95 protein-coding genes, 2 tRNA genes, 4 pseudogenes and 1 riboswitch (2 of these 102 running past the window's edge) are annotated in these 115,343 nt (G+C 67.9%); of the genes and pseudogenes, 46 read left to right on the top strand and 55 right to left on the bottom strand.

Annotation, left to right across the window (positions count from 1 at the left end):
* Positions 1-125: pseudogene (locus JJ691_RS53450) on the top strand (IS481 family transposase) (its annotated part extends 781 nt beyond the left edge of the window); the annotation flags it as partial.
* A 931-nt stretch (positions 126-1,056) separates the two neighbouring features.
* Here JJ691_RS53450 and JJ691_RS30175 read toward each other — a convergent pair.
* Complete coding sequence (locus JJ691_RS30175; protein ID WP_211762984.1) at positions 1,057-1,794, bottom strand: hypothetical protein; 738 nt, start codon at positions 1,792-1,794, stop codon at positions 1,057-1,059.
* Positions 1,795-2,053: 259 nt separating this feature from the next.
* Between JJ691_RS30175 and JJ691_RS30170 the strand changes: the two genes are divergently transcribed.
* The gene (locus JJ691_RS30170) at positions 2,054-3,262 is read left to right on the top strand and encodes a hypothetical protein (protein ID WP_211762983.1); all 1,209 of its coding nucleotides are present in this window, start codon (positions 2,054-2,056) and stop codon (positions 3,260-3,262) included.
* Between the two features lie 464 nt (positions 3,263-3,726).
* On the opposite strand, the gene JJ691_RS30165 is transcribed toward JJ691_RS30170, so the two are convergent.
* From JJ691_RS30165 to JJ691_RS30140, 6 genes are all read right to left on the bottom strand, one after another.
* Entirely contained in the window at positions 3,727-5,835 is a 2,109-nt protein-coding gene (locus JJ691_RS30165) for a tetratricopeptide repeat protein (protein ID WP_211762982.1), read from the bottom strand.
* 414 nt (positions 5,836-6,249) lie between these two features.
* The gene (locus JJ691_RS30160) at positions 6,250-9,645 is read right to left on the bottom strand and encodes a tetratricopeptide repeat protein (protein ID WP_211762981.1); all 3,396 of its coding nucleotides are present in this window, start codon (positions 9,643-9,645) and stop codon (positions 6,250-6,252) included.
* Between the two features lie 13 nt (positions 9,646-9,658).
* Positions 9,659-11,338 carry an ABC transporter family substrate-binding protein gene (locus tag JJ691_RS30155; RefSeq protein WP_211762980.1) on the bottom strand — a complete coding sequence of 560 codons (1,680 nt, stop codon included), beginning with the start codon at positions 11,336-11,338 and terminating at the stop codon, positions 9,659-9,661.
* Positions 11,339-11,367: 29 nt separating this feature from the next.
* On the bottom strand, positions 11,368-13,440 hold the full coding sequence (locus JJ691_RS30150) for a dipeptide ABC transporter ATP-binding protein (RefSeq protein WP_211762979.1): 2,073 nt from the start codon (positions 13,438-13,440) through the stop codon (positions 11,368-11,370).
* Positions 13,437-14,384: an ABC transporter permease gene (locus JJ691_RS30145; RefSeq protein WP_211762978.1), complete on the bottom strand. Its 948-nt coding sequence runs from the start codon at positions 14,382-14,384 to the stop codon at positions 13,437-13,439. The genes JJ691_RS30150 and JJ691_RS30145 overlap by 4 nt, the downstream gene beginning before the upstream one ends.
* A complete protein-coding gene (locus tag JJ691_RS30140; protein WP_211762977.1) occupies positions 14,381-15,328 on the bottom strand; it encodes an ABC transporter permease in 948 nt (315 codons plus the stop codon). Before JJ691_RS30140 ends, JJ691_RS30145 begins: the two co-directional genes overlap by 4 nt.
* Positions 15,329-16,130: 802 nt before the next feature.
* On the opposite strand from JJ691_RS30140, the gene JJ691_RS30135 reads away from it, so the two are divergent.
* Positions 16,131-17,135 carry an IS110 family transposase gene (locus JJ691_RS30135; RefSeq protein ID WP_256449442.1) on the top strand — a complete coding sequence of 335 codons (1,005 nt, stop codon included), beginning with the start codon at positions 16,131-16,133 and terminating at the stop codon, positions 17,133-17,135.
* A 1,248-nt stretch (positions 17,136-18,383) separates the two neighbouring features.
* Here the strand turns inward: JJ691_RS30135 and JJ691_RS30130 are convergent.
* Together JJ691_RS30130 and JJ691_RS30125 are read right to left on the bottom strand one after the other, a co-directional pair.
* The gene (locus tag JJ691_RS30130) at positions 18,384-22,268 is read right to left on the bottom strand and encodes an NACHT and WD repeat domain-containing protein (RefSeq protein WP_211762975.1); all 3,885 of its coding nucleotides are present in this window, start codon (positions 22,266-22,268) and stop codon (positions 18,384-18,386) included.
* 15 nt (positions 22,269-22,283) lie between these two features.
* The gene (locus JJ691_RS30125; RefSeq protein WP_211762974.1) at positions 22,284-23,327 is read right to left on the bottom strand and encodes a hypothetical protein; all 1,044 of its coding nucleotides are present in this window, start codon (positions 23,325-23,327) and stop codon (positions 22,284-22,286) included.
* 814 nt (positions 23,328-24,141) lie between these two features.
* On the opposite strand from JJ691_RS30125, the gene pglW reads away from it, so the two are divergent.
* Genes pglW through JJ691_RS30095 form a run of 6 tightly spaced genes read left to right on the top strand, consistent with a single transcriptional unit; the run spans position 24,142 to position 42,010 of the window.
* The gene (gene pglW, locus JJ691_RS30120; protein WP_211762973.1) at positions 24,142-28,521 is read left to right on the top strand and encodes a BREX system serine/threonine kinase PglW; all 4,380 of its coding nucleotides are present in this window, start codon (positions 24,142-24,144) and stop codon (positions 28,519-28,521) included.
* 10 nt (positions 28,522-28,531) lie between these two features.
* Positions 28,532-32,140, top strand: coding sequence for a BREX-2 system adenine-specific DNA-methyltransferase PglX (gene pglX, locus JJ691_RS30115; RefSeq protein ID WP_211762972.1), 3,609 nt, complete (start codon positions 28,532-28,534; stop codon positions 32,138-32,140).
* A 3-nt stretch (positions 32,141-32,143) separates the two neighbouring features.
* The gene (locus JJ691_RS30110; RefSeq protein ID WP_211762971.1) at positions 32,144-35,914 is read left to right on the top strand and encodes a PglY protein; all 3,771 of its coding nucleotides are present in this window, start codon (positions 32,144-32,146) and stop codon (positions 35,912-35,914) included.
* A complete protein-coding gene (pglZ, locus tag JJ691_RS30105) occupies positions 35,914-38,583 on the top strand; it encodes a BREX-2 system phosphatase PglZ (protein ID WP_211762970.1) in 2,670 nt (889 codons plus the stop codon). Before JJ691_RS30110 ends, pglZ begins: the two co-directional genes overlap by 1 nt.
* Positions 38,580-39,899 (top strand): BREX system ATP-binding protein BrxD, encoded by a 1,320-nt coding sequence (gene brxD / locus JJ691_RS30100; RefSeq protein WP_211762969.1) that lies wholly within the window; start codon positions 38,580-38,582, stop codon positions 39,897-39,899. The genes pglZ and brxD overlap by 4 nt, the downstream gene beginning before the upstream one ends.
* On the top strand, positions 39,896-42,010 hold the full coding sequence (locus tag JJ691_RS30095; protein ID WP_211762968.1) for a DEAD/DEAH box helicase: 2,115 nt from the start codon (positions 39,896-39,898) through the stop codon (positions 42,008-42,010). Before brxD ends, JJ691_RS30095 begins: the two co-directional genes overlap by 4 nt.
* A gap of 407 nt (positions 42,011-42,417) precedes the next feature.
* Here the strand turns inward: JJ691_RS30095 and JJ691_RS30090 are convergent, their stop codons facing one another.
* From JJ691_RS30090 to JJ691_RS30030, 12 genes and pseudogenes are all read right to left on the bottom strand, one after another.
* On the bottom strand, positions 42,418-42,834 hold the full coding sequence (locus JJ691_RS30090; RefSeq protein ID WP_211762967.1) for an Imm10 family immunity protein: 417 nt from the start codon (positions 42,832-42,834) through the stop codon (positions 42,418-42,420).
* Between the two features lie 5 nt (positions 42,835-42,839).
* Positions 42,840-43,292: a hypothetical protein gene (locus tag JJ691_RS30085; protein ID WP_442912785.1), complete on the bottom strand. Its 453-nt coding sequence runs from the start codon at positions 43,290-43,292 to the stop codon at positions 42,840-42,842.
* A 40-nt stretch (positions 43,293-43,332) separates the two neighbouring features.
* Positions 43,333-46,701, bottom strand: a complete 3,369-nt coding sequence (locus JJ691_RS30075) for a DUF6531 domain-containing protein (RefSeq protein WP_211762965.1) — start codon at positions 46,699-46,701, stop codon at positions 43,333-43,335.
* Positions 46,698-47,138, bottom strand: a complete 441-nt coding sequence (locus tag JJ691_RS30070; protein WP_211762964.1) for a hypothetical protein — start codon at positions 47,136-47,138, stop codon at positions 46,698-46,700. Before JJ691_RS30070 ends, JJ691_RS30075 begins: the two co-directional genes overlap by 4 nt.
* Positions 47,139-47,206: 68 nt before the next feature.
* On the bottom strand, positions 47,207-48,430 hold the full coding sequence (locus tag JJ691_RS30065; RefSeq protein ID WP_211762963.1) for a PPE domain-containing protein: 1,224 nt from the start codon (positions 48,428-48,430) through the stop codon (positions 47,207-47,209).
* A 12-nt stretch (positions 48,431-48,442) separates the two neighbouring features.
* Positions 48,443-49,030, bottom strand: a complete 588-nt coding sequence (locus tag JJ691_RS30060; RefSeq protein WP_211762962.1) for a DUF3558 domain-containing protein — start codon at positions 49,028-49,030, stop codon at positions 48,443-48,445.
* A 20-nt stretch (positions 49,031-49,050) separates the two neighbouring features.
* Positions 49,051-49,458, bottom strand: coding sequence for a hypothetical protein (locus tag JJ691_RS30055; RefSeq protein ID WP_211762961.1), 408 nt, complete (start codon positions 49,456-49,458; stop codon positions 49,051-49,053).
* A gap of 99 nt (positions 49,459-49,557) precedes the next feature.
* Complete coding sequence (locus tag JJ691_RS30050) at positions 49,558-50,340, bottom strand: ESX secretion-associated protein EspG (RefSeq protein WP_211762960.1); 783 nt, start codon at positions 50,338-50,340, stop codon at positions 49,558-49,560.
* Between the two features lie 82 nt (positions 50,341-50,422).
* Complete coding sequence (locus JJ691_RS30045) at positions 50,423-50,854, bottom strand: hypothetical protein (protein ID WP_211762959.1); 432 nt, start codon at positions 50,852-50,854, stop codon at positions 50,423-50,425.
* Positions 50,855-50,953: 99 nt separating this feature from the next.
* Entirely contained in the window at positions 50,954-52,024 is a 1,071-nt protein-coding gene (locus JJ691_RS30040) for a hypothetical protein (protein WP_211762958.1), read from the bottom strand.
* A 23-nt stretch (positions 52,025-52,047) separates the two neighbouring features.
* Positions 52,048-52,793: pseudogene (locus JJ691_RS30035) on the bottom strand (SAM-dependent methyltransferase).
* A gap of 128 nt (positions 52,794-52,921) precedes the next feature.
* Positions 52,922-53,182, bottom strand: coding sequence for a hypothetical protein (locus tag JJ691_RS30030; protein WP_211762957.1), 261 nt, complete (start codon positions 53,180-53,182; stop codon positions 52,922-52,924).
* A 17-nt stretch (positions 53,183-53,199) separates the two neighbouring features.
* Between JJ691_RS30030 and JJ691_RS30025 the strand changes: the two genes are divergently transcribed.
* The 5 genes from JJ691_RS30025 (at position 53,200) to JJ691_RS30005 (ending at position 55,575) form a co-directional block, all read left to right on the top strand.
* Positions 53,200-53,400: a hypothetical protein gene (locus JJ691_RS30025; protein ID WP_211762956.1), complete on the top strand. Its 201-nt coding sequence runs from the start codon at positions 53,200-53,202 to the stop codon at positions 53,398-53,400.
* A gap of 298 nt (positions 53,401-53,698) precedes the next feature.
* Positions 53,699-53,968 (top strand): hypothetical protein, encoded by a 270-nt coding sequence (locus JJ691_RS30020; protein WP_249227105.1) that lies wholly within the window; start codon positions 53,699-53,701, stop codon positions 53,966-53,968.
* Positions 53,968-54,498 (top strand): DUF6879 family protein, encoded by a 531-nt coding sequence (locus tag JJ691_RS30015; RefSeq protein WP_211762955.1) that lies wholly within the window; start codon positions 53,968-53,970, stop codon positions 54,496-54,498. Before JJ691_RS30020 ends, JJ691_RS30015 begins: the two co-directional genes overlap by 1 nt.
* The gene (locus tag JJ691_RS30010; protein ID WP_211762954.1) at positions 54,413-55,333 is read left to right on the top strand and encodes a helix-turn-helix domain-containing protein; all 921 of its coding nucleotides are present in this window, start codon (positions 54,413-54,415) and stop codon (positions 55,331-55,333) included. The genes JJ691_RS30015 and JJ691_RS30010 overlap by 86 nt, the downstream gene beginning before the upstream one ends.
* Positions 55,334-55,377: 44 nt before the next feature.
* The gene (locus tag JJ691_RS30005) at positions 55,378-55,575 is read left to right on the top strand and encodes a DUF397 domain-containing protein (protein ID WP_211762953.1); all 198 of its coding nucleotides are present in this window, start codon (positions 55,378-55,380) and stop codon (positions 55,573-55,575) included.
* Between the two features lie 159 nt (positions 55,576-55,734).
* Here JJ691_RS30005 and JJ691_RS30000 read toward each other — a convergent pair whose 3' ends face one another.
* Both JJ691_RS30000 and JJ691_RS29995 read right to left on the bottom strand, forming a co-directional pair.
* Complete coding sequence (locus JJ691_RS30000) at positions 55,735-56,424, bottom strand: hypothetical protein (protein WP_211762952.1); 690 nt, start codon at positions 56,422-56,424, stop codon at positions 55,735-55,737.
* A gap of 126 nt (positions 56,425-56,550) precedes the next feature.
* Positions 56,551-56,811: a RipA family octameric membrane protein gene (locus tag JJ691_RS29995; RefSeq protein ID WP_211762951.1), complete on the bottom strand. Its 261-nt coding sequence runs from the start codon at positions 56,809-56,811 to the stop codon at positions 56,551-56,553.
* Here JJ691_RS29995 and JJ691_RS53445 point away from each other — a divergent pair.
* Positions 56,747-57,469 (top strand): annotated as a pseudogene (locus tag JJ691_RS53445) (tyrosine-type recombinase/integrase); the annotation flags it as partial. The gene JJ691_RS29995 and the pseudogene JJ691_RS53445 overlap by 65 nt on opposite strands.
* Positions 57,470-57,678: 209 nt before the next feature.
* Here JJ691_RS53445 and JJ691_RS29985 read toward each other — a convergent pair.
* Positions 57,679-57,751 (bottom strand) — tRNA-Lys (locus JJ691_RS29985).
* Positions 57,752-57,940: 189 nt separating this feature from the next.
* Between JJ691_RS29985 and JJ691_RS29980 the strand changes: the two genes are divergently transcribed.
* The 3 genes from JJ691_RS29980 to JJ691_RS29970 all read left to right on the top strand — a co-directional run bounded on the left by JJ691_RS29980 (position 57,941) and on the right by JJ691_RS29970 (position 61,865).
* A complete protein-coding gene (locus JJ691_RS29980) occupies positions 57,941-58,816 on the top strand; it encodes a spermidine synthase (RefSeq protein ID WP_442912484.1) in 876 nt (291 codons plus the stop codon).
* A gap of 121 nt (positions 58,817-58,937) precedes the next feature.
* Positions 58,938-61,049 carry a putative bifunctional diguanylate cyclase/phosphodiesterase gene (locus JJ691_RS29975; protein WP_211762950.1) on the top strand — a complete coding sequence of 704 codons (2,112 nt, stop codon included), beginning with the start codon at positions 58,938-58,940 and terminating at the stop codon, positions 61,047-61,049.
* 9 nt (positions 61,050-61,058) lie between these two features.
* Positions 61,059-61,865 (top strand): SAM-dependent methyltransferase, encoded by an 807-nt coding sequence (locus JJ691_RS29970; RefSeq protein ID WP_211762949.1) that lies wholly within the window; start codon positions 61,059-61,061, stop codon positions 61,863-61,865.
* A 162-nt stretch (positions 61,866-62,027) separates the two neighbouring features.
* Here JJ691_RS29970 and JJ691_RS29965 read toward each other — a convergent pair whose 3' ends face one another.
* From JJ691_RS29965 to JJ691_RS29950, 4 genes are read right to left on the bottom strand one after another with little or no spacing between them, the layout of a single operon-like run.
* On the bottom strand, positions 62,028-62,669 hold the full coding sequence (locus JJ691_RS29965) for a hypothetical protein (RefSeq protein WP_211762948.1): 642 nt from the start codon (positions 62,667-62,669) through the stop codon (positions 62,028-62,030).
* A complete protein-coding gene (locus JJ691_RS29960) occupies positions 62,662-63,597 on the bottom strand; it encodes an ABC transporter substrate-binding protein (RefSeq protein ID WP_249228290.1) in 936 nt (311 codons plus the stop codon). The genes JJ691_RS29965 and JJ691_RS29960 overlap by 8 nt, the downstream gene beginning before the upstream one ends.
* Complete coding sequence (locus JJ691_RS29955; RefSeq protein ID WP_249227104.1) at positions 63,594-64,373, bottom strand: ABC transporter ATP-binding protein; 780 nt, start codon at positions 64,371-64,373, stop codon at positions 63,594-63,596. The genes JJ691_RS29960 and JJ691_RS29955 overlap by 4 nt, the downstream gene beginning before the upstream one ends.
* A complete protein-coding gene (locus tag JJ691_RS29950; RefSeq protein ID WP_211762946.1) occupies positions 64,370-65,431 on the bottom strand; it encodes a FecCD family ABC transporter permease in 1,062 nt (353 codons plus the stop codon). The genes JJ691_RS29955 and JJ691_RS29950 overlap by 4 nt, the downstream gene beginning before the upstream one ends.
* Positions 65,432-65,461: 30 nt before the next feature.
* Positions 65,462-65,638, bottom strand: a riboswitch (cobalamin riboswitch).
* Between the two features lie 105 nt (positions 65,639-65,743).
* Between JJ691_RS29950 and JJ691_RS29945 the strand changes: the two genes are divergently transcribed.
* On the top strand, positions 65,744-66,703 hold the full coding sequence (locus JJ691_RS29945; protein ID WP_211762945.1) for a hypothetical protein: 960 nt from the start codon (positions 65,744-65,746) through the stop codon (positions 66,701-66,703).
* A gap of 64 nt (positions 66,704-66,767) precedes the next feature.
* Here the strand turns inward: JJ691_RS29945 and JJ691_RS29940 are convergent, their stop codons facing one another.
* Positions 66,768-67,520, bottom strand: coding sequence for a LamB/YcsF family protein (locus tag JJ691_RS29940; RefSeq protein WP_211762944.1), 753 nt, complete (start codon positions 67,518-67,520; stop codon positions 66,768-66,770).
* Positions 67,521-67,529: 9 nt separating this feature from the next.
* The gene (locus JJ691_RS29935; protein WP_211762943.1) at positions 67,530-68,333 is read right to left on the bottom strand and encodes a helix-turn-helix transcriptional regulator; all 804 of its coding nucleotides are present in this window, start codon (positions 68,331-68,333) and stop codon (positions 67,530-67,532) included.
* A gap of 55 nt (positions 68,334-68,388) precedes the next feature.
* Here JJ691_RS29935 and JJ691_RS29930 point away from each other — a divergent pair, with 55 nt between their 5' ends.
* From JJ691_RS29930 to JJ691_RS29910, 5 genes are all read left to right on the top strand, one after another.
* Entirely contained in the window at positions 68,389-70,077 is a 1,689-nt protein-coding gene (locus JJ691_RS29930; protein ID WP_211762942.1) for an AMP-binding protein, read from the top strand.
* A gap of 58 nt (positions 70,078-70,135) precedes the next feature.
* On the top strand, positions 70,136-71,005 hold the full coding sequence (locus JJ691_RS29925) for an amino acid ABC transporter permease (protein ID WP_249227103.1): 870 nt from the start codon (positions 70,136-70,138) through the stop codon (positions 71,003-71,005).
* Positions 71,005-71,754, top strand: coding sequence for an amino acid ABC transporter ATP-binding protein (locus tag JJ691_RS29920; protein ID WP_305875453.1), 750 nt, complete (start codon positions 71,005-71,007; stop codon positions 71,752-71,754). The genes JJ691_RS29925 and JJ691_RS29920 overlap by 1 nt, the downstream gene beginning before the upstream one ends.
* 11 nt (positions 71,755-71,765) lie before the next feature.
* A complete protein-coding gene (locus JJ691_RS29915) occupies positions 71,766-72,674 on the top strand; it encodes an ABC transporter substrate-binding protein (protein WP_249227102.1) in 909 nt (302 codons plus the stop codon).
* A 107-nt stretch (positions 72,675-72,781) separates the two neighbouring features.
* Positions 72,782-74,284 (top strand): tetratricopeptide repeat protein, encoded by a 1,503-nt coding sequence (locus JJ691_RS29910; protein WP_211762939.1) that lies wholly within the window; start codon positions 72,782-72,784, stop codon positions 74,282-74,284.
* A 27-nt stretch (positions 74,285-74,311) separates the two neighbouring features.
* Here the strand turns inward: JJ691_RS29910 and JJ691_RS29905 are convergent, their stop codons facing one another.
* From JJ691_RS29905 to JJ691_RS29895, 3 genes are read right to left on the bottom strand one after another with little or no spacing between them, the layout of a single operon-like run.
* The gene (locus JJ691_RS29905; protein WP_211762938.1) at positions 74,312-75,952 is read right to left on the bottom strand and encodes an ABC-F family ATP-binding cassette domain-containing protein; all 1,641 of its coding nucleotides are present in this window, start codon (positions 75,950-75,952) and stop codon (positions 74,312-74,314) included.
* 13 nt (positions 75,953-75,965) lie between these two features.
* Positions 75,966-76,904 (bottom strand): adenosine deaminase family protein, encoded by a 939-nt coding sequence (locus JJ691_RS29900; RefSeq protein ID WP_211762937.1) that lies wholly within the window; start codon positions 76,902-76,904, stop codon positions 75,966-75,968.
* Positions 76,897-77,859, bottom strand: a complete 963-nt coding sequence (locus JJ691_RS29895) for a bile acid:sodium symporter family protein (protein WP_211762936.1) — start codon at positions 77,857-77,859, stop codon at positions 76,897-76,899. The genes JJ691_RS29900 and JJ691_RS29895 overlap by 8 nt, the downstream gene beginning before the upstream one ends.
* A gap of 88 nt (positions 77,860-77,947) precedes the next feature.
* On the opposite strand from JJ691_RS29895, the gene JJ691_RS29890 reads away from it, so the two are divergent.
* Genes JJ691_RS29890 through JJ691_RS29880 form a run of 3 tightly spaced genes read left to right on the top strand, consistent with a single transcriptional unit; the run spans position 77,948 to position 81,084 of the window.
* The gene (locus tag JJ691_RS29890; RefSeq protein WP_211762935.1) at positions 77,948-78,814 is read left to right on the top strand and encodes an LLM class F420-dependent oxidoreductase; all 867 of its coding nucleotides are present in this window, start codon (positions 77,948-77,950) and stop codon (positions 78,812-78,814) included.
* 51 nt (positions 78,815-78,865) lie between these two features.
* Positions 78,866-79,471: a histidine phosphatase family protein gene (locus JJ691_RS29885; RefSeq protein WP_211762934.1), complete on the top strand. Its 606-nt coding sequence runs from the start codon at positions 78,866-78,868 to the stop codon at positions 79,469-79,471.
* Between the two features lie 53 nt (positions 79,472-79,524).
* The gene (locus JJ691_RS29880; RefSeq protein WP_249227101.1) at positions 79,525-81,084 is read left to right on the top strand and encodes a long-chain-fatty-acid--CoA ligase; all 1,560 of its coding nucleotides are present in this window, start codon (positions 79,525-79,527) and stop codon (positions 81,082-81,084) included.
* On the opposite strand, the gene JJ691_RS29875 is transcribed toward JJ691_RS29880, so the two are convergent.
* The 8 genes from JJ691_RS29875 to JJ691_RS29840 all read right to left on the bottom strand — a co-directional run bounded on the left by JJ691_RS29875 (position 81,081) and on the right by JJ691_RS29840 (position 88,650).
* Positions 81,081-82,181, bottom strand: coding sequence for an alkaline phosphatase family protein (locus JJ691_RS29875; RefSeq protein WP_211771800.1), 1,101 nt, complete (start codon positions 82,179-82,181; stop codon positions 81,081-81,083). The two genes, JJ691_RS29880 and JJ691_RS29875, sit on opposite strands and share 4 nt — an antisense overlap.
* A 134-nt stretch (positions 82,182-82,315) precedes the next feature.
* The gene (locus tag JJ691_RS29870; RefSeq protein WP_211762933.1) at positions 82,316-83,341 is read right to left on the bottom strand and encodes a LacI family DNA-binding transcriptional regulator; all 1,026 of its coding nucleotides are present in this window, start codon (positions 83,339-83,341) and stop codon (positions 82,316-82,318) included.
* 15 nt (positions 83,342-83,356) lie between these two features.
* Positions 83,357-84,313 carry a hypothetical protein gene (locus JJ691_RS29865; protein ID WP_211762932.1) on the bottom strand — a complete coding sequence of 319 codons (957 nt, stop codon included), beginning with the start codon at positions 84,311-84,313 and terminating at the stop codon, positions 83,357-83,359.
* A gap of 75 nt (positions 84,314-84,388) precedes the next feature.
* The gene (locus JJ691_RS29860; RefSeq protein WP_249227100.1) at positions 84,389-85,417 is read right to left on the bottom strand and encodes a lysylphosphatidylglycerol synthase transmembrane domain-containing protein; all 1,029 of its coding nucleotides are present in this window, start codon (positions 85,415-85,417) and stop codon (positions 84,389-84,391) included.
* On the bottom strand, positions 85,414-86,259 hold the full coding sequence (locus JJ691_RS29855) for an SAM-dependent methyltransferase (protein WP_211762931.1): 846 nt from the start codon (positions 86,257-86,259) through the stop codon (positions 85,414-85,416). Before JJ691_RS29855 ends, JJ691_RS29860 begins: the two co-directional genes overlap by 4 nt.
* Positions 86,187-87,257 carry a glycosyltransferase family 4 protein gene (locus tag JJ691_RS29850; protein ID WP_211771798.1) on the bottom strand — a complete coding sequence of 357 codons (1,071 nt, stop codon included), beginning with the start codon at positions 87,255-87,257 and terminating at the stop codon, positions 86,187-86,189. Before JJ691_RS29850 ends, JJ691_RS29855 begins: the two co-directional genes overlap by 73 nt.
* Positions 87,258-87,265: 8 nt before the next feature.
* The gene (locus JJ691_RS29845) at positions 87,266-87,664 is read right to left on the bottom strand and encodes a 6-pyruvoyl trahydropterin synthase family protein (protein WP_211771797.1); all 399 of its coding nucleotides are present in this window, start codon (positions 87,662-87,664) and stop codon (positions 87,266-87,268) included.
* Between the two features lie 2 nt (positions 87,665-87,666).
* A complete protein-coding gene (locus tag JJ691_RS29840; protein ID WP_211762930.1) occupies positions 87,667-88,650 on the bottom strand; it encodes a zinc-dependent alcohol dehydrogenase in 984 nt (327 codons plus the stop codon).
* A gap of 61 nt (positions 88,651-88,711) precedes the next feature.
* Here JJ691_RS29840 and JJ691_RS29835 point away from each other — a divergent pair, with 61 nt between their 5' ends.
* Both JJ691_RS29835 and JJ691_RS29830 read left to right on the top strand, forming a co-directional pair.
* Positions 88,712-89,458, top strand: coding sequence for a CDP-alcohol phosphatidyltransferase family protein (locus tag JJ691_RS29835; protein ID WP_249227099.1), 747 nt, complete (start codon positions 88,712-88,714; stop codon positions 89,456-89,458).
* A gap of 58 nt (positions 89,459-89,516) precedes the next feature.
* Positions 89,517-89,795: a hypothetical protein gene (locus tag JJ691_RS29830; RefSeq protein ID WP_211762928.1), complete on the top strand. Its 279-nt coding sequence runs from the start codon at positions 89,517-89,519 to the stop codon at positions 89,793-89,795.
* On the opposite strand, the gene JJ691_RS29825 is transcribed toward JJ691_RS29830, so the two are convergent.
* Both JJ691_RS29825 and JJ691_RS29820 read right to left on the bottom strand, forming a co-directional pair.
* Positions 89,781-90,125 carry an MmcQ/YjbR family DNA-binding protein gene (locus tag JJ691_RS29825; protein ID WP_211762927.1) on the bottom strand — a complete coding sequence of 115 codons (345 nt, stop codon included), beginning with the start codon at positions 90,123-90,125 and terminating at the stop codon, positions 89,781-89,783. The two genes, JJ691_RS29830 and JJ691_RS29825, sit on opposite strands and share 15 nt — an antisense overlap.
* On the bottom strand, positions 90,122-91,270 hold the full coding sequence (locus JJ691_RS29820; protein WP_211762926.1) for a cytochrome P450: 1,149 nt from the start codon (positions 91,268-91,270) through the stop codon (positions 90,122-90,124). Before JJ691_RS29820 ends, JJ691_RS29825 begins: the two co-directional genes overlap by 4 nt.
* Positions 91,271-91,302: 32 nt before the next feature.
* On the opposite strand from JJ691_RS29820, the gene JJ691_RS29815 reads away from it, so the two are divergent.
* Positions 91,303-91,662, top strand: a complete 360-nt coding sequence (locus tag JJ691_RS29815; protein ID WP_211762925.1) for an arsenate reductase family protein — start codon at positions 91,303-91,305, stop codon at positions 91,660-91,662.
* 55 nt (positions 91,663-91,717) lie between these two features.
* On the opposite strand, the gene JJ691_RS29810 is transcribed toward JJ691_RS29815, so the two are convergent.
* Both JJ691_RS29810 and JJ691_RS29805 read right to left on the bottom strand, forming a co-directional pair.
* On the bottom strand, positions 91,718-92,782 hold the full coding sequence (locus JJ691_RS29810; RefSeq protein ID WP_211762924.1) for an NAD(P)H-dependent amine dehydrogenase family protein: 1,065 nt from the start codon (positions 92,780-92,782) through the stop codon (positions 91,718-91,720).
* A gap of 11 nt (positions 92,783-92,793) precedes the next feature.
* On the bottom strand, positions 92,794-93,561 hold the full coding sequence (locus JJ691_RS29805; protein WP_211762923.1) for an SDR family oxidoreductase: 768 nt from the start codon (positions 93,559-93,561) through the stop codon (positions 92,794-92,796).
* Positions 93,562-93,604: 43 nt separating this feature from the next.
* Between JJ691_RS29805 and JJ691_RS29800 the strand changes: the two genes are divergently transcribed.
* Positions 93,605-94,171: a TetR/AcrR family transcriptional regulator gene (locus tag JJ691_RS29800; RefSeq protein WP_211762922.1), complete on the top strand. Its 567-nt coding sequence runs from the start codon at positions 93,605-93,607 to the stop codon at positions 94,169-94,171.
* 142 nt (positions 94,172-94,313) lie between these two features.
* Here JJ691_RS29800 and JJ691_RS29795 read toward each other — a convergent pair.
* Positions 94,314-94,386 (bottom strand) — tRNA-His (locus tag JJ691_RS29795).
* Positions 94,387-94,460: 74 nt separating this feature from the next.
* Positions 94,461-95,072 (bottom strand): oligoribonuclease, encoded by a 612-nt coding sequence (gene orn, locus JJ691_RS29790; protein ID WP_211762921.1) that lies wholly within the window; start codon positions 95,070-95,072, stop codon positions 94,461-94,463.
* A 109-nt stretch (positions 95,073-95,181) separates the two neighbouring features.
* On the opposite strand from orn, the gene JJ691_RS29785 reads away from it, so the two are divergent.
* Together JJ691_RS29785 and JJ691_RS29780 are read left to right on the top strand one after the other, a co-directional pair.
* Entirely contained in the window at positions 95,182-96,705 is a 1,524-nt protein-coding gene (locus tag JJ691_RS29785; RefSeq protein WP_211762920.1) for a helicase HerA-like domain-containing protein, read from the top strand.
* Positions 96,706-96,860: 155 nt separating this feature from the next.
* Positions 96,861-97,040 carry a hypothetical protein gene (locus JJ691_RS29780; RefSeq protein ID WP_211762919.1) on the top strand — a complete coding sequence of 60 codons (180 nt, stop codon included), beginning with the start codon at positions 96,861-96,863 and terminating at the stop codon, positions 97,038-97,040.
* Between the two features lie 4 nt (positions 97,041-97,044).
* Here JJ691_RS29780 and JJ691_RS29775 read toward each other — a convergent pair whose 3' ends face one another.
* Positions 97,045-97,833, bottom strand: coding sequence for an SDR family NAD(P)-dependent oxidoreductase (locus tag JJ691_RS29775; protein ID WP_211762918.1), 789 nt, complete (start codon positions 97,831-97,833; stop codon positions 97,045-97,047).
* 60 nt (positions 97,834-97,893) lie between these two features.
* On the opposite strand from JJ691_RS29775, the gene JJ691_RS29770 reads away from it, so the two are divergent.
* Positions 97,894-98,100 (top strand): hypothetical protein, encoded by a 207-nt coding sequence (locus JJ691_RS29770; protein WP_211762917.1) that lies wholly within the window; start codon positions 97,894-97,896, stop codon positions 98,098-98,100.
* On the opposite strand, the gene JJ691_RS29765 is transcribed toward JJ691_RS29770, so the two are convergent.
* The 5 genes from JJ691_RS29765 to JJ691_RS29745 all read right to left on the bottom strand — a co-directional run bounded on the left by JJ691_RS29765 (position 98,073) and on the right by JJ691_RS29745 (position 101,909).
* Positions 98,073-98,570, bottom strand: coding sequence for a GNAT family N-acetyltransferase (locus JJ691_RS29765; protein WP_211762916.1), 498 nt, complete (start codon positions 98,568-98,570; stop codon positions 98,073-98,075). The genes JJ691_RS29770 and JJ691_RS29765 overlap by 28 nt on opposite strands.
* Positions 98,567-98,800, bottom strand: a complete 234-nt coding sequence (locus tag JJ691_RS29760; protein WP_249227098.1) for a hypothetical protein — start codon at positions 98,798-98,800, stop codon at positions 98,567-98,569. The genes JJ691_RS29765 and JJ691_RS29760 overlap by 4 nt, the downstream gene beginning before the upstream one ends.
* Positions 98,801-99,199: 399 nt before the next feature.
* A complete protein-coding gene (locus JJ691_RS29755; RefSeq protein ID WP_211762915.1) occupies positions 99,200-100,627 on the bottom strand; it encodes a DHA2 family efflux MFS transporter permease subunit in 1,428 nt (475 codons plus the stop codon).
* A 127-nt stretch (positions 100,628-100,754) separates the two neighbouring features.
* Complete coding sequence (locus JJ691_RS29750) at positions 100,755-101,180, bottom strand: SsgA family sporulation/cell division regulator (protein ID WP_211762914.1); 426 nt, start codon at positions 101,178-101,180, stop codon at positions 100,755-100,757.
* 237 nt (positions 101,181-101,417) lie between these two features.
* The gene (locus JJ691_RS29745; protein WP_249227097.1) at positions 101,418-101,909 is read right to left on the bottom strand and encodes a MarR family winged helix-turn-helix transcriptional regulator; all 492 of its coding nucleotides are present in this window, start codon (positions 101,907-101,909) and stop codon (positions 101,418-101,420) included.
* 101 nt (positions 101,910-102,010) lie between these two features.
* Between JJ691_RS29745 and JJ691_RS29740 the strand changes: the two genes are divergently transcribed.
* The 6 genes and pseudogenes from JJ691_RS29740 (at position 102,011) to JJ691_RS29725 (ending at position 107,417) form a co-directional block, all read left to right on the top strand.
* Positions 102,011-102,652 (top strand): FMN-dependent NADH-azoreductase, encoded by a 642-nt coding sequence (locus JJ691_RS29740; RefSeq protein WP_211762913.1) that lies wholly within the window; start codon positions 102,011-102,013, stop codon positions 102,650-102,652.
* Between the two features lie 118 nt (positions 102,653-102,770).
* Positions 102,771-103,262, top strand: a pseudogene (locus tag JJ691_RS53440) (tetratricopeptide repeat protein); the annotation flags it as partial.
* Positions 103,263-103,899: 637 nt separating this feature from the next.
* Complete coding sequence (locus JJ691_RS52530) at positions 103,900-104,172, top strand: hypothetical protein (RefSeq protein ID WP_249227095.1); 273 nt, start codon at positions 103,900-103,902, stop codon at positions 104,170-104,172.
* Positions 104,157-104,537 carry a hypothetical protein gene (locus JJ691_RS52525; protein ID WP_249227094.1) on the top strand — a complete coding sequence of 127 codons (381 nt, stop codon included), beginning with the start codon at positions 104,157-104,159 and terminating at the stop codon, positions 104,535-104,537. Before JJ691_RS52530 ends, JJ691_RS52525 begins: the two co-directional genes overlap by 16 nt.
* Before the next feature lie 97 nt (positions 104,538-104,634).
* The gene (locus JJ691_RS29730) at positions 104,635-105,681 is read left to right on the top strand and encodes a helix-turn-helix transcriptional regulator (RefSeq protein WP_211762911.1); all 1,047 of its coding nucleotides are present in this window, start codon (positions 104,635-104,637) and stop codon (positions 105,679-105,681) included.
* 398 nt (positions 105,682-106,079) lie between these two features.
* Positions 106,080-107,417 carry a tetratricopeptide repeat protein gene (locus tag JJ691_RS29725; RefSeq protein ID WP_211762910.1) on the top strand — a complete coding sequence of 446 codons (1,338 nt, stop codon included), beginning with the start codon at positions 106,080-106,082 and terminating at the stop codon, positions 107,415-107,417.
* Here JJ691_RS29725 and JJ691_RS29720 read toward each other — a convergent pair.
* Both JJ691_RS29720 and JJ691_RS29715 read right to left on the bottom strand, forming a co-directional pair.
* Positions 107,389-107,733 (bottom strand): cupin domain-containing protein, encoded by a 345-nt coding sequence (locus tag JJ691_RS29720; protein WP_211762909.1) that lies wholly within the window; start codon positions 107,731-107,733, stop codon positions 107,389-107,391. The genes JJ691_RS29725 and JJ691_RS29720 overlap by 29 nt on opposite strands.
* Before the next feature lie 419 nt (positions 107,734-108,152).
* Positions 108,153-109,256 carry a 3-deoxy-7-phosphoheptulonate synthase gene (locus JJ691_RS29715; RefSeq protein ID WP_211762908.1) on the bottom strand — a complete coding sequence of 368 codons (1,104 nt, stop codon included), beginning with the start codon at positions 109,254-109,256 and terminating at the stop codon, positions 108,153-108,155.
* A gap of 264 nt (positions 109,257-109,520) precedes the next feature.
* Between JJ691_RS29715 and JJ691_RS29710 the strand changes: the two genes are divergently transcribed.
* The 6 genes from JJ691_RS29710 to JJ691_RS29685 all read left to right on the top strand — a co-directional run.
* Positions 109,521-110,867: a glutamine synthetase family protein gene (locus JJ691_RS29710; protein WP_305873436.1), complete on the top strand. Its 1,347-nt coding sequence runs from the start codon at positions 109,521-109,523 to the stop codon at positions 110,865-110,867.
* Positions 110,848-111,558: a gamma-glutamyl-gamma-aminobutyrate hydrolase family protein gene (locus JJ691_RS29705; protein ID WP_211762906.1), complete on the top strand. Its 711-nt coding sequence runs from the start codon at positions 110,848-110,850 to the stop codon at positions 111,556-111,558. The genes JJ691_RS29710 and JJ691_RS29705 overlap by 20 nt, the downstream gene beginning before the upstream one ends.
* Complete coding sequence (locus JJ691_RS29700) at positions 111,555-112,919, top strand: aldehyde dehydrogenase family protein (RefSeq protein ID WP_211762905.1); 1,365 nt, start codon at positions 111,555-111,557, stop codon at positions 112,917-112,919. Before JJ691_RS29705 ends, JJ691_RS29700 begins: the two co-directional genes overlap by 4 nt.
* Positions 112,920-112,922: 3 nt before the next feature.
* Positions 112,923-113,690, top strand: coding sequence for a 3-oxoacyl-ACP reductase (locus JJ691_RS29695; protein ID WP_211762904.1), 768 nt, complete (start codon positions 112,923-112,925; stop codon positions 113,688-113,690).
* A complete protein-coding gene (locus JJ691_RS29690) occupies positions 113,691-114,392 on the top strand; it encodes a FadR/GntR family transcriptional regulator (RefSeq protein WP_211762903.1) in 702 nt (233 codons plus the stop codon).
* A 173-nt stretch (positions 114,393-114,565) separates the two neighbouring features.
* Positions 114,566-115,343 carry the 5' portion of a glycoside hydrolase family 16 protein gene (locus JJ691_RS29685; protein ID WP_211762902.1) on the top strand. It continues 152 nt past the right edge of the window, so the window shows 778 of its 930 coding nt (coding positions 1-778); it begins with the start codon at positions 114,566-114,568; its stop codon lies beyond the right edge, outside the window.

The following is a 115,343-nucleotide window of genomic DNA, read 5'->3' as shown; positions in this document are numbered from 1 at the left end:
ACGTCGCCCCGTTCGAGTCCATTGCCGCCGCGCAGGCCGCGATCGACGGGTGGGTCGAGAGCTACAACCGCCAGCGCCTGCACCAGGCCCTGGACATGGCCACCCCGGCCAGCCTGTTCCGCCCCAACGGCCCCACCCGTCTCGACCTCGGCGCGGACCCAGGCGGCGTCACCGACACCGATGACCCATTCCAGGAGGTGGCCCCGCACCCCGACACGCCAGGACAGCTGCCGGCGGCGTCGACGCTGCTGGTGGACGTGATCGAACCGCCCGCCTTGCTCACAGACGGCGCTGTCGAGGGCGCCGCGGTGGAGTTTCAGGCACGGGTTCCGCCCAGTGGCCAGCTCACCGTCTGCTCCGGCCGTCAATCGATCGGGCTGCACGAGAGCATGGCCGGCCGGCTGGTGACGGTCTGGGCCGACCTGCGCAGCGTTCATGTCAGCCTCGACGGGCACGTGATGCGCACCGTCGCCTCCCGGCTGCGTCCCGAGGACCTGCGGCATCTGGCCATGCGTGGGGCCCGACCCGCCGGCCTGCCGCCGGCCAAGCCCGCGCTACGCCGCCGCAACGGCATCCCGGTGCTGCCCGAGGGCGGCGCGGTGGAGATCGAGCGGTCGGTGACCAAAGACGGCCAGGTCACCATCGCCGGCAGCCCGCATCTGGTCGGATTCGCTTGGGCGGGCCGCAAGGTCAGCCTGCGCCTGGACGGGCATCTCATGCACGCCATCGCCGACAACGCCCTGATCGGCACCTGGCCCTGCCCGGTCAGCACCGACCGCCTGGCCGGCATTCACGGCGCGCGAACCCCGTCCACACCGCTGCCGCCTCCGCCGCTGCCCGCTGGATCGCTTCGCGCACAACGGAAAGTGCACGCGACCGGAAGAATCATGGTCGGTGGTCAGCGGATCAAGTTCGGTCCCCGCCACCGCGGCAAGGTCGTCACCGTCGTCATCGAGGACACGCACCTACGGGTCTTGCACGGCGATGAAGAGATCGCCGTCCGCCCTCGTCGCGACCTCACGCCGATCACCCGTCTCCACGTCACCGGCGCCGGCGTCAACCCGGGATCGTGTCAAGCGTCTCCCGACGACAAAACGTCAAGCAAGTCCTGAGACCACACACCGACACCTCACGGCGCAACGTGTCCAGCGCGGCCTGCACGGTCGCAATCGGGACAGGTTGCCCACCAGGCGATTGATTCGTAGCTACAACAACGTTGTCACCTGAAACCGCTGTGATGAAGTTCTCTGCACCACTCAGCGTCTCTAGTTTCTGGCCGAGTAGACCGCGCAGCAGCATCTCGGCGCCCTCGCGAACCTCGACGGGCGTATCCGGCTGGTGCGCCGCCGTGCCGGCCAGACGGTCCGCGAACAGGTGACTGAAGTGCGCGAACCACTCCAGCCCGACCGGGAACAGGTACCCCTGGTTGACAGTGCCTTGCGCGGTGAACATCGGCTGTGACCACTGCATACGCAGCGGCGATGGGATCTCGTCCCGCCCGATCGGCTCGGCCAGCTCCTGCATGCTCACGCGAAGGAGCCAGCCCTCGGCCTCCCACAGATCCGTTGGCAGCGACTGCGGTCGCGCAGCCGGGACTGCAGGTTGGGGAGCGCGACTGACAGCCCTGATTGCGCCGTTGGCGTAGTGCAGGACGACATCGCCGGGGCGGACCATGCTCATCGCGGTCCAGTGCGCGGGCCGCACACCGTTCTTGCCGCTGATCGGCGCCCACAGGAAGCTGCCATCGCGTTCGGCAGCGTAAGTACGGCCCTGATTCACCCACCACACGCTCACGGGGACTACTCAACCAGATACCCCTGACATTCCTGCGATGGCCGCGCACGGCCCACCGCGAACCCACATGGCTGCTGTGTCGCGTAACCAGCATCAGTTCCGGAACAGCCCGCTCGCGTGGGGACGGCGACCTTGACCGTGCAACGTTGTCACCCATTCGGGCTCCCTGTGCCCGCTCGATGTCCCCGTTAATGTCCCGGCTGCTGCCCCACCGCCCTCAGCGATGCTCTCCGCACAAGTTCTGACCAGGGGAGAAGCGATGGCAGCGCAGCAGTGGGCTCGCGGACCGATCGGCCCGGACACGGACTACCTCTACCCGACCACGGCTCGCCGGACGGTGCTGGTTGTCGTGCACACCGTTACAGCCGGTACTCGGTTGCTCGACATCGTGCCGCTGTTGGGGGCCGACCGTCGAGTTCAGGTGGTGTTCACGCGGGCGCCAGATGTGTTCGGCAACGGGGTGGACGAATTCCTCGCGGGGATCGGCGGGTTGATCGTGCCGTGGGAACAGGCCATGCTGACCCGGTTCGATCTCGCGATCGCCGCAGACCATGGGCACCTCCAGGACCTGCACGCCCCACTGGTCGTATTCGCACACGGCGCTGATCGGAACAAGTATTCGGTGCAGCGGCCGGGCATGCTGCGCTCGAAACGAGTGGTGTTCGGGTTGGGGCCGCAGTGGCTCGTTTGGGACGGCGCGGTATTGCCCGCTGTAGTGGCGCTGTCTCACGACAAGCAGATGGAGTTGCTCGCCGAGGGATGCCCGGAGGCGCTGCCGAGCGCGGTGGTGATCGGTGATCCATGTCTGGACCGGATGCTGGTCAGCCAGCCCTACCGCGACGACTACCGGAAGGCGTTGGGCGTAGATGACGGCCGCCGACTGGTTGTGGTCAGCTCAACCTGGGGGCCGCAAGGTTTGCTGGGGCGCTGCTCTGACCTGTTGCCCCGGTTGGCGGCCGAACTGCCCGTCGACCAGTTCCAAGTCGTCTGCGTGCTGCACCCGTTGATCTGGTACTGGCACGGCCCCTGGCAGGTGCGAGCGTGGCTGGCCGCCGGCCGCCGTGCCGGACTACGTCTGGTGCCACCCGAGGAAGGGTGGCGGGCAGCCTTGATCGCTGCGGACTGGGTGATCGGTGACCACGGCTCGGCGACCCTGTACGGAGCGGCGATGGGAGCATCGGTCACGCTGGCATCGTTTCCCGACACGGACGTCCATCCCGCGTCGACCGGCGCTTACCTGCACTCGGTAGCGTCGCGATTGCGGGCTGATCGGCCCTTGGCCGAACAGTGTGACATGGCCGTAAGCGCCCACCCGCCCGGCATGGCAAACACGATCGTCGAGCGGCTGACTTCGGTCGCGGGCCGCTCCGCGCCGCTGATCCAGGCGACGCTGTATCGGTTGATGGAGTTGCCCCAACCCGACACCCCGGCGGTCGTCGAGCCGGTGCCGCTACCGCGGCTGATCTGACTTCTGTCCACGACGTGACAAGGGATGAAGGGAGATCGGTGATGCAGGTGCACCATGTCCTTACCCGAGTACTGGCGTGCCCCACGGACGACTGCATCGTCGTGGCGGTAAGCGGACCGGCCGGACATCAGGACTTCGCTAGCGCAGCAGCGAACTCAGGTAGGTTCGGGATGGACAGTTACCTCGTGGCCGACTATGTGGCCACCGATCCGGGCTACCCGGGTCGGTGGCGTGGCCTTGTGGACATCACTATCCGTGACGGCGCTATGGGGGCAGGTGCCAATCGAAGTGCTGTCAGGAGTGAGATCTGGCGGCAGCACCCTGGTTGCGCCGCGGTCGTCGATCTTCTGGAGGGGGCGGCCGTGATCGGGTGCCGGGACGGCACACAGCTGAGCTTCCCTGTGATGACTAACTCCCTTCCCACGACGGTCCACACAAGAATGACCCGGGCGGGCGTTTTCGCGTCAGTGATCGCCAGCCGGGCGCTCGGTGGTGGGTGGGAGAGTTTTTATGAGGCGCCGCAGGTCATCGGACTCCGGGCTACCCAACTCCGTGTAGATGTAGTGGGCTTCACCCAGGTAGTCCCGGGCGCGAGTGGGGTCGCCAACTTCATTGGCAACGTGCCCCAGCGCTGTCAAGATACGCGCTTGCTGGAATCGGGCCCCCAACACGCGCATCGCCTGCAACGCTTCGATCAGATAGGTGCCGGCCTTGCCGAGGTCGCCGGCGCACTGGTAGGCCAAGCCCAGGCTGCTGATCGCATAGGCCTCGTTGTACGCGTCCGGCAGCGCCGCCAGCAGCATCCGCGCCCGCTGGAGGTGCTCCACCGCTGCGGCGTGCTGACCGGCAGCCAGCAACGTTTCCCCTAGGTTGGCCCAGCGCAAAGCAGCCCCGCGGCGCTGCCCGGTCCGCTCGTCAATGGCTAGCGCAGCCTGCAGATAGCTCAACGCGGGCTCGAACTGCCGCCGTTCTCGGGCGATCAACCCGAGATGCTCCAGGGCCGTTGCCTCGCTGTAGTCATCATCACTGCCCCGTGCCAACTCCAACGCCAGCACAGCCTGCTCATGGGCATTATCCAGCTCGCCTGCGTCCAGCAACCCCATCGCCCACTGGCACCGCATCCGGATCTCGGCACGCGCATCCTGACAACGTGTCGCAGCCTCCACGCCCACTTGGTGCGTCGCGAACCAGTCGTGGAAATGCTTACGCTGCAAGAACAACGCCCACAATGCCTCGCACAACTGCCAGCAGACCGCGTCGAGGCCGCCTTCCCCGGCGACCTGCACCGCATCGACCAGATGCGGTCGCATCGACTCCAACCACCTCAGCGCCTCCGTGGCAGACGCGAACGTCGACGGAGCATCCCGCGCACTGTCATACAGTGGGCCGAACCGGCGCCTCAATGGCATCACCACCAGATCCGCCGCCACTGCGGCATCCAGATACCACGCCAGCATCCGCCCCACGGCGAGGCGCCGTTCGCGCTCGGTGTCGGTCGCGGCGGACAGGGATCGGGCATGCAGCCGGATCAAATCATGCAACCGGTAGCGATCTTCCCGTGGCTCCTCCACCAAGCTGGCGTCCACCAACTCGCCCAGGATCGGGTCGGAGTCCATAACAGACACCTGTATGGCCGCAGCCGCCACATCAACACCGAAATCCGGGCCGGGATGCCAACTCACCAGCCGGTACAAACGCGCCGCCGGCTCGGACAACGCGTGATAGGACACGTCTAGCGTGGCTGCCACTGACACCTCGCCACCAATCGACAACCGCTCAACCCGCCGCCGCTCGTCTGCCAACTCGGCGACGACCCTGCTCACCGTCCACCGTGGACGGGACACCAATCGAGCGCCGGCCACCCGCAGCGCGATCGGCAATCCGCCACACAACTCGGCCAACGCCTCAATCTGGTCCGGCTCGGCCCTCACCCGTTCCCGATCCACCGTTTGTTCCAGCAATGCCACCGAGTGTTCCCGAGACAATGCCGACACCTCGACCAAACAGCCACCCTCTGCCAGCACACCCCCCAGTCGCCACCGACTGGTCACCACAACCATGCTCTCCGCTGAGGCCGGTACCAACGGCCACACCTGGGCTGCCGACACCGCGTTGTCGGCCATCACCAACACCCGTCGTCCGGCGGTCAACGACCGAAACAGCGCTGCTTGCTCTGCCAGCCCGACGGGCACCCGCTCCGGCGCCACCCCCAGTGCCCGTACAAAACCACCCATGACCTGCTCGGGCGCCACCGAACCATCCGGGCTGAACCCGCCAAGATCGGCGTACAACTGGCCGTCGGGAAAACACTCCGCCATCCGGCGGCACCACGATGCCACCAGCGCCGTCTTCCCCGCACCGCCGGGGCCGACAACCAGCGCCAGAGCCGTCCTGCCTTCCTGGCGTCCGCACTCGGCCAACGCGGAATCCAATAGCCGCATCTCCGCAGTACGGTTCACAAAGTGTGCCGGAACCGGCGGCAACTGTTGCGGTACCACCGCCAGCGCTTCCGAGGGCCCCTCGTGAACATGTACACCACCATGAACCACTCCGACCTGCACACTTGTGCCCATGACCACACCCGACACCTGATTGGCCACCGTAGGCCCAGGTGACGTGGTGGGCTTGGTTGTCCCCTCCACTCGTCTGCCCTCACACGTCAGGTACGACGAAACACGGCTTGCCAGCACAACACCGTGCCTTGACCCGTCAACCAGATGTGACCGCCATGTGGGTGGATGTTGAACCCAGCTACGAAAATCTCGCGTTGTCTACCAGCGCTATCAATCAACCACCCTACGAGGCTGCCCAGATGATCCCGTGACGTCTCAGCGCGAACCGGATCGCTACCCGTCGCCTGAGCTGCCTAGAACTGTGATGAGGAATAGGAAGGCTACTCCTACGGCGTAGGCCCAACGCTCGACCACGTGCCGGCGTGATCATCTGCGGTCCAGGCGAGCATGCCGAGGCGTATCCGATCTGCGTGGTCAGGTATCGTCCAGGCTGGCGACCAGCGCGCGGATCTCCTCGGTCTGCTGCTGCGCGGTGGCATCAGAGAACTGAGCCAACACGGCCAACGCCTCAGCCCACCATCGTCGGGCCTCGGCTTGCTCGCCTTGGGCAAGCCGCGCCTCTCCCAACCCGCGCAACGCCATCGCCTCTTCATATCCATCGTTGACCTCATGAAGCACGTCCAGCGCCAGCTGGTAGGCATCGACCACCTCGTCAAACCGCTGCATCTGCTGGTAGGCGGCTCCGAGGTTGTTCAGCGTGTGGCCTTCGCCCTGGTGGTCGCCGACCTCGCGGCGGATCGGCAGCGCGTGCTCGTAGCAGGCGATGGCCTCGTCATACCGCTGCAACTCCTTATAGACGAGGCCGAGGTTGTTCAACGTGCTGCCTTCGCCATACCGGTCACCGGCCTCTCGCCAGATCGGTATGGCCTGGTCGTAGCATGCTATGGCCTCCTCAAACCGCCCCAACGCTGCATAGACGGCACCGAGGTTGTTCAACGTGCTGCCTTCGCCATACTGATCACCGACCTCACGGCGGATTGGCAATGCCTGCTTGAAGCAAGCTATGGCCTCCTCAAATCGCTCCAACTGCGCGTAGACGAGGCCGAGGTTGTTCACCGTCATGCCTTCGCGATACCGATCTCCGACCTCACGGCGGATCGGCAGTGCCTGCTCGTAGTAGGCGATGGCGTCCTCGAACCGCCGCAACTGCCAACAGACGAGGCCGAGGTCGTTCAACGTGTCGCCTTCGCCCTGGCGATAGCCGACCTCACGGTGGATCGGCTGTGCCTGCTCGAAGCAGGCGATGGCGTCCTCGAACCGCCGCAAATCCCTATAGACGAGGCCGAGGTTGTTCACCGTCATGCCTTCGCCGTGCCGGTCGCCGACCTCACGGTGGATCGGCTGTGCCTGCTCGTAGTGGGCGATGGCGTCCTCGAACCGCCGCAAGTCCCTGTAGACGTTGCCGAGGTTGTTCAACGTGCTGCCTTCGCCGTACCGGTCGCCGACCTCACGGCGGATCGGCAGTGCCTGCTCGTAGTGGGCGATGGCGTCCTCGAACCGCCGCAAGTCCCTGTAGACGTTGCCGAGGTTGTTCAACGTGCTGCCTTCGCCCTGGCGGTCGCCGACCTCACGGCGGATCTGGAGGGCTTGGTCGTAGTAGGCGATGGCTTCGTCGAATCGGCGTGCGTAGGCGAGTGCTTGACCATGGTGGTTGAGGGCGGTGGCGTGGGTGTGGCGGTCGGTGGTGTGTCGTACCGCATCCAGAGCATGACGCGTGACGGAATGCCACTCCACCGGGTGCTTACGCAGCTTGTAGAAGTCGCACAGGTGGCGGGCGATGTCGATGGCATACCGGCTGCGGTCTGTGCCGGCGGTGTGGGCGATGGTGGCGGCTAAGGCGGGATGCTCAGCATCCAACCACGCCAACGCTTGCGCGCGATCAGCGAACCTGGCCGCCCGCTCGGTGGGGGTGATGCACGGGTCGAGGTGGTCGTTGGCGGCGCGGGTGGTTGCTAGGTAGTGGTCGAGCAGGCGGGTGAGTGCATGCTCGCGTTCGGCCGCCGTGTCGTCGCGGTCGGTGCGGTCTCGCGCGTAGAGGGCAATCAGGTCGTGGAAGTGCCACCACCCACGCGGGGCGCCCGTGTCCACCAGATGCGCCCGGTGTAGTTCCTGCATCTGGCGTCGAGTGGTGTCCAAGGGCTGCCCGGTCAACGCGGCGGCGGCCTCGGTGCTGATCTGCGGGCCCGGGGCATGTGCCAGCAGCCGGAACAATCGCGCCAGCTCCGGCCGCAGCTTCTGGTAGGACAGGTCGAACGCGACGTGCACGGCGTAGCTGCCGTCGTAGTCCAACACTCGCAAGCGCCTTCCCACGTCCGCGAGGTCGTCGGCGAGTTCGGCCACGGGCTGGCCGGGGTCGGCGGCCAGCAGCGCGGCGCTGATCCGCAATGCCAACGGCAAATACCCACACAACTGGGCGACCTTCGCCGCCGCGTCGGGCGAGGTGGTGAACCGGCCGTCGCCGGAGCGGGCCCCGCGCAGGTGCCGGTCCAGCATCGCCACCGCGGCTTCGGGGGTGAGGACGTCCATGTCGAGCTGGCGGGTCCCCTCCAGGCCGAGTTGATGTCGGGAAGTGATCAGCAGCCGGTGCTCGGGTGTGCCCGGCAGCAGCGGCCGCACCTGCTCCGCCATGCTGGCGTTGTCAGCGATGATCAGGAACCGCTGACCGGCGCGGGCCCGGGCGGCCAGCGTGGACCGGTACAGCACCTCATGGTCCTGCCCGGTCCCGCGCAGCCGTTCCAATGGCAGTCCGAGTTGTATCAGCAGGGAGAACAGGGCTTGTTCCGGCAGAAGTGGTATCGGGGAGTAGCCGTGCATGTCCACAAACAGGACCCCGCCGGGAAACCAACCCGCCTCTGCGGCCTCGTGGGCGGCGTAGACGGCCAGAGTGGTCTTACCCACCCCCGGCAGCCCACCCACCGCAGCGCTGATCACCACCGTCCCCAGGCGGGCGGTTGGCGCGAGCAGGCCACACAGCTGCTCGACCTCGGTGGTGCGGCCGACCAACATCGGACGTGCCGGCAATCCCACCACCGCCTCCACCCGCCCAGATGAATCCACTGCTGGGGCGTCCAGGGCGGGGTCGCCGTTGAGGATGCGAATGTGCAGATCACCAAGCTCGGTGCCGGGCTCGATGCCGTGCTCCTGCACCACACGGGCGCGGAATTCCCGGTACACCGCAAGCGCCCGTGGCCCTCGACCGGCCCGGTACAAGGCCAACATCTGCAACCGCACCAGTGCCTCGTCCTGGGGCCACACCGCCAGCGGCTCGCCGATCTCGCCCAGCACCCGCACATGCCGTCCCAACGCGAGTTCGGCCTCAAACAGCAGCCGCCATGCCTCACCGCGCAGCTCGTCGAGGTTGTGCCGCTGGGCGGCTACCCACCTCTTGGCGTCATCCAGATTCTGCAACGCCGTCCCGCGCCACTCCGCCAACGCCGCCCTCGCCGCGACCGCCACCTGCTCCGGGTCGGCGGTGTGACGAGCGGCAGCCAGGTATTCCCGGAACCGCACCACATCCACACACCCCGCATCCAGGGTGATCATGGTGGTGCCGCGTGCCGGAGCGACCCGCGCCGCCTCCCCGACACTGTCCCGCAGCGCCTTGCGCAGGTCCTGCAGATAGCCGGTCACACCGTCTTTGGGCGGGTCGCGGTCCTCCCACATGCGGGAGGCCAGAGATCCTACCGACACCGGGGTGTTGGCGTTGAGCAGCAGCAAGGCCAGCAACGCTCGATCCAACTGGCCGCGCAACCCGATCACCCGGTCCTGGTCGTCGCGGATCTCGACCGGCCCCAACACCCGAAAATCCACCAACCCCTCCTTCCTACTTCTGCCAGCCGATAGTCTCCGGCAGTGCATCGAAGTAGCGGTCCGCGCCGTAGTTGGCCAAGCCCGCCTTGACCGCTGCGATGTCTGGCGGGTTGATCGTTGGCATGACGCCGTAGGTCGAGAATGCCGCCACCTCGGCCTCTGTCCCCTTGGCGTACTGCTCCTGCGGGGTTGGCAGCGTGTTGACAGACTTGATCAGCGTGTCGTTTTTGGGGTCGTTGACGCCGGACCTGCTGAACTGTGACTGCGAGCAGAATAGCTGGCAGATAGTGGCGAGCCCGAAAGGTGACCCCTGAGCGATACCAGCATAGAACATGTCGAACTGCTTGCCATCGATGACCTTGGAGAAGTTCGATGCCGGCACTTGTTGGATGTCGAGCTTGACGCCGATGTCCTTGAGCATGGCGCCAGTGCCGCTGGCAACGGCCTTGCTGACGCTGTCATCACCGGTGATGACATACTTGACCTGCAACTGCTTACCGCCCTTGGCCCGCGTGCCGTCCGTGCCCGCCGTCCACCCGGCTGCGTCGAGATCCATCCTGGCCTGGTTCGGACTGTACTGGATGACCTTGCCGAAGTCGTCCTGGTAGCCCTTTTGAAATGGCAACAGAACCATCGAACCAGCTGGGTCAGCGGAGTAGTTCAGCCCCTGGAAGGTGAGCCGGGCGATCTGGTTGCGATCGATGCCCTCAAAGATCGCCTTACGCGCCCTGGGATCCGAAAGGATCGGGCTACCCCCGTTGAGGACGAACACGGAGATGTCCAGGGATGGCCCCTTGCGGATCTGCACACCGGGCTGTCCCGTCACCTGCGCAAGGCGGTCCCTGCTACCTACCCCGACTGCATCGAGTTGGCCATTCTTGAACGCGTTGAGGCTCGCCGAATCCTCCATGGCGAGAAACGTCCTGCTGTCGAGCTTGCCCTTCCTGCCCCACCACTTCGGGTTACGCTCGAACGTGACGATGCCGTTCTGTCGGTCGAACTTGCTGATCACGTACGGGCCGGCACCCCACTCGGTGTGCGGGTTGTTGATGTAGCCCTTGTTGAACACCTCCGGCGCAAGCGCCTTCGGGTTGAGCAGCGTATTGAACAGGCCCTGCCACCACAGATCGATACCGTTGAACGTGACCACTGCCTGGTGGCTGTCGAGGCCCTGGGTCACCGAGGTGATGCGGTCGTATCCGTCGCTGGAGTTGACGACATAGGCCGGATCCTTGCCGTCGTTGGCCTTCCACGTCGCTTCGAGCGCCGTCCAGTCGATGGGCGTGCCGTCGTTGTAGACGGCTTTTGGGTTCATTGTGTACGTGATCCTGGTGTTGCCGCCAGCCATCTCCTGCTTGACGTTGGTCAGGTAGTCCGGGTTGTACTGGGCCTCACCGTCGGCGGTGAAGGTGATCAGGATCGGGTTGTACCAGTTCCACAAGATCTGCGTGTAGGCCGTCTCGGGGCCGTGGAACACGTTGAGCTGTGGGGGGATCTCGTCCAACGCTGTGGTGAGAGTGCCGCCGTCTTTGATGTTGTTGTACTGCTGTGGGTTGTACGCGGTCTTGTCGGCCAGCGACTGGGCAGTCTCGGTGGAGCCGGTGTCCGTCGCGCCGGAGTTGCCGCAGGCCACCAACGCCATCGACACCACGGCAATGGCCGCCGACGCGGCGGTCGTCTTCAGCCCATGCATGTTTTGTTCTCTCCCATCAAGAACGGGTATCAACGGAAGTGACAGGCATTCAGGTGGTCGGACACTCCGTCCCCGGTCAGTCGCGGGATCTCGCCCGTGCACCGGGCGCGCTCCGCGCAGCTCAGGGTCGGGCGTAGCGGGCACCGCGGGGCGAATCCGCAGCCAGGCAGCGAATCAGTAGGGCTGGGTGGCTCGTCGCGCAGGATCATCCGCTCGCGGGCGCGTTCGACCTTCGGATCGGGCACCGGCACCGCCGAGAGCAGCGCCTGGGTGTACGGGTGCTGCGGGCTGTCGAACAGGTCGTCAACACTGCCGATCTCCACGATGCGGCCCAGATACATCACGGCCACCCGGTCGCAGATGTGCCGCACCACCGCCAGGTCGTGAGCCACGAACAGGTAGGACAGTCCGAGCGTGGCCTTCAAGTCGTTGAGCAGGTTGAGCACGCCGGCTTGGATCGATACGTCCAATGCCGACACCGGCTCGTCGAGTACGACCAGGGCGGGGTTAGTGGCCAGCGCGCGGGCAATACCGATGCGCTGGCGCTGCCCTCCCGAGAATGCCGCGGGAAAACGGTCGCTGTGTGCCGGATCGAGACCGACCAGCGCCATGAGCTCCTCAACGCGCTCGCCGATCACCCTCTGATCGCGTTCCCCCATCGCGGTCAGCGGCTCCGCCAGGATGTCGGCCACCGTCAGCCGCGGATCCAGCGCGCCCATCGGGTCCTGGAACACCATCTGCAGCGTGTGCCGCACATCGCGTTTCTGTGCACGGCCCCGGATCTCGGCGACATCGACGCCGGCCACGCGGATGCTGCCATGCTCGGGCGGGCGCAAGTTCATGATTTCCAGCAGGGTGCTGGTCTTGCCGCACCCCGACTCGCCCACGAGCCCGACACTCTCGCCCTCGCGGACGTCGAGATCGACGCCGGCAACGGCATGCACCGATCCCACCCTGCGCTTGAGAATGGTGCCCTTGAATAGCGGGAACGTCTTATGGACGTTGGTCAGCTCGAGCACGGCGGCACGCTGCTCACGGGGCACGACCACCGGCACCGTGGGGAACGGGCTGCGTGGGTAGATCTCGGCATCGTCGATCAGACCACCGATGATGGCGTGCGCGCGGACGCAGGCCGAGGAATGCGCGCCCACGATCGCCGTTGGCACCGCCATCAGCTCAGGCTCGTCCTGCGCGCACCGGCTGGTGGCCAGCGGGCAGCGCAGCCGGAACGGGCACCCTGCGGGCAGGTTGAGCATCGACGGCGGGGTGCCCGTGATCGGAACCAAGGGCCGGCGCTCGGTGACGTCGATGCGGGGAACGGCGCCGAGCAGGCCAATCGTGTACGGCATCCGGGGTTCGGCGAACAGTTCGTCGGCCGACGCGGTTTCCACCGCCTTACCCGCGTACATCACCATCACCTCGTCGGCGATGCCCGCCACCACACCCAAGTCGTGCGTCACCAGGATCAACGCCGCGCCGGTCTCGGCCTGAGCGAGCCTGAGCACGTCGAGGATTTGTGCCTGCACCGTGACGTCCAACGCGGTGGTGGGTTCGTCGGCGATGATCAGGCGCGGGCTGTTGGCGATAGCGATGGCGATCACGACCCGCTGGCGCATGCCGCCGGAGAACTCGTGCGGGAACGATCTCGCCCGCGCCCGGGCGTTGGGAATCCCGACGAGGTCCATCAGCTCCGTGGCCCGTTCCCACGCGGCGTGCTTGCCCATGTCCTGATGAACCCGCAGGGCCTCGACGATCTGAGTGCCCACGGAGAAGATCGGTGTCAGTGATGACAGTGGATCCTGGAAGACCATCCCGATCTCACGGCCGCGGACCTTCGACATCCGCGTGTCATCAAGACCGAGCAACTCTCGGCCGCCGAGGATGATGCTGCCGGAGACCGCGGCGTAGTCCGGCAGCAGTCCCATGATCGCCATCGCCGTGACGGATTTGCCTGAACCAGACTCGCCGACGATGCCCAGTGTGCGGCCCGGATACACGTCAAGGTCGATACCTCGGACCGCGCTGACTCGTCCTGCCTCCGACGGGAATGCCACCTCAAGGTCGCGAACCGCCATCACCGGGCCATCCACCGGTGCGTTCATGCCCGGCCCCCCGACCGTGACGAGGGATCGAGCGCGTCCCGCACCCCGTCCCCGATCACCGCCATCGACACCGTCAGCGACGTCACCAGCGCGGCCGGAAAGAAGAACAGCCACGGCGCGCTGGACACCGATTGGGCGCCGTCGTTGAGCATGGTGCCCAGCGACACGTCGGGTAGTTGCACGCCAAACCCGACAAACGACAGCGTCGTCTCGCTCTGCACGGTCGCCACCACACCGAGGGGGAACGTGACGACGAACAGCGAGCCGATGTTGGGGATGAGATGGCGGACCACGATGCGCACCGAACCGACGTTCATGAACCGCGCAGCCTGCACGTACTCTCGTTCCCGCAGTGACCTGCCCAGCGACCACACCATCCGTGCGTTGTACATCCAGCCGAAGAGCGTGAGCACCACGATCAGCGCCCACCAGCTACCACGAGCCTGCTGCGCCACCAACGCCAGGATCAGGAACGCGGGTACCACCATCAGGAAGTGCACGACACCGAGGATCACGCGCTCGGTCACACCGCCGAAGTAGGCCGCGGCTGCACCGATGAACGCCGAGGCGAGCGTCGTGAGCAACGAGACGCTGATCGCGATGATCAGCGAGCGGCCCAGACCGTGCACGGCCTGGGCGTATGTGTCGTTGCCGCTCGCGTTGGTGCCGAACAAGTGCTCAGGCGAGGGCGCGGCAGTGAGATTGGCGAAGTCGACGTCGCCATAGCTGTAGGAGGTGAGCACGCCACCGACCAACGCGAACACCACGAGTAGACCGAAGAGCACCACACCGGCGACCGCTGCCTTGTTGCGCAGGAACCGACGTAGGTAAAGATGACGTCTGCTCGTGTATCGGCTACGGCGCTTCCCGCGTTCCTCCTTCAGGGACAGTTTCGCGTCGAGGTCATCGACACGTAGTTGGGGATCGGGGATGTGTGCGGTCATGCTCGGCTCGCCCGGACCCTTGGGTCGAGTGCCACGGCGACAATGTCGGCCAGGATCGCGCCAACCGCCGTCATCAGCGCGCCGAAGGCCGCGACCGCGACAGTGCCGTGAACATCGTTGTTACTGATGGTCTGCATGAAGTAGTCGCCCATGCCTTGCCATGCAAAGATTTTCTCGATGATCACCGAGCCGGTGAACACCGCCGGCATCGCGAACGCGACGTACGTAGCCACCGGGATCAGACAGGTGCGCAGCCCGTGACGGCGGATGGCCTGCCGACGGGTCAACCCTTTTGCTCGCGCCATCCGGACGTAGTCGGAGTTGATGGTGTCCAGCAACAGCGTGCGCTGGAGCAGGTGGTTGCCCGCGTAACTGGTGGCGGTGAGAACGATCGTGGGCAGTACCAAGTGTTGGATGCGGTCGATCAGCAGCGGCCAGAACCCGCTGACCGTGGGAGACTGCGTGCCCGCGACGTACAGCAACGTGGTTCCCAATCGCTGCTTGAGGGCGATCGCGAGCACAACCGCCGCCAGCGCGGCGACCACGACCGGGATGTTCAACGCGATGACTGAGAGCGCTTGGTGGAACCGGTCGGCAAGGCGGTACTGCCGCGACGCGGTGTACACGCCCAGGCTAACGCCGATGACAGTACTTAGGATCAGGGAGAACAGCACCAGTTGGGCACTGACGCTGACCCGGGCTGCGATCTGGATGTTGACACTGTCACCGACCGGGGAGGTGCCCCAGTTCCAGTGTCCGACGACGCCGGTGATCCACCTCCACCAGCGCTCCAGCAACGGAGTGTTGGGGTCCAGGTTGTACGGGGCAAGCGCGCGGGCGATCTCCTGCGGCGAGCGGGGTGGCCGCTGCTGGAGATAGTTGGCGCGAGGATCCAGGAGAAGACTGGCCAACACGTAGGTCAGGTTGGTGGCCATGACGATCATGACGAACCATCCGAAGATCCTCCTGGCCAGGTATCTCAGCGCCAACGCGGAACTCGCCTTCTGTTGCCACCGTTGCAATCGCTTGGTCGACTGACAGGGCCGCGGCCCTGATCGTCCAATATGGACTGTTTTCGTTGCGGCCGCTGTAGCCCGCTACTGGCGCCTTCTCGGGTTCACGCGTGCCGTCGTAAGCCACGATAACGGTCACAACATCGACTAGGTGTAGCTTCTTGAAGCTTCAGCCTAATGTCGTAGAAACTCCAGAAAATTAGGGAGATAACACGGCTGGGTAAACTCGAAGAGTGACACGTGAAGGAACCTTGTTGTGGGTTTTTCTTACTATCGGGTGAACCTGATTGCGGGCGCTCTAGTTGTGCATGAAACATGAGACAATGCCAGGTTTTCCTGTGTTGCCGAGAGCTGCTCAGCCGTGCGGTGCTCGATTTCGAACTGCCGGCCAAACTTGCGCTCGAGATGCGACGAACGTCAACCTCATGTCGACACCAGTCCGGCACGATCTCGTCCGCCGTGGTCAGGAGTAGATCGACGCCGGCGATGCCGTCGCCTATGTCAGCGTGTACGGCGGGAACTGGAGAAACTCCCGAAGCAGGCGAGAATCTGATCCCACAGCGCGAAGTTGATCGCCGGAGCCGCCGCGAACTCATCCTGGTGAGACAGTGATCTGATGGGATGAAGGAGCGGGGCCTCCGCTCCTCGTGGTCCCGAGCGGACACTCGGGTTCTCACGTCAACACGACGAAGGAGGCCCCCGTGTCTGAGTATGACGGCAACAGTTCGTCGGGATCGATCTGCACCGACACCGGTCGGTGATCGTGCGCCAGACTGCGGCAGGCGAGCACCTGGCCACGGTCCGGATCACCAACGACCCCATCGCGTTAGGTCAGGAACTCGGCAAGGCCGGCCCAGAACCGGAAGCGGTGTTGGAAGCCACCTACGGCTGGTACTGGGCCGCGGACGTGCTGGCCGAGGCTGGCGCCCACGTGCACCTCGCGCACCCGTTGGGAATCAAGGGATTCGCCTATCGGCGGGTGAAGAACGACGTGCGGGACGCCGCGGACCTTGCCGACCTGCTGCGGATGGGCCGGTTGCCCGAAGCCTGGATCGCCCCACCCGAAACCCGCGAGCTGCGGGAGTTGGTGCGGCACCGGGCCAAACTGGTCGACCTCCGCAGCGGTCTGAAGGCCGGGGTGCACGCGGTGCTGGCCAAACAGGGCCTGCACCTGCCGGTGACGGACCTGTTCGGGGTCCGCGGCCGACAGCTGTTGACCCAGGCCCCGCTGGATCGGGCGTATCGGGCACGGGTCAACGCGTTATGCCGGCTGATCGAGTCGCTGGACTTCGAGATCGACCTGGCCGCCAAGCTGGTATCCGCTCGGTTGGCCGGTCACGCTGGGTTCGCCGCGATCCAGGCCATTCCCGGGGTCGGGCCGACCCTGGCGGCGATCTTCGTGGCCGAGATTGGGGACGCGCACCGCTTCCTCGGCCCCCGCCAGTTGTGTTCGTGGGCGGGACTGACCCCACGCCAGCGTGAGTCCGACACCACGGTGCACCGTGGCCCGATCACCAAGCAGGGCTCCACCCTGGTGCGGTGGGCCGCGGTCGAGGCCGCCCAGAAGATCCCGGCCACCGCTGGCTGGCTGGTGGCCACCCGGGCGGGGATCACCGCCCGTCGAGGCCGCAACACCGCCACCGTCGCGGTGGCCCGCAAGCTGCTCACCCTCGTGTTCTACGGCCTGCGTGACGGGCGTATTCGTGCCCCGAACCAGGTCGTCACGGACACGGCGTGAGCGGGGTCGGACGTGACCAGACGCGCGGCCGAAGCAGGTCTGAGGCCCACCTCATAGTGGCGTGCTCGCCGCTCTGATTGGCCCCGTCTGGTCACGGTCGCAGCTCACCATGCCGACACGCGAATGGATGACCGGCAGCTGAGTTCTCGGTCTGCCCTCCGGCACTGGTCCGGAGCCTGGTGAACGCGACCTCACGTCCCCCTGCCCCGACCACAGAATGAGGGGAGCACCGCTTCTTCCGGCACAACCAGGATCGCGCGCACGACGTCGGTGTCAAGGCCAGGCCCCTGTGGGGTGGCCTGCGGCCAGCCTGGACCCCGACGCCTCATGCGCGCATGCCCACACCAAGCCGGAAAGCAGCAAAACAATGTCAGCTCGTCCTCGTCAAGGACTTGACCGGCCCCGCTCCTTCATGGATGACCTGCTACAAGAAACTCGCAACCCTCGCCACGTAAGACAAGCTCTTAGGGCGCCGACAGCCCGGCCCCCGGAGCAAATTCCTGCCCTAGATGATGCTGGACAACGATGGTCGCGGGGGCTTGGCGGGTGTTGCACCGTCCGGCGGACGGTGCAGGTGTGGTGTAGTGGCAGGCGTTGCAGCTGGGGAGAGCGGTGTGAGGTGTGGATGCCGCCTCTGAGGACCTTCCACTCAGCTGGCCAGGGTGGGCCGCGGCCCGTACGGCCCTGGCACCCGCCATCAAATTCTGACCTTGCCGCGGCGGTCTAGTCGTGGTCTAAACCAAGTACACGCGCAGCACGGTGCCAGCGCACGATAAGCCATGGTCAACGTGGAGGTCGGCGACCGCCGTTTCGGCCCCGAGTTCGTCGGAGCCATGCGCGTCAAGTACTCGCGCACTCGTCCGGTCGACCGAGCCTTCTGGTACCCGATCGCCACCGGCGACGAGTACGAGCCGTGGCGCGAGTGGTTCGACGATCAGCTCGCCCTGTTGCCGTCGGTGGACACGGCCAAGGTGGCCGGAAGGCTCTGGGTCGATGAGCACTTCTGGCCGACCATCCACGAGCTGGCGACAGGTGCGAGCCTGCGCGCCGCTGGGCTTCAGGTCCTTTACGCGCAGCCGTGGCGACCGCCGCGCCGACCTGCTCGCCATCATCGAGACGGCCTCAACGCCGAGGGCGGCACCGGGCAGGCCGTCATGCAACCCCGCGCTACGGCAGGTCGAGGCGACCGAACGCGAGATGCGCGCGATGGAGGTCGTTCTCGGGACCGGGCTTGGCTATCTACGGACGTCAGAAGCAGACCTTCCGGTACGTCGGGCCCGATGGCACATAATGGGACCAAACCTCGGGCGGCAGGGATCCTCCCACCTGGGCGCACAACTGCGGCAGGTAATCATTCAGGTAATGAACATCCCATAACTGCACGCCTGCGTCGGTGCCGATAGCGAGTGCCTTGCCATCCGGAGAGAACGCCACCGAACTAGCATAGCCGGCGTCCGAGTTAAGGATGGCTATTTGCTTTCTGGTCGCCACATCCCATAACTGTGTTCCATTTCCAGTGCCGATTTCTGCGCCGGTGTCGGTGACTGCAACAAGAGTCTTGCTGTCGGGGGAGAATGCCACCGAGGCGACAGAGCCCGTGTTAGCTTTGAGAATGGCAATTTGCTCTCTGGTCGCTACGTCCCACAACTGTGTGCCACCGATCGTGGTGCCGATGGCAAGGGTCTTGCCATCCGGAGAGAACGCCACCGAACTGGCATAGCCGGCGCCGGAGTTAAGGGCGGCTATTTGTTTTCCGGTCGCCACATTCCATAACCTTGTGCCAGTTGTGTCTACAATGGCAAGGGTCTTGCTATCCGGCGAGAATGCCACCGAAAGTGGAAGGCCGGTGTCAGTGTTGAGTGTGGCGGCTTTCTTTCCGCTGGCAACATCCCACAACTGTGTGCCTGTTGCGGCGCCGGAGGCGAGAATCTTACCATTCGGCGAGTATTTCACTGTACTAGTGGCGACAGTATTATCAATCGCGGCTATTTGCTTTCTGGTAGTCATATCCCACAACTGCGTGCCTGTCGCGACGCCGACGGCCAGGGCCTTGCCATTCGGTGAGAACGCCACTGAATTAGCATCGGACGGCGCCGAACGAGCAAAGCCGATGTTAGCATCGAGAAGGGTTATTTGTTTTCCGGTCGCCACATCCCACAACTGTGTGGCACCGACGCTGTTGTCGGTGCCACTGTGAGCGTTGGCGCTGGCGGCGAGGGTCTTGTTGTCCGGAGGGAACGCCACCGAATTGACAACAAAGCCGGCTTTGGTGTGGAGAGTGGCCATTTGCTTGCGGGGCGCTAAAGCCCACAACTGTGTGCCGCCGGCGCCGGTGCCGGTGCGGGTGCCGGTGGCAAGGGTCTTGCCGTCTGGAGAGAACGCTACCGAATTAACAAAGCCGGTGTTGGCGTTCAGGATGGAGATCTGGTTATCAGTTACCACGTTCCACAACTGCGTGCCGGTGTTGGTGCCAGTGGCAAGGGTCTCGCCGTCTGGAGAGAACGCTACCGAATTAACAAAGCCGGTGTTGGCGTTGAGTGTGGCGACTTGCTTGCCGCTGGCTACATCCCACAACTGCGTGGCACCGGTGCCACTGCCGGCGTTGGTGCTGGTGGCGAGGGTCTTGCTGTCTGGAGAGAATGCCACCGACTTAACAAAGCCGGTGTTGGCGTTGAGAGTGGAGACCTGGTTGTCAGTCGCCACATCCCACAACTGCGTGCCGACGGCTTGGGTGCCGATGGCAAGGGTCTTGCCATCCGGAGAGAACGAAACCGAACCAATGGCGTCGGCGTTGGTGTTGAGACTGGCTATTCGCCTACCGGTCGCTACCTCCCACAAGTGTGTGACACCGGTTGGGATTTTAGCGTCGCTGTGACCGTTGGTGCTGGTGGCGAGGGTCTTGCCGTCTGGAGAGAACGCTACCGAATTAACAAAGCCGGTGTTGGCGTTGAGTGTGGCGACTTGCTTGCCGCTGGCTACATCCCACAACTGCGTGCCACCGGTGTTGGAGCCGGTGACGGTGCCGGTGGCGAGGGTCTTGCCGTCTGGAGAGAACGCCACCGAATCAACAAAGGCCGTGTTGGCGTTGAGAGTGGCGACTTGCTTGTCAGTCGCCACGTCCCACAACTGTCCGCCGGCTTTGGTGGCGGTGGCAAGGGTCTTGCCATCCGGAGAGAACGCCACCGAATTAACATCAACAGAGCCGTCAGTGTTGGTCGGCGGCATGGATTCGGGGCGTGCTATGGCAGTCAGCATGGCGTAGCGGGATTCTGGGGATGGGTTGATTCCCCATGCCGCAAGGCTATCTATTTTGGCGACCATAGGGTCTCTGTTCGGGTTTTCGCTTTCGCTGCCGAGCTGTCCGGAAACTGCGATGTCACGCTGGTCGTCGGCGCTCTGTCTGGCTTGTTGGACCAGGAACGTGGTCGTGGCGAGAACGATGACGAAGACGATAAGGGCCGCGATGGCCGCCTGTCGCGTGCGCACACGACGCCGATGGATGCGCTGGCTGGCGTGGAGGAATTCCTGCTCGGTTTGACTGAACAGTGCATGGCGAGCTGGATCGGCCGCAATCCGTGCAGCTGCTTCGTTCGCGGCTTCAAGCAGGTTGCCGGTGTAGAGGTACGAGCGGTCTCGACCGTCACGTTTCCATTCGGTTGCGGTGGCGCGCAGTCGAGTGTGCACGATGCGGTCGCCGTGGGTGTCGACGAGCCAGTCACGGAGCAGCGGCCAGGCGGTCAGCAGCACCTCGTGGCTGATCTCGACAGTATCGTCGCCGAGGGTTAGGAGTCGTTCGGCGGCGAAAGACTCCAACACGGCGACCATATCCCGCGCTTCGACGTCGCTTTTTCCTTCTATTAGTTCGCTGCGGGAGGCGCGGTCGGCGGTGTCTACTCCTTCACTGCTGATGGTCGTCAACCTGGTGAATAGCTGCCGGGCCGCAGATTGCTGGTCCGGAGTCAGGCGGTCATAGGCGCGTTGCGCGCTGTCGGCAACGGCGCCTTCGATGCCACCGGTCCACTCGTAGTCGCTGATCGTGACGTGCTCGCCGGTGCGGTGACGCCATGCTTTATCCAGTGTGTGGGACAGCAACGGCAGCACCCCAGCGGGTGAGACCGCGTAGCCGGGATTGGCCTCGGTGGACGGTGACGTGGATGGTCGGGTTTGGATCTCGCTGAGTAACAGGTCGATCAGGTCGTTCTCGACGCAGGCCCCTGCTTTCTTCGCCGGTTCGCTGATCGCCATCCGCAACTGTCGCGGCGTCATCGGTGCCACGAAGTAGCGTTGTTGGATAGCGGTTTGCAGTTGCGGGTAGTCCCCACAGGGTCCCTCGAAATCTTGGCGCATCACTAGGACGACCAGCGCCGCCGGTGTCTGACCGCTCCCGTGTCCCGTGGTCGCCGCTGCGTGCAGGGCGGTGATGAACGCCCGCCGTTGATCCTCGTCAGGGCATTGGGTGAACAGTTGCTCGAACTGGTCGACCACCAGCATTAGTCTCCGCTGCCCCGAGATGGGCAGGTCCGGGTCAGTCGATGAGCGACCCGGGCGGGCCAGTGCGGCTTGTGCCGCGGTCAGCGCGAACCGGGTCGGGTCCTCATCCAAGCCTTGACGCACCGTTGCGGCGTCTATTCCCGCGACGGACGCCACGTGCACGGCCAGCTTGTCTAATGGCGCCCGCCCCGGGGTAAACACCAGGCAGGGCCAAGATGCTGATTCCGCAGCCGATGCCAGCCCCGCTCCACGGATCAGTGGTAGTACCCCTGCTCGTATGAGCGAGGACTTGCCCGCACCGGAGACGCCCGACACCACCAGCAAACCCGGCCCCTGCAAGCGCTCCGATATGCGTTCCAACACGTCGTGGGCGGCGCTCTCGCGGCCGAAGAAGAACGGCGCGTCCCGCTCGTCAAACGCAGCCAGCCCACGATAGGGAGACTCGACCGCCCCGTGGACATCGACCAGCTGCCGCGGAACAGCCCCCTCAGTCCACGTTCCTGCGCCGTAGCTGTAGATAATCTGTGTGTTGCCCTCGCCCACCTGTACGCCCGTGGCGTGGCGGGCGTCGACGGAGGACCTGCTTGCGTCTGCCGTCGGGTCGAGCGCAGGCTGGTTGTCCGGTTTCCGATCCGTGCTCATTGTCAATGCCTGTGGTCAGTATTCGGAAGAAGATCGCCGAAGGTCGACATGTTGGGTGTTGCCATCACCGATCTGCACCCCTTCGGCATGGTCGGCATCCACGACGTACTTGCCTTGCTCGCCTTGGTTGACGTTTCCGTTGAATGTGCCGGTCTGAACTCCGGCGTTCCTCCCGCCGACGTAATTGCTTACGTTGAGGTTGGGAGCTGTATAGAAGGCGTTGCCGTGTTCGGTGACCTGGTTCCCCTGGACTGTATTGATGGTGTTTCCATCTCCGATTACCTGGTTTCCGTGGACTGTTACGCTGTTGCTGATCGACCGCTCGTCGGACGGATTGTCCGGCGTGTGGGCGAATTCCTTCGGTGACGCCGGAGCCGGTTCCGCGAGCGGGATGCTGCTGATCTGGGTCGGATGGACTCCGGCGACGCGGACCCACGACTGTTCGTTGAACTCGTTGTTCGTGATCAGCAAGGGCGCGAACTCATTACGGGTGATCACACGCGTGTAGTCCCCTTGGAACACAGTCTTGTAGGCGTTGTTGGAGAGGATGAGGGCGGTCGTGAAGGCGTCCGCGGTGATGCGTTTCCGGCAGTGGTAAACGACCTGCTTGAACGTGGCTGCGCCGAGCAGCCGGCTGACTTCGATATTTGGGCGGTAAAGGCCACGGTCGGCCGGCAGTGGGCCCAGGTGCGCGGCCACCCGAAGGCGGATTTCGAGCTTCGCGGATTTGTTGTGTGCGCCCAGGAGCTCGTCGAGCACGCTGACCATGTCGATCAGTGTCGGCAGGAACCTGCTCGGATACGCGCGTAGGAATCCGTCCCCGGTGAACTGGTCATCATGGGCGGTATCGCGACTGAGACCGACAGCGCGCAGCGCTGCCTGGGTCAGGTCGCCGACCAGTGCGGGGATGCTGCCGAGGTGTTCGGGTCGGCTGCTTCCTGAGCCGATCACGTCCACCGCTAGAAGCGCGCGGTGTTCGGGCATCAAGGCCATATCGGGCGTTCCGGACATTGCTCGGTTCCGTTCATCGCGTTGGGCTGAAGGGAGTTTCACCGACATGTGCAACCAGGTCTCCCTTATTTCAGGGAATCGGCCCGTGTTCCTGCGTTCACTGTGCCCCGCTGATGCCGTCCACGACCGACATGAGTACTGCGCGTCGGTGATCGACTCCTCGAGCTTCAGGTGATCCCGTCAGATCGCGCGCGGCGAGCTCGGCCGGCTCGAGCACTACTGTAGCCACCCGCGTCCCGGTGCGCGCCTGGCTAGCGGATGGCCCCGCTGACGAAGCATTAACGACTGCATAACGACCGAAGGTCAGCCCGCCCAGCACCTCCGCGCCCAACACGAGCCCGACGGCCTCACGCAACGGCACGCTCGACGCCGATGTCAGGCGATCGCGTTCACGATCACGCGGCGGTAGTGCTTCTCGCGACACCCACACCGACCTTGGGGTCAGACCGGGTGGCGGCAGTGGGGCCCGCAACGTCGACTGTGCATCAGTGACGTCCGAGGGATACCGGTTGTCACGCCGCTGCGGTCAATTATGGAATCGAGCTCGCATGCTCGTCGGAAGGTAATTCTTGTGATCTGTAGTCCGTCTCTGAAAGTTGAAAGTCTTGTGTGATATAGGGTGAATTGTCTGTTCGTGTTTAGATTGAACCGGTCGCGATCTCCCTCTGATACTGCAAGAGGCGGATTGTATTACGGGTAGCCGGTGTCAGTGATGGTAGTAACGCGACAGTCGTGGTGAGCGATGCTCGTGTGCCAACTGGGTGACGGGCAGGCGAGCTAACCGAATAGCCAGGGCCGTCAGCGCTGCCACGCAGTAGCATCGACGGCTCAGTAGCGCAGAGAACCTCGGGGAGAGACGAACGTGGCGTCAGAGGAGCGACCGGCAGCGCCGAAGCCCGGTCCCCCACCCCGCCTGAAGCGCTGGTTCCAGGAGCGGCCTTCGGAGTACCCATGGGAGCAAGACGGCCTCGACCACGTGCGGCGCCTCATGCCGCACGCCGAGCCGTACCGCGCATGGGCCACCTTCTCCTTCACCGCAGCCTCCGGCCGGATCAACGAGTGCGACCTGCTCATCGCCGTGCCCGGTGGGCTCTACCTAGTCGAGTTGAAGGGCCACCCGGGGCGCGTCATCAACAACGGGGACACCTGGAGCTTCTACCGCGACGGCAGCACTCGGGAGCGGACGCTCCGCAACCCACTGCACCTGACCGACCTCAAGTCAAAAGAGCTGAAAGGCCGGCTGGAGTGGGCTGCCCGACAGCTGAAGATCAGCCAGCGAGTCCCCCGGGTCGAGCCGGCAGTCTTCTTGTCGGCACCAGGACTCGAGTCGCACCTAGACGACGTCCAGGCCACACGAGTTTTCGCGCGGGACGACGACAGCAGCGGGCTGCCATGGATATGGCGTGATCTGCTGGCCAAGCCGCCGCAGCGAGAGTCACAACGTGTCACGCCCGAGTTCTCTCGGCACGTGCTGCCGAAACTTCTCGAGAAGATCGGCATTCGGGCCTCGACCGCGCACCTGCGATTCGGCGACGACTGGAAGTTGGCGACTGACCCACTCGACGCCGGCCCCACCTGGGAAGACCGCCTCGCCGAACGCAACGGCATTGTGCGTGAGGAGGGCCGGGTACGGATCTACCTCACCGAGCTGCAGGCGACGGAGGAACGGAGGCAGTCCGTCGAGCGTGCCGCCCGCCGCGAGTACCAGGTGTTGCAGGGCATCACGCATCGTGGAATCGCGCAGGCGGTGGAGATCCGGGAACACCAGGGTGGTCCGGCGATCCTCTTCCGGCATCGTGTCTCGGACCTGCGACTGGACTCCTACCTGGCGGTCTTCGGCGACCAGCTGACTCCTGAGGTCCGTCTGGACCTGGTGCGCCAGCTCGGTGAAGCGATGCGGTACGCACACAGTCGGTCGCTGTACCACCGTGCCCTGGCAGCGCGGTCCGTGTATGTGTCGGCCAAGGACGACGGTTCGTCGCCGGTGCTGCGTGTCATCGACTGGCAGAGCGCCGCAAGAGACTTCGACACCACAGGAGTGTCGTCCCTGGGCAACACGTCGCTCGGCGGCGACCACATCGCGGACGCGGCCGACGTCTACCTCGCGCCTGAGTTCTACACGCAGTACGCGGATCCTGTTGACCTGGATGTATTCGGACTGGGGGCCGTGTCGTACCTGATCGTCACAGGTCAGGCACCCGCGACAGAACGAGCAGGACTGGTCGATCGGGTTACTACCGAAGGCGGCCTGCACCTCTACGCTGTCGCCGACAGCGTCTCCGACGCACTGGACAGTCTGATCTACCGGGCAACGAGGGCTGACGTCGCAGACCGCCTTGCCTCTGCGGACGCGTTCCTTGAAGCGCTCGACCTGGTTGAGCAGGATTCGCCGGTGCCAGGTCCAGCGTCTGGTGTCGACCCGCTGACGGCGATGCCGGGCCAGTTGGTTGGCGGCGACTGGATGGTTGAGCGGGTTCTTGGAACCGGAGCGACCGCTCGGGTCCTGCTGGTCACGCGACCGAAGGACGACGAGGACGAGGACCAGGTCCGAGACCGTCGAGTGCTGAAGGTCGCACTGGACGAGGCGAAGGCGGATCGGCTCCGTGCCGAGGCAGCGGCGTTGGACCTTGTCGGCGGCGGCGCTGTGGTGCGCTTGCTCGACGGACCGCGGGTCCTGGGCGATAGGACAGTGCTCGATCTCGAATACGCGGGTGACCTCTCACTCGGCGCTAGGCTGCGAGCGGAGGGGCGGCTCACCTACCACGAGCTGGAGCGCTACGGCGCCGACCTGTTCACCGCGCTCGACCAGCTCGCTCGCGAAGGAATCCGCCACCGGGACCTGAAACCGGACAACTTCGGCATTCTGCGACGTGCTGACCGGTCCAAGCAACTGATGCTGTTCGACTTCTCGCTGCACGGAGTCTCCGAGCGGGATGTCAAGGCAGGCACGGCCGGATACATCGATCCGTTCCTGGACACCCCGAGAAGGCCCGTCTTCGATGACCACGCCGAGCGGTACGCGGCGGCGGTCACGCTGCACGAGATGGCATCGACGGGCCGTCCGATCTGGGGAGACGGGATCACCGATCCCCGCACAACCACCGATCAGACACCGGTCATCGCCGTCGAGTTGTTCGAGCCTGCTCTCAGCGACGGGCTGAAAGAATTCTTCCTGCGGGCGTTCCACCGGGACGTCAACGAACGGTTCGACACGCTGGCGCAGATGGAGAACGCGTGGCGAGCCGTGTTCACCAAGGCCGACGCCGCAAAGCCCGCGACCACCCCGGCCACCGTCAGCATGGACTCGGACTCGGTCGAGGAGACCAGGGACGCCCACGCTGCGGCAGCCGAGCTCAGCACGTCCTTGGAGGCAGCAGGCCTGAGCCCCCGCGCGGTTTCCGTGGCACAGAGCTTCGGCGCGACGACTGTCGCTGAGCTGCTCGACGTGCCGTTGCATCAGATCGCGAAGGCGCGCGGGGCTGGTGCGGTCATCCGCAAGGAACTCAACCGCCGGCACAAGCAGTGGACAGCGGCATTGCGGAAACCCGGCGCGCAGCCCACCAAGGCCGTTGCGAAGTCAGCGGAAACCGCGCACGACGAAGCACCGGTCGGTCTGCTGACTGTGGACGACATGGCGGAGCGGCTCGCTCCGCGCAGCAGCCGCAAGGGCTCGTCCAAAGCAGACGTGGTGCGTTTGTTGTTGGGGTTGGCCGAAGTTTCCGAGATGCCTGAGTGGCCGACCCAGAACCAGGTGGCCAAGCAGCTCGGCATCACCCAGGCTTCGGTGTCGCGACACCAGCAGGCGGCGGTCAAGACCTGGGCGGCTGAGACCTGGCTGGACGGCGTACGCGAGGAGCTGGTCGAGACAGTTACGGCGGCCGGCCGTGTGATGACTGTGCAGGAGCTGGCGGTGGCCGTGCGCGCACGGCACGGCGCCGCTGATGACAGTCCTCAGCGGGTCATGGCGAAGGCTCTGGCTGTCGTGCGGGCAGCGGTTGAAGCCGAGACTTGGGCGGGCTTGCACCCTGAGCAGTCGCTGACGGCTGAGGACAGTGGCCCTCGGTTGGCAGTTCTGCGCCGCGGCTCGCTGGTGTTGGTCGCGTGTGAGTCGCTTCTTGGAACGGATGATCCCAGCGCTCCGGAGTTGGCCGAGTATGCGGTGGCTCTGGGGCGGTGCGCCGATCAGCTGGTGGAGCAGGACCCATTGCCGGGCCGTGGCGTTGTGCTGCGTGAGCTTCGGGCCGTTGCCTCGCCGGATAGCCTGGCGCCGCTCGCCGACACCAGGTTGGTCGCGCTTGCAGCCGCAGCTTCGAAGCAGGCCGCTGGGTCGCCTCGCCTTGAGTTGTATCCACGCCGGCTGGGCCTTGCCAAGGCACTGCGGATCGCCCAGGCGGGGGCCGGGGTCCGCCGGGAAAGCGGTATCAGCGCGGACGACCTGCTGTCGCGCGTGCGGGCTCGCTTCCCGGAGCTGGAGATCGCCGAGCGGCTGACCCATGTCCAGCTTGAGGAGGCGCTCAAGGCGGCGGGCTTCCCGCTGGAGTACGACACCGAGGTCAAGAAGTTCCGGCCGCCGACTCCGGAGTCGTCACGGACTGCCTCCGCGTCGAACACGTCGATGAGTGCCCATAACCGGCTGGTCGCGCATGGGCTGGACCCGCTCGCCATGATCGAGGGCAAGCTGGCGACGAAGGTCGAGCGGGGTGGGTTCCTCGCGCTCACCTTGCGGGGCAAGCAGTTGCCGGGCACGGCCGAGCTGATCGCTCACGCGTATCCGGTCCGGGAGGTGGCGCTCAACCAGGTCTTCCTGGCGGAGCTTCGCAATCTGGTGACCGAGCGCGGGCAGGACTGGGGCCGGGTGCTCGCGGTGGACGCCCGTTTCAGCGAGACCGGCCAGATGCCCCGCGGCTTGAATTCCTATGTGCTCACAGCGTGGACGCGCGTCATCCAGCGGCTGACCGATCCGGCCGCTACTTCGGGTGCGGTGCTCTTCGTGCACGATGCCGGCTTGCTCGGGCGTTACTACGAGCACGGCGGTCATGACGCGCTCGTCACGTTGCAGCAGGCGGCGCGGCGGCCGACCGATGTCCCGCATGGCATGTGGCTGCTGTGTCCGGCCGAGTCGCCGATGGAGACCCCGCAGATCGACGGGCGCACGGTCGAGGTGCTGGACGACTCCGAGCGCGTCGTCGTGACGAGTACGTTCTTGGACAAGCTCCGCGGTGAGCCCGGTAGCGCGGCCTGATGTGCAGCTGATGGAGGAGAACGTAGTTTTGGCGACTCGTGGGTTTGACCAGGCCGAGCTGGTGAAGGATCTGCGTCGGCAGGTGACCGTACTCGAGGACGACCTGCGGGTGCGCAGCGCGGAGGTCGACGAGTTCGCCACCGCGCTGCGTGCCGAGTACGACGCTGCGTTCGAGGCGCACCGCACCGCAGCGACGTACGAGGCGTGGCGGGACGAGCGGGTTACGCAGGTGGCGGCGGCGTGGGTGCTGGGTATGGTGTTCGTCCGGTTCTGTGAGGACAACCAGCTCATCGAGTGGCCGTTCATCGCCGGCCCCGGGGAGCGGCTGGCGGACGCGGAGGAGCGGCACGAGGCGTTCTTCCGTGAGCACCCGCAGCTGAACGACCGGGACTGGATCGTCGCCGCGATCGATCACCTGGCTGCTTCGCATCCGACTGTGGCGGGGTTGTTCGACCGGCGCTACAACCCGATGTGGGAGATCACCCCGTCGTTTGAGGCCGCCGCCGCGCTGCTCGGCTTCTGGCGTCGTCGCGGTGACGACGGTGAGATCCGCTACGACTTCACCGACGACACGTGGGACACCCGCTTCCTCGGCGACCTCTACCAGGACCTGTCCGAACATGCCCGCAAGACTTACGCGCTGCTGCAGACCCCGGAGTTCGTCGAGGAGTTCATCCTCGACCTGACTTTGGAGCCGGCGGTCGAGGAATTCGGTCTCAAGGGCCTGCGCACCATCGATCCTGCGTGTGGCTCTGGGCACTTCCTGCTCGGCATCTTCCATCGGCTCTTGAAGAAGTGGCGTGCCGCTGAGCCCGGCACCGATGACTGGACGCTGATCAAGCGCTCGATGGAGTCAGTGCACGGCTGCGACAAGAACCCGTTCGCATCCTCCATCGCCCGCTTCCGACTCCTGGTTGCTGCGTTGAAGGCCGCCGACGAGAGGCGTTTGTCCAAGGCATCGACGTTCCCGATCAACGTCGCAGTCGGCGACTCGCTCCTGCATGGGGCTGGCGCACCAGGTGTCCAGGGTGACCTGTTCGAGTCGGAAGAGACATACAAGTACCGCACCGAAGATGTTGCCGAGTTCGCTTCATGTGATCTGCTGAAGCGAGGCTCGTATCACGTTGTGGTGGGCAACCCGCCCTACATCACCCCAAAGGACAAGCAGGAGAACGAGAACTACCGGGCTTACAGCGCCTGCTCGGGAAAGTATGCTCTCTCCGTTCCTTTCGTTCAGTGCCTGTTTCAGTTGGCCATCCGAACAGCGGGTTCCGGCCGATCTGCAGGTTACGTTGGTCAGATTACCGCTAACTCATTCATGAAACGCGAGTTCGGCAAGAAGCTCATCGAACAGTTCTTCCCGACCGTCCACTTGACCCATGTGATCGATACGTCGGGTGCCTATATACCTGGCCACGGAACGCCGACGGTCATCCTTATAGGCCGCAACCATGTTGGTCGACCTGAAGAGTCGTTGCGAGCAGTACTTGGTGTACGCGGTGAACCTACGCAACCAGTGGTTGCTGCGGACGGTCTCGTCTGGTCGGCTATTGTTGGACAGGTTGACAAGCCGGGCAGTGAATCCGACTGGGTTGGTGTTGAGGACCTGCCGCGCCGGCAACTTAGCTCCTATCCATGGAGTCTTTCTGGTGGTGGGGCCGGCATCCTTCGAAGCGCTCTTGAACAGCGTCGCGAGGCGCTTGGAAATCGAATTGATGGATCAATCGGCTTTCATGTAATTCTTGGTGACGATGAGGTGTTTTCGGCCGACTGGCTTCCTGTTCAATGGAGGGTGGTGGGAGTCGCGTGGCGTAGGTTTACCACTGGCGACGATGTTCGGGACTGGAAGGCTAGTGCCGGATTTGCGATATGGCCATATGTGAACCAAGAAGCTGCCGTTCACCTCCAGGGTACTGTCCTGTTCTGGCCGTTCAGGGTTGTTCTGCGCTCGAGTTTGACCTTTGGTAAGACTCGAGAGGAACGTGGGATGGCCTGGAATGAGCATATTATGCTGTCTTGGCCTCGAACCAAAGCTGATTTTCTTCTGACGTTCGCATGTGTCTCAACGCACAACAACTTTGAGTTGAGTCGTGGCGAAAGATTGCATAATCGCCACGCGCCGGTGATTAAGTTGCCGGAGGTGGCGAGTGAAGATGATCACCTGGCTCTGCTTGGGGTGTTGAACTCGTCTACGGCGTGCTTCTGGTTGAAGCAGGTGAGCCAAGGCAAGGGTGGCAGTGGTCTGGGGCGGGGGCTGCAAGACGAGGAATGGGAGGAGCGTTACGAGTTCACCGGCACCAAGCTGCAGGATTTCCCGATGCCGGAGAAGCCGCCACTTGAGCTTGGTCGGAACCTTGATGCTCTGGCACAACGATTGGCAAGCCAAGAGCCGTCGGCTGCGGTTGAGGCTGCCGTCCCAACTCGAGATGTCCTAGCCGCCGCGCAGGCCGAGCACGGGCGCATCCGGCGGCAGATGATTGCACTGCAGGAGGAGTTGGACTGGCAGGTGTATGGCTCCTACGGCCTGCTGACCGACGCCGAGGTTGCCCAGCTCACGGCAGGTGACCTCGACACGGTGCCGGAGATCAAGCTTGGTGAGCGGGCCTTCGAGATCGTGCTCGCGCGCAAGGTGGCGGCAGGCGAGGCGGAGACGGCCTGGTTCACGCGACACGGGTCGACGCCGATCACGGAGATTCCGGGGCACTGGCCGCAGTGGTATCGGGACATCGTGCAGGCGCGGATCGACATCATTGAGAAGCGCAAGGACATCGCGCTGATCGAGCGGCCGGAGTGTAAACGTCGATGGGCGACGCAGCCGTGGGAGAAGAAGGAAGCCGAAGCGCTGCGGACCTGGCTGCTGGACCGCTGCGAGAAGCCGGACCTGTGGTTCATGCTGCGCGACGGTATGAAGCAGCCCCGAGCGCTCACCGTCAACCAGCTTGCGGACCAGTTCCGAGACGACGCGGACATGCAGTCCGTGGCGCAGCTCTACGCCACCGACCACCTCGGCAAGCGCGACCTCACCCTCGCCCAGGTGCTGGAGTCGATCGTCGCCGATCAGCACGTGCCCTACCTAGCGGCCTTGCGTTACAAGGACTCCGGGCTGCGGAAGCGGCAGCAATGGGAACGAACCTGGGAGCTGCAGCGCGAAGAGGACCGTACCGGCAAGCGTCTGAACATCCCAGTGCCGGAGAAGTACGGCTCCGGTGACTTCCGCAAGACCAGCTACTGGTCGCAGCGCGGCAAGCTCGACGTGCCGAAGGAGCGCTTCATCTCCTACCCGGACGCGAACCCCGACTCCGACCCGTCGCTGTTGCTCGGTTGGGCGGGTTGGGACCACAAGGACCAGGCGCAGGCGCTTGTCAACGTGGTCAACGACCGCACCGATCAGGCCGGCTGGGACACGGACAAGATCAAGCCGTTGCTGGCCGGCCTGCAGGAGCTGATGCCGTGGGTGAGGCAGTGGCACGGCGACTACGACGACGAGTGGGGTGGCACGCCGGCCGAGGAGTACCAGGCGTACCTGGACGGCCAACGAGCCAAGCACCAGCTCACCGAGAACGACCTGCGCGAGTGGCGGCCGGCGGCCGCAACGCGTGGACGCAAGGCGAAAGGCTGACCAGTGAGCACCACGGACGTGTTCCTTCGCGACGTCATCGACATCCCCGAGTCGGTCCACGCGGGCGACTTCAAGGTCGAGCTGACCGGCGGCTTCACCGACACCGAGGCACGTGTCAACGAGTACGTGGTCACCGACCAGCTTGGTGACGCGTTCGCGAGGGCACTGTCGATCGTCCGCGCGGCAGTTCGTGACGGCAGCTCCCACGCCGCCTACCTGCACGGCTCGTTCGGCTCCGGTAAAAGCCACTTCCTGACCGTGTTGCACGCCGTGCTGAACAACGAACCGGCAGCGCGAGCCAAAGAAGGGCTCCAGCCGGTCATCGCCGAGCACGACGAGTGGTTGCGCGGCAAGAAGTTTCTGATGGTGCCCTACCACCTCGTCGGCGCGACGGACATCGACTCTGCCATCCTCGGCGGCTACGTGGCTGCCATCCGCAAGCTGCACCCCAACCGCTCCACGCCGGCGGTCTACCGTGCCGACGCGATGCTCGAAGACGCCCGCCGGCAGCGCGAATTCCTCGCCGACGACAGTAAGTTCTCGCAGTGGCTGGACAGCGGGGGCGGATCTGAAGCAGTCGATGACGACGATCTCGACGTCATCGACGCCGTGTCCACCTGGACGACGGCTGCGCTTGACCAGGCGTTCGCAGCTCCGGCGGGCGATCCGGTCCGTGGCGCGCTGGTGTCTGCACTGCTTTCCGGTCCGATGTCCTCCTATGTGCGGGGCGCGAGCGGTGACGCCGATGCGTTCATCCCGCTGGAGAACGGGCTCACGGCAATCAGCCAGCACGCCAAGGACCTTGGCTACGACGGACTTATCTTGTTCCTCGACGAGCTGATCCTGTGGCTGCAGGCGCACATGTCCGACCAGCAGTTCGTCAACAACCAGGTCAGCAAGCTTGTCAAACTGATCGAGTCGGGCGATGCCGGTCGCGTGCTGCCGATCGTGTCCTTCATCTCCCGGCAGCGTGACCTGACCAAGCTGGTCGGCGAAGACGTCACGGGCGCCGACGTGAAGAACCTCGAAGCCCAGGTCGAGTACCTGGCCGGCCGGTTCGACGTAGTCAGCCTGGAGGACCGCAACCTGCCCGCCATCATCAAGAAGCGGGTGCTCAAGCCGTTGCCCGGCAAGGAGCTGATCCTGCGCGACGCCTTCGCGTCGATCGAGTCCAGCAACTCTACGGACCGGGACGTGCTGCTGGACGCGACCGGCGCGACCGGCGCGACGTGGTCAGACTTCCAGGACGTGTATCCTCTCTCGCCTGCGCTGCTCAATGTTCTCGTGGCGTTGTCCGGCGCGTTGCAACGGGAACGCACCGGTCTCAAGCTGTTGCAGGAGATGCTGCGCCGTCGGCGTGCCGACATGCTTCTGGGGCAGCTCATCCCGCTCGGCGATCTGTGGGATGTGCTGTCGGACGGGACAGGCGAGGCGTTCACCGACAAGCTGCGCAGGGAAGCCGAAGCCGCGCACCGCTTCTACGCCCGAGTGCGCGCGCATCTGCTGGAGAAGTACGGTAGCGAGACAGACCAGCGTTTCGTGGCCGACGACCGTTTCATCAAGACACTGCTGCTGGCCGCGCTGGCTCCCAACGTGCCGGCACTGGCGCGCCTGACGGGAGCACGTCTGGCAGCGCTCAACCTCGGATCGATCAGGTCGCGCACAGTGGCGCCTGGATCGATGGTTGTCAACAGGCTGCGTGAGCTGCAGGCCGAGTTCGGTGAGCTTCGCGCCGAAGGTGACGAAGACCCCGTTTTCGCACTCCATCTGTCCGATTTGGATGTCGAGCCGCTCCTCGACGCGGTTGGCGAGCAGGACACCCTTGGCGCGCGGCGGGTGTGGATCAGGGACCAGCTGTGGACTGCGCTGGGCGTGCGCGACTCCAACGAGTTCGTCTGCGAACGCGAAGTGGTGTGGAAGGGAACCCGCCGAACCGCCGAGTTCGTCTTCGCGAACGTGCGCGATGCCGGCGATCTCCCGGAGCCGCAGTTCGCGCCCAGCGTTGACGGCCGCGTCCGGTTCATCTTGGACTACCCGTTCGATATCCCCGGCAAGCATCCTTCCGACGACGCCGGCCGCGTGACCGGGCTGCGCCGGGCAGGTCTCGAAGCCGCGACGGTCGTGTGGCTGCCTCACTTCCTGTCGCCACAGAAGTCCAGTCAGCTCGGCCGGCTGCTCAAGATCCGCTATCTGCTGGAGCGCGACCGGCTGGACGACCTCGCGAGCAACCTGTCCGCTGACGACCGCATCCGCGTTCGCCACCAGCTCCAGGCACAGCGCGACAATCTGACCTCACAGCTGGCTGCTGCGCTGCAACAGCTGTACGGCATTGCCCGCGCGGAACCAAGTACGGTCGGCTCCGAGGTGGGTGACGAGGGGCATGTGTTGTCCCTGCTGCCCTCCTACACACCGAGGCTCCACGGCGGCGCCGGGTTCGAGTACAACCTGCTCGCCTTGGCCGACGGGTTGTTCGACACCCTCTACCCCAAGCACCCGAACTTCGATCCGGCAGGCAACCGCAAGGCCGTCACTGTCAGCGAGCTGCGCACTGTCTTGGACTGGATCACTCGTGCCATGGAGGAGGGCAAGCAGCGCGTCGTGGTGGACCGTGCCCAGTTGGCGCTGGTGAAGCGCATTGTCCACCCCCTTGAACTCGGTGAGGTCAGTGACGGACCGCTGAACCTGTCCACGGAGTGGCGGCGGCGGATCGAGCAGTACGCGGCGCAGCACGGGGTGACCGGCGACTACTCCGTCGAGGACATCCGTAGCTGGATCGCCGGCCTCGGCTACACCGGCCTCGACAAGCCGGTCGCCAACCTGATCATCGCCACCTATGCCCTGCTCGCCGACCGGGCTTGGCTCTACCACGGTGGTCCAGTGGAGCAGACGCCCGAGCTCGAGCGGATCGGTCTGGGTTATTCCCTGCGCGCCCAGGAACTTCCAACGGAGCAGGAGTTCGCCACCGCGCGTCAACGTGCGGCGACGTTGTTCGGTGTGCACGTGCCGGACGTTCTGTTCGCGCGCAATGTCAACAAGCTTGCGGCCGACGTGCGAGCCGAGGCCGCTGCGCTGGAGTCGTCCGTCGGAGGCGTGCGAAGGTCACTGGACAAGCACGCGCAGGCACTCGGCCTGACCGACAAGCAGCCGCCGAACCGCCTGACCACGGCGCGTGATGCCACCGACCTGGTCGCCCGCCTGGCAGGAACGCACGACCCCACACCGCTGCTGCGTGAGCTTGCGTCTGTGACTTACCAAGTCGCCGATGAGGTGCTTAGCGCAGCAGTTAAGTCGGCGCCCAATGTCCTCATGGCTCTGGACAATGTGGACTGGTCGCTGTTGGAGTCCGCACGTGGTTTTGTCGGCCGCGGTGACGAGCTGGCAGATCGGGCCGAGCGCTTGATCGACGATGTCTCCCGGACCGCAGCGGCTGAGGAGTTCAAGCGCCCACTCGCTTCGGTGCTCGCAACGATCCGTGACCGCGCGGTCGCGCTGATCAGCGAGGCGGCCAAGATCGCCACCACCGTTACAGACCCCGTGGTGCCACTACCTCCACCGGAGAAGGTGACCGACCCCTGGACGCCTCCCGGTCCCAGCCCGGTTCCGGTGGCGAATCCCCTCCGTTATGCCCGGCGAATGAACACCAGTTACGCTGAACGGGAACTGGAAGCCGTAGTCAACGAAGTGAAGGAGCAGATCCAGAACTACGCCGAGGCGCATCCCGACGTCGAGTTCGAGATCGTCCTGCGTGCGGTCGACGGCGAGGACGGTTCCTGATGACCGCCCCACCCGAGGTCAACCGGCGCATCATTGAGGCACTGCTCCAGCGCGAACTCCCCCGCGCCAAGCAGCAAAGGCTGGTGCTGGTGCACGGCCGGTACGACACGTCCTCAGCCAGTGAGTTCGGCCTGCTGGTCGAAGGCCAACAGCGTCGAATCAAGGTGAGTGACCAGCCGTCCGTCCTCGGCATCGTGGAGGCATGGCAGCGGCATCGATCGAGCCCCGACACGGATGTCCTGGTCGTCACGACCGGCGTCGACGACGCCGAGCTGGGTTGGGACCTTCGCGGATACGCCGTCGGACGAGCAACCCGCACGGTCGACCGCGTCGAGATCGTCAAGCAGCGGTTCGGCGCCACCGACATCGATCCGCGAATCCGGCGTGAGCCTTGGCTCGTTGACGCTCTGCTGGACGCGGAGCCCACCGTTGGCTGGCGTCGGGCGGGCGGCGTGCTGACCAGGGACACCGCTGTTCGGGCGCTCATTGGTGCGCGCCTGGGGAGCAGGGAACTCGCGGAAGGCACTCTCGATGTCGGTGCGCTGCTCAGCTGGTCGCGCACGGCGGCTAGCGCCGCACACTTCGCCGAGCTGACGGCGACAGAACGCAAAGGGCTGACGGACTGGCTGGAAGAGACCGTCGGTAGCGCCGCGGTCGTGCTGATGACCTTGGTCGGTGCCGGGCGTGCCGAGGACGCCATGCCGCTGGGCACTCTGGGGGCGGTTCTGAGCCTGCCAGGCGTGTCGCCCGATGCGACGTTGGCCTTCGGGAGCGTGCTCGGGGTGTCGGGCAAGCGCGGGTCAGAGCTGCGCGAGTTCGTGAAAGAAGTTGAGGGAACACTCGAACGCTGGATCGCGGAGGCGGAATTCGCGACGCAGGGTGAAGCGGCTCGGCAACGCGTGTTGGACATTGTGCGACGCGCCGACGAACTCGCCAGCTCGGCGGACCTGACCGTCGCGCTCGCGCCCAGCCGCTTCCTGCCGAGCAGTTTCTCCTCGCGCCTGCGTACTCTGGCCGAGAACTTGTCCCCGGCACGTCGGACGGCAGCCGAATCCGCGCTCAGCTCGTTGCGTGACCACGCCCTGGCGCGTCTGTATCCCGATCGCGTGCACACGGCCGCGATGGCTGTGCGGCTCACCCGATGGCTGGCAGAAGCCGAGGAAACGGTGGATTCGGTGGCGGCTGGTGTTCAGAGGCAACTCGCCAGCTGGGGGTGGGTCGATCACGCGCTGGCGGTGTTGTGGGCCGGAGATGCTGTGCATGACCCAGTTGTCGGCCGCGCCTATCGCGCCGTGCATGACAAGGCGCGTGCCCGCCGGGACCGACTTGACGAGGCGTTCGCCCGCCGCCTGGAGATTTGGGCCGCTCACGCGTCAACGCAGGCGCCGGGCGGTTGCCTACTTGTCGAAGACGTTCTGGAGCGGATCGCAGTCCCGCTCGTCGGCAAGGACCACGCCCCACTCATCCTGGTGCTGGACGGAATGAGCAGCGCCGTAGCCGTCGAGCTCGGCGAGCAGTTGGCTGGGCGTGCATGGCACGAGGCGTCACCGTACTCGGAACATCGGGCGGCCGCGGTCGCAGCAGTGCCTTCGGTCACCAGGGTGAGCCGCGCGTGCCTGCTCACCGCTGGGCTGACCAACGGCGATCAGTCGGTGGAGAAGGATGGGTTCGCAGCTTTCTGGCGCAAGCACCGCAAGCAGGCTTCGCTGTTTCACAAAGCCGAAATCGGTGGGCACGCGGGCCAGCGGCTCGCTGAGTCTCTTGTCGCCGCCCTTGCCGGAGAGGACGTCGTCGGGGTGGTGCTCAACACTATCGACGACGCGCTCGACCACGGCAAGGGAGGTGCTCCCATTGGCTGGCGGCTGAGTGACGTCACGTACCTGCCGGAACTGCTGGATGCTGCGCGTGCGTACGAGCGTCCGGTGGTCTTGGTCGCAGATCACGGACACGTGCTGGATCGCTCGACGGCGGGGGATGGGCCGGTAGCCGCCGTCGGTGTGGAGTCCGCCCGGTGGCGGGTCGGGGATCCAGCGGACGGTGAGGTCGCGCTTGCTGGGCCTCGAGTGTTGTACGGCGATGGACGTGTTGTTGTGCCGTGGCGGGAAGATATCCGTTACCTGCCGAAAAAAGCGGGTTATCACGGTGGCGCGTCTCTCGCCGAGATGACTGTCCCCGTGCTGGTGCTGTTGCCGTCGGCAACCCTGCTGCCGGTGGAGTGGGAGATCCTCGCGAGAGAGTCGGTCGAGCCATCCTGGTGGAGCGCACGCGCTGGAGTTGAGGCTGAGGCTGCTCCGCGTCGCAAGCCCACCAAGGTTCGTGCGCGGATCGAGGATCAAGCCACTCCGCTGTTCCCGGTGGAGGAGTCGCTGGGCACGCGTGTCGTTGCCTCTCCGGCGTACGAAACGCAACGCGCCTTTGTGCCTAAGGCGCCGAACAAGAAGGCCATTGCCGCAGTGATCGACGAGCTCGTCAAGGCGGACAGGACCCGCCCGATCACGGCTGTCGCGGCGCTGGTCGGCCGCGCGGGGCGCAACCCTGACTTCCTCGCGAGGATGCTGGAGCGCTTGCTCAACGTCGAAGGCTATCCGGTTCTGTCCGTGACGGATGGTGGCCGTACGCTGAAGCTCGACGTCGACTTGCTGTGTGAACAGTTCGGGGTGCAGAAATGACGTCTCCAGCCAGCCAGGCACGCCGCCGCGAGGTCATCGCGGCGTTGCGTCGTGGAACCGTCCCGGAAAGCGGCCTGGACCAGTTTGCCGTCGGCCTCGACCGCTTCAGTGTTGCCATGGACGAGGAACTCGACACGGTGGCGAAGGGCGGAGCCACCTTCCACGCTATCCGTGGCGAGTATGGGTCGGGCAAGACGTTCTTTGCTCGCTGGCTCGCCGAGCGGGCCAAGCGCGCAGGATTGGCTACGTCCGAGATTCAGATCTCGGAGACTGAGACCCCGCTGCATCGCTTGGAGACGGTCTATCGCAGGCTCACCGAGCGGCTCAGCACACCGACGCATCGGCCCAGCGCGTTGGGGCCGGTGATCGACTCCTGGTTCTACATCCTTGAGGAAGAGGTTCTCGAGGCCGGCGAAGTCGCGGAGGATGACGAGCAAGGGCTGTCTGACGCCGTCGACGTTCTGCTCGAGCAACGGCTTGCGGCGGTCGCGCGTACGACCCCTGCGTTCGCCGCAGCCCTGCGTGGCTATCGTCGGGCGAGGCTTACCGGTGACGCGGCAACGGCCGAAGCGCTCATCGCGTGGCTTGGCGGCCAGAAGTCAGTGGCAGCCAGCGCCCGAAGTGCGGCCGGGGTCCGCGGGGACCTGGACCACTTCGGAGCTCTCGGGTTCCTGCAGGGCCTGTTGGCCGTCTTGAAGGACTGCGGCCACCGCGGGCTGCTTGTGGTTCTCGATGAGATCGAGACGTTGCAGCGCGTGCGAGGTGATGTGCGGGAGAAGGGCCTGAACGCGCTGCGTCAGCTCCTGGACGAAATCGACGCCGGCCGCTTCCCTGGTCTGTTCCTGGTCATCACCGGTACGCCAGCCTTCTTCGACGGGCAGCAGGGTGTGCAACGGCTGCCGCCGCTGGCACAGCGACTGGCGACCGACTTCACAACTGATCCTCGCTTCGACTCGCCGCGGGCCGTGCAGTTGCGTCTGCAGGGGTTCGATCTCGATCGGCTGGCCGAACTCGGCCGTAACATCCGGCAGTTGTACGTGACCGGAGCGCGGAACCCCGACCGCGTCCAGTCCACTGTCGACGACGACTACACCGCGGTGCTGGCAACTGCGATCACCGGCGAACTGGGCGGAAAGGTCGGCGTAGCCCCACGGATCTTCCTCCGTAAGCTCGTCGACGTGCTGGACCGGGTAGACGACCACGATGACTTTGACCCTCGCAGGGACTACCCGCTCACCGTCTCCAGCAGCGAACTGAACGAGATCGAGCGCAATGCGGCGGCCAGCGCAGGCGACGTCGACCTGGACCTCCCGTGACCACGAGCCTCGACCAGCTGCATCCGGTACTGGTCCACCACATCGTGAACACGCTCGGGTGGCGATCGCTGCGACCGCTGCAGGCGGAAGCAATCGAGCCTGTGCTGAACGGTGTGGATGCGGTGCTGCTTGCCCCCACGGCAGGTGGCAAGACGGAGGCGGCCTGCTTCCCTCTGCTCAGTGCGATGGAGCAGCACCATTGGTCGGGGCTGTCAGTCATCTATGTCTGCCCGCTCCGGGCACTGCTCAACAACCTGTTGCCACGGTTGGAAACCTACGCCGCCTGGCTTGGACGCCGGGTCGCACTGTGGCATGGCGACACCACGCCGTCCGTTCGGCAACGCATCCTTCGTGATCCACCCGACATCCTGCTCACGACACCGGAATCGCTCGAGGCGATGCTGGTCAGCGTGAAGGTGGAGCAAGCGCACCTGTTCGCCAACTTGCGTGCGGTGGTCGTGGACGAGGTGCACGCCTTCGCAGGTGACGACCGAGGTTGGCACCTCCTCGCAGTTCTCGAGCGACTCAGCCGTGTGTGCGACAGGCAGATTCAACGTGTCGGGCTGTCCGCGACCGTTGGCAATCCGAGCGACTTGCTGAGCTGGCTGCAGGGGGCGGGCAGCGGTACACGCCCGGCGCAGGTCGTCGCTCCTGGTGTTGGCACAGCCGCAGCGACAGCGGTCCCACCGGGCGAGATCGAACTCGACTACGTGGGGTCGGTCGCCAACGCTGCCACCGTGATCAGTGCGCTGCACCGAGGCGAGAAACGCCTGGTGTTCTGCGACTCCCGGCAACTGGTCGAGGAACTCGGCGCAGCCCTGCGTGAAGCCGGCGTCACGACATTCCTTTCCCACGCCTCGCTGTCGGTGGACGAGCGCCGACGGGCTGAACAGGCCTTTGCCGAGGCGCGGGACTGCGTGATCGTCTCTACCAGCACACTCGAGCTGGGCATCGACGTCGGTGACCTCGACCGGGTCATCCAGATAAACGCCCCAGGATCGGTCGCGTCCTTCCTGCAGCGGTTGGGACGCACCGGTCGCCGGCCAGGCACGACGCGCAACTGTCTGTTCCTCGCCATCAGGCGCGAAGAAGTCGCCTGGGCCGCTGGGCTGCTCCTGCTGTGGAGTCGCGGCTACGTGGAGCCCGTCACCGCACCCCCACAACCACGGCACATTGTCGCTCAGCAGTTGCTCGCGCTATGTCTGCAAGAACACCGGATCGGGAACCAACTGTGGGTGGAGGGTTGGAACGGACTAGCGCCATTCGACCGCAGCGCGGAGCCGATCCTGCGGCACCTGGTGGGAGAGGGCTTCCTCGACAAGGACGGAGACCTGCTGTTCATCGGCCCCACCGCGGAGCAGAAGTTCGGCCGGCGCCACTTCATGGACATGACGGCCGTCTTCACAGCACCACCCCAGTTCACCGTCCTCCACGGACGTCGGGAAATCGGCCGCACCGACCCAGCCCTGCTCACCGAGAGGGTCCACGGACCGCGGTTGCTCTTGCTGGCTGGCCGAAGCTGGAAAGTCGGCTGGATCGACTGGAAACGCCGACGGTGCTTTGTCGAAGAGGCAGACAGCGGCGGACGAGCTCGCTGGCAAACGTCCGGAGTGGGCGCGGCCACGTTCGAGCTCACCAGGGCAGTTCGCGAGGTGCTCCTGGGGGCTGACCCGCCGGTGAAGCTGACGCAGCGTGCTCAGCGCGCGCTGGCTGAAGAGCGTGAAGATGGCTCCAGCACCGTGCACCCCGGAGGAACGGTCATCACACGTAGCGGTTTTGACGTCCGTTGGTGGACATGGGCGGGCTATCGCGCCAACGCAACCCTCGCGGCTACCTTGTCCGAGTTGTCCGACGAGAAGCAACGTGTTGACGATGCTTCGCTGCGCCTGCGCACAGATCTCACTCTGGAGATGTGGAAGGCGGCGACCGCTGACGTGGCCGACCGGCTGTGCTTGCCTGAGGTCGACGAACGGGCGCTCGCCGGTCTGAAGTTCAACGAGGCGCTGCCGCAGCACCTTGCTGTCGCCACTCTGGCGGCACGGCTAGCCGATCTCGAGGGTGCTGCTCGGGTTCTCGCAGAGCCGGCTCGGGTTCTCGTGGCAGGACATTGACTCGATGCCGCACTCCGCGACGCTCAGCCTGAGAGGACCAGCTTCTCAACCTGACTTGGCTCAATTAGCGCACACCGTCCTTCCAAGTGTGGTCGGCGGCGACGGGTCGGTTTTGTGAGGATTGGTCGGATCCACGGGGTCCGCGCCGCCCGTGGCCGGCAAGTGTCTTTCTCCTAGCGCCAGGGCGACGTGATCGTGCAGGCTGATCAGCACTCCTCCAGGCGTCCAGGCGGACCGTGTACGCGGACAGGCCGCTGCTCTGCTGACATCTTCAGCATAGGGTGTCGTTATGTTTCGTCGGTCGTTGGGCCTATGTCATCTCACACTGCTGGCGTGAAACCAACGTGTCCCCTCAGCCTGAAGCCGACCCACGACGGCACAGAAGTAGAGCGTTCTTCGGCGTTAGATCAGAGCCCGACGAACGTTGGCTGTTGGTCGGGGTTGCCGTAGGTCAGTGTCCGCCTCAGACCGTCTCGCAGCCGGCTGACCGCGTCGCCGTCCAGGTCAAGCTCCAGCTGAAGTTCTCCATCGTCAACGGAAAGTTCGCTGGCGGCGTCGTCGGTGAAGCGGATGGTCAGCTGGGTGTCGTCAAGTTCGACGTGTTCGATGCCGCCGTACTGGACGCCGCCTTCGTCGTCCATGACGCAGTAGGTGTCCATGCCGGTGGCAGCGTCCTGGTCGGTCGGCGGCTGCAGGGAGGTCTGGACGATGAGGTGGCCGCCGGAGCCGTCCAGGTTTTCGGCGATGCCGAGGGTGAAGACCCGGTCGGTGGTGTTCTCGCCGGTGGTGACTGTGGTGACGGTGCGCCAGGTGGGTGTGGGCATGAGTCCTATCCTGCCTGCCAGGAGTTGCCGCCCCAGTGGTAGCTGACGCCGACGCCGAGCTCGCTGACCGCCCGGTTCATCGCGCCCTTGCACTGGGGGCACGGGGGTTTGGTGCCGTGGATCTCGACCCTATCGCCCTTGTTGACCGGCATCTGGTGGGCCAGCGGGTCGCCGGGGATGGGGACGGTGGGGGAGCCGCCGTGCATGCGCATCGAGCGGGCTTCGGTGTGGCTGGCCAGCGACGCGTTGGGGAAGCCGAGCGCGGATTCCTGCTGGAGTTGGTTGCCGCTGCGCAGAGTGCAGGCGTACTTCACGTTGCCGTGCGGGTCGTAGACGGTGACGTCCGCGAAGTGCGGCTTGCGCTTGGCCAGGCCAAGCGGGTCGATGAAGACCAGCGGGTTGTCGACGTAGCCGTACTCGTTGGGCGCGGGGGTCAGGCCGAGCGGGTCGGGGCTGATGTAGCGGGCCTGCTCGGGGTCGTAGTAGCGCAGGTAGTTGTTAGTCCAGGCCGGTTTCGTCGTCGTGGTACTGGCCTGGGAACCTCAGCGGGCAGTCCGCCCGCGCTGCGGCGGGGGTGCGCTGTCCCCACAGGGTGGCGCGGGCCTGCCACACGAGCTCGCCGTCGGGGGTGAGCAGTTCCTGCGGGGCACCGATCTGGTCGGCGACGATGGCGTAGAACTGCTCGTCGATGACGGACTGCGGGGCGCTCGCGGCCCAGGACCGCACGGTCTGGGCGGCGGGCCGGTCGCTGTCGGGCTCCCAGTCCCAGGTGGTGGTCGTGGCCGGCTCGCCGGCGCGGGTGTGGGCTTGCTCGGCCAGCCGGGTGCCGTCCCAGACGAACTCGACCTGTTCGGCGACGGTTCCGTCGGGTGCCAGGCGTTGCTTGGCGATGCGCCGGCCGAGCGCGTCGTAGTGGTAGCGCCAGCGGTCGCCGGTCGGGGTGGTGACGGCGAGTAGCCGGTCCTCGGCGTCCCACTCGTAGGTCCACCGCCGCTGCTGTCCGGACAGGGTGCGGCGGATCCGCTCGACGAGCCGGCCCTGTCCGTCGTAGCGGTACCGGTCGGCGTTGGAGCCCTGTAATCGGCTGCCGGCGTAGGTGCGGGCGTCGTCGAGGAGGTTGCCGGCGGGGTCGTAGGCGTGGCGCTCGGGCCGTTCGCCGTGGTCGACGGCGGTGACGCGGCCGCGTGCGTCGTGGGTGAACTGCCGCGGGCCGGCGAGCTGGTCGACGATGCTGGTGAGGGTGTCGTCCGGGCGGTAGCTGTAGGAGCGGCGTTGCAGCAGCGCCGGCCCGCGCGCCTCAGGGTGGGTGGTGGTGACGGCCTGGGTGCGCATGCGGTGGTTGTCGTCGAAGGTCTGGACGAGTGTGACGGTGCCGACCTGCCGCCTCGTGTGGCGGCCGGCCGGGTCGTAGTCGAAGGCCGTGCTGTGCCCGGCGGTGTGCAGCGCGACCGGCTGGTCGTTCGGGTCGTACTCCCACCGGCTGTCCGCGCCGGTCGGGGTGCGTCGCGTGAGCCGCCGGCCGGCGACGTCGTAGGTCGAGACGACGGCACGCCCGTTGCAGACCTCAGCCAGCGTGCGACCCAGCTGGTCGCGGTCGAACACCAGGGTGCTGACCGCGTTGGCCGCCTGGGTCATGCGCCCGACCGGGTCGTAGGCGTACGTCGTGACCGCCTCGCCCGCGTGCTGCTCGACGATGTTGCCGAGTAGGTCGTGGATGTAGCGGATGGTCTGGCCGGCGCCGTTGGTGCGGGCGACGAGCTGCTCGGCGTCGTCCTGCACGTAGGCCAGGACGCGGCCGTTGAAGTCGGTCTCGGCGACCAGGTTGCCCGCGGCGTCGTAGTCGTAGCGCCACACCAGGCCGGCCTCGTTGGTCACCGACGTCAGCCGCAGCTCGGTGTCGTAGGCGTAGGTCAGGCGGGTGCCGTCCGGGTGGATGTCGGCCGAGCGCAGGTCGAGGTGGGTGATCTCGGCGCGGCTGGTGGCACCCACGGCGTCGGTGTGGGCGACGAGGTTGCCCTCGCTGTCGTAGTCCCAGTGCTCGGTGGCGCCGTCGGGCCGGATCCGGGAGGCGAGCTTGCCCTCGACGGTCCAGCTGGTCGCGGTGACGCCGCCGGTGGGATCGGTGGCCGCGGCAAGGCGGCCGAACGCGTCGTAGCTGAAGGTCGTGGTGGAGCCGAGGGGATCGGTGACGGCGATGGGGAGGCCGGCAGTGTTGGTGTCGATGCGGCGGGTGTTGCCCAGCGCGTCGGTGACCGCGGGCGGATGCCCGAGGTCGTTGTAGGCGAAGGTCACGGTCGCGCCGGCAGGGTCGGTGATGCCGGTGAGGTTGCCGACCTCGTCGTAGGAGCGTCGCCACACCGCGCCGTCGGGGTCGACCTGCACGGTGGGCTGGCCGAGGTCGTTGTACTGGGCCAGGGCCTGGCTGCCGTCGGGGCGGGTGACGGTGGTGAGGTTGCCGGCCTCGTCGTAGTCGTAGCGGGTGGTCCGCCCCAGCGGGTCGGTCCGCGCGAGCGGCCGGTCGTAGCGGTCCCACTCGGTGACGGTGGTGCGGCCGAGCGGGTCGGTGCGGCGGATGACCTGCCCGTGCGGGTTGAGGTGGAAGGTCGTGGTCTGGCCGAGGGAGTTGGTGTGCGCGGTGGTGCCGTCGTCGTAGGTGAAGGTGCTGGTGAGGAAGTCGTCGATGCCGGTGCCGCGCACGCACCGGCCAGCATTGTCGTAGGCGAACTCGTACCAGCAGCCCAGGCGGTCTTCCCAGCGAGTCATGCGGCCGTCGGCGTCGTAGTCGAAGCGCATCGGCAGCCCGGAGGAGTTGATCACCTCGACCAGTCGGCCGGCGGTGTCGTAGCCGTACCGCATGACGGTGATCTCGCCGCCGTCGGCCGGGTCGTGTAATCGCAGTGCCGTGATCCGATCGTCGGCGGTGTCCACGCCGACCCGGTAGCCGCCGGAGTGCCGAATGCCGGTCAGCACGCCGTCCGGGGTGTGGTCGAACTCGATGCGGTTGCCGGCGCGATCGGCGATCGCGGTCAACGGCCACCCGCCGCCGACGGGGGAGAACCGGAGCGTGTGGCCGGTGTCGGCGTTGGTGATCTGGTAGCCGTCGGCGTCGCGGGTCAGCGGCCAGCGCGGGCCTTCCTCGGGCAGGACGGATCCCTGTTGCGGCGGCGTGGGGTAGGCCAGCAGCATGCCGTCGGCGGAGGCGAAGCACACGCCCTCGGCGTCGACCTCGACCCGTTGGTCCATTGTGGATGACCAGGAGGGTCCGAACCAGTGCCCGACGCGGTAGTTGGACAGGTGGGTGCGTTCCAGCGTCAGCGGCAGGGCCGCGGCGAGTTGGAGATCGAGTTGGGCGTGGATCACTTCGCCGGAGACCATGTCGACCGGGTCGCCCAAGGCCCGGCCGAGCTTGTTCTTGACACCGCTGGCGAAGTCGCGGGTCTTGCCGCCGATCCTGTTCAGTGCGCCGCGGATGCCGCCGCGTCCCGACCCGCTGGAAACCGTGGTCGGGTGAGAACCGCCGCCGTGGGCGTGGGACGCGCCTGGGTCATCGGGGTGGAGCCTTCTGAGCAGTCCGGCGCCTTTGCTGTCGGCTTCCTCGTAGAGGTCCGCGCTGGTGCCTAAGCGTTTGCCGGCGCCTTCGACGACGCGGCCGCCCTCGCTGAACACCTTGCCGGTGATCTGCACGCCCTTGCCGAACGCCTTGGCCACCACCGCGCCGATGCCCGAGCGGTCGCTGCTGGCGTGGGAGACCAGGTTCTGACCGGCGGACTCCAGCTTCTGCCCACCGTCGGCCAGCTTTCCGCCGAACCCGGCGAGCGTGCCGCCTGACCGACGTAAGTGGTCAGGATGAACATTGATCTTGCTCACGGCCAAGCCTCCCACCGAGTCGGACGGACCGACATCACGTCCGGGCCAGGACGGTCGCGGACCACGATCACCTGGTTCTTGGTCTTCTCGGCGTACCGCTGCCACGCCTGCAGATGCGTGTCGGCGGTCTCGGCGTCACCGCGGGCCGAGGCCAGCAGGCATTCTCCCATGAGGACGTTGGTCATCACGTGATCGACCAGTGCCTGACGAGATGCCTCGTCCGGCTGGAGGTCGAGCTGGGACAACATGATGTCGTTGATCTTGTCTAACCCGACCACGGCCTCGCGGGCGCCGGCGCGGACCGAGTCCCAGCCAGACTGCTGGGCCTTGAGGTAGTCGATCCACTCCTGGCGCTTGGCTGGCGGCATCGCGTCCAGTTCGGCGCGCGTCTGGTCGGTGAGGTCCAGCCCGTCGTAGCGCGGGTCCTCCTCGGTCACCGTGGCCGCCTCCCGATCCTGCCGCGATGGTGGCTGACACCGGGAGCTGGCCGTCAGCCTGGTGATGGTCAGGGCTGGTAGTCCGGATCGCCGATCACTGTGGGTACGGTTTTCTCCCCGGTGCCCCAGTGCTCGTCGGTGGGCTCCATGAACTTGTTCAGGTGCTCCTGGTCTTCCTCGTCCTTGCCTTTGCCTCGACCGGCGGGCCCGCCCATGCCAGGGCCGCCGGCCGCACCAGGTTTGCCCGCCGTGCCGGCCATTGTGCGTCCGCCTGGTCCAGCCTCTTCCAGTGCGCCTGCGCCGGCACTCCCGCTACGCCCTGGGGCATTCCCGGTGCCGCCAGCGACTGTTCCGCCGCTGCGCGCTCCGAGACCCGAGGGCGAACCGCTGCGGCTTCCATTGGTGCTGCCGTAACCGTCGGGGCCGCTGCCGACGCCCGGCGGGCCGTAGATGCCGATGGGGTCGATCGGCGTGCCGCCGCCGGGTGCCCGGACCGGGTCGCCCACGGGCGGGAAGCCGCCGGGCGGCCCAGGCGTTGGCGGTCCGCCGACCGGCACGTGCTGGATGGTCGTGGGCGGCTGCGTGTCGACTGGAGGCGCGTCGTGACCGGCCGGCGGAACGGGTTGCTGCAGAACGACGTCGTGCGGCTGCACTGCGTGGCTAGGACCGCGACTGACCGGGCCGGGCTGATACGACTTGTACGGGACCGGGCCGCCGGTCTGCTGTTGCGGGGCGGCGTCGATGCCGTTGCTCTGCGGCACCGTCGGATACGAGGTGACCGTTGTCGCGGTGGTCGAGTTGTTGCGGTAGTCCGCGTAGACGGCCGCGGCATGATCCGACGCCGCCAACGCTTGCTGCTCCTGCGCCTCGGCGTCGGTCTGGCCGCCGGTCAGGTGCGACCACCCTCGCGAGAGCCAACTGTCGGTCGCGGTGACCTCCACCGGGGGCGGCATCTTGTTCTTCACGTCGGCGAAGTGATCGGCTTGGTCCTGGGTGGACTGGCCGACATCGTGGGAGACGTCCTTGGCGTCGAGCACGAACTGCGCCATCGGGGCCACGTCGCTCTGCATGGTCTCGGCCGCAGCGCCTTCCCACACAGCACGGGCCTTGTTCAGCCCGGCGGTGATCAGGGAGTGCGCCTCGTCGAACTGGCCACCGATCTCGGACTGCCAGCTGGCCACGCTCGTGGACAACCCACCCGGGCCGGTGCCGCTGTGCAACTGCTGGTAGATCGTCTTGTGGTCGAACGCGGCGTGCGCCTCGCCCGCGACCTCACTGTCAAACGGCCACATCGTCCCCGCCTCCTACTGTCCAGCCGGAAGATTGCCCAACACATCGGCCGCGACGGTCTGCGCGACGGCACACGGGTCGGTGTTGTTCGTCCGGTTCGCGCCGAGCACAGTCAGGTCGACGAGGAAGACCTGCGTGTCGGACGTGCCGACGCCGATCGCACACGAGATGGTCTGCTTCGACGTGCGAGCGGCGGGATAGCCGGCGATCGTCAGCGGCTGGAAACTCGGAGCGCCACTCATGTTCTCGTACACGATGGCCAACCCCTTGCCCTGCGTCGTGTCAGGGGAGACACCGATGTTGAGGTTGTCGTTGCCCCACTCGCAGTCCTTCTCGCCCCACACCGAGGTTCCCTCCTTCGGCGTGGAGGCAGCGCCGAGGCTCTGCAGCTGCGCCGGCGTGAGCAGCTGACACGCCGGGTGAGCCTTGAGGTTCTTCGGGCTGGAGACCTTCGGCGCCCCGGACGCGGCCGCAGACGTGGTTGACGAGGCGGTGGATGCGGGCGAGCCGGTTCCACCGGTCTGCTGAGAGCACGCGGCGGACAGCGAGACGAGGAGCCCGCAGGCAACGACGACGGTGAGACGGCGAGGAGTGGTTGTCACAATCACTTCCGGGTCGTAGGTCAGAGCTCGAACTTGATTTCCGCGCTCGTGTCGGCAACCTGGTACAGCTTCATGGTCTGCTCGGTCTGGTGGATCAGGTCGTCGCAGCGCGCGATGCAGTCGGCCAGCGTCTTGCCCAGACAGCCGGCACCGTCGCCCGCCGCCGTGCGCAGTTTGTTGACAGCTTGTTTGCTGACGCCATCTTCAGCCGGGTAGGGCACGAATTGGAGCTGTTGGGCGGTCCGCTGCATCCCGACGAACTTCTCGCGCGCCTGCACCCAGGTGGCCTTGATCGTCGGCAGCTGGTCCGGTTCGACCTTGAGCTTGCCCTGCGTGACGCCGCCTTTGCCGTCGTTGACCCACGCGGTCAGCGTCGCCATTTCGGCACCGACCGCCGCCGCCCCACCGAACTGCACGTTCTCCGGCATCCCCAGCATCCTCCCCAGGACCATCGACTCGACACCGCCGACTGCTCATCGTGCCACGCACCGCGCACGGCTCGGCACGAATCGCACCCGATGAGACGGTCACAACCGCCGCCGGGTTCCCGCCACCAGCTCATCCACGATCCGTGTCAACAGGCCGAAGTCGGCCGGCGAGGAGACGGTGTATCCGCCGCGCGTGTACAGCGCGGACCGGCCTCGAAGGGTGTCGATCACCTGCACCACCCTGGGAGACCGGTGCCGATGACCGGCCGCGTCCCGGGCGGCGACGCCGATCTTGCCGAACCCGGTGCGGTCGCCGCCCAGCAGCGAGACCAGGTTCCGCGCGTCGTCGGAGCGCACACCGCGGGCCTGCAAGGCCGCGGTGAAGGCGGCGTCGGAGTCGTTGCCGCGGTCGGTGACGTCGCAGACAGCGGCGTCCAGCTCGGCGGTCGGCAGGCTCACCACGGTGCCGCAGGCCGGCGGGAGTTCGGGCAGCACCTGGATAAGCGCGGCGGGGAGTTGGTCGGCAGGCACGGTCTCCAGCCACACCGCGTCGTCGTCGACGACCGCGCGCACGGCGTGGCCGCCGCGGGCCGCCACGCTCGCCCGGACCTCCCGCCCGACGGCGGGCGCGAAGCGGAGATCAATCTCGACCGGGGCGTGGGTGAACAGGGCGAGCGCGCCGTAGAGGTCGTCGTCCAGGCCGCCGCGGCGGTCGATAATCCCGCGGGCGCGCAGCCGGTCCTCGGCCTCATGGAGAGCCCGTTGCGGATCGTCGGGAACCGCGGCGTGGTTGCGCCAGGTGAAGATCACCGGCAATACCGGCAGCCGGGACCGCTGCCAGGCGACCCCCAACTCGGCATAGTTCAGCTCGACAACTGCCACGAGACCCCCGTCTCTCCTCCAGCACGCAGCCTGCCGAGAGTAGCGGACTCGTGACGCACGGGAGGCGCAACGGGGGAGGTGATCAGTCCTGGGGAGCTGCTTTGTCGAGTAGCTCCCACGCCGCACTGAGGCGCAGGACGAGATCCACCGCCTGCTCGGAGTCGAACACGGCCTGGCAGGTGCGCTGCTCGGGCAGGGTGAGGGACAACTCACGAGGTCCGACTTTCCCCAGCTTTGGTGCCGGAGGGCTGGGCTGGTCGCCTGCGGGCCGGGCGTTGAGCAGCAGCCGTCCGTGCACCAAGTGCGTGCAGGACACGTAGGAGACCTCGCCGGCCAGCAGCGCGGTCATCAGCTCGAAGACGTCCTCCGGAAGCAGGCTGACCGTGAAGTCCGCCTGCCCACCGAGACAGATTGTTGCCGTGTCTCTCTCAGCGGGCACGGCGATCGTGGTCGCCGACAACGTCCTGGTGATGACGACGCTGGGCGCAGCCTGGGTGAACACCGGCTCAACCATGGGTCTCAGATCCCCCTTGAGCCCGGCGGCGAACCCGGAAGTGGCGACGGTGGGTGCCTGGGGGCAGAGCAGGTCGGCGGAGCGCCAGGTGGTTGGGACTCATCGCGACACCAGCTCCAGACCACACGCCGAGAGCGAGGTCGTCTTCATGACCCGCCGGAACTCATCCCACGCTGCGGATACGTCGACCGGGGTGAACGGCGGCGTTGCCGTCAGCGGCACTTGGTGCAGCGCCAGCTTGGCCGTCGGCTCGCCGGCGATGCCGGTCACGATGATCGTGACGGCGCCCTCGGCCACCCGCGTGACGTAGAACCGGTCCCCGGCAAGACCGGTCACGGGGTGCACCAGCGCGGTGGCGACCTGCACGGCAGAGCGTCCGCCAGACCAGCCCAGACGCAGGCCGTCGGGGCCGTCGGTGTCGACGGTCAGCCAGAACGTGTCACCCAGGATTCGCAGACGACGAAACACTCCGCAGGCCAAAGCCACCGGGCCAGGAACCCGGCCAGCGCGAATCACATCTCGCTCGGGCCCGGTCAAACGCCCGTCGAGAACGGGCGGCTGCGCGAAACCGTGGACCTGCTGGACGAAAGCGAGCGAGGCAGCCCATTGACGGGCGCTCACTTTCGCCAGCCCCACCAGCCGGGTCGGGCCGCCGTCGGCAAGGTGAAGCTGGACATGGCGACGTTGCAACGTCGCGCGCAGGCCAGCGAGCCCGTAGGGACGGCAGTCGACGACGCGGGGAGTCAACACCGCCATCATCCGGGCCAGCGCCCCCAGAGGCAGATGCAGGATCGTCTGCTCCGAACCGGGGACAGGTCGGGCCATCCGGCACAGGGGCATGGGGGCCACCACGTCGGTGTCGGGCCACTGGTAGGGCGCGACCTGGCCCAGCGCGTACAGGATTCCGGCTTCCAGCTGCTGCTGGAGGATGTCGGTGGTGTCGGGCAGCAGTGCGTCGCGGAACCGATGGTCCACGGCGGGCACGGTGTTCTCGCCGAACAGTCTGGTCTCGTAGCCGCGATCGAGGATCTCGTGCAGCATCGCCCGGTGGTCCGGGGAGAATCTGTTGAGAGCGTTGGCGATGGTCGGCAGGAGTGTGGAGTCGGTTTCGGCGGTGTAGAGCCGGCGCAACTCGGCGGCGCGGCGGGTCAGCGAGAGACGGTGGGCCATGGCGTGGTGCTCCAAGCGGGGAATCAGGGATGGCGGGCCAGGGCGGCGAAGGCCAGTGACTGGGCGGGGTCACCGACATCTGCCCAGTGCTCGGGCCGCCATTCCGGGGTGTAGACCACGCCGGGCCAGACCAGGTGCTCGAAGCCGGCCAGCATCGCGGTGATCTCCGCGCGCGTCCGCAGGTGCGCCGGGTTTTGGGTGCGTTGGTAGATCTCGACGACGTCGGCCAGCTGGTCGGGTAGTCGCTGGCGGTGGCGTGGGTCAGGGCCAGATAGCTGCCGGAGGCCAGGGCGTCGGAGTAGGCCCGCACGAGGGCCGCTGGATTCTTGTTGTCGGGGATGAAGTGCAGGACCGCGCACATCAGGACCATGATCGGCTGGGAGAAGTCGAGCAGCCGCAGCGTCTCAGGGTGGTGCAGGACGCGGTCGGGGTTGGTGATGTCTTCCCGGATGCAGGTCGCGTAGGGGTTGCCGGCGAGGATGTCGAGGCTGTGGGTGACGGCGACGTGCTCGTTGTCGACGTAGACCACGCGGGCGTCGGGCACGAGGCGTTGGGCGATCTCGTGCACGTTGCCGACCGTGGGCAGGCCGGAGCCGAGGTCGAGGAACTGGCGGATCCCGTGCTCGACGCCATGGAGAACCGCTCTGCGGAGGAACGCACGGTTGTGGCGGGCGAAGGTGCGTGCCTGGGGCAGGACGGCGAGGACCTCCTTGGCCGCGTCCCGGTCGACCTCGAAGTGGTGGGAGCCGTCGAGGAAGTAGTCGTACATTCGGGCGACGCTGGCCCGCGTCGTGTCCACCACGGACGGACGCCAGTCGACGTTGCGGCTCCACTCGTCGGGGTCGTGGCCGTCGGCGATGCCCACGATGGTTCTCCTCATCGGAAACGGTTCTGTGGTCAGGCAGTCAGGGCGTGCCGACCGGTGGATGGTTCGGTACTTGGCACCGGAATCATGGGGACCGGTGTGGTCATGTCCGGTTGTGTCTGCTCGTCGACTGACGCCCAGATCGGCTCAGGCTCGCGTTCGACAGCAACCGGGCCATCCGCCAGCCAGGCACGGATTTCACCGAGGTCACGGCTGACTCCGAGATGCCGCAGGAGTTGCAGCCACACCTGTTCGGTCGGCACCGTCGCGTAGAACGAGGCGATGCTGAGCACCAGACAGGGAGCCAGCGGTGACAGCCGGAACGGGCGGGCCGGCATCGCCGACAACGGCCGTAGTCATCGACGGGGTGCCGTCGAACGACCTCATGTACGGCGCCGACAAGCCGGAGCAGGAGCTCACGTTGCTCGGTCGCGCCGAACACTGGCAGGTCAACGTTGTCGCCGCTCTCGATCTGGCAGACAACCTCGGTCAGGTCGTCCAGGAGGGCTAGCTGGCGTGCGGGTGGCGTGTGGCGCCTCACGCGCCGTGTTCCCTGAAGTGGTCGCGCATCGGCTGCGGCCGCATCGTTGGCTGCCATCTGGACCTCCGTCGTCGTCCGGCCTCTGGTGCTATGACCATGACCCCACGTGTGTACAAGCTCAACGCAATCGCGCAATTTTGTTGCAATCTCACCCGATTGGGTGAGACTGGTGAGTGTCGTCTGGGTGAGCCTTGGCCGTTCTGGTTGACATTGCGCGCATATTGCTCGAATAGTGCACATGTTGGTCAACTGACTGGAGGAGATGGCCATGAGGCTTACGTTCATTGGGACCGACTCGGGTGGCGGCCACTGTCCGACCCTCTATGCGACGGACCGCGGCACGGTCGTGGTGCAAGGGACTCGGGTTGACGACCTGGACGCGGTCGCCGACCTGGAGCGCAGCTACGGCGGCCTGCCCGCCCACGAGAGTGCCGTCGAGATCCCGGCCGAGCTGCTGCGCAACTGGGGGCCGATGATCCTTGAAGCCCTTCAATCCCAGACGAAGGAGGGCGACGAATCGTTGACGACGGCCGACTGATGGGCAGGCAACTCTCCGTCGCCGACTTCGACGCGATCTACGACACGTTCGAGGTCAGCGTATGGCGATGGGAGTCGCAACCGGTCTACGACGAGCCCGACGAACGGGAGCCCTTCGAACGCTGGCGGGCCGGCGGGCAGGACGACCTTTCCTGGCTGCAGGGTTGGCTCGATCTCGTCCGCTCGGCCACTGCGGCTGGCCGAGAGTTCCGACGCGTACGTCGCGTCACCGATACGCCGTCCGATTACCAGCGATGGCTTGCCACCGCAGTGCGCGCCAACATCGAAGCTGGTGAGGAGGTGCGGACGCTGCGCGAGGACCAGGTGCCGAAGTTGGGGCTGCCGAGCTACGACTTCCTCCTCGTCGACAACCGTAGCGTCGCGAAGATGCAGTTCGACGATGGGCGTTTCCTCGGTGCGACCCTGCACGAGGACACCGGTACTGTTGACCGTCACCGCGCATGGCTCGCGGCGGCATGGCAACACGCGAGCCCTATCGACGCCATCAGAGGAGTCCGTGAACGAAGGTAACCAGCGCCTGCGGGATTTCGGCGCTCGGATGCGCACCCTGCGGGCCAACGCCGGGTTCCTCACCGGTAAGGACTTCGCGCAGCGACTCGACTGGCAGCAGTCGAAGGTGTCGCGCATCGAGAACGGCAAACAGGCGCCGACCGACTCCGACGTGAACACGTGGTTCGAGGCCACGGAGACGTCGGAGTCGGAGGCGTCTGAACTTCGTGACGAGCTCCGCGCCATCCGAATCGAGATGGCAGCGTGGCCGCGGCAGTTGACGAAGGGGCACCGTGATCGACAGGTTCGCGCCGGCCAGGTCGAACAGCGCTCATCGATCATCCGCGCGTTCGACCTGATGCTGTTGCCGGGACTCGTCCAGACCGCGGACTACGCGCGCGACGTGTTGACATCGCACGCCACCCTGCACGGCTTGGACACGGATGTCGGCGCGGCCGTCCGTGCTCGGATGGACAGGCAGAAGGTGCTGTTCGACACCGCCAAGCGCATCGAGATCCTGTTCCTTGAGTCGACGCTGCTCTACTCGTACAGCGCGCCGGAGGTGATGCTGGCGCAGATCGACCGGCTCCTCGCTCTCCCAGTCACGTCTTCAGTGAGGTTCAGGATCCTGCCGCTGCTCTCGCGCCTTGACGTCATTCCGATGCACGGGATCTGGATCTTCGACGACTCCGTGATCATCGAGACCAACGACTCCGAGATCGTGAGCGAGGACCCAGGCGACCTGGAGCTCTACAACAAGATTCTCGACTCGCTGTGGCCTGCTGGAGTCGAGGGCGCCCATGCGCGTGAGATCCTGATGGCGGCCAGTCAGCGCTGGGCCACGCTCAACGGCTGATCGGCGGGCCTGACGAGTCGACGTAGAGTGTGAGAGGTGACGGGGTGAGCGAGTTCGTGTGGCGCAAGAGCAGCAAGTCTCCCAGTCAGCAGTGCGTGGAGATCGCCCATGACCAAGGCGACGTTCTCGTTCGAGACTCCAAGCAGCGGAGCGGTCCCGTGCTGCGCTTCCCTGCCGAGGTCTTCCTCGCCTTTGTCAAGGTTGTCGACGGCCAGCACCATGGTTCACGAGGCAAGAGGTAGTCCGATCATCGAGACCGATGAGTGGCCACCGATGGCAACGTTCCGCGCCGCGCCGAACTTGCTTAGCCCCGGTGGTCTCGGACGCACAGGCCGCTTGCGCCATAACGAAAATCCCCAAGCGATGCCTCATGGTCGGAGTTGGGCAAGGCGCCGTCCGCTTCAACGCCCCGTCTCGCCGAACTCGAACTGTGCCGACTTCCCGGCCGTGTAGGCGGCCTGAAGGCGCGGTGTTGCGTGGCCGAAGTTTGGGTACAGAATGTGGTCCTCGGGTAGGTCGTCGCCGCGGTATGGGCACCACCCGATCTGGCCATGCACCTTCAAGATGATCCGGCCGCAGAGCCTGCAATCCGTCCACCACCAGGGGGAAGTGCCGGGCTCCGTCCCTTCGTGAGGAGTGATCATGTAGGCGGTGGGACCGAACTCGAGCTCCCACCGGGCAGGCCCGTTGTAGAAAGGGGCCCAACCGATCTCATTGATCCAACGGTACTCGGGCACCTGGTCCATGAACTTGTCGAGGCTCATGTTGGCCAAGCTGGCTGGGGCGGGCAAGTCCACCTCGCCGAAGTAGATGCACGTCTGGAGACCTGTTCCAACGCTCAGTGCCTGGGCCTTGCGTATCTCGACGTCGGTCGGCAGGTCGCCCTTCACCTCGAACCACATCGCCAGCTCGGTGTTCGGGTAGATGAGGAAGTCCGGCAGATAGGCACCGGCATCGCCGAGGCTGAAGCCTTCGGGTTCGTACCGCCATGGGATGCCCAGGGTGTCGAAGAACACCGCCCACCGAGCCTCGCGGCGGGACCGGAACCGGTAGCCAGCGTAGCGAGTCTTGATGGGGCTGATCCGAGCCATGGACCGTCTCCTCAAGCTAGGTGAACCGTTTGCGGTCGTGAAGGGCACTGATGGTCGGCATCGATGCGCGGGACACGGATGCGCCTGCAGCAACGCCACGGCCATGCCGCTCGCGCCGGCATGAAATCAAAAGGTAAGCAGCACAACGATGAGGCTCGCGATGTACAACAGCCCGAACATCACGGGCATCGCCTGCTGGATGTGAATCGTTGGCACGTATGGGTGTCGGTGGCCGTCCGCCTCGAGATGCGTCCAGCCCGCAGCGTTGGCCATCGTCGGCATCCGGGTTTCCAGGATCCGGACAACCTCCCACTTAGCCTCGATGCACCGCATCCGCGCCACCTTGCGCAAGGCTCTCAACGACGCGATCCCGCAGGGGTTGATCACGGTCAATCCGGCGTGTCATGTCGAGTTGCCGCCGGCCAGGAGGCCCAAGCCGTTGGTGTGGACGCGAGCGCGTGTGCAGTGGTGGCGGGAGACTGGGCAGATTCCGTCGTCGGTGATGGTGTGGACGCCGGAGCAGGCGGGTCGGTTCCTTGACCACGCCCAGCATGACCGGCTCTATCCGTTGTTTCACCTGATCACCTTCCGGGGGCTGCGCCGCGGTGAGGCGTGCGGCGCGCATTGGAGCGACCTGGACGAGGAGTCCCGCGAGCTGGGAATCCGCTGGCAGTTGCTTCAGCTGGGTTGGGAGACGGAGTTGGCGGATCCGAAGACCGAAGACAGCGACGCGGTCATCGCATTGGATGAGGGCACGCTGCGGGTACTGGCCGCGCACCGGGTCCGTCAGCGGGTGGAACGTCAAGCGGCGGGTGCGGTGTGGCCGAGCGCAGGGTTGATGTTCACCGAGCAGGATGGGCAGCCGCTGCATCCGGCGAAGGTCACCGACCGGTTCAAGGAACTTGTCGTACAGGCAGGATTGCCGCCGATTCGACTGCATGATCTGCGTCACGGCGCTGCGACGTTGGCGTTGGCGGCGGGGGTGGAGATGAAGGTGGTGCAGGCGATGTTGCGTCACTCGTCGATCACGATCACCTCGGACACCTACACGTCGGTGCTGTCGCAGGTGGCGCGTGAGGCGGCTGACGCGACGGCCCGGATGGTGCCGCGCAAGGTCGCGTCGTGTCGGGTTGATGATCGTGTGACGCTCGGGCTCCCCTCGGGCCCGCATGCGTCCACTATGGACAGTGAGATGAATGTGGTGGAAACGCAAAACATCCAGGTCAACGATAATGTTGACCTGGATGCGAGAAGTGCGGCGCCAGGGACTCGAACCCCGAACCCGCTGATTAAGAGTCAGCTGCTCTGCCAGTTGAGCTAGCGCCGCTCGACGAGAGTTCCCGGTGAAGGTTTCCCTCGCTGACGGGAGAAACATTAGCACAGCCGTCGCGGCAATTCCCAATCGGCTGGTCAGGGGTGGTTCGCGCTGGTCAGGGGCGGGTTTCGTGATCATCCCGGGGTGGGGTGAGGCGCGTCACTGCACTAGGGTTGACGGCTCGGTCGGGGAGGAGCGGCAGTGGGGCACGGAAGGTCGCCGAGGGGTCGGCCGAATCAGCGGCCGGGGCCGGCGGAGACGCGGGCGCCGGTCCGTTTCGGGGAGGCGGAACTGGCCCGGGACCCGGATCGGCCGGGTGGCTGGCTGCTGTCGGTGAACGGGGTCGCACAGTCCTATGTGGACCTGGACGACCCGGAGCACCTGGAATTCGACTACGTGCGGCGGATCGGCGACGTGGTGGATCTCGCGTACCCGGCGGGGCAGCCGCTGGAAGTGCTGCACATCGGTGGCGGAGCGTGCACGGTTGCGCGGTACGTGGCGGCCACCCGCAGGGGGTCCCGGCAGCTGGTGGTCGAGGCGGACGGCCCGCTGGTGGAGCTGGTGCGGGAGCAGTTGGACCTGAGGTCGGTGCCCCAGCTGAAGGTGCGGGTCGGCGACGGCCGGCAGGAGACGGCGACCCGGCGCGACGACACGGCGGACCTGGTCGTGGTGGACGCCTTCGAGAGCGCGCTGATGCCGGGCCCGCTGGCGACGCTGGAGTACACCAGGGAGGTGCGCCGGGTGCTGCGGCCGCAGGGGACGTACGTGGCGAACCTGGCCGACAGCGGCGGCCTGCACTTCGCGCGGAGGTTCGCGGCGACGCTGGGTGAGGTGTTCGAACACGTGCTGGTGATGGCCGAGCCGGGGGTGTTCCGCGGCCGGCGGTTCGGCAATCTGGTGACGGCGGCCTCGAACGCCGAGCTGCCGACGGCCGAACTGGCCCGGCGCACGGCCGGATCGGCCTTTCCGGCGCGCTGCGTCGCAGGTCAGGAGTTCGCCAGAAACGCGAAAGCCCTCATCGACGACGAACCGGTCATCCCGCCGCAGCCGCCACCGGACGCGCTGGGCCGGACCTGACCGACCACTTTCACACGTTCGGGGGAGCGTTTCCAACATCCAGACCGAGTAGACACTGCCACGGTGGGTCCGCTCGGACGCTTGTGAACCGCACCCCGACCAAAGGAGCGAGCCGACCGGCGTGAACGATCACCCGCAGCGAGGTCCCGTCGACGACAGCTGGCGGACCGACCTGGCGCGCACGTGGGCGGCGGAGATCGCGAAGACGGTCTTCATCCCGATGTCGCACGCCAAGATCGTGCGACTGCTGGCCCGGATGACCGACACGCTCGCGGAGGCGGTTCGGGCCGACACGGTACCGGCGGCCGAGGTCGCGGAGATCGGCACGGCGCTGGTCAACCGGGCCATCTCCGGCCGGGCCACGCTGTCCACCAGCCTCGACGTGCTGGGCCGCGGCCTGCTGGCGATGCCGGACCCGCCGGCCGAACTGCCGACCCGGGTGATCACGGTGCTCAGCGTGCTGGCCGCGGGGTTCACCGAGGCGTTGCGGGAACGCACCTACATCAGCCAGGAGGCGCTGAAGCGCTCGCTGATCAAGGCCAAGCGGGACACCGAGCGCAGCCTGGCCGACAGCGACGCCCGGCTGCGGGCGATCTTCTCCTCCTCCGCCGTCGGCATCGCGATCAGCGCCCCCACCGGCAAGTTCGCCCAGACCAACATGGCGCTGACCGAGATCCTGGGCTACGGCCAGCCGGAGCTGGCCGGGATGAGCGTGCAGGACCTGGCCCACGCCGACGCCGCCGGCTGGCTGTCGGACAGCATCGCCGACCTGCTGGCCGGCCGGCGCCCCAACTTCCGTGAGCGCTGCCGGCTGGTGCACCAGGACGGCGAGTCGGTGTGGGCCTATCTGGCCGTGTCGCTGCTGCGGGACGACCACGACCAGCCGGCCTACCTGGTCACCATGGTCGAGGACGTCACCGAGCTGCACCTGCTCGGCGACCGGCTCGGCCACCAGTCGCTGCACGACATGCTGACCGGCCTGCCCAACCGGCAGTACTTCGTGTCCACTTTGGAGCGGACGCTGGGCGGCTCGACCGCCACCGGCCGGATCACCTTGTTCCACTTCGGTCTCGACCGGTTCACGGTGGTCAACGACGGCCTCGGCCAGCACGTCGGCGACCAGTTGCTGCGGGCGGTGGGGCAGCGGCTGGAGAGCGTGTTCCACGGCGAGACGGCGATGGTCGCGCGGCTGGGCGGCGACGAGTTCGCCGTGCTGGTGGAGGGCACCGCCGAGACGCCGGGCGTCGGCGAGTACGCGGCCCGGGTGCTGGACACGCTGGCCGACCCGATGTTCATCGGCGGCGACGGCATCGCGGTGTCCACCTGCATGGGCATCGTGGACCGGATCAGCGTCGGCCAGGATCCGGCCGAGCTGCTGCGGGCCGCCGACATGACGCTGCACCGGGCCAAGCGGCGCGGCGCCGGCCAGTGGGAGCTGTTCGACGCCCGGCAGGACGCCGCCGACCGCTCCCGGTTCCGGCTGGCCGCGACCCTGCCCGGCGCGTTGCAGGCCGACCAGTTGGACGTGGTCTACCAGCGACTGCTGCGCTTCTCCGACGAGACGACGATCGGCGTGACCGCCCGGCTGGCCTGGCAGCCGCCGGCGCAGCAGCCGATGCGGCACGCCGAGGTGCTGGCGCTGGCCGAGGAGACCGGCGTGGTGCTGCCGGTCGGCCGCTGGGTGATCCGCCGGGCCTGTCAGCAGGCGGCCGCGTGGTGGCGGGAGCACGGCCCGGCCGCACCGCCGGTGGTGGTGGACCTGTCCGCGGGCCAGGCCCGCGACCCGGACCTGGTCGGCGTGGTCCGCCGCGAGCTGGACGCCGTCGAGTTGCCGGCCGAGCAGCTGCGCCTGGGTGTGTCGCTGGGCACCGCCGCCCAGAACGACGAAATCATCGACAACATTCTTGTGCTGGCCGAAATGGGTGTCACATCGTCCCTTTTGGACTATGGCACCGAGCATGCCGACCTGTTGCTGCGCGGTGAGTTCACGCTGCGCGCGGTGGTGCTCGACCGCCGGCTCGGCGACTCGCTGGCCGACGAGCGCACCGCCGAGATCACCGAGCCGGTGGTGCGCAGTCTGGTCGACTTCGCGCACAGCCTCGGCCTGCCGGTGGCCGTCGGCGGCATCCAGCACGAGGACCACCTGCGCCGGCTGCGTGCCGTCGGAGTGGACGCGGGACAGGGCGAGCCGCTCTCGCCGTCGGTGAGCGCGGACCGGATCACACTGGGATAGGAGCGAGCCATGTCGGGAGCAGTGGACTGGGTGCCGGCCGAGGTCGACATCGACGTTCCCAGCTCGGCCCGGATCTACGACTATGTGCTCGGCGGGGCGCACAACTTCGAGCGCGACCGCATGATCGGCGACCAGCTGGCGCAGGTCGTGCCGGTGCGGGAGATGGCCCGCCTCAACCGCTCGTTCCTGCGCCGGGCCGTGTTGTTCCTCATCGACAACGGCGTCCGCCAGTTCCTCGACATCGGCTCCGGCATCCCCACCGTCGGCAACGTGCACGAGATCGCCCAGGAGGCCGACCCGTCGTGCCGCGTGGTGTACGTGGACTACGAGCCGGTGGCGGTCGCGCACAGCCAGCTGATCCTGCGCGACGACCCCAACGCCGTGATGGTCCAGTCCGACCTGCGCGACCCCGAGCGCATCCTCAACGACCCCGACACCCGCCGGATGCTGGACTTCGACCAGCCCATCGGCCTGCTCATGGTCGGCGTCTTCCAGTTCATCGCCGACGTCGACGACCCGGCCGGGGTGATCGCCCGCTACCGCGACGCCCTGCCGGCCGGCAGCTACCTGGCGCTGTCGCACTTCACGCCGGACAACATGGAGGAGGGCATGGCCAAGGCGGTGGGCGTCTTCCAGCACAGCGCCGAGCCCATCCACCCCCGCAGCCACGCCGAGGTCACCGCCCTGTTCGACGGCTTCGACCTGGTCGACCCGGGAGTGGTCTTCACCGCCAACTGGCGTCCCCAGTCCGCCGCCGACCTGGGCGACGACCCCGAGCACTCCGGCATCTACGCCGGCGTGGCCCGCAAGCCCTAGTCCGCGAGTCCCGCTCTCGGTCCAGCGAGTCCCGTCTTCGGGACCTACCACCCGACGCACCACGCCGGAATGTCCCGAAGGCGGGCCTCGCGAAATCCGAGAGCGGGACTCGCGCGCCCGGAACCGGTATCTCGGTTGCCCCAGAGCGGGACTCGCGGAATTTCACAGGAGTTTGGCGGCTTCGAGCATCCGGCTGTGGCGGATCTCGGGGTCCTGGTGGGGGCAGCTGGCGCAGGGGGAGAAGCCGGCGTGGTCGATGAGGCAGCAGGAAACCCGCCGCACCAACGGTTTCCCCTCGATCTGCACGAATCGCGCCGGCGGCATCGGCCGGCCCATTTCCGCCACCAGCCAGGACGCCTGCTCGACGCCGCGAGCCGGATCCCCGAGATCACGCCAGGCCCGCAGCAGGCTGTTGGCGACGGCGTCGGTGGTGATGGCCCACAGCGGTGGCAGCCGAACGCCGGACACCGCCGACAGGGTATCCAGCACCGGGCCCAGCGCCGCCCGCAAAGCCGTTGGCAGCGCGGCGACTTCGGGCAACAGCCCACCGGGATGGACGTTCATCACCCGGCCGTCCTCACCGATGTGCACCCGCATCCGGTCCAGCGCGGGGTCGGCGGCCAGGTCGATCTCGGCCAGCCGGGTCAGCAGCGACGTCAGCACGACGCTGCTGGTGCTGTACCACCACAGCGTGCCGGCGGCCCGGTTGTCGTCGGTCGACCACCGTTTGCGGTTGTCGGCGACGAACCGCTCCATCTCGGCCGGGTCGGTCAGTGCCGTGCCGGGCAGGATCCGCTCAGCCATGGAGGAACTTCGCCAACGCCACCGCGGAGTCCACGTCCCGCACGCCCGACACCCAGTTCGCGTACGGCAGCACGAAGAACCGGCGCTGCTTGATCGCCGGCAGGCCGGCCAGCTCCGGCCGCCCCAGCAGGAAGTCTTCCATCTGCCGCGCCTGTTCGTCGTCGGCCGCGTCGATGGTGATCACCTCCGGCGCCCGCGCCACCACCTCCTCCCAGGACACGTGGATCCAGCTGTCCCGGACGTCGGTGAAGACGTTGGTGCCGCCGGCATGCGCGATGATCGCGTCGGGTGCGGCGTAGTGCCCCGAGGACAGCGGCTGCTTGTCCCCACAGCAATCGTAGTGGAAGACCTGCACCGGGCTGGCGGCCTTGGGCAGCGCCGCCAGCTTCGCCCGCTGGTCGGCCACCAGCTTCTCGGCCCGGTCGGACACGCCGAAGATCCTGCCGATGTTCAGCACGTCGGTGAACGCGGCCTCGATCGGGTCGACCAGCCCGCGGGCGGTGCTGCCCTGCTGCCGGCATGCCTCGGTCAGCTGGTAGGTCGGAATGCCCAGCTGGGCCAGGCTGTCCGGAGTGACGGCGGTGGCCTCGCTGAACCCGTAGCCGTAGCCGGCGAACACGAAGTCCGGCACCGCCCCGAGCAGCACCTCCTTGCTGATGTACTTGTCCGACAAGCGTTTGACTGAGGTGAAGTCGGACGACCACGGCGACTGGACGCTGCGGTCCTCGACGCCGGCGTAGCCGGCCATGTGGTCGGCCAACCCCAGCGCGAACATGATCTCGGTGGTGTTGATGTCGTTGCTGACTGCCCGCTTCGGCACCTGCTGGTAGCTGACTTGCTTACCGCAGTTGGTGATCACGGTGCCGCTGGACGCCGCCGGCGCGGCCGTGCCGCAGCCGGCCAGCGCCAGGGCCAGGGCGACGATCACGAGTCGCAAGGGAACTCCTTGGTGGGGAACAACAGTTGGGGACGGCCGGTGTCGGGATGGGTGATCACGCGCGGCCGCACGCCGAACACCTCGTGCACCAGGTCGGCGGTGAGCACGGACGGATCGCCCGAGGCCACCACCGATCCGTGGCGCAGCAGGTAGATCCGGTCGCAGTAGCCGGCGGCCAGGTTCAGGTCGTGCAGGGCGGCCACCGCCGTGACGCCGAGCCCGGTCAGCAGGCCCATCAGCGAGTGCTGGTAGCGGATGTCGAGGTGGTTGGTCGGCTCGTCGAGCACGATCAGGTCGCAGCCCTGGGCCAGCGCACGGGCGATCACGGCCCGCTGCCGCTCGCCGCCGGACAGCGTCAGCACGCTCCGGTCGGCCAGTTCTTCCAGGCCGACCAACGAGATCGCCCGCGCGCACGCGTCGACGTCCTCGGCGCTGGCCCCGCCCAGCGCCGACTGGTGCGGAAACCGGCCCATGGCCACCACTTCCCGCACCGTGTAGTCGAACTCCACCGGCGACTCCTGTGGCACCACAGCCATCCGCCGGGCCAGCTCGCGGGCCGACAGCGTCGCCAGATCCTCGTCGTCCAGCCACAACGAGCCAGTGGCTCGCAAAGCCCGGAAAACGGCGCGCAGCAAAGTGGTCTTGCCGCTGCCGTTCGGTCCGACCAGCCCCACGAACTCGCCGCGCTCGATCGCCAGCGCGATGTCCGAGACGATCATCCGCCCGTCGAGGGCGACACCGACGCCCTCAGCCCGCAGCTTGCTCACGAACCAACCCCGCCGAAGACATAGGCCCTGCGCCGCAACAGAAACAGGAACACCGGGCCGCCCAGCACGGAGGTGATGACGCCCAGCGGCAGTTCCTCGGGGGCCACCACCAGCCGGGCCAGCACATCGGCCCACACCAGGAACACCGCGCCGAGCAGGGCGCTGGCCGGCAGCACGCGACGATGGCTCGCACCGACCAGCAGTCGGACCAGGTGCGGCAACATCAGCCCGACAAAGCCGATCGCGCCGGCCGCCGCCACGACGGCCCCGGTGACCAGCGCCGTCACGAGGAACAGCCCACGCCGCACGGTCCGCACGTCCACGCCCAGCGAACCCGCGGTCTGGTCGCCCATGGCCAGCGCGTCCAGCGACTTGGCCTGAAAGCCCAGATAGCACAAGCCGAACAGCGTCCCGACCACCGGCACCAGCAGCGTCGGCCATGACGCCCCGCCGAGGCTGCCGAGCAGCCAGAAGATCGCCGTCCGGGCGCCCTCGCTGGTCGGCGCGAGGTAGATCAGGAAGCTGGTGGCCGCCGCGAACATCGACGCCAGCGCGGTCCCGGACAGCACCAGCCGCAACGCCGGCAGCCCGCCGCCGGCCGTCCGCGCGAGCGCGAACACCGCCATGACGGCCAGGAGCGCACCGAGAAATGCCCCTCCGGTCAGCGCCCACGTGCCCAATCCGGCCAGTGCCCCGAACAGCAGCACGGCCGTCGCCCCCACCGATGCGCCGGAGCTGACGCCCAGCAGATACGGATCGGCCAGCGCGTTGCGGACCAGTGCCTGCACGGCCACGCCGGTCGCGGACAGACCGGCCCCGGCGACCGCCCCTAGCAGAACCCGGGGCGTTCGCACCTCCCAGACGATGGCGTCACCCGGCCGGGTGGAACCGGCGGAGAAGTGGCTGACCAGCACCGAGAGCGTGTCGGTGACCGGCAGTGACACCGGACCGAGCACCACTCCGGCCAGCAGCGTGAGGACGAGGACAACGACCAGCCCGGCGAGCAGCCCGGAGAACCGGGCCCGCTCGCCGAACGGTGCGGCACCGCGCGCAGGCATCGACAGCCGGCCCTCCATCACCTCGTGGACGCGCCTTGCGGTGCCGTGGCCGGTCTCCTGGCTGACGGGTGGTGCGTGCGGCGAGAGGCCTTCCCAGGCGGCGAAACGCCCAGTGACCCATGCGTTCTCGCGCACATCCCGATCACAGTGGCGAGGGCCGCTCCGGTTTGGCACCGGATTCCCGTCACCACGGCGTGGTCACGGTAGGCAGCGCCCGTCGACGCTGTCAACGTGACCTGGTCGGGGGATGCTCCGGTTGACATCGGTGCGGTCGGTCGAGAGCATTCGCGCAGGCGAGTCGGGGAGTGAGTGGTGACCCAGCTGCGTCAAGCCGAAGTGGTGCTGCCGGTCGCCGAGAGCGGCCAGGACAGCCCGGGTTCGGCCCTTGGTGCGATAGGCGCGGTGCCATGGCCGCGGCGGACGGCCCGGCCTCGGGACCCGCGTCCGGTGCCGGCGGTGGTGCTGGAGAACGATCTGTTGATCGCGACCGTCCTCATTGGATGCTGCGGTCGACTGCATTCGTTGTGGCACAAGCGAGAACATCGGCCGGTGCCGTTCTGCTCGCCGGCCTTCCAGCCGGCCAGCGGCGGCCCGGTGTTCGCCGCGCCGGTGGACGGCGACACGCTGCGGGTGTGGGAGTGGGACACCGCGCGTGACCTGCCGTTCCAGATCGACTTCGCGCTGGCCGACGGACAGGCGCTGCGGGTGGACACCAAGGTGCGCGACCCGCGCGGGCACACCGACTGGGACCAGGTGTCGCCGGGCGACCTGATCGCCGTCGGCTCGGGCTGGGGCGCGCTGGAGCTGACCCGGCTCGGCGTGATGCTGCCGGCCACGCCGTTCACCGGCCTCGGCGCGCCGCAGCGGCCGTGGCTGGAGTTGTTGCGCGGCAACATGATCGCCACCGATCCGGAGCAGCCGCCCGGGCGCAGCCTGGTGTCCGCGCCGTGGCGGGCGATGCTGGAGTCGGCCCCGGAGAACTGGCTGTCCGCCTATCACCTGGGCGTGGCCCGTTGGCACGCCAGGGAAAGCGCGGCGGCGATCGCCGCGTGGCGGCGGTCCATCGAGCTGGCCGTGTCGCCGTGGGCGCTGCGCAACCTGGCGGTGGCGGAGTTCCGTGGCGGTCACGTCCGTGAGGCCGCCGAGCTGCTCACCGCCGCCGCCTGGTCCACGCCCGCCGTGCCGGCGCTGTCGGTGGAGGCCGTCGACCTGCTGCTGGCCGCCGGGCAGGCCGACGAGGCCGCCACCCTCCTACGCCGAGTCCCCACCTAACGCTGGGAAGGGGGCTTTCCTGGCGTTCAACGCCAGGAAAGCCCCCTTCCCAGCAGCAAAGTGGTCACGCGGCGAAGGGGTTCAGGGTGAGGCCGGCCGCCACCAGCCCCTCCTTGACCCGCTTGGCGATCTCCACCGCGCCGGGCGTGTCGCCGTGCACGCACAACGATTGCGGCGCAACGGAAACGACCGTGCCGTCCACGGCGGTCACGGTGCCCGCGACGGCCATTCGCACGCAGCGGGCGACGATCTCCTCCACGTCGTGCAGCACCGCGCCGTCCAACCGCCGGGACACCAACGCGCCCTCAGGCGTGTAGGCCCGGTCGGCGAAGGCCTCGCGCACGGCGGTCAACCCGGCGGATTCGGCCTGGCGCAAGGATTCCGAGCCCGGCAGCCCCAGGATCGGCAGCGACGGGTCGTACCGCCGCACCGCCTCGACCACGGCCGCCGCCTGCTCGGCATGCGTGACAATGGCGTTGTACAGCGCCCCGTGCGGCTTCACGTACCGCACGCGGGTGCCGGCGATCCGGGCAAAGCCGTCCAACGCGCCGATCTGGTAGATGACGTCGTTGGCCAGCTCGGCCGGGTCTACGTCGATGAACCGGCGGCCGAAGCCGGGCAGGTCCCGGTAGCCGACCTGGGCCCCGATGGCCACGCCCCGCTCGGCGGCCCGCTCGGTCACCCGCCGCAGCACCGTCGGGTCGCCGGCGTGAAAGCCGCACGCGACGTTCGCGCTGGTCACGACGTCGAGCAGGGCCTCGTCATCGCCCAGGCGCCACGCCCCGAAGCCCTCGCCCAGATCGCTGTTCAAGTCCATGGCCCCAACCTAGGGCAGCAGGCCGAACCGCCGGGCGGCGACCACCGCGGCCAGGCGCGAGTGCACGTCCAGCTTGCGCATGGCGCTGCGCAGGTACGCCTTCACGGTCTCCGGCCGCACCCCGAGCCCGCGGGCCACCTCGGCGTTGGTCTGCCCCAGAGCGATGCCGGACAGCACATCCAGCTCCCGGGCCGACAGCGACGGCACAGTCTCGTCGGACGGGGCCCAGGAGGACGCGAGCCGGGCGCAGACGTCGTGCACCCGCTGCCGCAGCGCGTCGTCGGTGACCTCGGCCGCCAGCTGCCGCAGCTCGGCGTGCGCGGCCCGCACTTCCTCCCAGCCCCGAGGGACCTTCACGTCCTCGATGCGGCTGCGCTGCGCGTCCCGCACCGCCAGCCCCTGCTCCAGGTCCCGGGCCGCGTCCCGCGCGGCGGTGAGCACCCGGTCACCCAGCGGCAGCGCCTGCCGCAGCGCCCCGTAGAGCACGGCCCGCACCACCCGGTTGACCACCACCGGCACGGCCACGATGGACCGCAGCCCCTCGGCCGTCACCGGCAGGTCGTACTGGTGGCTGATGCCGGCGGCCTGCGAGTAGTCGGTGACCGCGACCGGTTTGGCCAGGTCCAGTGCCTTGCCGCCGAGCCCGTTGCCGCGCACGACGATCAGCCCGGACAGCGCGTTGGTGCTGGTCCCGACCAGCTCCGACAGCTTCACCCCGGTCGACTGGGCCAGGCCGCCGAAGGCGACCGGCAGGCCGGTGGCGTGCCGCATGGTGGCGAGGGCCCGCCGGACCTCGTTCACGTCTTCCTGCATCGGTCCCCCTTTCCGGGGGTAGCGGACTGCGCTGTCCGGCACCACCATCGCCTGCGTGACCGATACCGCGTTTCGGGCGGCCCGCGACCTGCTGCTCGCCCATCGAGAAGACTACGCCGCCGCCCGGGAGCGTTTCCGCTGGCCAGAGCTCGGTGACTTCAACTGGGCCCTGGACTGGTTCGACACCATCGCCGCCGGCAACGAGCGTCCGGCGTTGTGGATCGTCGAGCAGGACGGCAGCGAGCGGCGGGTCTCGTTCGCGGAGATGTCCCGGCGGTCCAACCAGGTCGCGAACTGGCTGCGCGGGCACGGGGTGCGCCGCGGCGACCGGATCATCCTGATGCTGGGCAACCAGGTCGAGCTGTGGGAGACGATCCTGGCGGCGATGAAGCTCGGCGCCGTCCTGATCCCGGCCAGCACCCTGCTCGGGGCCACCGACCTGCGGGATCGGGTCGAGCGCGGCCAGGCCAAGCACGTCGTCACCGGCCTGCCCGGCAGCTACGCGGACGTGCCTGGCGACTACACCCGGATCGCCGTCGGCGCGCCGGCCGAGGGCTGGCTGGACTACGCCGATTCCCAGGATGCTGACGACGTTTTCACGCCCGACGGCGTCACCCGCGCCGACGACACGTTGCTGCTGTACTTCACTTCTGGCACCACCGCCAAGCCGAAGCTGGTCGAGCACACGCACGCGTCCTATCCGGTCGGGCATCTGTCCACAATGTACTGGATCGGGCTGGAGCCCGGTGACGTGCACCTGAACATCTCCTCGCCGGGCTGGGCCAAACACGCGTGGAGCAACGTGTTCGCGCCGTGGAACGCCGAGGCGACGGTGTTCATCTACAACTACACCCGGTTCGACGCCGCCCGGCTGATGGCGGAGATGGACCGCTGCGGGGTGACGAGCTTCTGCGCGCCGCCCACGGTCTGGCGGATGCTCATCCAGGCCGATCTGACCGCGCTGAAGACCCCGCCGCGCAAGGTGGTCGGGGCCGGTGAGCCGCTCAACCCCGAGGTGATCGACCAGGTGCGCAAGGCCTGGGGCGTCACGGTTCGGGACGGCTTCGGCCAGACCGAGACGACCGTGATGGTGGCCAACACGCCGGCGCAGCCGATCAAGCCGGGCGCGATGGGCCGGCCGGTGCCGGGCTACGAGATCGTGCTGGTCGACCCGGCCTCCGGCGAACTCGGCGACGAGGGCGAGATCTGCGTCGACCTGGCGAAGCGTCCGCTGGGGCTGATGGTCGGATACCACGGCGACGACGAGCGCAACGCCGAAGCCATGCGGGGCGGCTACTACCACACCGGGGACGTCGGTTCCCGCGATGTGGACGGGTATCTGACCTACGTCGGCCGCGCGGACGACGTGTTCAAGGCCTCGGACTACCGGATCTCGCCGTTCGAGCTGGAGTCCGTTCTGCTGGAGCACGACGCCGTCGCCGAGGCCGCGGTGGTGCCGTCGCCGGACCCGGTGCGGCTGGCCGTCCCCAAGGCGTACATCGTGCTTGCCGCAGGTTGGGCCGCCGATGCGGCCACCGCGGCGGCGATCTTCGCGCACTCCCGCGAGCATCTCGCGCCGTACAAGCGGATCCGCCGGCTGGAGTTCGCAGAGCTGCCCAAGACGATCTCCGGCAAGATCCGCCGGGTCGAGCTGCGCGGCAACGAGCAGGACAAGCACGCGGAGCGTGAGCGTCCACATGGTGAACACCGTGAGGACGACTTCCCCGCACTTCGCGGTCAGTAGCTTCCCACTCCATAGGATTCGTTGACGCGTCACGGGGCGCGCTGTTCGGATGGGTCGCGTGACCCTGTCTGTACCGCGCCCCACCGCGTCGGCGCCCGACGACACCGCCGACCTGCGTGTGGTGCCCGCCCGCTACCCCTGGCGGTGGGTGGGCATCGCCGTCGTGCTCGTGCTGCTCGCGCAGTTCGCGCACGGCCTGGCCACCAATCCCGGTTGGGACTGGCCGACCTTCGCCGCGTTCTTCGCCAGCGGCGCCATCGTCACCGCCCTCGGCGTGACCCTCCAACTCACCGCCTACGCCACCGTGCTCGGCTTCGCCGTCGGTGTCGTGCTGGCGCTGATGCGCTTGTCGCACAGCCGGTTCCTGCGCACCGTGGCCTGGGGCTACGTGTGGGCGTTCCGCTCCATCCCGCTGATCGTGCAGATCATCTTCTGGTTCAACGTCTCCTACCTCTACCCGAAGCTGGGCTTCGGCATCCCGTTCGGGCCGGTGTTGTTCACCGTTCCCACCCAGGACCTGTTCTCCCCGTTGGGCGCGGCGGTGATCGGCCTGACGCTGCACCAGGCCGCCTACTCGGCCGAGATCATCCGGTCCGGCGTGCTGGCCGTGGACGGCGGGCAGCTCCAGGCCGCCGCCGCGCTGGGCATCCCGCGCGGCCGGCAGTTCCGGCGGATCGTGCTGCCACAGGCCATGCGGTCGATCCTGCCCAACGCCGCCAACGAGGTGATCTCCCTGCTCAAGGGCACCTCGATCGTCTCGGTGGTGGCGATCAACGAGCTCTTCTACCAGGTGCAGGTGATCTACGGCCGCAACGCCCGGGTGGTGGCCCTGCTGATGGTCGCCACCGTCTGGTACGTGCTGCTGACCTCCGTGCTCTCACTGGTGCAGCACTACGTGGAACGGCACTTCGCCAAGGGGGCCCGGTGATCGAGATTCGGGACGTGCACAAGAGTTTCGGGCCGCACCCGGTGCTCAGGGGCGTCAGCCTGCGAGTGGCCGCCGGCGAGGTGGCCGTGGTGCTCGGGCCGTCCGGCTCCGGCAAGTCCACCCTGCTGCGCAGCGTCAACCACCTGGAGAAGGTCGACCGCGGGCAGATCCGGGTGGACGGCGAGCTGATCGGCTACCGCCGCCGTGGCGACAAGCTGTACGAGCTCAAGGAACGCGACGTGCTCAAGCAGCGCAGCGCCATCGGTTTCGTGTTCCAGAACTTCAACTTGTTCCCGCACCTGACCGTGGTCGACAACATCGCCGAGGCCCCGATCGCCACCGGCCGGCTCACCCGGGATCGGGCCCGAGCCAAGGCTTTGCAGCTGCTCGACCGGGTTGGCCTGGCCGACAGGGCCGACGCCTATCCGCGGCAGCTGTCCGGCGGCCAGCAGCAGCGGGTGGCGATCGCCCGGGCCCTGGCCCTGGACCCCAAGGTGGTGCTGTTCGATGAGCCGACCTCCGCGCTGGACCCGGAGCTGGTCGGCGAAGTGCTGGATGTGTTGCGGGACTTGGCACGTAGCGGCACCACGATGATCGTCGTGACGCACGAGATCGGCTTCGCCCGGGAGGTCGCCGACACCGTCGTGTTCATCGACGACGGCCAGGTGGTCGAGCAGGGGCCGCCCGCGCAGGTGCTGGACAACCCCACCCACGAGCGGACCAGATCCTTCCTTTCCAAGGTCCTGTAGGAGGAAAAGCGGTGTACAGCAAGGTTTTGGCAGTGCTCCTGGCGGCGGCGACACTGACCGCCTGCGGCGCCGCGGCGGGGGAGCAGAGCCAGCAGCAGCCGCGGATCACGGATTCGAAGGTCGACCGGATCGCTGCCGAAGTCCCCCAGGCCATCCGCGACCGCGGCACCCTGGAGGTGATCACCAGCGTCGGCACCGTGCCGCCGCTGACCTTCTACGACACCGACAACAAGACCCCCATCGGCGTCGAGGAGGACCTCGCCGCCCTGGTGTCCGACGTGCTCGGCCTCAAGCCGCACGTCAACGTCGCGTCGTGGGAGAACGTGTTCGTGGGCCTGGATTCCGGCAAGTACGACGCCGGCTTCACCAACATCACCGTGACCGAGGAACGCAAGGAGAAGTACGACTTCGCCACCTACCGGCTGGACAACGTCTCCTTCGAGGCCCGCAAGGGCGGAAACTGGAAGGTGAACGGCCCCGCCGACGTCGCCGGCAGGACCATCGCGGTGGCCTCTGGCACCAACCAGGAGAAGCTGCTGCTGGACTGGAACGCCCAGAACGTCGCCAAGGGCCTCAAACCCGTTGACGTCAAGTACTTCCAGAACTCCACCGACTACTACCTGGCTCTCCAGTCCGGCCGGATCGACGCCTACCTGGGGCCCAACCCCACCGCCGCCTACCATGCCAAGGCCTCCGGGCAGACCGAGATCATCGGCACCGTGTCCGGTGCCGGCCCCACCCTCCAGGGCGAGATCGCCGCCACCACGAAGAAGGGCAACGGTCTCGTGCGGGCCCTGGCCGACGCCCTCAACCAGGTGATCTCCGACGGCAGCTACCGCAAGGTCCTGGACCGCTGGGGCCTGGCCAACGAGGCCGTGCCGAAGTCCGAGATCAACCCGCCCGGCCTGCCCAAGTCCTGACCGCTGTCGTACCGGCCTGCGGCCCTTTCTCCTCTCCAGATCCCTGGCAGCGCCGGTCGGACGCCGAACATGCCTGGTCATGGGCCTACGCCGGCTAGCCCGAGCGGGTGCTCGTCACCAGCAACGACCGATTGGCGGAACTGGTCGGCCGGCTCGGGGCCGAAGTGATGGTGGTGGAGCCGCTCAACGCCGAGCACGGCCGGGAACTGCTCGCCAGCATCTGCGGCCCGGCGCGCCTGGACGCCGAGCCGGCGGAGACCGCCGAGCTGGTCGCCCTGTGCGAGGGGCTGCCGATCGCCCTGCGCACCGCCGCCACCCGGTTGGTCGAGCGGCGGTCGCTGCGGGTCGGCAAGCTCGTCGCCGACGTCAAGGCCCGCGGCATCGAGTCGGCGTCGGGCCTGTTCTCCGTGGTGTACCAGGACCTTTCCGAGGCCAACGCCCAGCTCTACCGGCGGCTGAGCATGCTGCCGGTGGTCGACTTCGGCGAGCGGCTGGCCGAGGAGGCCACCGGAGTGCATGGCTCGCTGGACCGGCTGGTCGCCGTCAACCTGTTGGTCGAGCAGAACAACGGTCGGTTTCGTTTCCACAGCCTCGTGTTGCGGCACGCTCACGAGCAGGCGCTGGCGGGGGAGTCCGCCACCGACCGCGAAGGCGTTGTGTTGCGGTCGATCCAGTACTACCTGCACCGTGCCGCCCTGGCTGACCAGAAGATCCTGGGCCCGGACCGGCTGCGCTTCACCCCGGCGCCGGAGCCGCTGGACGATCCCTGGGACGGTGTCGATCCCTACGTCTGGCTCGACGCCGAGCGCACCAACGTGCTCGCCACGGTCCGTGCCGCCCACGACTCCGGCTGGCATGACGAGGCCTGGCAGCTGGCGGAGAGCCTGACCGCCCTGTACCTGAGCAAGCGGTACCGGGCGGACTGGATCGAGTCGAGCGAGGTCGGCGCGCGGGCGGCCAACGAGGTCGGCAACCGTCGCGCGGAGGCCCGGCTGCGCAGCTTCATGTCCCGGGCTTTACTGGACCTGGGCCAGGTTGACCGCGCTCGCCGTCAGTTGGACGAGTCACTGCCGCTGGCCCAGGAGTCGGGCGATGTCCGCCTGTTGGCCTCGGTGTGGGAGCTCATCGGCCGCTTCCGCGATGCCACGGGCGATCCGGCTGGCGCGATTGCCGCCTACGAGCAGGCGCTGACCGAGTTCGCCAAGGACGATGACAGCCGTGGCATCGCCTTCGTGACGATGTTCGTCGGCCTGGCCCAGCTCGCCCAGAAACGCTATGACGAGGCGGAAACCACGCTGCGGCAGGCGATCGAGCTGTGTCGCAAGCACGATGCCCGGATGACCGCCCGCGCCCGCACCGGCCTGGGCATTGTCCACATGCGACAGAATCGCCTCGATGAGGCCCACGTGGAGCTGACGGCGGCCCTGAAGGTGCTGGTCGACGGCGGCCACCTGAACTACGTCGCCCATACCCAGGAAGCGTTGGCGGACCTGGCTTCCCGACGCGGTGACGACGCGGAGCGGCGGACCCAGCTGACCGCTGCGCTGGAGATCCAGGAGCAGTTCGGCGGTCCCGAGGCGGAGCGGCTACGGGCCAAGCTCGGCAAGTGAAACCCGCTGCCCCGCGACACCAGCGGGTCAGCGCCGGTCGAACACCTTGCCGTCGACCACTTCGAGGCGGCGGGTGGTGTGCACGGCGTCCAGCATCCGGCGGTCGTGGGTGACCAGCAGCAGCGTGCCGGGGTAGTTGGCCAGCGCGGACTCCAGCTGTTCGATGGCGGCCAGGTCGAGGTGGTTGGTCGGCTCGTCCAGCACCAGCAGGTTCACCCCGCGGGCCTGGAGCAGCGCCAGAGCGGCCCTGGTCCGCTCGCCGGGGGAGAGGGTGACGGCCGGCCGCAGCACGTGGGCGGCGCCGAGGCCGAACTTGGCCAACAGGGTGCGGACCTCGGCGTGGGCCATCTCGGGCACGGCCGCGCCGAACGACTCCAGCAGCGTGGCGTCGCCGAAGAACAGCTGCCGGGCCTGGTCGACCTCGCCGACGACCACGCCGTGGCCCAGGCTGGCGTTGCCCTCGTCGAGAGGGATCCGTTCGAGCAGGGCCGCGAGCAAGGTGGACTTGCCGGCGCCGTTGGCCCCGGTGATGGCCACCTTGTCGGCCCAGTCGACCTGAAGATCCACCGGCCCGAGGGTGAAGCCGCCACGGCGGACAACCGCACCGCGCAGTGTGGCCACCACGCTGCCGGAACGGGGCGCGGCGGCGATCTCCATCCGTAGCTCCCACTCCTTGCGGGGCTCCTCGACGACCTCCAGCCGTTCCAGCATCTTGTCGGTCTGCCGGGCCTTGGCCGCCTGCTTCTCGCTGGACTCGACCCGCAAGCGCTTGCCGATCTTGTCGTTGTCCGGCTGCTTGCGCCGGGCGTTGCGCACGCCCTTGTCGGCCCAGGCCCGCTGCATCCGGGCCCGCTCCTCCAGCGAGGACTTTGTGTCGGCGTACTCCTCGTACTCCTCGCGGGCGTGCCGGCGCGCGGTGGCCCGCTCCTCCAGGTACGACTCGTAGCCGCCGCCGTAGGTGTTGACCTGCTGCTGGGCCAGGTCCAGCTCAACTACCCGGGTCACTGTCCGGGCCAGGAACTCGCGGTCGTGGCTGACCAGCACCGTGCCGGCGCGCAGGCCGGCGACGAAGCGCTCCAGCCGGTCCAGGCCGTCCAGGTCCAGGTCGTTGGTCGGCTCGTCGAGCAGGAAGATGTCGTACCGGCTGAGCAGCAGCGACGCCATGCTGGTGCGGGCCGCCTGGCCGCCGGACAGCGAGGTCATCGCCTGGTCGAGGCCGATGGTCAGGCCCAGATCGGCGATCACCTCGTCGATCCGCTCGTCCAGGTCCGCGCCTCCCAGCGACAGCCAGCGGTCCAGCGCCGTGGCGTACGCGTCGTCAGCGCCCGGTTTTTCGGCAGTGAGCGCCTCGGTGGCCACGTCCATGTCCAGCTGCGCCTGCGTGACGCCGGTGCGGCGGCCCAGGAACGCCCGGACGGTCTCGCCGGCGCGGCGCTCGGGCTCCTGCGGCAGGTGGCCGACGGTGGCCGTCGGCGGGTTCAGCCGGATCGACCCCTGCTCGGCGGGGATCAGTCCGGCCAGCGTCTGCAGCAGGGTGGACTTGCCGGCGCCGTTCACGCCGACCAGCCCGATCACGTCGCCAGGGGCGACGACCAGGTCCAGGCCGGAGAACAGCACGCGGTCGCCGTGCCCGGCGGCGAGGTCCTTGGCTACGAGTGTGGCGCTCATCAGACCTGTGAGTCTATTCGCCGCCGTCGAGCCAGTTGCCGATCCCCGCATGCAACGCCGCCTTCACTGCGTCGGGGGCGAACGAGGCGTCCACGCCGGCTCGGGCCAGGCAGGCCAGCGCCGCGTCGTCGTAACCGAAGACCTTTCGGATCCGCTCGTACTCGGTGACCAGGTCCGTACCCACCGAAGCCGGCACGTCGGTGTTCACCGTGACCCGCAGCCCGGCCTCGACCAGCCTCGGCAGCGGGTGCTCCGGCCAGGACGGCACCAGCCCCAGGCCGACGTTCGAGGACGGGCACACCTCTAGCGGCACCCCCTGGTCCAGCAGTCGCGCCACCAGATCGGGTGACTCCAGGCAGCGGATGCCGTGGCCGATCCGGGCGGCGTGGCCGAGGTCCAGGGCCTCGGCGATGCTGTCCGGACCCGCGTCCTCGCCGGCGTGGTGCACCAGCCGGACGCCGGCATCCCTTGCGGCGTCGAGCAGTTCGGCGAACGGCTGCATGGAGTGCCGTTCCTCGCCGGCCATGCCGATCGCCACCACCCGGTCGTGATTGCGGGCCAGCTCAAGCGTCTTCGCGAACCGCTCCGGCGAGCGCCGCCGGGAGTGGTCCAGGATCACGGTGAATTCCGGGGCCAGACCGTCGAGGACCGCCGCCAGCGGCATGTCCGGATCGCCGAGCCGCTCCCCGTGCGCGGCGGCCGTGAACGTCACCTCGCCGTAGCGAACCCCTTGCGCCGCCTGGTCTTCGCAGAACTCGGCGGCGATCCGGGTGAAGTGCTCCGGCCGGGTCAGACACTGCCGGACCAGCGAGTTGTGGTCGGCGAACGACCGGAAGCCGTCGAACTCCGTGGTGTCCGAGGCGAAGCCCAGCTCGGCCAGTGTCGACGGCCGGATCGTGCTCTCCAGGTGGACGTGCAGGTGCGCCTTGGGCAGCGCGGCCAGGTCACGCATGGGAGTACTGGTCGGCGTAGCGGCGGGCCAGCCAGGCGCAGACCATCAGCTGCATCTGGTGGAACAGCATCAGCGGCAGCACGATCAGGCCGACCGCGCCGGCCGGGAACAGCACGCTGGCCATCGGCAGCCCGCTGGCCAGGGACTTCTTCGAGCCGCAGAACACGATGGCGATCTCGTCAGCCCGGCCGAAGCCGAGCCGGCGGGCCAGCACCGTGGTCGACAGCAGGACAAACGCCAGCAAGGCGGCATTCACGGCGAGCAGCAGGCCGAGGTCGGTGATCGAGAGGCGGCCCCAGATGCCGGCGACCACACCCTCGCTGAAAGCGGCGTACACGACCAACAGGATGGATCCCCGGTCCACATAGCCCAACACCTTTTTGTGCCGGGTGAGGAAGCCGGCGATCCACCGGCGCAGCACCTGGCCGGCGACGAACGGGGCCAGCAACTGCAGCAGGATGTCCCGGATCGAGTCGAGGGACACGCCGCCGCTGCCGTTGACGATGAACACCGTGACCAGCACCGGGGTCAGCACGATGCCGATCAGGTTGGAGAAGGACGCGCTGCAGATCGCGGCGGCGACATTGCCGCGGGCGATCGAGGTGAACGCGATCGACGATTGCACGGTGGAGGGCAGGCAGCACAGGAACATCAGCCCGGTCCACAGCTCCGGGGTCAGCACCGTCGGCACCAGCAGCCGGCACAGCAGCCCCAGCACCGGGAACAGCACGAAGGTGCAGGCCAGCACCAGCGTGTGCAGGCGCCAGTGCTTCAGTCCGTCCAGCGCTTCCCGAGTGGACAGCCGCGCGCCGTAGAGGAAGAACAGGAAACCGATCGCGATCGTGGTGACATGACCCAGTCCGGTCGCGTAGATCCCCCGAGCGGGTAGCAGGGACGCCACTCCCACGGTGGCCAACAGCGCCAGGATGTAGGGATCGAGCCGTAGCCGGGACATTCCGGCAGCATAAGCACGGCATTGACCTGGAGTGCGCTCCAGGACATAGCGTTGTGGCGACACTCACGACACCGAATGGGAGACGACCGTGCGAGTCGGCGTCCACGTCACCAAGTTCGACCACCCGTCGGGGTCCGCCGGCATCGGCCCGGAGCTGGCCGCCGTCGGCCAGGCCGCCGAGGCCGCCGGGATCGGCTGGCTGTCGGTGATGGACCACTACTTCCAGATGGAGCACAACGGCGGCGCGCCGGACAACATGCTGGAGGGCTACACGACGCTGGGCTTCCTGGCGGCGCACACCTCGACCATCGAGCTCAGCCTGCTGGTCACTGGCGTCACCTACCGGCACCCGGGCCTGCTGGCCAAGATCGTCACCACCCTGGACGTGCTGTCCGGCGGCCGCGGCACGCTCGGCATCGGCGCCGCCTGGTACGACCGCGAGCACGCCGGCCTCGGCGTGCCGTTCCCGCCGCTCAAGGAGCGGTTCGAGCGGCTCGAGGAAACGCTGCGGATCTGCCACCAGATGTGGGACAACAGCAACGACGGCCCGTTCGAGGGCAAGCACTACCAGCTGGCCGAGACCATCAACCACCCGCCGGCCGTGCGCTCGCCGCGGCCCCGCGTGCTGATCGGCGGCGGCGGTGAGAAGAAGACGCTGCGGCTGGTCGCCCAGTACGCCGACGCCTGCAACCTGTTCACCACCTCCCCCGAGGAGGTCGGCCACAAGATCGACGTCATCCGGCAGCACTGCGACGCCGTCGGCCGCGACTTCGCGGAGATCGAGGTGACGATCACCGCCCGCACCGACGCCGATCCGGACACCTTCGCCAAGCAGTTGGAGCCGTACGGCAAGCTCGGCGTGAAGACGGTGATCGTGGCGCCGCCCACCGGCACGCCGGCCAAGTGGATCGAGGAGTTCGCCGGCCCGCTCGCACAGCGGGTCGCCGACCTGTAGTCGTCGTGATGTGGCCCCCGGTTGCCGGGGGCCACATCTGTCTACTGTGGAGTGACGACTTTGGCGCGGCTGCTGCTGGTCCGGCACGGCGAGTCCGACCACACCCTGCGCGGCCCGGAGGGGCTGACCGCGAACGGCCGGCGACAGGCCGAGGACCTGGCCGGTCGGCTCGTGGCCGAGGAGCGCGGACCGGTCGTGGTGTGTTCGTCCACGGAGGTTCGTGCGATCGAAACGGCGGCGGTGATCGCCGACCGCTTCGGCGTGCCCCCGGCGCAGGACTGCGGCCTCTGCACGTGGCACACCCCGGCGGCGGCCACCGGCCTGACCGCCGCCGAATTCCAGCGGCGGTTCGGGATCGAGGGCGGCGGCGTGTTCCGGCCGTTCGAGACCGGGAACGAGGCGTGGGCGGAGCTGGTCCTCAGGGTCAGCCGCGCGTTGCTCGAACTGGCCGCCCGGCACCGCGACGAGACCGTGATCGCGGTCGGTCACAAGGAAACGGTCGAGGCATCCTTCGTGGCGTTCGGCAACCAGCCGCTGCTGCGCGGCTTCGACCTGGCCGTCGCGCCGGCGTCGGTGACCGAGTGGACCACCGACGGCGATCCGACCGACTGGCCGCCGCCCCGCTGGATCCTGCACCGCCTCTCGGCATTGTCTTAGCCGCGTTGCCTGGGTAACGTCGGAAGTCACTGCCGCACAAGGGAGTGTGGACGATGATCGCTGCAACGCATCCGGACGTCGCCGCCGCGACCGCGGCCGGCAGCATGGCGTTGGCCAACCAGCTCGCCCGTGCCGCCCGGATCTTCCCGGACCGGGTCGCGCTCCAGATGGACGAAACCCGCCGCACCTACACCGAACTCGACCGTCGAGTCAATCGGCTGGCCCGGGCCTTGCGCGAACGCGGTGTGCACGCCGGTGACCGAGTGGCCGTGCTGGCCACCAACCGTATCGAGACCGTCGAAGCGTTCTACGCCGTGCTGCGGCTCGGCGCCATCGTCGTGCCCATCAACTTCCGTTTGGTGGCCGGCGAAGTCGCCTACATCGTGCACGACTGCACGGCCGGCCTGATGATCGTCGACGACGTGACCGCACCGCTGGCCGCGGCCACCTTGTCCGAAGTGGACTGTGTGCGGTCGACCCTGCGCATCGGCCACGAGTTCGAGGAAGCCGTGGCGATCGAGCCCGACGACCCGCTGGACATCGTTGTGCCGGAGCAGGATCCGGCGTTCATCATGTACACCTCCGGCACCACCGGCCGGCCCAAGGGCGCGGTTCTCACGCACCGCAACCTCGCCTTCGCCGGCATGCTGCAACGGATCGCCGCCGGCGGCAAGTGTCCCAACGGCGAGACGGTGCTGCTGGGTGTGCCGATGTTCCACATCGCCGGCATGGGCACCGCGCTCGGCCGGCTGATCGGCGGCGACCGGGTGGTGATCTACTCCGGCGCCGGCTTCGACCCGGTCGAGACCGTGGACCTGTTGGAGCGGGAGCAGATCACCCACACCTTCTTCGTGCCGAGCCAGTGGCAGGCGATCTGCGCGGTGCCGGGCGTCAAGGAACGAAACCTGGTGCTGAACAACATCACCTGGGGTGCGTCGCCGGCCACGCCGTCCACTCTGCAGGCGCTGGCCGACACCTTCCCCGACGCCAGCGCGTTCACCGCCTTCGGGCAGACGGAGACGTGCGCGGTCGTGTGCCTGCTGCGGGCCGAGGACGCCATCCGCAAGCGCGGCTCGGTCGGCACCCCGATCCCCGGCATCGAAGTGCGCGTCGTCGACGACGAGATGCGGGACGTGAAACCAGGTGAGGTCGGCGAGATCGTCTACCGCGGGCCGGTGATCACGCCCGGCTACTGGGGCAAGCCCGAGGCCACCGCGGAGGCCTTCGCCGGCGGCTGGTTCCACTCCGGCGACCTGTGCCGGGTCGACGAGGACGGCTTCGTCTGGGTGGTGGACCGCAAGAAGGACATGATCATCTCTGGTGGCGAGAACATCTACTGCGCCGAGGTGGAGGCGGTCATCGACAGCCATCCCAAGGTCGCCGAGGTGGCTGTGATCGGGACCCGGCACGAGAAGTGGGTGCAGACCCCGGTCGCCGTGGTCACCGCCGTCGACCCGGCCGACCCGCCCACACTGGCCGACGTCGTCGAGCACTGCCGGGACCGGCTCGCTTCGTTCAAGAAGCCGACTGCCGTGATCGTGGTGGACAGCCTGCCGCGCACCGCCACCGGCAAAGTGCAGAAGTTTGAGCTGCGCAAGCTCTACGCCGACTAGTCACGGGTGAAGGTGAGCAACGGCACCAGCATCTCGGCCGGGGTCAGCGAACCGTGCACGCCGCGGAAGCCGGACTCGATCGGCTCCCTGACCGTGCGCACGACGCAGACCTCGCCGAGGGCGCCAGCGATGACGTCGCCGATCCTCGGCCGCACCCGGTCGGAGACCGCCCCGAACCAGCCCTCGTCGACGGCCTGCTCCTGGCTCACCACCAAAGCCTTGTCGCCCAACACGTTTCGCCACGCTGCGAGCACGTCGTCGGCGGCGCCCGGCTCCGTGTAGACGTGTCGCACGCGGGGCTCGCCGCCGAGCAGCCGAACCCCTTCCTGGAGTTGGGGGTCCGTGTCGTAGTCCACTGTGGACGTCATTGGTACCATGCCGTGATCAGCCGTGACAGCCAGCAGGGCGCCCGGTGGCAACGCGTCGACCGCCGTCGCCACCATGCGGTCGACGTGGTTGAGCTGCCACCGCCATTCCAGTGATCCCGGACCGTAGACGTGGCCCATCGTGTCCAGATCGCCGTGGTACGCATAGCAGAACCCGTCGCGGTTGGCCACGATCTTGGCGGTGAGGTCACCCAGCCCGAATGTCGGCTCGAACACGCCGCCGCGCAACACGCTCCGGGTCAGGCCCGAGCCGCGCTGCAGCATCGGTGCCGCGATCGTGACGGCGATGCCGGCCCGCTCGAACAGCGTCGGCAACGGCTGGATCTCCTCCGGCACCAGCGTTTGCCGCGCGTCCGCGCCGTTGGCTCGCCAGGGCAGCGGATACAGCAGGTCCGGCGCCGCGAAGCTGGTGCCGACAATGCCGTGCTCGCCGGATGTCAGCCCGGTGCCGAACGAGGCCACGCTCGTCGCCGTCGTGCTGGGAAACCCCGCCGTCAGCGGCTCCTGGCCCGCCATGCGCCCGGCCAGGAACGGCGCATCCTCGGCATACTTCGCCAGCAGCTCCCAGCCGAGGCCGTCAATCAGCAGCAGGCAAGCCGCGGACGTCCGCGGCACGCCCAACACGTTGTCGAAACCAGCCACGCCGAGCGCGGCGAGCAACGACGGCGTCACCTCGCAGAGCGAGCGCTCACCGTAACGCGGCAGGATCATGTCGGCCACGCAGGCAGACTAACGCCGCCCCCGCGATCGTCCAGCACACCGCCCGCGATCGTCCGACTTCCCGACTTCGTGCGCCGGGCTGCTTTTCGGCGAAAAGGAGGATTTCGTCGCGAAGGGGGAGTTCGTCAGCGGGGAGCGGCGGCGGCGAAGGGGGCGACGGCGGTGCTCCGGCGGACGGTGAGGCGCGGCGGGAGGAGACGGACCTCGGGGGCCGGCGGGCCGGAGAGCTGGCGGATGGTCATGCGCACGGCGAGGTCGCCGACCTCGGGGGCGGGGATGGCGACGGAGGTGAGGGGGATGGCGCCGAGGTCGGCCATGTTGTCGGGGCAGACCGCGACGACGGAGATGTCGTCGGGCACCCGGAGGCCGCGGGCGTGCAGGCCGGCGAGGATGTCGGGGAGCACCGCCTCGTTGTGCACGACGAGGCCGGTGACGTGGGGATTCTCGGCGAAGACCTGGTCGAGGCAGGCCATGGCGGAGTCGTAGGAGTGACCACAGGGGTGGGCGGTGGTGTGGATGCGGCGCTGGACGGCGGCGCAGTCGTAGCCGTGGCGGAAGCGCCGGGCGAAGCTGGTGCCGCGCCGGTAGACGGCGGGGGAGGGGCCGACCAGGGCGATGTCCCGGTGCCCGAGGTCGGCGAGGTGGTGCACGCAGGTCGCGCCGGCGGCGGTGAAATCCAGGTCGACGCAGCTCAGGCCGTCGGGCTGCTCGGGCAGTCCGATCAGCACGGTCGGCCGGTCGAGGGTGGCGAGCATGGGGATACGGCCGTCGGCGGACTCGACGTCCATCACGATCAGCGCGTCGGCGATCGCGGACGACGCAACCCGGCGTAACTCGGCGGGGCCGTCGTCCTTGGTCAGCAGCAACAGGTCCAGGTCGTGCTCACGGGCGGAGGTGACCACCGAGGAGACGAACTGCATGATCACCGAAAGGTTGAGGTCCGCGCGCAGCGGCACGGCGAGGGCCACCACATTGGTGCGGTTGCTGGCCAGCGCCCGCGCGCCGGCGTTGGGGTGGTAGCCGAGATCGCGGATGCACTGCTCGACCCGGTTGCGGGTGTCCGTCGAGATGCGTCTCTTGCCGCTGATCACGTACGACACCGTGCTCGGCGCGACGCCGGCTGCCCGCGCGACGTCCACAATGGTCACCACGGCGGCCCTCCACGGCTACAGGATGCGGTCTCGTCCCTCCACGGCCATTCTCGTCGTCCGAGCCAGAAATGTTTCATCAATCTGATGGGACGGCACACTTTTGTTGTTCTCGCGGTAGAGCTGCCAGGCGTGGTCGATGCCGAGCACCAGCTCTTCCAGCAGCGTCCGGGCCGTCACCCCGTTCCGGACCATCCCGATCACGATGTCCCGGGGCGACTCGCCGAGGGCCAGCCGCCGCATGGCCTGCATCGGGAGCTCCTCGCCCAGCTCGTGCGCCGGGTTCGGCATGGGCCAGCGGGTCGGCGGCGCGTCGGACGGATCGTCCTCCGAAGCCCGACGGGCGATCATGATGGCCGAGGAGAACCAGTGCACCGCGGCCACCGACGCCGAGGTGGCGTCGATCTTCGTGTACAGCTCGGGTGGCCCCATCGGGACCTGCTCGAAGTACGCGTGCGCGGCGGCCACCTGCTGGGGCTGCGGATCCAGCCTGGTCAGCACCACCGCCTGGTTGGCCCGGCCGGTCAGATCGCCCAGCGCGGCCTGGCGCATCGCGGCGACCTCCGCCTCGACGTCGGCGACCGCCTGGTCGGTGACGCGGCCGTCGGCGATCCGGTGCAGCGTCCGGCCGACCCGGTGGGCGGACTCCATCACCGCGCTCTCGCAGATCCGGATCTGGTTGCCCACCGGCAGGTTCGGCTCCCGCAGCGCCTCGGTGACCAGGCCGACGGCCAACTGGTCGCGGGCCCGGCGCAGCGCCTCCTCCGGCTGGTCCACGGCCGCGGTGAGCGGGTGGGTGTAGGTGTGCCACAACCGGTTGGACAGGTGCGTGAGGTCGTAGCCGAGCTGCAACGCGTCTTCCGGGTCGGGCAGGTGCTCACCGAACGCCACGGCCGTCTCGGCGACGTTGCCGATGCCGACGCTCCAGACCGCCAGCAAGGCGTTTCTGGTCCGATCGTAGGCGTACTCGGTCACCGGCACAGGATCGCAGATCAACATGTGTGACGCGGTCACCTCGGTCCACCTGATCGGGTCATCCGCGCTGCCCACTCAGGCGGCCTGCGGCTGCACCTTCCGGCGGGCGATTGGCTCGGCGATGATCACGACCGGCTCCAGCGCGGGCTGCTCGACCGGAGTGACCGGTTCGACCGGTGCGGTCGGGCGGTGCACGCGGCGCAGCACGAGCACGGCGGCGCCGGGCAGGCTGGAGATCAGTGTCAGCACGCCGTAGACGACGGCGGTGGTGACGCCCTGGGTGGCGCCGAGCCCGGCGGCGGCGAACGCCAGCGCGGCGACGCCCTCGCGCGGGCCCCAGCCTCCGACGTTGATCGGCAGGCCCATCGCGATCAGCGCCAGCACCAGCAGCGGCAGCAACTGGCCGATCGACGCGGTGGAGCCGGCGGCCCGCGCGGCGACGACGAACAGGCTGAGGTGCCCGGCCAGCGTCGCGGCCGACAGCAGCACGACCGCCGGCCACGACCGGCGGCTCAGCAGGCTTCGCCGAACGTCGAGCATGGTCTTGGCCACCGCCTGCCGCCAACGCGGCCGTCGGGACGAAGTCGCGAGCACGACCGCGGCGGCGATGACCAGCAGCGCGCCGAAGACGATCGCGGCCGGCGCGGGCACGATGTCCCCGATCACCTTGGCGATCAGCGTCGGATCGGTGAGCAACACACCCACGCCGACGGCGAGGATCGCCAGCTGGCCGCCGGTCCGCTCCAGCACGACGGCCCGCACGCCGCGGCCGACGTCGCCGGTGTCGTGGCCGTTCTGCACCGCGCGGTGCACGTCGCCGAGCACACCGCCCGGCAGCACGGCGTTGATGAACAGCGCCCGGTAGTAGTCGGCGACCGCGGTGCGCAGCGACAGCTTCAGCCCCAGCTGGTCGGCGACGACACACCAGCGCCAGGCGCTGAACAACGTGGTGAGGAAGCCGATGCCCAGCGCGGCGGCCACACCCCACGGGTTGATCTCGCTCAGACCGTCCACAAAGGCCCCGGTGCCCAGCCGCCACAGCAGGATTCCGATGATGGCCACGCCGGCGAGGATCTTCAGCCAGGGCCAGACCACGCGCATCATGCCGGCACCGCCAGCACGTCGACATGGCCGACGGAGCCGGTCAGCCGCCCCGCCTCGATCGCGTCGAGCCGCTGCCGCAGGTAGCTGGCGGCCGTGGCAGCCAGCTCCGGGCGCTGCTCGACGGCGGCGCCGACCCAGCCACGCAGCCACTCCGCGGTCAGCTCGCCGTGATCCCTACCCAGCTGCCACGGACTCGGCGCGACCTGGACGTTCGCGCCGTGCATCTCGAACGACTCGACGATGGCGGTCGGGGCGTCCGGACCAAGCAGTCGTCGACCGTCCTGGACACGACGCTGGTGTTCGTTGAACGCCGCGGTGATCTCGGCGTCGAAGGACTCGGCCGGCGACAGCTCCACCTCGCCGAGCACGGAGAGCGTGAACAGCGCGGGCACGCGGGCCTCGACACACGCGGCGGCGAGCCGGTCGACTTCGCCGGCGGTGAGGATGTCGAGCAGGGCGGAGGCGGTCACCAGAGAGGTGCCGGCGAGGTCGGCGGCGGTGACGCCGCCGAGATCACCCAACCGGGTCTCGACCGTGACGGGGGCTGTGGAGGTCACACCCATATACACGTGCCCCAGCAGATCTGGTTCACGGTCCTGCATGATCCAGTGCTGCGGATTCGGCAGCAGCGGGCTCAGCCAGCGGCCCATCGAGCCGGTTCCGCAGCCCAGGTCCCGGATGACCAGCCGCTCGCGGCCGGCGAACAGCCGGACCAGTCGCTCGACGAGTTCGGTGGACCTGGCGGCGGCGTCAACCGGCTCGCGCAGCGTCAGCCACTCGGGGGTGAACTCCGCGTCACCTGCGTCAACACACTGGCCAGGCTCTTCGAGGTTTCCGCCCATCCATCCAGCATGCCACGGCGCTCCCGGGCCGCTTTCCGGAGCCGTTCCCGCAGCTCAGCGTCGGTTAGCCAGCTCCGGAGCGCGGCCGCCAGCCCCGACGGCGGAACGAGCAGGCCGGGCACGCTGCCGTCCGGCGCGTGGCCCACGGTCCGGGGCAGCGGGTCGACGTCGGTCGCGAGCACCGGAATGCCGCGGGCCAGCGCTTCGGTGACGACCATGCCGTACGTCTCCGCCCGGGAGGCGAGCACGAACAGATCGGCGTCGGCGTAGCTCTGCTCGAGTTCGTCGCCGTGCTGCGGGCCGACGAAATCGACCTTTTCGTGCGCACTGCTGCTTTTCAACCGAGCGACATGCTCCGGCGCGTGATGCAGCGCGCCGACGCAGACGAGATGCCAGTCGAGATCGTCGATCGTGGCCAACGCGTCGAGCAGCAGGTCGTGGCCCTTGCGCGGGGTCACCGACGCGACGCAGAGCAGCCGCGACGCGCCGTCCGTGCCATGGGCGAGCGGTGCGCGGTCGACACCGGGATTTGCGTTGTGAACTCGGTTCACAGGCAGATTGTGGTGTTCCGCCAGTTCACGGGCGGCCCACTCGCTGGTGGCGATCACCGCGTGGGCCGCGTGCAGCACTTCTCGTTCGCGACGGTCGAGGTCGTCGCGAACGGCCGGCGGCAGCCCGGTCTCCGCCGCCAGCCGCAGATGCACCAGCACGACGACGCGCAGCCGACGGGCCGCCGGCACGACGATCTCCGGAACGCCGCACGCGACCAAACCGTCGAAAAGCACGACTTCGCCGGAATCGAGGTCGTCGAGCGCCGACGCCAACTCCGCCCGCGCCGCCGCGTCGGGTCGCGGCCAGTCGCCGCCGACCAGGATTTCGTCGACATTCCAGCCGAGCGCCGATAAGCCGGCGCTCACCCGCCGGTCGTAGACGTTGCCGCCACTGGGGGCGGCGACGTCCACGACCTGCGCGGGCCAAACCGTGTGAACTGAGTTCACAGGCAAAGTCACAGTGAACGCTCGTAACTGGCCCAGGCGTTGTGCGACTCGTGCAGCGTGACGGAGATGCCGGACAGCCCGCTGGCCGACGGTCCGAGCGCGCCGGCCCCGACGCGGTCGGCGAGCCGGTCGGCGATGACCTTGGCCAGGAACTCGGTCGAGGTGTTGACGCCGGCGAAGGCCGGTTCCTCGTCCAGGTTCCGGTAGTTCAGCTCGCCGAGCAGCTCACTCAGCTGCTGGCTGGCCAGGCCGATGTCGACCACGATGTTGTCGTCGTCGAGCTCGGCCCGCCGGAACGTCGCGTCCACCACGAACGTCGCGCCGTGCAGCCGCTGGGCCGGTCCGAACACCTCGCCCCGGAAGCTGTGCGCGACCATGATGTGGTCGCGGACGGTGATGCTGAACAAGGTCATCCTCCTGACGGGTAGACGATGCGGTGACACAGCGCCGGCAGCCGGCCGTCGGCCAGCTGCGGCATGACTTCGGGCAGCGCGGCGAAGTCGCTGGAGCCGGTGATCAAGGCGTCGAACACCGGGTCGGCCAGCAGCTCCAGCGACACCGCGAGCCGGCTGGCGTAGGTGTGCCGGCCCCGCCGGGCGGCCGGAATGGTGCCGACCTGGCTGCTGCGGACCACCAGCCGCCGGGAGTGGAAGAACTCCCCGAGCGGGACGCTGACCTGCTTGTCGCCGTACCACGAGAGCTCGACGACCGTGCCCTCCGGCGTGAGCAGCTCCAGCGCCCGGGTCAGCCCCGCCGACGTCGCGCTGGCGTGCACGACCAGGTCGCAGCCGTCGGCCGCGTCCCCGGGCGCCACGAACTCCACTCCCAGCGAGGCCGCCACCGCCGCCCGTGACGGGTCGACGTCCACCAGCTGAACCCGCACGCCCGGGAACTTGGCCAGCAGCGCGGCCACCGAACACCCGACCATGCCGGCGCCGATCACCGCGATCCGGTCGCCGAGCAGGGGAGCGGCGTCCCACACCGCGTTGACGGCCGTCTCCACCGTGCCGGCCAGCACGGCACGGGCAGCCGGCACCGAATCGGGCAGAACGGTCACCGCGGCGGCCGGCACCACGTATCGTGTCTGGTGCGGGTACAGGCAGAACACGGTTCGCCCGACCAGGCCGGGCTCGCCGGCCTCGACGACGCCGACGTTGAGATAGCCGTACTTGACCGGGGCGGGGAACTCGCCGTCCTGAAACGGCGCGCGCATGAGGTCGTGCTGGCTGGCGGGCACGCCACCCCGGAACACCAGGGTCTCGGTGCCGCGGCTGACGCCGGAGAACAGCGTTCTGACCAGCACCTCGCCGGGGGCGGGGGCGGTCAGCGGCACCGGACGGATCTCGCCTTCACCCGGGCGCAGCAACCAGAACGCGTGTGCGGACAGGTCCATTTGAACCCTTCTACCACAGTGCACGTGTTCTGACCGGAGCATGAGCACGCGTGGAGGCAAGGTGACCACTCAGATTCGGCACGTATCGACGGTGACCCCCGGCGTGGTCGCCGGACTCGGCGCGCAGCTGGTCCTGCTGGCCCTGCTGTGGGCGGCGCTGCGCATCGGCCCGAGCGCGCTGGCCGCCGGCACCGCGTGCGCGGTGGTGACATGTGCGACCCTCGGTTACGCACTGCACCGCACCCGAGCTCGGACGTTCGGCCAGGCCAACTGGGTCACCATGTTCCGCGCCATCCTGGTCGGCGGCGTCACCGCGCTGGTCGCGGACGGCTTCATGCACGGCCACTCGACGGTCGCCATCGTGGCGCTCTCCGTGGTGGCGCTGATCCTGGACGGCGTAGACGGCCATGTCGCCCGCCGCACCGGCACCGCCACCGCGGTCGGGGCGCGGTTCGACATGGAGGTCGACGCGTTCCTGATCCTGGTGCTGAGCGTGTTCGTCGCGGAGTCGCTGGGGCCATGGGTGCTGCTCATCGGGGCCATGCGGTACGTCTTCGTCGCCGCCGGCTGGGTCATGCCGTGGCTGAAGGGCGCGCTGCCGCCGAGCTTCGCCCGCAAGACCGTCGCCGCCGCCCAGGGCATCCTGCTTGTCGTCGCTGCGTCCGGCCTGCTGTCCGAAAACGCGTCGATCGCAGTGGTCGGGCTCGCACTGGCCTCCCTGGTCTGGTCCTTCGGCCGGGACGTGCGCTGGCTGTGGCACAACCACAACCAGCCGCGGCGCGCGGAGACTTCCTTACCTCGCGCGTAATCGACTCGCTTCCCGCACCCGCCTACCGTCGGCGGTGACACCGAGGGAGGCGAGAACCATGACCCGCCAACACCGTCTGCTACGTCTGGTGCTGAAGATGGACCAGGCCGGATCGGCCGGCTACATCGCGCTCGCGCTGGTGATCACGCCGGTCCTGACGCTGATCAGCCCACTGCGGCAGCTGATGTGGCTGGTGGGCCTCGTGCTCGGCATCTCCGGACTGGCGTTGGGGCTGCTGGGTTTCCTGATGGCCTGGGGCCTGACCGTCACCATGGCCCGCGGCGAGGATCTGCCGGAGCAGGTGTGGGAATCGGTGAAGGTGCTACCGAAGCCGTAGCCGGACCATCTTGGGCAGGCCGGCGACCACCCGCTCGTAGGAGTGCTCGATCATCTCCTCGATCTGGTCTGGCGGGATGTCGCCGTCCAGCCGCACCGTGTTCCAGTGCTTCTTGTTCAGGTGGTAGCCGGGCGTCACGCCGTCGTACTGCTGCCGCAGGTGCATCGCCAGGCTCGGCTCGCACTTGAGCGACACCGACGGCCCGCTCGGGGCCAGGATCGCGAACACCTTGCCTTCGACCTTGTACACGTCCAGCCCCGGGCCGAACGGGTTCTCCTCGGTCGCCTGCGGGAACTGCAACGCGTAGGCCGCGACCTGTTCCAGTGTCACGCCGTCGCCCAGCGCACGTGCACACCGTCGGGCTTGCGGAACACCAGGCCCGTCGGCTCGGCCGGCTCGGTCAGTTCCAGACCTGGCAAGCGATCCAGCACGGTCTCGACGGCGATCCGCGTCTCCAACCGGGCCAGGTCGACGCCGAGGCAGAAGTGCGGGCCGTGTGCGAAGGCCAGCTGCTTGCGCAGGTTCGGGCGCCGCAGATCGAAGACGTCCGGGTTCTCGAACACCGCCGGATCCCGGTTGGCCGCCGTCAGCGACACGGTGACGAGATCGCCGCGCCTGATCGACGCCCCGGCCAGTTCCACGTCCCGCGTGGCATACCGGTCGACCACCGCCGCGGCCGGCTCCATACGCAGCGATTCCTCGACGGCGTCCGGGATCCGCGACCGGTCGGCCCGGACGATGTCCATTTGGGACGGATCGTTCAACAGGTGCAGCAGCACGTTGGCGATCATGCCCTCGGTGGTCTCGATGCCGCCGAACATCAGCACCGCCGCGTTCGACACCACCTCCGGCAGCGCCAGCGCCTCGGCCGCGTCGGCCAGCAGCGACGGGTTGTGCCGCGCCACCGAGCTCTCGATGTGCGCCCGCAGCTCGCCGAACGCCTCCACGCCAACGGAATCCGGCTTTCGCCCGGCCGAGATGTCGGCCACTGTGGACACGATCGCGTCGTACCAGGCCAGCACCCGCTTCGCGTCCGTGCCGTCCAGCCCCAGCGCGTCGGCCACCACGGCCACCGCCAACGGCCCGGCCAGCGCCCGCCGCAGCTCCGCCCGCCCGGTGTCGGCGAAGCCGTCCACCAGCCGGTCGCACTCGGCGCGGACGAAGTCGCCGAATCGGTCCGCGATCTCCCTCGGCCGGAACTGCCGTGAGAACGGCGCGCGGTGCCGGGCGTGCTCGTCGGCGTCCAGGGACAGCATCGACGGCCCGACCACCTGTCCGGTGGAGAATCGCGGGTCGTCCACCGTGAACGTCGCCGCGTCCCGCATCACCTGCAACGCCAGGTCGTGCCGGGTCACCAGCCACCCGTTCAGCGCCGGCAGCCAGGACACCGGCTCCGCCGCGCGCAGCCGGGCAAGCAGCGGGTGCGAGTCCGCCGTGAGCTCTCCGATCGTGGCTTCGGCGCCGACTGGGAACATGGATCCGAAGCTACCAGCCGTAAGCTGGGGCCGTGGAAATCTGGATCAACCCCGCGTGCTCGAAGTGCCGTTCGGCGCTGTCGATCCTGGACGAGGCCGGCGCCGAGTACACCGTGCGGCGCTATCTCGACGACCCACCGACCGAGGCCGAGCTGGTGGCCGTGCTGGACCGGCTGGGTCTGGAACCGTGGGACATCGCCCGCACCGGCGAGAAGGTCGCCGCCGAGCTCGCTCTCAAGACGTGGGAACGAACCGAGGCGACCCGCGCGCGGTGGATCAAGGCCCTGGCCGAGCACCCGATCCTGATCCAGCGTCCGATCATCACCGCCGACGACGGCCCGGCCGTGGTGGCCCGGACCGAGGACGCCGTGCGGTCGGTCCTCACAAACTGATCTTGAACACCCTTCGTCCGTCTCCGGCTACCGCCCCACCTTCGGACTTACTCGTCTAGCGGATCACCCCGCGCCCCGGGATCAGCGGCAGGTCCAGCGCCGAGACCAGGCGTGGCGGCAGGTCGTCCAGGTACGGCACGGCGTTGACGGCCCGCATCCCGGTGGCCAGGCAGCCACCGCTGACCGGGTCGCCGTCGACCTCGTGTCGGAACGCCGTCTCCTGGGTGATCTCGGGGCTGCCCTTGACGATGATCCGGTAGGCGTCGTTGTCCACCGACGCGGCCCGCGCCCATTCCGGGGCGGCGGCGTTGGTGATGCGGTTGACGTGTTCGATGACGATCCGCGGCTCGGACCCCACCCAGCCCCGGATCTCGAACCGCACGGCCGCGCAGTGTCCGGGCTCGATCACCCCGTGCTGGTAGGAGATCCGCTCCGGCGCCGCCCACTTCTCGTAGACGGTGTCGACGCGGTCCAGCTTCACCCCGACCGCGTCGGCGATCATGGGAATGGTGTGCCCCCAGGCGAAGATCAGGATCTCGGGGATCTCCAGCATGGCCTGGGTGTCGACCGGCAGGCCGAAGCCCATGACCTTGCTGTAGTCGCCGGCGTAGCTGGCGTAGTCGACGAGCTCCTGGATCCGCACGCTGTCGACCCGCCCGCAGACCCCCAGCAATGTCAACGGAAACAGGTCGTTGGCGAAGCCGGGATCGATGCCGGTGGTGAAGCAGGCCTTGCCCGCCTCGGCACACGCCTTCTCCAGCTCGGTGCGGACCTGGGGCGGGCAGGCGTCCGGATACACCAACGGCGTCATGGCGGTCGACACCACATGCTTGCCGGACCGCAGCGCCCGCGCCATGTTCTCGATGTTCTCCAGCGCGAACTCCGCCGTGGGGCCGAAGTAGGCGACCGCGTCGGCCTCACCGTCCAAAGCGGACTGGACGTCGGTGGTCGCCACGATCCCGACCGGGTCGGCCCCGATCAGCACGCCGGCGTCGACGCCGTCCTTGGCCGGGTCGTGCACGATCACCCCGGCCAGCTCGAACTCGGGATGGTCCAGCAGCTCGCGGATCACCAGCTTGCCGACGACCCCGGTGCCCCACACGATCACCTTGTGCGCCATCGCTTTTCCCCTCAGCGGAAGTACTCGCCACCGTTGACGAACAGGGTCTGGCCGGTCAGCATCCGCGCCCGGTCGGAGGCGAAGAACACCGCCGCCTCGGCCACGTCGACGTCCCCGGCGATCTCGCCCAGCGCGGCCTTGGCGGCGAGTTCGGCCTTGATCTCCTCCTCGGGCACGCCCCGGCTCTGCGCGGTCCACTGGATGTACATCTCGACGTTCGGGCCCAGCATCCAGCCGGGCACCACGGAGTTGACCCGGATCTTGCGCGGCCCGAGTTCCTTGGCCAGCGAGAACATCGCCGCGTGCAGCGCGCCCTTGGACGTGGCATAGGCCGCCTGCGGCAGTGTCGGCGAGAACGCCGCCTGGGTGCCGATGATCACCACTGACCCGCCGCGCACCGTCAACGCCGGCAGCGCCGCCTGGGTGAGCCGCATGGTGCCGATGACGTTGACGTCGAACACTTTCCGCCACAGGTCCAGGTCGGCGCCCTCAAGCCCGCCGAACACCCGGTCGCGGGCGGCCACGTGGATCACGGCGTCCACCGCCCCGAACTTCTCCATCGCCACCGACACCAGGTTCTCGCACGCCTGTGCGTCGGTGATGTTGGTGACGGCATACGCCGCCCGCGGCCCGATCTCCTCGGCCACTGCCGTCAGGTTGGCTTCCGTCCGCGCGCCGAGGACGACGTTCGCGCCGTCCCGGGCCGCCGCGAGCGCGGTCTGCCGGCCGAGGCCGGCTCCGACCCCGGACACGATCACTGTCTTGCCCTCGAGGACCACCCTAATAACGTAACAGCGTGTTACGTTATTCACAATGACGCCAATGGACCAGTCCGACCGTGCCCGGGGCCGCCCTCGCGACCGTGCGATAGACGACGCCGCCCTGCAGGCCGCCCGTGATCTCCTGGTCGAGGTCGGCTGGGACAAGCTCTCCATGGTCGCCATCGCCGACCGCGCCGCCGTGGGAAGGCCGGCCCTCTACCGGAGATGGCCTTCCAAGACCCATCTCGTCTTCGAGGCCGTCTTCTCTTGGCAGGACGCCCCCACGCCCGTCCTGGACGCCACCACTTCCTCCGACTGGGTCCGTGGCTCCTTCGCCTACACCCAGACCTTGTTCCACCGCCCCGAGGTGAGGGCCGCCCTCCCCGGCCTCATGGCCTCTCTTCGCGACCACCCCGACCTGCAATCCGCCCTGTGGAAGGAATTCGGCCTCCCCGGCCTCTCCTCCCTGGAGTCCCTACTCCGCGCCGAAGGCGCTTCTGACCCCGCCAAGGACGCCCAGGCAACCATGGTCCTGGTCATCGGAGCCTGCATGGTCACGTCACTCTTGGGCGGCTCCCCAGCGATCACCGACCGCCTGCCAGACCTGTTGCGCACAAACCCGATATAGGTGGCAACCATCACACCCGACACGCCCCACCACGATGGGGTCCGGGGCGAGCCCCGGCGTGGGGGCGTGGGGGCCGTGCCCCCACAAAAGCACTGAGCATGACGAAAGGGGAGGCGCGAGCAGCGCCTCCCCTTTCGTCGCGGGTGAGTGACGGGATTCGAACCCGCGACACCTGGGACCACAACCCAGTGCTCTACCGACTGAGCTACACCCACCATGGAGCGTCTTCGCCGTTTCCGGCGGCGACGTCCACAAGGCTAGCGCACGCGCGCCCAGCCTCAAAAACGGGTTACCCCTCGGCGGCGGCGCGGAGGATCTCGGCGGCCGCGTTCTGGGCTTGTTCGCTGGTGGGGCCGGGTTGGGGGACGAAGGCGGTGGCCCGGTAGTAGGCGAGTTCGCGGATGGATTCGTGGATGTCGGCCAGCGCGCGGTGGGCGAGGCCCTTGGCGGGCTGCGCGTAGTAGATGCGCGGGTACCAGCGTCGGCAGAGTTCCTTGATGCTGCTGACGTCGACCATGCGGTAGTGCAGGTGGCTGTCGAGGGCCGGCATGTCGCGGGCGATGAAGCCGCGGTCGGTGGCGATGCTGTTGCCGGCGAGCGGTGTGGTGCGCGCGTCGGGGACCCATTGCCGGATGTAGTCGAGCACGAGTTGCTCGGCTTGTTCGAGGGTTGTGGTGGAGCGGCGCACTTCTTCGGTGAGGCCGGAGTGGGCGTGCATGTCTCGCACCACGTCGGGCATCGCGTCGAGCGCTTCGTCGTCGGCGTGGATGACCACGTCGACGCCGTCTCCGAGCACGTTGAGTTCTGCGTCGGTGACCAGGGCGGCGATCTCTATCAGGGCGTCTTTGCCCAGGTCGAGCCCGGTCATCTCGCAGTCGATCCACACCAGACGATCAGTCACCCCTAGCAGCCTATCTCGCCACTGTGCGTGTTCGGCTGAACGCGCGATTTTGGTCTGTTCGGCCTAGTGTCGGTGTCGGCTGTGCCGTTCGGGCTGTCGGGAGGTCGTTGTGGACGCTTTCGAGGAGATCACCGCCGGTTACGCCACGGAGGGGGGCGCGCTGGAGCTGGGGTCGGTGGTGGTGGACGGCACGGTCCGGGCGCAGGCTCGGGTGCGGCTGCCGTTGGCGACGTTGAACCGGCACGGCCTGATCGCCGGCGCGACCGGCACTGGCAAGACGAAGACCTTGCAGTTGATGGCCGAGCAGTTGTCGGCGGCCGGCGTGCCGGTGGTGATGGCGGACGTGAAGGGCGACTTGTCGGGCCTGTCGCGGCCGGGGGCGGGCGGCGACAAGGTGTCGAAGCGGGCCGCCGAGACGGGGGACGACTGGCAGGCCGCTGGGTTTCCGGTGCAGTTCCTGTCGTTGGGGGAGGGTGGTTCGGCGGTCCCGGTGCGGGCGACGATCACCAGCTTCGGCCCGATTCTGCTGTCGAAGGTGTTGGGGTTGAACGACACCCAGGAGTCGACCCTGGGGCTGATCTTCCATTGGGCCGACTCGCGGGGCCTGCCGTTGTTGGACACCAAGGACTTGCGGTCGGTGATCCAGCATCTGACCGGTGACGAGGGCAAGGCGGACCTGAAGGGTCTGGGCGGGGTCTCGTCGGCGACGGCCGGCGTGATCCTGCGGTCGCTGCTCAACCTGGAGGCCAACGGCGGCGACACCTTCTTCGGTGAGCCCGAGCTCGATCCGGCCGATCTGATGCGGTCGCGGGACGGTCGTGGCGTGATCAGCCTGTTGGAGCTGTCCGAGCTGCAGGGCAATCCGGCGCTGTTCTCCACGTTCTTGATGTGGCTGCTGGCCGCCTTGTTCCACCAGCTGCCCGAGGAGGGTGATCTTGAGAAGCCGAAGCTGGTGTTCTTCTTCGACGAGGCGCACCTGCTGTTCGCCGACGCCTCCAAGGCGTTCCTGGAGCAGATCGTCCAGACGGTGAAGCTGATCCGCTCCAAGGGGGTCGGCGTGTTCTTCTGCACGCAGTTGCCCACCGACGTCCCCAACGCGGTGCTGTCCCAGCTCGGTGCCCGGGTTCAGCACGCGTTGCGGGCCTTCACCCCGGACGACCAGAAGGCGCTGGCCCAGACCGTCAAGACGTATCCGACGACGCCGCACTACGACCTCGGCAAGGCCCTCACGACACTCGGCATCGGCGAGGCTGTCGTCACCGTCCTGAGTGAACAGGGCGCGCCGACTCCCGTGGCCTGGACCCGTCTGCGCCCGCCGCGCTCGCTGATGGCCTCCATCGGGGTGGACGCAGTCAAGCAGGAGGCGGCCTCGTCATCGTTGGCGGCCAAGTACTCGCAGTCGGTCGATCGGGAGTCGGCGTACGAGATGCTGCTGGCCAAGGTCGCCCCGCCGGCCGAGGCCCAGCCGCAGGAGGAGTCCGCGCCGGCCGCCCGACGCAAGGAGGCCGACGATCCGGGGCTGATCGGTCAGGTGCTGGGCAATCCGGCGGTGAAGTCGTTCCTGCGGTCCGCCGGTTCCGCGCTGGGCCGGGAGATCACCCGAGGCATCTTCGGCACCGGCCGCCGCCGCTGAGACGTAGGGCCATGTGGGTGGCTCAGGTGGCTCCCGGTTGCGCCACCAGCGTGAATCGGGGCGTTTCGGGTGTCGAGTCGACATACTTCCGAAACACCACCGTCCCATTGCCGAATTAGCGTCCATGGTGGACGTCGACCCGGGAGGTGGGTGGGATGACCGAACCCTGTGTCGTCTGCGGGACCGAGCGAGTCAGCTCTCCGTCTGACTTCTTCTGTTCCGACCAGTGCCAGCGGGACTGGCACGCGCGACGGGTGAATCCGCTGACGAGTGACGTGAGCACCTGGCTGCCGTCGCACGCGAACCCGAACGGCGGCACCTGGCGCGCGGCCTGACCGGTCAGATCGACCGGGTCCGGTAGGCGAGGTTGAGCACCCGCTCGACCAGTTTCGGCGCGACCGCGTAGCTGGTGGCCGCGAGCCGGCCGAAGGGCAGGTCCACGGATTTGGGTCGCTTGACCAGTGCGCGCAGCACGAGCCGGGCGGCCCGTTCCGGGGTGGCGGCCGGCATCCGGTCGTAGAGCCGGGTCGGGCCGATCATCGGCGTGCGCACCAGGGGCATGTGCACCGTGGTGAACGTGATCCGGTCACGCAGCGTCTCGGCCGCGGCGACCTGGCTGAACTCGTCCAGCGCGGCCTTGGACGCCAGGTAGGCGGCGAACCGCGGGGTGCGCGTCTGCACGCCCATGGACGAGATGTTCACCACGTGCCCGCCGCCGTTGGCCTGGAAGTGCGGCAGCAGGCCGAGCACCAGCCTGACCGGTGCGTGGTAGTTGATCGCCATGGTGCGTTCGAAGTCGTGGTGGCGGTCCTGCGAGCTGTTCAGCGACCGCCGGATGGACCGGCCGGCGTTGTTGACCAGCATGTCCACCCGGGGCTGCTCGGCGAGCACCCGTTTGAGTAGTGTCTCCACGGACTCGGCGTCGGTCAGGTCGCACGGGTAGCTGTGGGCCTGGCCGCCGCGGGCCACGATCTGGTCCCGGACCTGTGCCAGCTCGTCGGCGCGGCGGGCGACCAGCAGTGGGATCGCGCCGAGCCCGGCGACCGCGAACGCCGTGGCGCGGCCGATGCCGGAGGACGCGCCGGTGATCAGGATGCGCTTGCCGGCCAGCGGCGACGATCGGCTCATGGTGCGATGATGCCACTACCTACTCGTGAGTAGGAAGTGGTCGTGGCAGCATGACCGACCATGGCGAGGTGGGGAGAGTTTCGGGCCAGGCCGTTCCACTTGGGCTTCGGCGTGCTGGCGATCGCGTGCGCGGTGGTGAGCGCCGCGCTCATGGACGACGCCGCGCTGCGGGCCGGCTGGGTCGCGCTGGGGTGCGCCGGCCTGGTCTGGCTCGGGTTCGTGTCGTGGGCGCTGGTCCGTCAGCGCAGGCGCAGCTCCAACACCTGAACCGGCTTGCCGGCGACCACGAGTTCGTCGGTCGCCGTGAATCCGGCCGAACGGTAGAAATCGACCAGCACTCGGTCTTCGTCGGCGTAGCAGTCCAGGCGCACTCGTTCGACGCCTTCCTCGACGGCGCGCGCCCGCGCGTGTTCGAGCAGCATCCGGCCCGCGCCCCGCGCTCGCGGAAACCGTCCGCCGACCAGACCCGAGACGTACAGCTCGGGCACGTCACTCGGTGGGACGTACGCGTGCGGCGTCCCGAACGCCACGAAGCCCGCCGCTCGATCGCCCGTCTCGGCCAGCCAGGCCTCGTCGGCCAGCCAACTCTCCACCCTGGCCACCTGCTTCGGGTTCGTGGAGAACGGCCCCGTGCCCCACTGCTCGGTGCGGCCCTTGTTTGTCAGCCACCGCACGGCCTCGTCGAACAGGCCGAGCACCGCCGGCGCGTCCTCCCGGACGGCCCGTCGGAGCCTCACGCCGGCTCGGACGCCGTCACCACCGCGTCGCGCAGGGCCGCCCGCAGTCGGCCCACCTCCAACGGCGCCAGCACCGCCGTCTCGCCTGGCGGCGCGACCAGCACCACGTGGCCCTGGCTGACGAACACCGTGAGGTCACGGCGACGGCCTGCCACGTCCCGGCAGGTCACCAACCATTCCTTGCGGTCAACCACGTCTTCCGCCTCCCAGCCCTTCGGTGCAGACAACATCGCGGCGCTCGCACCGGTGTGACGCACCCCGGCCGCCGACGTGACGCGGGTTTCGCGGCCAGATCGTGCAAATCCCTTTGGTTGATCACGCCGTGCTCCGCCTAGCCTCGCACGACCGGGCCGCCGATTGTCACCTGGGAGGGTGATCGGCTGCCCCCGTCCACACCCCCTACCTCCGCTTTTACGGAGAAGGGCGGAAGCCCACCGCCCCCGTTCGGGTGATCATGACTACTCCCGCCGACTTCGCTCGCGTCGGCAGCCGCCCCGCCCGAAACCGCCAGATGGCCGGTCCGTCGGCAGGGCTCTCGAACTGGCCATCGCATGGCGCCCGCCCGCCGGCGCCGGTTCCGCCGGCCATAACCGGATATTCAATCCGGTTATGTCGGCTGTTGCCGCTACTCAGGCCCCTGCCGGCTCGATGGCCTCCGACGTCTCCGCGCGGGCCGGCGTGGCCATGGTCGCCGCCGCGTCGCGGTCCTTGATCAGCAGCGCCACCGCGCCGGCGGCGATCATCAGCCCGGCCGCCACCACGAACGCCAGCTGGTAGCCGAACAGGTGCCCGCCACCCGCGCCCGCCGCGGCCAGCACGCTGCCCAGCACCGCGACACCGACCGCCGACCCGGCCTGGCGGCCCGAGTTGTACAGCGTCGACGCCCGCCCCGTCTTCGCCGCCGGCACCTGGGCGAACGCGGCCGTCTGGGCGGGGTTGAAGTTGTTGGACATGCCCAGCCCCAGGTAGAACATGATCAACATTACGATCCACTGCGGCGTCGCCGGCCCGACCAGCGTCAGCAGCATCATCGCCACCGCCGCGTTCACCACGCCCAGCACGATGTGCAGTCGCGGCCCCAGCACCGAGTACACGCGGCTGGCGATCTGCGTGCCGAGCAGCACGCCGACCGCCTCCGGGAACGTGGTCAGCCCGGTCTGCCAGGCCGAGACGCCCAGCCCCGACTGGTAGAGCAGCGGGAACACGAACAGCGTGCCGAGGAAACCGGCGGTCGACACCAGCTGTGCGATGTTGATCGTGCGGAACAGTCGGTCGCCGAACAGCCGCAGGTCCAGCATCGGCTCCGGCACTCGCAGCTCCACCAGCACGGTCGCGGCCAGCAGTAGCGCACCCAACACGCCGGTGACCAGGATCTGCGGCGAGCCCCAGCCCAACGTGGCGCCCTCGGTCAACGCGTACATCAGCAGCGCGAAGCCGACCCCGGACAGCAGGAAGCCGGCCAGGTCGAACCGCCCGGCGCCGGGCTCGCGGTGCTCACGGAGCAGGAACAGCCCGAAGAGGAAGGCCAGCACGCCGACCGGCAGGTTCACGTAGAACACCCACCGCCACGACAGGGTGTCCACCAGCAGGCCGCCCAGCACCGGTCCCATCGCCGGCGCGACCGCCGTGGGCAGGATGAGCACGCGGTTCACCCGCATGCGCTCGGCCAGCGGGAACTCCCGGTACAGCATGGCCAGGCCGATCGGCGCGAGCATGCCGCCGCCCAGGCCCTGGAGCAGGCGGAACGCGACGAGCTGGGGGAGCGACTGGGCCACGCCGCACAGCGCGGAGGCCACCGTGAAGATCGCGAGCGCGGTCAGGAACACCCGCTTGCTGCCGAACCGGTCGCCGAGCCAGCCGGACGCCGGGATCACCAGCGCGAGGCTGAGCAGGTAGCCGACGACCACCGCGCCGGCGTCGGCCGCCGTCACGTGGAACTGGTCGGCGATCGTCGGCAGCGCGACATTGACGATCGTGGTGTCAAGGATGTTGACAAAAAGCGCGGCCACGAAGACCACGCTGACGACAACCTTCGGGCTCAGCTGGCGTAACCCCACCGCACGGCTCCCTCACGGAATGTTTGCATGCAGCAACGAAACATCCCAACAGGGGCGGACGGGGCGTTGTTCCTGGCCGGGTGTGATCTGTGCCGTACGGGGGCTGTGCCGTATGAGCGGGGCGGACTCAGCCCAGGTCGTAGGGCATGAGGGTGGTGAGGGCGTCGTCCACGCTGACCCACTGGTTCTCGGTGCCGGGCAGCACGAGGTCGTAGGTGCGGTCCAGGAAGTCGGCCAGTTCCTGCGCGGAGGCCTCGAACATGGCCAGGCCGGCCGGCGAGCTGACGACCAGCACCACCAGCTCGATGTCGTCGACCGCCGGGCGGATGCGCACATCGCCCGAGCCGGCCTCGGCGATCAGGCCGTCGGCCAGCAGGTCGCGGGCGAAGCACCACTCCACCCAGCCGGACGGGCCGGAGCGGAACGCCGCTGTCACGGCGAACGGGTCGCGGGTGTCGTAGCGGAGTTCGACCTCGACCGGGACCGACGGTGCGTCCGGCACCAGCAGGTCCAGCACCGCCATCGAGCGGAGCGTCATGTGGTCGTTACGCATCGTGTTCACCCCTCGGCTTCCCGACACTCGTCTTTGAGTCAACAGTGGCTGAGTCCTCTGGAGAACTTGTCCACGTTCACTCAATGTCGCCCCCAGGCGGAGTTGCCCGCTCAATCTGTCACTCATCCGGGTGGCGGTCCAGCGGTTTCGTCATTCACCGTACGAAAGTGTGGGGATATGACCTGAAAAGGGGAACGGCCTTGCCCCTGTTGTGACCACTTCCGTGCGTGATGATCGCTACACGCACGAGCCGCCGGGGCTGGCGCCGCTCTCCTCGGGCACCGCCAGCCGCAGCAGCACGCGCCGCAGCACCGCCTCCTCCTCCGTGCTCAATCCCTCGAGCACGGCCCGTTCGACCAGTTCCAGTTCGAGCCGGACCGCCGCCTGGACCTGGCGACCCTTCTCTGTCAGCTCGGGGATACGCACGCGGCGGTCACTCGGATCAGGTCGGCGGACGATCAGTCCCTGCTGCTCCATCCGGTCCAAGGTGGACGTCATGGTCGTCTTGTCGAGACCGAGTCGATTGCCCAATGCAAGTTGCGTTTGCTGATGGCCGTCGAGCAACGCGGTCAGCACCAGGTGGCCACGGATGCCGACGCCGGCCTCGACCGCGTGGCGCTCCATCGCCGCGCCCATCCGCTGGGCGGCGCGGTGCAGCAGCCAGTTCAGGTTGTCGCGCTCGCCGCAGCCCTGGGCGGCGGCGCAGACGTGCTGCTGCTCGGTCTCCACGCCCAAATCGTACGTGTCGACGGCCTCCGGAGAAGTTCTTGACTCAGAACATCCTTACTCGTATGTTCTTGAACCAGAACATCCCGTTAGAGAGGACTGTCATGGTCGCCCTGCTGCACATCGACACGAGCGTCCGGCACGAGGGATCGGTGTCCCGGGAGCTGTCCGCGACCTACGCCGAGCACTGGCGGCAGGCCAACCCGGACGGCGTCTACACCTACCGTGACCTGGCCGAGAAGCCCGTTCCGCACCTCAACGCGCTCACCCTGGCGACCAAGATGCTGCCGCCCGCCGACTTCACACCCGAGCAGGCCGCCGACGCCGCCGTCAGCCAGGAGTTGGTCGACGAACTGCTTGCCGCCGACGTCGTGCTGCTGGGCGTGCCCATGTACAACTTCAGCATCCCGTCCACGCTCAAGGCCTGGCTCGACCGTGTGATCGGCCCGGCGACCGCCATCAACAAGGAGACCGGCGAGGGCGCTCTTGTCGACACCCGGGTCGTGGTCGCGGCCTCCAAGGGCGGCTCCTACGCGCCCGGCGCGCCGCGGGCCGACTTCGACCACCTGGAGCCGTACCTGGGCAAAGTGCTCAGCCAGGTCGGTCTCGACCGCAACCTGCGCTTCATCACCGCCGAGTTCACCCTCGCGCACCTCGACCCCGCGCTGGCGCAGTTCCGCGAGCACGCCGACGCCTCCCGCTCCGCCGCGCTCGAGTCCGCCCGGGAGCTGGCCCGGATCAATTAGGCCGTCCAGCGGTGTGTGTCCTCGCGACACGCCGGTATAAGAGGGTCCGCTCGATCCGTGTCGCCCGCTGCCAGACTTGCCCGAGTTGCCTGGTCCGGCTGGCGGGAGGACACAAGCGATGGTCGAACCGATCGGAGACGTACTCGATCGAGCAGCCAAGTTGAGTGCCTCCGGCCGGCGACGCAAAGCGGTGGCCCTGCTGCGCGGCACCGCCAACTCCCATCCCGACAGCGCCGAGGTCTGGTGCCGGCTCGCCGGCGCCCTCCTCGACCGCGGCGACGCGACCGCCGCCCTCGCCGCCGTGCGCCGCGCGCTAGCGCTTCCCGGCGACAAGGCGTCGGCGCACCGCTTGGCCAGCAAGGCGCTCAGCCGTCTTTCCCGTCATGAGGAGGCCGTCGCCGCCGCTCGCCAGGCCGTCCAGGCCGCGCCCTCCGACTGGCGGTGCCGCATCGCCCTGGCCGAGGCCTTCGGTGCCGCCGGCAGTTGGCCCGACGCCGTGGACGCCGCCGCCCAGGCCGTTCGATACCAGCCCGACCACGTGCGGCCCTACCTCGTGCTGGGCGACGCCGCTCGGCGGACCGGCGACATCGCCACCGCCGAGCGCGCCTACCGCACTGCCATGCGCCGCAAACCGGGTGACCCTCGCGTTCGCGCCGAGCTGGCCCGCCTCCGCCAAACCCCCGCCCGCGACCGCGCCACCGACTTCGTCGAAAATCAGAACTTCGCCGCAATCCCCAACTCCGACGCGCCCTCGGTTTTCGACGTCCTCCCCGCCGGCGGTCGCACTCCCCGTCCCTCCTCCGCCGGCCGCCCGCCGTCACCCCGCTGGTCGTCGTCACCCGACCAGTCCCCAACGCCGGGCCTGCCGTCCGATCCGCTGTCTTCACCGCGAGGCCGGTCGTCTTCGCCCGACTGGTTGTCGTCGGATCCGCCTTCGTCGTCGGACCGGTGGTCGTCGTCCGACTGGTCAGCGTCGTCCGACCGCAGGCAACCGCACCGCTTTGCTGTCGACCGTTCCGCCTCTGGTCGCTCCGTCACGAGCCAGCCAGCCTCCGACCGGTCGCTCCCGGACTGGTCTCCCGCCGATCGATCGGCCTCTGGTCGGTCCGCAGTTGACCGGTTCGCGCCTGACCAGTTCGTCGCCGACGGGCCCGCCGCCGGCGGCCTTCGTTCCGACCGGCCCACCTCGGCCCCGCCGCCCGCCGCCCGCCGCGCGGCCGGCTACCCGGCCACCGGCCACTCCACCGGTGACGGCGACCCCGGCGGTCGAAAATCTGCTTTTCGTCGAAATCGAGCTTTTCGTCGAACTTCAGCTGGCGGTCGAGCTCCAGGCGATGGCCGGATTTCTGGCGACGGTCGACCTGCTGGTGACGGTCGCGCGCCGATCAGTCGGTCGGCGGGCGACAGCCGCACGGTTGGTGACGGGCGGACCGCCGCTGGGCGGGCCGCTGGCGACAAACGGGCTGTCGGCCCCGGTCGAACTGCCGGCCCGGACCGGCTGCCGGTGGCCGAGAAGCTGACCTGGCGTGCCATCCGTCAGCTCTCCGTCACACTGGTGATCGCCGGCATGTTCCTGGTGGTCTCCGGGCTGCCGAAGCCGACACCCATGCTGGCCTGGGTCGGCTACGCCATCCCGGGTGTCGTCGTGGTGCTGGCCCTCGTCGAACTGGTTCGGGCGCCGTCGGGCTGCCGATTCCTCGTGTTGACCATGCCCGTGCGCCGCCCGGTGATCGGGGTGTCGTGCGTGCTGCTCGGGCTGTCCAACGCGCTGGTGCTGCTGTGGGCGATGCTCGACCAGGCCAACGCCGGCACCATGGAGCCGCTGATCTTCGCCCTGGTCTGCGCCGTCTGCGCCGGCGCGGTGTCCCTGGTCAACGAGGCGTAGGCGGCCGGGACAAGCGCGGAACAAGCGGCACGTCAGCCACCGCCGGCAGCATTCGGTGCGGCTCAGCAGTGGGTGCCTGCGCCTGGGGGTGGGTTTCGTGAGCGGCTTGGGTCTCGACGCTGTCGCTGAGGCCGTCTATCTGACGGCGCTCACGCGCGTTCGCTGGCGGATCGTCGACCTGGCCCGCCATCTCGACCTCAACCAAGGCCACGGCCCACTCGACCTCGGCGACAACCGTCCCGCCCCCGGCCACAGCCGACTCACCTCCAGCCACAGCCGGCTCGATGTCATCCGCGGCGACGGCCGGCTCGACCTCGGCGGCGGTCGGTTTGCCGCCGCCGTCGACCAACTTCGCACCGACGGTCTGCTCGCCGCCTCGGTCGAGGAGAGCGGCGCCATCCGCGCCGTCGACCCGGCGCTCGCACTTCCGGCGTTCGCCGCGAGCCGGGTGTGGGGACTCAGCGCCGGCGACGTCCGGCCCCAGGCGTTGGCGATCGCCCAGCTCATCGCTCGCCATCAGCCACCGGGCCCCGACCGGCTCCACGGCCTGGACGAGATGAACTCGTTCGCCGAACACCTCGTCGCCAACGCCCGACGCGAGGTCGTCATCCTCAGCGGCGAGCACCGGACCGGATCCTTCGAATTCGCCGCCCCGATCGCCGAAGCCGTGCTCCGCCGCGGTGCCCAACTCCGACAGGTCTGGCGCGGTGAACTAATCCGCACCCCAAGCATCGGCGCATACGCCACGTGGCTGCGCACCCGGGGAGCCGCGCCCCGCATCGTGCCGACCCTGCCCACCACCATGCTGTTGGCCGATCGGTCCGTCGCGATGGTCGTCAACGGCGACGAGGCAGTCGTCAACCGCAGCGCCTCCGCCGTCGCGCCGCTCTGCGTGCTCGCCGACCAGGTCTGGGGCAAAGGCAGCCCCGGCAACCGCCGCCACCAGTCCCCGGCCGAGCAGACACCCCGCCACCACAAGGTCCTGCGCCTGCTGGCCGACGGTCTCACCGACGACGCCATCGCCCGCCAGGTCGGCGTCAGCGTCCGGACCGTCCGCAACGACATGGCCGCCGCCATGCTCAGCCTCGACGCCCGCAGCCGCTTCCAAGCCGGCGTCCGCGCCGCCCAGCTGGGCCTGCTCTGAGCCGGTCCCACTCGCAAACTCATTCCTGGCAGCCGCACTCAGAACCCCTGCCTGGACCCTCTGCCACGCCCGCGACCCATGACTCGCACGCCTCGACCGCCCCATACCCGTTCGAGCCACGGTCGTTCAGCCCAAGGTCTGGTCGACCCACGCCCGGTTTAGCCACACCCGATTCGACTCATGCCCGTTCAACTCACGCCCGCTCGACTCGCGGCCATTCAACTCACGCCTGCGCGACCCAGGCCTGGTTGTCCCGCGTCCACTCGACCGATGCCTGCTCGGCCCATGTCCCGTTGCTCAAGCTCGCTCCGCCCGCGTTCCTCCGTCGGCCATCCCGCCCGCTGGTCACCTCGCAGCCTCGGCCCGACCGCCACCGACGTGGCCGTATCGTCGGAGGAATGCGCCTGGACCAACACGGAATTTCGGTGCACGCCGCGACCGCCGCCGCGGTCGACGAACTGGACGGGGCCGTCGACTCGCTGCTGCACTTCCGCACTGATGTGGGCGAACGCTCCGAGCGCGCGGTCACTGAGGACCCGTTGCTGCCGACCGCCAACGCCATGCGCGTGTACCTGGCGGTGCTCAGCACCGACCCGCAATATGTGCCGCCGGTCAGGGCCAAGTTCGCCGAATTCCGGCAGAGCGCCGGCGACCTCACCGTCGGCGAACACCTGCACGTCGAAGCCGCCGCGAAGCTGCTCGACGGCGACCTGCATGCCGCCGGTTCACTGCTCGCCGATCTGACGGCGGAGCAGCCCCGCGACGCGCTGGCGCTGGCCGTCGGCCACCAGATCGACTTCCTCACCGGCGACGCCACTTCGCTCCGTGACCGCATCGGCGGTGCGCTGCCGGCATGGACCCCCGCCGATCCGCACTACGCGAACCTGCTCGGCATGTACGCGTTCGGCCTGGAGGAATGCGGCCACTGGGAGCTCGCCGAACAGACTGGGCTGCGCGCGATGGAGCTCGATGCCGCCGACGTCTGGAGCATTCACGCCGTCGGTCACACCCACGAGATGCGCGCCAACTACGACGACGGCATCGCCATGCTGGACCGCCGGCGATCTGACTGGGATCGCGGCAACCTGCTCCGCGTGCACATCTGGTGGCACTACTGCCTGTTCCTGCTGGAAGCCGGCCGTCACCGCGAGGCACTCGGCGTCTACGACGAGCGGCTCGCGCCGACCGAGGAGTCCACCATCACCGAGGTGGTCAACGCGGCCAGCTTGATGTGGCGACTGCACCTGCTGGGGGAGGACGTCGGAGATCGCTGGGCCAAGCTCGCCGCGACCTGGCCGCCGCGCATGACGATCCCGTTCAACGCGTTCAACGACATGCACGCCGTCATGTCCTACGTCGGCGCCGGCGAGGACAACCTTGCCGCTGACCTCATCGCCGACCGTCGCCGCTATGTCGGCGAAGCCGGTTCCTCAGCCAGTCCGGCGACCAATGTCGCCATGACCGCCCGCGTCGGCCTGCCGATCTGCGAAGCACTGCTCGCCTTCGGCCGCGGCCGCTACACCGAGGCGGTCGACCTGCTCTGGCCGATCCGCCGCCATGTGCACGAGTTCGGCGGCAGCCACGCCCAGCGAGACGTCATGCAGCGAACGCTGGTCGAGGCCGCCATTCGCGCCGGCCGCACCGCGCAGGCCCGAACCCTGATCGGGGAACGGATCAGCGTGCGACCCGACTCCCCCTACAACCAGCTCAAGATGCGTCAGTTGGCCGACTCCTGATCTCCAACATGGTGCAGCCGTCCACCGTCCGATACGGACCGTGCGGCATCCCGGGCCGCCGTGAGGCGAAGTGTCCGGCGCGGAACGTCCGGTCCAGAGTGATGTCGTGCAGTGAGCCTTCGAGTAGCAGAACTTCCTCGAAGTAGTCATGCCGGATCACACCGGACGTCTCCGTGCCCGGTGCCCATCGCGCGATCCGCGTGCCCACCGCACCGTCGACCTCCCGGCTGAGCACCCGCTCGCTGACACCCGACGCGGCCGGATCCGGCTGCCACGGCACGGTCTCGACGTCGAAGAACTCCAGTTCGTCCTTCATCACGATCTCCAAACCGATTGCCGGCGAGTGCGCCGCCGATCACACTGCCACCCGCGTCGACCCGTGGCCCGCACGCCGTGTTGCCATTTGGTCGAAGACCACTGAGGCAAGCGTGGTCCACAGTGGTCAATGGTTGATAGTCGAATCAACCATTGACCACTCTCGTCAACACTTCAACACCGGTCGGCGAAGGCCGCATCCATCGAACGCGACACGACGGTCCGACCGCGACCACCACATGGACGCAGTCGACCCCGGCGACGACGAGCCTCGAGACCGTCGCAGACCACCTTCGCGGCGACAAGCCGCTCGGTCGCCGCAGCCGACCTTCGCGACGACGAAGCGCCAGGCCGTCGCACTTGAGATATGCGGCGGCGAACCGCTCGGCTGTCGAAATCGACGTTCGCGACGACGGAGTACTACGCCGTCACAATCGAGGAAACCGTCGAAGCGGCCCCGACCGACCGCGAAGCCCGCCGCTGACCGACAGCGTCGGCGAGGGAACGGAGCACGGACTCCGTCACATCCCAGCCCATGCACGCGTCGGTCACGCTCTGCCCGTACGCCAGCTCCTCGGCGTGCCCCAGCACCAGTTCCTGCCGACCCGGCTCCAGGAAGCTCTCCAGCATGATGCCGACCACCTCGGTCTCGCCGCCGGCGATCCGCGAGGCGATGTCGGCGGCGACCCCCGGCTGCCGCAGGTGGTCCTTGCCGCTGTTGCCGTGGCTGGCGTCCACGATCACCCGTTCGGGGAGGCCGGACTTCGCCAGCCGGTCGACGGTGTGCTCCACGCTGGCCCGGTCGTAGTTCGGCCCGGCGCCGCTGCCGCGCAGGATGACGTGGCAGTCGGGGTTGCCGGCGGTGGAGAAGATCGCGGCCAGACCGTCGTCGGTGATGCCGGGGAACACGTGGCTGGACGCCGCCGCCTTCACCGCGTCGACGGCCGCCTGCACGTCACCCTCGGTGGAGTTCTTGATCCCGATCGGCATCGACAGGCCGCTGCACAGCTGCCGGTGCACCTGGCTCTGCGCGGTCCGCGCGCCGATGGATCCCCAGGTCACGGTGTCGGCGATGTACTGTGGAGTGATCGGGTCGAGGAATTCGCAGCCCACCGGCAGCCCCACCGCGAGGATGTCCAGCAACAGCTGCCGGGCGATCCGCAGCCCGTGGTTGACGTCGAACGAGCCGTCCAGCCGCGGGTCGTTGATCAGGCCCTTCCATCCGAGCGTGGTGCGCGGTTTCTCGAAGTAGACCCGCATCACGATGCACAGCTCGTCGGACAGCTCAGCGGTCAGGGCGGCCAGCCGTCGCGCGTAGTCGAGGCCGGCCACGGGATCGTGCACGGAGCACGGCCCGACGATGACGAGCAATCGGTCGTCGTCGCCGTTGAGCACATTGGTGACGGCGGTCCGGCTCTGCACCACGACGGCCTCGGCGGCGTCGGTCAGTGGGGCCTCGTCGCGAAGCAGCGCGGGCGAGACCATCGGCCGCGAGCTGACGATGCGCTGGTTGTGGGTGGACATGGCGCTTCCTCTCCGCAGACCGCCGGAGATCCCGCCGGCCTGCCCTGGTGTCTTGGGCAAAACAAAAGGCAGAGGCGATTCGCCTCTGCCTTGCCGGCTCTGGGTGCTTCGTGGTCAGCGCACGTGGTCGCTGCCGGGCCCACCCAGGGCCGGCTCGCTAAACCACGGATAGCAACGCACGAGACAACACTAGCGCATGTTGACCGCGAGCGTGCAATGGGTCAGGATCAGTCCATTGAAGCCGGGCGAGGAAGGGCGGTCCCCGTGATCACCGTCGACGCACTGCGCGAACTGGTAGCGACCGGGGAGGTCGACACCGTCCTGGTGGCCATCGTGGACATGCAGGGCCGCCTCCAGGGCAAACGCTGCTCGGCCGACTACTTCCTGGACGTGGTGCTGGACCACGCCACCGAGGGCTGCAACTACCTGCTCGCGGTCGACGTCGAGATGAACACCGTCAGCGGCTACCGGATGTCCTCGTGGGAGCGCGGCTACGGCGACTTCGTGATGCGCCCGGACCTGAGCACGTTAAGGCTCACGCCGTGGCTGCCAGGCACCGCGATGGTCATGTGCGACGTCGAGTGGGAGGACCGGAGTCCAGTCACCGTGTCGCCGCGTCAGATCCTGCGCCGCCAGCTGGACCGGCTCGCCGACCGCGGGCTTGCCGCGTTCGTCGGCACCGAGCTGGAGTTCATCGTTTTCGACGACAGCTACGAGCAGGCACACGACCTCGGTTACCGTGATCTCCGGCCGGCCAATCAGTACAATGTGGACTACTCGCTGCTCGGCACCTCCCGGATCGAGCCGCTGCTTCGGCGTATCCGCAACGAGATGAGCGGTGCGGGTCTGATGGTCGAGTCGGCCAAGGGCGAGTGCAACTTCGGCCAGCACGAGATCGTCTTCCGGTACGACCAGGCGCTGCCGACCTGCGACAACCACGCCATCTACAAGACCGGTGCGAAGGAGATCGCCGCACAGGAGGGCCGCAGCCTCACCTTCATGGCCAAGTACAACGAGCGCGAGGGCAACTCCTGCCACATCCACATCAGCCTGCGCGGCACGGACGGCGATCTCACCTTTGTCGGCGACGGTCCGCACGGCATGTCCGATACCGCACAGCAGTTCATCGCCGGCCAGCTGGCCGGTCTGCGTGAGCTGACGCTCCTGTTCGCGCCGAACATCAACTCCTACAAGCGTTTCCAGCCCGGCAGTTTCGCGCCGACGGCGGTCGCTTGGGGCAGCGACAATCGGACTTGCGCGCTGCGTCTGGTCGGTCACGGCGCGGGCCTGCGTATCGAGAACCGCGTGCCGGGCGGCGACGTGAACCCCTACCTGGCGGTCGCCTCGTTGATCGCGGCCGGTCTGCACGGCATCGACAACAAGCTGACTCTGGAGCCGGAACTGTCCGGCAACGCCTACGCGTCCGACAAGCCGTCGGTGCCGTCGTCCTTGCGTGAGGCCAAGGATCTGTTCGCGGCCAGCGCGATCGCCCGCGACGCGTTCGGTGAGGACGTCGTCGACCACTACTGCAACGCGGCCCGGGTCGAACTGGCCGCGTTCGACTCCGCCGTCACCGATTGGGAGCGTGTCCGTGGCTTCGAACGGCTCTGACCGCCGACCGGTCATCGGCATCACCACTTACATCGAACGAACTCGTTACGGCGCCTGGGATCTGGACGCGGCAGTGCTGCCACGCACCTACATCGACACGGTGGCCGCTGCCGGTGGCAATCCAGTCCTGTTGCCGCCGCTCGGATTCTGCGATGTGTCCTTTCTGGACGGCTTGGTGATCGCCGGCGGCGCGGATGTGGATCCCGCCCGCTACGGCGCACAGGCGCATCCGGAAACCCTTGGCCTGCGAACGGATCGGGACGGGACGGAATTCGCGCTGGTCGAGAACGCGCTGGCCGCACACCTGCCGCTGATCGGTGTCTGCCGCGGCATGCAGGTGCTCAACGTCGCGCTCGGCGGCACCCTCACCCAGCATGTCCCGGACGTCACGGGTTCGTCGGCGCATCGGCCGGTGGTAGGTCAGTTCGGCCCCACTGATGTGGAAATGGCTGAGGGCAGCGCGATCAACGAGATCCTCGGCGGCGCGGCGACCGTGTCGTGTTCGCACCATCAGGCCGTCGATCGGCTCGGCGACGGGTTGGCGGTCACGGCGAGGTCGGTGGACGGCGTCGTGGAGGCGGTCGAGCTGGCGGGCGCCGACTTCGTGCTCGGCGTGCAGTGGCATCCCGAACAGGACGCGGAAGTGCGACTGTTCAAGGCTTTGGTGGCGAGAGCGGGGAACGGGAAGTGACCACCTTCGATGTGATCAATCCGGCGACCGAGGAACTGGTCGGCGCCGTCGAACTGGCCACGCTGGAGCAGACTGACGCGGCGATCGCCCGGGCCCAGGCGGCGCTGCCGGCATGGAAGGCCGTCGCACCAGGCGACCGCGCCCGGTTGCTGCGACGCTTCGCCGCGGCCATCGACGCCGACCTCGAGAATCTGGCCCAGATCGAGGTCGCCAACTCCGGCCACACCATTGGCAACGCGCGTTGGGAGGCCGGCAACGCGCGCGATGTCGTCGAGTACTACGCCGGCGCGCCCGAACGCCTGTTCGGCCGGCAGATCCCGGTGGCCGGCGGCGTCGACGTCACCTTCGCCGAACCGCTCGGCGTGATCGGCGTGATCGTGCCGTGGAACTTCCCGATGCCGATCGCGGCGTGGGGGTTCGCGCCGGCGCTCGCCGCCGGCAACACCGTAGTCGTCAAGCCGGCTGAACTGACGCCGCTCACCGCGCTCCGGCTCGCCGAACTCGCGCGGGACGCGGGCATCCCGGACGACGTCTTCCAGGTCCTGCCGGGCAAGGGATCCGTTGTCGGGCAGCGGTTCGTGACGCATCCGGCGGTGCGCAAGGTCGTGTTCACCGGATCGACCGTGGTCGGCAAGCAGATCATGGCCGGCTGTGCGGAACAGGTGAAGCGGGTGACGCTGGAGCTCGGCGGCAAGAGCGCGAACATCGTGTTCGCCGACGCCGACATCGAGCGTGCCGCGGCGACCGCGCCCTACGGCGTCTTCGACAACGCGGGTCAGGACTGCTGCGCCCGCTCGCGAATCCTGGTGCAGCGCAGCGTCTACGACCGGTTCATGGAACTGTTGGAACCGGCGGTGCAAGGCGTCAAGGTCGGCGACCCGAGTAGCGCCGACTCCGAGATGGGCCCGCTCATCTCGTCCGCGCACCGGGACAAAGTGGCCTCGTACGTGCCTGAGGGCGCCCCGGTCGCATTCCGTGGCAGCGCTCCCGACGGAGCCGGATTCTGGTTCCCGCCAACGGTCCTCATCCCACTATCCGAAAAGGACCGATCGGTCGTCGAGGAGATCTTCGGCCCGGTTGTCGTGGTGCTGCCGTTCGACGACGAGGCCGACGCGTTGCGGATCGCCAACGACACCGAGTACGGCCTGTCCGGCTCCATCTGGACCAGGGACGTCGGCCGTGCGCTGCGGGTCGCCCGCGGCGTCGAGGCTGGCAACCTGTCGGTCAACTCGCACTCGTCGGTCCGCTACTGGACGCCGTTCGGCGGGTACAAGCAGTCCGGCCTCGGCCGGGAGCTCGGCCCGGACGCGGTCGCCGCATTCACCGAGACCAAGAACGTGTTCATCGCGACTGAGGAGTGAGAAGTGGCAGAACGGTTGGCCGGCCGGGTGGCGGTGATCACCGGTGGTGGCAGCGGGATCGGTCTCGCCTCGGCGCGCCGGCTGGCGTCCGAGGGCGCCAAGATCGTGATCGGTGACGTGGACGAGAACTCCGGCGCCCAGGCCGCCGAGGAGGTCGGTGGCCTGTTCGTCAAGGTCGACGTCACCGACGCCGGTCAGGTCGAGGCGATGTTCCAACAGGCCGTCGACACCTACGGCTCGCTCGACATCGCGTTCAACAACGCCGGCATCTCGCCGCCCGATGACGACTCCATCCTCACCACGGAGTTCGAGGCGTGGCAACGGGTCCAGCACGTCAACCTGACCTCGGTGTACCTGTGCTGCAAGTACGCGCTGCCGCACATGCTGGCCCAGGGCAAGGGATCCATCATCAACACGGCCTCGTTCGTCGCCGTGATGGGTGCCGCCACTTCGCAGATCTCCTACACCGCCTCGAAGGGCGGCGTGCTGGCGATGACGCGTGAGCTGGGCGTCCAGTTCGCACGGCAGGGCGTCCGGGTGAACGCGCTGTGCCCGGGACCGGTGAACACGCCGCTGCTCAAGGAGTTGTTCGCCAAGGACCCGGAGCGCGCCGCCCGTCGGCTGGTGCACGTGCCGATGGGCCGGTTCGCCGAGCCGGAGGAAATCGCCGCCGCGGTTGCCTTCCTGGCCAGTGACGACTCGTCGTTCATGACGGGATCCCAGTTCCTGGTGGACGGTGGCATCTCCGGCGCCTATGTGACACCCGAATAGGTGGATGCCGCCGGCGACGCGTTGTTCCGTCCGGTCCGGACGGGCAACGCGTTCGAGGAGACGGTGGAACGGCTGCTTCAGGCGATCAAGCTGGGCGTCGTGCCACCGGGCGAGCGGCTGCCCGCCGAGCGTGACCTGGCCGCCCGGCTCAACGTGAGCCGGGTGACGCTGCGCGAGGCGCTGCACGCCTTGCAGGAGTCCGGGTTTGTCGAGTCCCGCCGTGGCCGGTACGGCGGGACTTTCGTGTCCGCGGCGTCGTCGAGTGCCGCGCCGACTTCTGTGTCCCATGTGGACAATCTTGAGGACGCCCTGACCCTGCGATCCGTGTTGGAGACGGGCGCGGCGGAGTTCGCGGCCACCCGTGAGTTGAGTGACCACGAGTGTGCGCATCTGCGGGCCCGGCTGTCCGAATGCGAGGGCGCCGGGCTGAGGGAGTACCGCCGCAAGGATTCTCGGATGCACCTGGCGATCGCCGAGATCAGCGGGTCGCCGTCGCTCACCGCCGCGGTCGCCGACGCGCGGATGCGTCTCAACGAGCTGCTCGACGGAATTCCTTTGCTGCCGAAGAACATCGAGCACTCCAACCGGCAGCATGCGGCGCTTGTGGACGCCATACTCGCCGGCGACGCGCCGGCCGCCCGACAGGCCATGGCCGAGCATTTGGCCGGAACTGCCTCGCTACTTCGAGGTTTCCTGGGCTGAGCTGGGCTTTCCGGGCTGATCCGACCTTCGTTCACGTCGTGGATGTTGTTCGATTTTTGTTCGCATCCTTGACTTGCGCCAGTGGGAGCGCTCTCATGTAAGGGTCACCGGATGTCGGCCCCCTGCCTCGGCCGGCCGGTGAACCCTGCTGTGACAAGGAGGTCACCAGAGTCATGCGCGCACGTCGACGATTGCTAGCCGCCGCATCCGCTCTCGCAGTCCTGATACCGGGCGTCATCGCGGTCACCGCCTCCGCCCAGTCCGCCTCGGCGGCGCCCGCGCCGCCCACAGGCTTCACCACCGTGTGGAGCGATGACTTCGACGGGGCCGCCGGGTCCCCGGTCAACGGCTCGAACTGGCTCTACGACCTCGGCCACGGTTATTCCGGTGGCGCGTCGAACTGGGGCACTGGCGAGGTCGAGTCGATGACCAACAGCACCGACAACGTCTATCTCGACGGCAGTGGACACCTCGCGATCAAGCCTGTAAAGGACGGTTCGGGCAACTGGACCTCCGGTCGGATCGAGACCCAGCGCACCGACTTCCAGCCGCCGGCCGGCGGTGTCATGCGCATCGAGGCGTCCATCAAGCAGCCCGACGTCAACACCAGCAACGGACTCGGCTACTGGCCGGCGTTCTGGGCCCTCGGCGCGCCCGCCCGGCCGGCGGCCGCGACGAACTGGCCCAGCATCGGCGAGCTGGACGTCATGGAGGACATCAACGGCCGCAGTTCGGAATTCGCCACCCTGCACTGCGGCACCGGTTCTGGTGGGCCGTGCAACGAGACCACCGGCCTCGGTTCCGGCGAACACCCCTGTGGTGGCTGTCAGACCGGCTTCCACACCTACGCCGTCGAACTCGACTACGGCGCCAATCCCCAGCAGTTGCGCTACTACCTCGACGGCAACAACTTCTTCACCGTCAACGCCTCTCAGGTCGACGCCACCACCT

The sequence above is a fragment of the Kutzneria sp. CA-103260 genome (assembly GCF_018263855.1).
In the GTDB taxonomy this organism is placed as follows: Bacteria; Actinomycetota; Actinomycetes; order Mycobacteriales; family Pseudonocardiaceae; genus Kutzneria.
This window is presented reverse-complemented; position numbering and strand designations above follow the sequence as displayed.

Bases quoted from the DNA above. Each gene is read 5' to 3' on its own strand.
- JJ691_RS30170 (WP_211762983.1), top strand. From the start codon at position 2,054: ATGGCAGCGCAGCAGTGGGCTCGCGGACCGATCGGCCCGGACACGGAC.
- JJ691_RS30165 (WP_211762982.1), bottom strand. From the start codon at position 5,835: ATGGGCACAAGTGTGCAGGTCGGAGTGGTTCATGGTGGTGTACATGTT.
- JJ691_RS30155 (WP_211762980.1), bottom strand. From the start codon at position 11,338: ATGCATGGGCTGAAGACGACCGCCGCGTCGGCGGCCATTGCCGTGGTG.
- JJ691_RS30150 (WP_211762979.1), bottom strand. From the start codon at position 13,440: ATGAACGCACCGGTGGATGGCCCGGTGATGGCGGTTCGCGACCTTGAG.
- JJ691_RS30145 (WP_211762978.1), bottom strand. From the start codon at position 14,384: ATGACCGCACACATCCCCGATCCCCAACTACGTGTCGATGACCTCGAC.
- JJ691_RS30140 (WP_211762977.1), bottom strand. From the start codon at position 15,328: ATGATCGTCATGGCCACCAACCTGACCTACGTGTTGGCCAGTCTTCTC.
- JJ691_RS30130 (WP_211762975.1), bottom strand. From the start codon at position 22,268: ATGAGCACGGATCGGAAACCGGACAACCAGCCTGCGCTCGACCCGACG.
- JJ691_RS30125 (WP_211762974.1), bottom strand. From the start codon at position 23,327: ATGTCGGTGAAACTCCCTTCAGCCCAACGCGATGAACGGAACCGAGCA.
- pglX (WP_211762972.1), top strand. From the start codon at position 28,532: ATGGAGGAGAACGTAGTTTTGGCGACTCGTGGGTTTGACCAGGCCGAG.
- pglZ (WP_211762970.1), top strand. From the start codon at position 35,914: ATGACCGCCCCACCCGAGGTCAACCGGCGCATCATTGAGGCACTGCTC.
- brxD (WP_211762969.1), top strand. From the start codon at position 38,580: ATGACGTCTCCAGCCAGCCAGGCACGCCGCCGCGAGGTCATCGCGGCG.
- JJ691_RS30090 (WP_211762967.1), bottom strand. From the start codon at position 42,834: ATGCCCACACCCACCTGGCGCACCGTCACCACAGTCACCACCGGCGAG.
- JJ691_RS30065 (WP_211762963.1), bottom strand. From the start codon at position 48,430: ATGTGGCCGTTTGACAGTGAGGTCGCGGGCGAGGCGCACGCCGCGTTC.
- JJ691_RS30055 (WP_211762961.1), bottom strand. From the start codon at position 49,458: ATGCCGGAGAACGTGCAGTTCGGTGGGGCGGCGGCGGTCGGTGCCGAA.
- JJ691_RS30045 (WP_211762959.1), bottom strand. From the start codon at position 50,854: ATGGTTGAGCCGGTGTTCACCCAGGCTGCGCCCAGCGTCGTCATCACC.
- JJ691_RS30040 (WP_211762958.1), bottom strand. From the start codon at position 52,024: ATGGCCCACCGTCTCTCGCTGACCCGCCGCGCCGCCGAGTTGCGCCGG.
- JJ691_RS30020 (WP_249227105.1), top strand. From the start codon at position 53,699: ATGAGGCTTACGTTCATTGGGACCGACTCGGGTGGCGGCCACTGTCCG.
- JJ691_RS30015 (WP_211762955.1), top strand. From the start codon at position 53,968: ATGGGCAGGCAACTCTCCGTCGCCGACTTCGACGCGATCTACGACACG.
- JJ691_RS30000 (WP_211762952.1), bottom strand. From the start codon at position 56,424: ATGGCTCGGATCAGCCCCATCAAGACTCGCTACGCTGGCTACCGGTTC.
- JJ691_RS29970 (WP_211762949.1), top strand. From the start codon at position 61,059: ATGTCGGGAGCAGTGGACTGGGTGCCGGCCGAGGTCGACATCGACGTT.
- JJ691_RS29965 (WP_211762948.1), bottom strand. From the start codon at position 62,669: ATGGCTGAGCGGATCCTGCCCGGCACGGCACTGACCGACCCGGCCGAG.
- JJ691_RS29950 (WP_211762946.1), bottom strand. From the start codon at position 65,431: ATGCCTGCGCGCGGTGCCGCACCGTTCGGCGAGCGGGCCCGGTTCTCC.
- JJ691_RS29940 (WP_211762944.1), bottom strand. From the start codon at position 67,520: ATGGACTTGAACAGCGATCTGGGCGAGGGCTTCGGGGCGTGGCGCCTG.
- JJ691_RS29935 (WP_211762943.1), bottom strand. From the start codon at position 68,333: ATGCAGGAAGACGTGAACGAGGTCCGGCGGGCCCTCGCCACCATGCGG.
- JJ691_RS29905 (WP_211762938.1), bottom strand. From the start codon at position 75,952: ATGAGCGCCACACTCGTAGCCAAGGACCTCGCCGCCGGGCACGGCGAC.
- JJ691_RS29900 (WP_211762937.1), bottom strand. From the start codon at position 76,904: ATGCGTGACCTGGCCGCGCTGCCCAAGGCGCACCTGCACGTCCACCTG.
- JJ691_RS29895 (WP_211762936.1), bottom strand. From the start codon at position 77,859: ATGTCCCGGCTACGGCTCGATCCCTACATCCTGGCGCTGTTGGCCACC.
- JJ691_RS29880 (WP_249227101.1), top strand. From the start codon at position 79,525: ATGATCGCTGCAACGCATCCGGACGTCGCCGCCGCGACCGCGGCCGGC.
- JJ691_RS29875 (WP_211771800.1), bottom strand. From the start codon at position 82,181: ATGATCCTGCCGCGTTACGGTGAGCGCTCGCTCTGCGAGGTGACGCCG.
- JJ691_RS29860 (WP_249227100.1), bottom strand. From the start codon at position 85,417: ATGATGCGCGTGGTCTGGCCCTGGCTGAAGATCCTCGCCGGCGTGGCC.
- JJ691_RS29855 (WP_211762931.1), bottom strand. From the start codon at position 86,259: ATGGGCGGAAACCTCGAAGAGCCTGGCCAGTGTGTTGACGCAGGTGAC.
- JJ691_RS29840 (WP_211762930.1), bottom strand. From the start codon at position 88,650: ATGGACCTGTCCGCACACGCGTTCTGGTTGCTGCGCCCGGGTGAAGGC.
- JJ691_RS29830 (WP_211762928.1), top strand. From the start codon at position 89,517: ATGACCCGCCAACACCGTCTGCTACGTCTGGTGCTGAAGATGGACCAG.
- JJ691_RS29820 (WP_211762926.1), bottom strand. From the start codon at position 91,270: ATGTTCCCAGTCGGCGCCGAAGCCACGATCGGAGAGCTCACGGCGGAC.
- JJ691_RS29810 (WP_211762924.1), bottom strand. From the start codon at position 92,782: ATGGCGCACAAGGTGATCGTGTGGGGCACCGGGGTCGTCGGCAAGCTG.
- JJ691_RS29800 (WP_211762922.1), top strand. From the start codon at position 93,605: ATGGACCAGTCCGACCGTGCCCGGGGCCGCCCTCGCGACCGTGCGATA.
- JJ691_RS29780 (WP_211762919.1), top strand. From the start codon at position 96,861: ATGACCGAACCCTGTGTCGTCTGCGGGACCGAGCGAGTCAGCTCTCCG.
- JJ691_RS29775 (WP_211762918.1), bottom strand. From the start codon at position 97,833: ATGAGCCGATCGTCGCCGCTGGCCGGCAAGCGCATCCTGATCACCGGC.
- JJ691_RS29770 (WP_211762917.1), top strand. From the start codon at position 97,894: ATGGCGAGGTGGGGAGAGTTTCGGGCCAGGCCGTTCCACTTGGGCTTC.
- JJ691_RS29760 (WP_249227098.1), bottom strand. From the start codon at position 98,800: ATGTTGTCTGCACCGAAGGGCTGGGAGGCGGAAGACGTGGTTGACCGC.
- JJ691_RS29750 (WP_211762914.1), bottom strand. From the start codon at position 101,180: ATGCGTAACGACCACATGACGCTCCGCTCGATGGCGGTGCTGGACCTG.
- JJ691_RS29740 (WP_211762913.1), top strand. From the start codon at position 102,011: ATGGTCGCCCTGCTGCACATCGACACGAGCGTCCGGCACGAGGGATCG.
- JJ691_RS29725 (WP_211762910.1), top strand. From the start codon at position 106,080: ATGCGCCTGGACCAACACGGAATTTCGGTGCACGCCGCGACCGCCGCC.
- JJ691_RS29720 (WP_211762909.1), bottom strand. From the start codon at position 107,733: ATGAAGGACGAACTGGAGTTCTTCGACGTCGAGACCGTGCCGTGGCAG.
- JJ691_RS29715 (WP_211762908.1), bottom strand. From the start codon at position 109,256: ATGTCCACCCACAACCAGCGCATCGTCAGCTCGCGGCCGATGGTCTCG.